The following is a 115343-nucleotide window of genomic DNA, read 5'->3' as shown; positions in this document are numbered from 1 at the left end:
AACCCGTCAGGCCAGTGCCGATCATAAGGCAGCAGAAAGCCTGAATAAGCAAGCGCTGGCAGCCCGCGACAATCTGAGTGCGGTAAACAGTGATGAAGAAGCCGCAAATCTGATGGTGTTTGCCAATGCCTATCAGGCCAACATGAAAGTGATCAGTACCGCCAATCAGATGTTCGATACGGTCTTGCAGCTATTTTAACGGCGTCGCACAGAAAAGGTGATGAAATGAGAATCAGTGATACCCAGTTCAGTCAGATGATGCTGCAAAGTTTGCAAAGCAATAATGCCGGGCTGGGCGAAGTTCTGCAGCAAATGTCAACGGGCAAGCGTCTGACGAAGCTTTCTGATGCGCCCATCGACTCGATCAAACTATTGAACCTGGAGCGTGAAGGGCAGGCGCTGGATCAGTACCGCAATAACATCAGCAATGTTAAAACGACGCTGTCGAGCCAGGAAACGTATCTGGACGCCGCCAATGAGAGCCTGAAAAGTATGCGGGATCTCGTGCTGTGGGGCGCAAATGAATCGCTCAGTGAGGATGACCGAATTGGTATTGTCACCGAACTGGAAAGCCTGCGTGATAGCCTGGTGTCGACCTTTAATGCTCAGGATGAGGAAGGCAATTATCTGTTTTCCGGTACCCAGACCGATCAGCCGTCACTGGTTGCCGCCGGTAGCGAATATGTCATCAACGGCAATAACGACAAGCGCGTAGTGACGGTGGCGAAAGGGGTGACCATGGAATCCAATGTCACGGCTGGTGAAATCCTTGAGCTTGGCGGCGACAACATCATCAACCGCATCGATAAGGTGATAGCCGAGTTCAAACAGCCAACCGCGGCGTTTCATGATGAAGTGAACAGTGCGCTGAATGCGGTTGATGCGACGCTGTCCAATGTGCTGGAAGCAATGACGACCATCGGTGGTCGTCAGAACAACCTGGATTTGCTGGAAAACAGCCACAGTGAAAACAAACTGTTTGTCGACAAGGTCTCGGGTGATCTCGAAGCGCTGGACTACGGCGAAGCGTCGGTCAGGCTGAATAATTACATCAGTGCGCTACAGGCCACGCAGGCCAGTTATATGAAAATTAATGAACTATCGTTGTTCGGACAGCTGTAAGAGGGCAGGGACGTATGGTTAATGCAACGGCTGACGTTGGCCCTCAGAGCGTCCGGTTGACCGGACAAGGTCAAACCACCATTACCCCGTCGGCCGTGACGGATCGTTCCGCTGCTGAGGTGCCGGCCATTCGTCCGGCCCGGATGGTATCTGCGCCGCAGGGACATTTTTCAGTCTCCAAAGCCGTGCTGGCAAAAGGTCAGCACCAGGCGACAACAGTGCAGGTGGCGCAGCAGGCGCTGCTGCAGGTCGGGCGAGAACTGCAATCGATGAAGCGAGTTCTGGCACAGTCTCTGAGCAGCCAGCAACCAGCGCCGCCATCGTCGAATGACAAGCTGGCCCACAGCCAGCAGGTTATTCGTCACACTCTCGACAGTGCCCGCACGCAGGAAGGGCGGGTCTTGGATGCCCAACTGAAGGTTCAGCTGAACGGTCAGGCTGGCCGCGCATTTACCATTCCCGGCCTGAACCTGACCCGGTTACGCCATCAGGCAGAGCAGCTCAGGCTCGATTTTCCGCAAGCGGGGGCCGTTACCCTGCAGTTTGATCCACGACTGGATGACAAACAGCTGGTACGCCAACTCGATCGGAATTTGATTCCGCTGGGAATGCGGGCAGCCGCCACGGATGGCGGCGAATTGGTGTTTAAAACGACAGACAGTGCGTATCTGCAGATGCAGCAGCAGGTGCTGGTTACCGGGCAGGGACATCGATACCCGGCAGGGCAACCCAATCAGATCCGTCTGCAACCTGAACCTGAAGGGGTTGAAGACCTGTCCATCAGCACGGCGCACCGTGACGGTATTCGTCAGACCCTCAGTAAAGTGAATCTGCATCTGCGCCAGGTTCAGCAGAGCCTGGATGATATTAAAGCCTACCAGGCTCAGTTGGCGCAGCAAATGGAGCAACAACTGGAAAGGCTGGGCACTCAGGGCGATGTGGCTGCCGCTGAAGGCCGACTGAGCCATTTATCCGCCCAGTTTTCCGGTGGGTTCAGCGCGACCTATCAGGCGATCACGGCGCAGGCCAATGTTCACCGACACACAGTGGTTGCCTTGCTGCGCAGCTGAGGCTCGTCTTTGGGATGTGCCAGCGAATGAAAACCAGCCTGCCGGCTGGTTTTGTCTTTCATTTACACCGAAAGGGCGAGACAATCCCCGCCTCCTGTTCTCTTCTGTTTATCTCTTTTTTAAAACTATGACGTTATCTGCTGCAGTGACGAATGAGCCTTCGCGCCATCGTCAGTATTTGCGTGTGTTCGCGCTGGGCTTTAGTGCCTTTATCTTTAATACCACTGAGTTTGTGCCGGTCGGGTTGTTGTCTGACATCGCCCGTGATTTTGACACGACGCCGGCGACTACTGGTTGGATGCTGACAATTTACGCCTGGATCGTGGCTTCCATGTCGCTACCCATGATGATGCTGACCAGCCATATTGAGCGCAAAAAGCTTCTGTTGATGGTCTTTACCCTGTTTATCGTGAGCCATGGTTTCTCGGTCATTGCCTGGAATTTTGAAATGCTGGTAGCCAGTCGGATCGGCATTGCCTTTGCACATGCGGTGTTCTGGTCGATTACCGCTTCTATCGCGATTCGGGTAGCACCGCCGGGTAAGAAAACGCTGGCACTCAGTGTGCTGGCGACCGGTACCTCGCTTGCGATGGTGCTCGGGGTGCCATTGGGTCGGATTATTGGTCAATGGCTGGGTTGGCGAACCACCTTTGGGGTGATTGCTGTCGTGGCGTTGCTGATCATGATGGCGCTGTTCAGGCTGTTGCCGCCATTGCCAAGTCTTTTCACCGGCTCGATGAAAAAACTCCCGGAATTGCTGCGTAAGCCAACGTTGATGGGGCTGTACCTGTTTATCTTTCTGATCTTTACCGCTCATTATTCGGCGTACAGCTACATTGAGCCTTTTATGAAAGGGATTGGCGAGGTAAGTGAGCACTTCACTACTTTCCTGCTGCTTCTGTTTGGTATTGCAGGCATTCTGGGCAGCGTCATTTTCGGTTACTGGGGGGAGAAGGCCAATACCCGCCTGCTCGTTGGTAACACGGTGGTTGTGATGGTGTGTATGGCACTGTTGCTGCTGGCTGTTTCACATCCCTGGACAATCAGTACCGTGCTAGTGTTCTGGGGTACGGCGCTAATGATTGTGTGTCTGGCGATGCAGGTCAAGGTACTCAATATCGATACCCATGCTTCTGATATGATCATGTCGATGTTCTCTGGCATCATCAATCTGGGCATTGGCGCCGGGGCACTGATTGGCAGCAAAGTAATCCAGTGGCGTTCGCTGGAGGAAATTGGTTACGTCGGGTCTGGGTTTGCGTGCCTGTCTTTGGTGTTGATAATGGTGTTGTTGATGAGGTTCCCTACCATACGCTGAGTCAGGTGAATTCAGCCGGTCGATACACGGACTATGTTGGTCATAAAAAATCCGAGGGTGTGCTTGCCCCTCGGATTTTTTTTGCCGGTAATCCGGTAAAAGACCGGTAGCACGAAGATAAGACCTCGTTAGGCCAGAAAAAAGAAATACAGAAAACAGATAAATGCCAGCAATGTGGCTGACAGGGTTGGGTACACAATATAAGAATCATCCCGGCGGTTGGCCCGCTGGAAACACAAGAAGGTCAGGATGACGTTATAGAACACCAGCAACAGGCTGATGAGCGTACCTTGTCGCAACGTGAGGGCGTTCAGCTTCAGGAGAAACATTGCCAGAAGGCAATAATCTATCACAATCAGCCAGAGAAAGGTTTTTTGCAGGGTATCGGGCCTGCGTGTCCGTCGTTCAATGTGCGCCATGGTTGACCTGTCTGACTTCCTTGAAAATACGGTGGCGATTATAACCGTGTAGCGGAGGGTGCAAAGTCACTGTTTATTCCACAATGGTTGAATGGTGTCAAAAATCCCTTTGTTTCCATTCAGTTCCACAAGTTTATGTTTACTGCTTGATTCATGTTTACTGTCCTCAGCGGTTCCGAACGTTAAGTATTGATTGTTATGCATCGAACGTTCGGAACATGTCCAACCGGTCGGCTCAGGAAAGCGGTGATGGTTGGCTAATTCTGGCGGTGAGTAAGTGCGCCTCTGCCTGATGAGTTGCCTGAATATGTCCTGGCCCCTGATCTGGCCCAAGCCCCTTATCTAGAACCAGGCCTGGCTCCTGATCCGGCATCGACGTGGCCGCTGGCTGACGGTATGAATCGCTGACCGGGTGGTTTTGAACCAACTGGCGTCGGAGTACTGGCTGGTTCTGCTCTGCAGCCTGGCGTGCTTTATTGACCGGGTTATCCGGGTTTTTGCTGCCAAACAGGGTGTCGAGCACCTGAGCTGCCGGTGTCGTCAGAATAAACAATTCAATCCGGCGGTTTTCGCTTGCATCCGGCTCTTCATGATTGAGCAGGGCGCGATCTGACATACCAGCCACCTGCAGTACCCGGTTCTCGGGCATACCGCCAGCGATGAGTGTCTGGCGTGCCACGTTGGCGCGTGAGGCAGACAGTTCCCAGTTAGATTTACTGCTGAAATGGCCTTTAAAGCGGGTAGCATCGGTGTGCCCGCTGATGATCAGCTGGTTACTGATCTGTTTGAAAATCGGGGCAATGGCCAGCAGCAGATCTTCGAAAAACGGTGTGAGCTGGGCTCCGCCCCGACTGAACATGTTCTGGCGGAAATCGTCCTGCAAAATGATCCGCAGTCCCTGTGGGGTAACATCTACCATCACATTGCCTTGGGCGGCAGCCTGCTTGGCCATTTCTTCTACTACTTTAGCCAGCAGCGTCAGCTGTTCCTGAGTTTCAAAACTGCCGGGGATCAGGGCATCGCTTTCCGGTCCGTCACCGTTGCCGTCAAAAAAGGAGGTGATAGTCTGCGCGGCATCGTGTGAGCTGAGATCGGCGGCTTCACCGCCGAAATCAATCGGAGAAAGGCTGTTGGCAGTATCGAAAGGGTTACCGGCACCTTCGTCAAAAATGCTGGAGCTGTTCAGGTAAGCGACGATGGCCCGCCGCTCTTTCTGATCCACCACCTGTAGTAGCCACAGCACCAGGAAAAGGGCCATAAGAGCAATCATGAAATCAGCAAACGCCACTTTCCATGCGCCTCCATGATGTTCTTCATGGTGCCGGTTACTGGCGCGTTTAAAGACGATGTGCTCTTGTTTTTGCATTACCCCTCCTGTTCAGCCAGCCATTTCTCCATGTCGTTGAAGGAAGGTTTGATGTCCAGCTGGATATGTTTTCGTCCGGCATCGATAGCGAGTAAGGTTGGTTTTTTTGCTACGTATGCCACCAAAGTTGCGCGGGTACATTCAAAAGCGGTCATATCACGTTTTACGCGCTGCGCCATGGCATTACTGGCTGGGTCAAAAATGCAGTAACAACCGAAAATACCTAAGAATGTGCCCACCAGAGCGGCTGCAACGTGGTAGCCAATCATCGCGATGGAACCATCAATCGCCTGCATGGTGATGATGATGCCCATAACGGCTGCCAGGATACCGAATCCCGGCAGGGCTTCCGCGGTACGTTGCAGTGAGCGGGAAGGTAACAGCAAATCCTGCTCGATAGCCGCAATTTCCTGCTCCAGCAGTCCCTCTAACTCAAAAGGCGACATCTGCCCCATTGCCATTAAACGCAAATTGTCGGTAATAAACGACACCAGTTGCGGATGCTCTGCGACCAGCGGGTAGCGGTGAAATAGCTCACTATTGGCCGGGTCTTCGATGTGGCGATCCAGCGACTTGAAACCGCTGGTGCGAATGTTTTCCAGCAACACTTGCAGCAGAGCCATGAGCTGCATGTAAAACTCTGATTCATCCTTGCGGGGGGATAACACCTCACGCAATTGGCTGCGCATGTCTTTGAGCACATGAGGTGGGTTGCCAATGATCAGGGAGCCGATGGCCGCACCAGCAATGATCAGCAGTTCCGCCGGTTGCCAGATAGCGGCCAGCTTGCCCCCGGCCCAGAGGTAACCGCCAAAGACGCAGAGAATGATAATCAGGGCACCTGTAAACTTTTGCATGGGATCTCCTAAGACGACAGGTATTGGTTTAACTGTTTCAGCGCCTGTTTGTGCAGCTGACAGATGCGGGGTGGGGTCAGATTCAGTACCAGGGCAATTTCATGCAGGTTCATATCATGCTGATAGAACAGCGTGAGCAGCAGTTGCTCCCGTTGCTTCAGTTTGGTTAGTGCAACTTCAAGGGTTCGCTTTATCTGCTCGTGCTGAATGGCATCCTGATGGTTGTCGTGGGCCATATCCGCCCCGTTTTCAATCAGTTGATCCAGGCTTTGCATTTCGCTCGCCAGACTGGCGTGAAGCCGCTGCTGGTAATCTTCTTTATCTGTACCCAGTGCCTCAATGATCTCGGCTTCGCTCGGCTGGCGGCCAAGCTGCTTGGTGAGATCTCGGGTGATGTCATTGAGCTCGTGGGCCTGCTGACGGGTTTGACGAGAGCGCCAGTCCAGACGACGTAATTCATCCAGAATGGCACCGCGAATCCGACACACGGCGAAAGCCGGAAAATTCGGGTCATCCACATTTTCATAGCGGCGGGCCGCTTCGAGCAGACCGAGCATGCCCAATTGCTGCATATCTTCCAGGCTGCAATGGGTACTGGTATGGCTGCGCAGCTGATTCACCACGCGTTTAACCAGAATCAGGTGTTTGCGTATCAGGCGGTCTTCGTTGAACGCCGGACGCTGAGCGCTGACAGGCTGCTCGGCGCAATAATGATCGGCAGGGTTCATATCAAGCATGGTAGCCTCACTGGATCACGTATTTGGTGAGCAGGACATCGTCGATATCTCGCGCGATGTGGGTGTCGGCAAATGCCGTCAGCAGGGTTTGTTTGACTTCTTCCTGCAGGGCATCAATGGTTGGCTGGTTTTGCAGCTCTTCATACGTTTTGTTGCTGAACAGCTTCAGCAGGGCATTGCGTACCACCGGCATGTAGTTGTCGATGTTTTTAATGCGCTCTGGCTGGTAGGTTGCAATGGCCAGTTCCAGCATCACGAAGTGCGTCTGGCGGCTGCCTTTGACACTCAGTACCAGTTTGTCCAAAGAATGAAACACCGGTTGATCGGATGGGGCTTCCTCAGTCTGAAAACTGAAGCTAGTCAACATCTCGTCCAGGTTGAACTGGCGGTGGTTTTTCATGTACCAGACCGTCCCGGAAAAGGTGAGCGCCGAAGCAATGACGCTTATCAGCAGCGAGGCGAAAAGCAATGTAGTGATTTGTTTTTTGGTCATGAATGCAAGTCCTTACTTGGCGGTCTTTGGTTGGCCGATAAAAGCGACACGCTTAGGCGGTCAGGGACAGCCAGTGATCTGAAGATGTCTGCTCACTGTGTTCTGCGGTGTCGTTCGCCTGCCGAACCCATGGCTGGAAACTGTCATCTTCCGGTTGTGAGGAAGAATGTGACGAGCTCTGATCACCCTGGCCGACATTCACATCGACGTGCACAAACTGTTGCTGCTGAAGCTCGGCACGCAGTCGTTCAGAGACCTGTACCAGCGCATCTCGAACGGCTGCATTGTTGGCATTCAGCTGAATGTTGAGTCGATCACCTTCCACGCGCACCAGCAAATCCAGTTTGCCCAAATCCGGCGGATCGAGACGGATACGGGCTTCCTGAAGGTGCTGAGTAGCCTGAAGAGAAACTTTGTCGTGCAGTACTTGCAGCATTTGTTCGCCCCATTTGGCAGGTTGGCTGCCGTCAAGGTGCATGGCTGCCCAAGTCACGGGACCGGCTGACTGAGCGGGCATTGTCGGACCGGCACCAGTTGCGCTGGCACTGCCCAGCGAGCCATGTAATGAGTTATTGGCCGTGCCGAGGGTCTCGGTGAATGTGGCGGTTCTGTCCGCTCCCGGCAGCAGGGTATCGCTCAGCCCGTTGCTTACACTGCGCTGGCTTGCCAGCATCCCATCCGTCAGAGGTGTACCCGATAATGTTGAACCCGGCGATGTGCCGGATGTCCAGCCATTAGGGCCTGTACTGGTCAGCCCATTGCTGGCGCTGACGGCATCAGCAGATAAGGAACCTGTCATCAAGAAGCCAGCGGTGAGGCCTGTCGGCATGGCTGTGCCAACCGTCGTGGCGGACATGACCCCGGGAACGGCTGCTATCTCTCCTGACATGGCTGATGTTGCTTGTCCTGCAGAATTCCCGGTATGTGGCGATGCCTTCGGATTCGCTGGCATCGAATGAGAGGCAGACATACCGGCAGCAGGCATATCGGCGGCAGATGAATCATCCTCGGCAGTACGGGAGTTTCGTTCAGCCGAAGCGTGTGCTTTATCGTTGCGGGCGGTGTTGTCCGATTGCTTGCGACGCTGAGCTATCTCGCGTGCTGACGAAAAACTGTCATGTCCGGCTTCAGGCACCGGGCTTTTTTTCGGGCTGAACGCATTTTTTAGACCCAGGCCTTCGGATACCGAGCCGGATATTGCGTTGGAGCCATTGTTAGGAAGAATGGAAGTCTGCATCCTTTACTCCATGTTCAGAGCCAGTTGATAGGCTTCAAAGCGCTCTTTCTGATCGCCGGTGGCAGCGATCTGGATCTGGACTTCCTCTCGGGCTTCCGAAAGGGCCTGCATCGCGCGTTGGTGTTCCAGTTGCAGACGTGCCAGTTCAGCCTGAATCTCGGGATTCAGGCCGGATTGCCGATACTGTTGACGGCATGCTGTCAACAGACGGCGAAGCTTCAGATCGGTCTGGCTCAGCACTTGCCAATCCTGTCGCTGTGCGGCCAGGAATAGCTGCTGGCGACACTGTTTCAGCATGGCGGCAGTGACATTAAACATGCGTACCGAACCCTTCCCAGCCTTCACGGATATTGGTCATGACCTTTTCGACGTTGTCGAGGCGGTTCAGATCGTTGTTGAGGCTGGCGCGGAACAGTTCAAACTGGGCAAACTCGTACAGATCGTGAAGGTTGGCTGCAATTTCTCCGCCTTGTTCCATATCCAGCGCACTGTCCAGACCCGTCAGAATGTTCATACACTTATTGATCCCCGTGCCTTTTTCGGCAAACCGCTTCGCGATGATGTGGCCTTTGATTCGTACCAGTTCATCCATAAAACCGTTAATCAGCATCAGTACCAACTGATGCGGGGAAGCAGAGGCAGCCTGGGCATCCAGATCAACTTGCTGGTAAGAGTTAAAACCGGAATCTTGCATTAACATAAAAAGGGTCCTTTACATTGCGAACAGACCGCTGGTCTGATTCATTTGAGTCATGATTTGATTCATCTGGGTGAACTGGGCCAGGTAACGGTCGTACGCCATGTCATATTTGCGCTGCAACGCTTCCTGTTTGGTGTCAATTCGTGACAGGTTCTGCTTAATCGCGTCTTTTCGAGATGAAAACAGGCCACTGGAAAATTTCAGGTACGGCTCCATAGCACTGTCCAGCGAGTCGAACAGGTTACCGTCGCCGTTGAACATGGCTTCCAGTGCGGCACCGTTGTTCTGTTGCGCTGCCGTAAAGCGTTTTTCATCCAGTTCCAGCTTGCCTTCCCGATTGATACTCAGGCCCACTTCCATCAGGCTTTTGCCTTCAAACTGACTGCGCAGAACGTTATTGAGCTGGCTTTCAATTGAACGGGTAGTCGGGTCTCCGGCCAGTGCGCCCCGTTTGCTGTCTTCTGAGCCGGTTGAGGTCAGGCGATCGATGGTTGAAACCAGGTTGTTGTAGGCGTCAATGAAGGTGTTGAGCTGCTCTTTAGTCGCTTCGCTATCGGCGGCAATACCCATGCTAATCGGTGTGTCACCGGCGCTCTGGGCCTTGTTAACGGTGATATCGACACCATCAATGACACCGCTGAAGGTATTGCTGCCGTTGGTCAGTTTCAGTCCGCTGCCTTGTGGACCCAGCCAGATCACAGCATCCTGTGGGGTACTGATATCCGTGGTATTGGTAAAGGCGTCGTCGAACCAGGCCTGGCCGGTGCCCGAAGCGGATACCTGAATCGTATTGGCGACGCCGGTTTCGGTACTCGACAGCATGAAATGGGTTTCGCCATCTGCGCGAACCAGCGTGGCATTCACCCCTTTGTTATTGCTGTTGGTGTTGATTGCGGTAGCAAGTTCCGCCATGGTGGCTTTCCCGTCTCCGTCGTTGTCGACGGTGGAGAGATCAACTGAGAATGTTTCGCCATCGATGGTGAAGTCCAGCGTACCTGTTGTCGGAATCTCGGTCGTTGACGTGATCCCCGCTGGCATACCGGTCGACATCTGATGCGCGGAGGCGACCTGCTCTACGAAAATCTGGTAGTTACCGGTCAGGGCGTTGGCATTGGTGCTGGCGGTAAAAAAGCCTTCTTCGCTCAATGTGGCTGCGTTCGTGATAATGCCCGACGTGGCCGTATTCATCTTGTTGACCGCGGTGCGGAACTCCCGCAGCGCGGTTTCTACCTCACCCAGCGCTTTCAGCTGGCTCTGGTATTTATCAGCCTGGAGCTGGTAACGCGTCTGGAAAGGTTTGACATCCAGGGTGGCGAACTGGGTTGCCATTGAAATTGGATCCATTGAGCTCATGTCAGCACTCCTAATTGAGATAGTGTTGTTTGGCAATAACCGTGCCAGCTTTAAACTGCATTTAAGTAATAAAAATCAGCTGTTTACGCACAATAAACACTCAGCGCGGAAGTGAAGCTTCCGCTATTCGCTTCCGCCTGTGGGTTCCGCTGATTCCGCTTTCCTGTCTTTGCTTCGTCTCCAGAGAGCGAATCAATGCGAGCGGGGGTTGATTCTCAAATACAATGGGAAAGCGTTGATTTTGCTGGTGTCACCAGGCAATGAGGCGACCAGAGCGCTGCGGGAATTAACCGTTAAGCGACCGAACGGAACTGGCATCACAGGGGGCAAAGCAGGCGGGTGTGATATCAGGCAATGTGCACAGTGAACAACTAACAGTGGGCAATGCAAAATGCACTGGCTTTGGGGAAAACTTAATTTCAGTCAATTGCTTACAGGTGTCGCGTGTCGATAGTCAAAGTGAAAAATGAAGAAGGTAAACCGGACGGGTACATGGGTCAGCGTATGTACAAAAAACAAAGCCTCCGTTAAGGAGGCCTTGCCAAAGGAGTGTCTGAGCGACTTGATTAACGCAGCAGTGACATTGCCATACCTGGCAGCTGGTTAGTCTGAGACAGAACGGTAGTACCGGCTTGCATCAGCATCTGGTTTTTGGTCATGTTTGATGACTCCACTGCAAAGTCAGTATCCATGATACGGCCTTTTGCGGCAGAAGTGTTTTCTACCATGTTGCCCAGGTTAGTGATGGTGTGCTCCAGACGGTTGATATTCGCACCCAGTGCTGAACGTGCAGCACCCAGATCAGCCAGCAGACCTGCGTCACCGTCTGCACCAGTCAGTGCTGTCAGTGCAGTTTGTGCATTCGCTTCTGAAGTTAGATCACCAAGGATAGCGCCAGTTGTTGCATCAGCAGTAAGTTGTGTATTGATTGCTTTTACTTCTTTTGAAACATTTACTGCCAGCTGATCACCAGCATTAGTGCCGATTTGGAAGTTCACTGCTGCAGCTTCAAATGCACCGCCGCCAGTTTCAAGCAGCTTGCTACCACCGAAGCTGGTAGAACCCATGATATTGACCAGTTCAGCACCTAATTGCTGGTATTCCGCATTCATTGCCGTACGGTCATTATTAGTTACGGAGCCGTTTGATGCCTGAGTTGCCAGATCATTCATGCGGTAAACGATGTTGGTCATTTCGTCCATCGCACCTTCGGCAGTCTGCATCATCGAGATGCCGTCCTGGGCGTTACGCATTGCCATAGACATACCACGTGTTTGTGCGTCCAGACGGTTTGCAATCTGCAGGCCTGCTGCGTCATCAGCGGCTGAGTTTACACGGTAACCGGTGCTCAGACGTTCCATCGCTGTGTTCAACAGGTTAGACGTATTGTTCAGGGTGTTTTGAGTAACCAGTGACGCGTAGTTAGTGTGCATTGATAGAGCCATGATAGTTCTCCTCGTTCAAATCTATCTGGATGTTTTCCTGCTCAACCACTGTATGCGGACGTCTTCTGGCGATGATTAATCAAGAATTAAAAATAAATCTATAAATAACGGCGAGAGAATAGAATTGGTGAACCTGAGCGCAAATCCATGATAGTTAGTCAAAAAAAATTTAATGTTTTCCTTTAGATAATCAGAAAGGTTTGATGGAAGGCAGAGGCAGAGGCAGAGGCAGAGGCAGAGGCAGAGGCAGAGGCAGAGGCAGAGGCAGAGGCAGAGGCAGACACGGGGACTGGCATTCAGAACGAAAAAAAGCCCCGCTGACGGGGCTGAAAAAATGATGTGGCAGGTTAGTTGTTTGACGCTACCAGTCGCAGTGGCATCTCTCTGACCGTGCTTGGAATATCCCGGATATACCCGAAATAGTAGGACGCGCCGAGTGACCGGTAGTGGTGAAGATCCTGTCTTGTGCCAACACGACCTGCGATGAAATCAATCTGCTGTTCACGGGTGAAAGCGGCGATCGGCTCTAGTCCGTCGCGACTGGCCTCACTGGTTAAGGGCTGGGAAACTTTAATCGCGTCCGGGTGGAATGCGCGGGTATAAACCAGATGTTCACTGGGCGTGTTCAACTCGAACCAAAGCCTGTCGGATTGTGCCCTCAGCCAATGCAGTTGCTGCGTGAGGGCTGGCACTGGCGGGAGTGAGTGAATCAGCTGGATGCAGGGAATGATGTGCGCCATAGCTGCACTGTGCTGGCGGTAAATTTCTCGCAGAAATTGCTGTCCCTGCGGGCTGCTCACCGTCTCAGACTGCAAGGGCACGACAACGGCATGAATGGTGGCCGGACGATAAACATCCAGCTGACAACGGATCAGCCTTACTGCCAGATACAGGCTGTAGAGATCTAAGCTGATGCGCATGGTCTCTGACAGGGCAAAGCGGTAAACACTCTGCTCGCTGTTTCCGCCAAAGCGCAGGGTCAGATGCTGAAAATGTTCGTCATCGTTTTGGGTATGCCGAATGGCCTGACAGACATGGCGGATGTCATTGTAGCGCAGTGCATCCAGCACAATGCTGTCATCCTTGTGACTTACCGCCGCTGGCATCAGCCCCAGCACAAACGCGCGAAGTGTATTGAGTTGTGTGAGGTTATCCAAGGTTGCCTACCACGTTTATCTGTTTGTTTTCCGGAATTTCGTTAAATGACAGCACCGCCAGTCCCTGGGCGAATGTGCGGGCATACCGTGACAGTAATGGTCGCAGTTGCGGCATCACCAGCAGAACCGGTGCCAGGCCCTGCTGTTTCAGCTGTTGGCGAATCAGTGGCAGATTTTGCTGGAACTGGCTCAGAATATTCGGCTCAATCGGGAAACTGTCGAGCATCACAGGTCCGCCTGCCTGAGCCTGTTGCAGCGACGTCATCAGCATCTGTTCCAGGTTATCGGAGAGGGTGTACACGCTCAGTTCCCGTTTGTCGCCATTGATCAGGTTCACCAGGGTTCGGCGCAGGCTGCATCGCACATCAGCGGCAAGCAGAATCGGGTCTTTGGTGTTCTCGCTGCTGTCGAGCATGGTGTTGGCGATGGTTCGAATATCTTTCAGGGGAACCTGATCCAGTAACAACTGGCGGAAAACTTTCAGCTGTTGTGCCGGGTTGAGTGCCGCGCTCAATGCTTCGGCCAGTTTTGGGGCCTGGTGGGCGAGACGCTGGTTCATCAGGTCGACATCGTCATGGGTGAACAGCTCGGCAAGGTGCGTTTTCATCACTTTGCTCAGATGAGTGGCAATCACGGTGGCATCATCCACAACCTGATAGCCCATGTTCAGCGCGCGCGCTTTGTCATCGTGTTGGATCCATACCGCTGGGAGCTGATAGGCCGGGTCACTGCCGAGAATACCGTCTATGTCACCATAGGTTTCCCCGACGGCAATCGCCATCAGGCGATCCGGTTCGATCATCCCCTGTTCAATGATTTCACCGTTGACCGACAAGGTGTACTGGTTAGGTTTCAGGCTCAGGTTATCGCGGATGTTGACTTCCGGCAGCAGATAACCGACCTGCTCGGACAGGTTTTTACGTACCCCGCGGATACGCTGGGTCAGTGGCGCACCCTGCTCTTTGTTGACCAGGTGCACCAGCCGAAATCCCAGAGCCAGTGACAGGCTGTGAATATGCGGAATATCGTCCCAGTTCAGTGGCTGCTCCTGATCGCGCTGCATTGCATCGGATATGGCCTGCACTTCGTCCAGCTGTGTGTCACGAACAGGGGCTTTGAGCTGACGCCAACCCGCAAAGGCCAGCACCGCAGAAAAAGAGAAGAAGGCCAGATGTGGCATGCCCGGAACCAGCCCGATCACCAGCATCACCCCGGCGACTGTGAACAGAGTCGCTGGGGTGGCCAGTAGCTGATTACGCATTGTCTCGGCCATGTCGTCATCGCTGTCGTTAACACGGGTGACGATAATGGCTGCGGCCGTTGCCAGTAACAGTGATGGGATTTGTGCGACCAGACCATCACCAATGGTCAACAGGGCATAGGTTTTAAAGGCATCTGACGCCCCCAGACCATGCTCGAACACCCCGATACTGATCCCGCCCAGAATGTTAATAAACAGGATCAGCAGACCAGCGATGGCATCGCCGCGAACGAATTTGGAAGCACCGTCCATGGAACCGTAAAAGTCGGCTTCATTCGCCACTTCCCGTCGGCGCTGCTTGGCGCGTTCCTGATCGATCAGACCCGCGTTAAGATCGGCATCAATCGCCATCTGTTTACCCGGCAGGGCATCCAGAGTGAAACGGGCAGCCACCTCTGAAATACGTTCACCACCTTTGGTAATCACGACAAAGTTAATGATCATCAGGATGACGAAAATCACCATACCGACCACATAGTTTCCGCCGATAACCACTTCACCGAATGCCTGAATGACCTTACCGGCCGCATCGCCGCCGTTATGGCCTTCCAGTAAGACAACCCGGGTTGAGGCTACGTTCAGGGTCAGACGCATCAGCGTTGCGACCAGCAGGATAGTCGGGAAAACCGAGAAATCTAACGGGCGTTTGGCTGTTGTACTGACCAGCAGAACCAGAATGGCCAGCACAATGTTGAAAGTGAACAGGGCATCGAGCAGCATCGGTGGCAGTGGCAGGATCACCATAGCCAGGATCATGAGCAAAGCAAACGGGATACCGATATATCCTTTGCTCGACTGTCGGAGTTGGGTTAGCCAATTAAACATGCGTAGTCCTTCTTACGGCGTTTCGTGCTGTAGTCAAAGTCAGCATCTTGTTATCTCTTGTCCGGTTGAATTGCGTTAATCTGGTTGCGTTACGTGGTTGGTGTTCAAACAAAGTCGGTCACTCTGTAAAGCACGACAGGAAGCGTCAATGCTGTAAATGTTTTGGAATGACAAATGTCGGCAACGGCTGAGGCTGATTGCCCTGGCCAGTTCGGAACGCCCTGAGTTGCAACACATAAGTGAGAATATGGGCGACAGCAATATACAGCTGACTCGGAATTGCTTGTTCCAGCTGGGTAGTGTGGTAAATCGAACGAGTTAGGGGCGGCGAGCTGAGAATCTCCACCCCATTTTCGCGGGCGATACGCTGAATGTGCATGGCGGTTTCATCGATTCCCTTGGCGACCACAAAGGGAGCATCTGCCAGCGCCGGGTCATACTTGATGGCAACGGCATAATGGGTCGGGTTGACGATCACCACGTCCGCCTGCGGCACGGTTTTTTCAATCTTACGGCGGGCGAACTGTTGCTGAATCTGGCGGATGCGTTGCTTCACTTCCGGACGCCCTTCGTTATTCTTAAATTCTTCTTTGAGTTCCTGCTTGGTCATTTTCAGCTGCTTGAGGTGCTCCCAGCGCTGGTAGGGAATATCAATCAAGCCAAACAGCAGCAGTGCCAGCCCCATCAGCAATACCCCGTCATACAGGATGACCATGATGGCAACTACGCCCTGCTCCAGCGGTAGTGACTGCATCCCCAGCAACTGAGCCAAGTGCTGATCCAGATAGAAATACAACAGCGCAAAAATGACCGTCACTTTCAGGGCTGATTTCAACAGCTCAACCAGCGAGCGGCTGGAAAACATCCGTTTGATACCCGCCAGTGGGTTGAGCTTACTGAGTTTAGGCAGTGCCCCGGCCGGGTAAAACAGCCATCCCCCCAGTACCAGTGAACTGGCGAAGGTGGCCACCAGGATGGCCGCAAACAACGGCAGCAACAGCTCAATGATAAGACCAAGACTCTGACCCAATTGTTCGATGGCCTGCCATGGGTTCTCCAGATCGGCATGGGTGAGTGCCATGTTAAAACGGAAGATGCCAGCCATGCTTTGCCAGATGTCGGCCAGTTGCGTCGAAAAATAGACGGCCACCACCAGAAAGATCACTGCAGTGGTGAAATCTTTGGCGCGGGGAATCTGTCCCTGCTCACGGGCTTTGCGGATTTTCTGGGGAGATGCCTTTTCGGTTTTGTCCTGGGCTGAATGGTCGCTCATACGCCTCCCGTCACAAACAGCTGGAGTTGTTCCAGTGTGGTATGAACCAGTTCGGTATAGCGTCCCGGCACCCCGCTGACAGACAGCAGGATACTGAACAGGCCGAGAATCATGGTCATCGGAAAACCCAGTGCGTACACATTGAGGCTGGGTGCGGCACGGTTCATAACACCAAAACTGATGTTAGCCAGCAGCATGGAAACGATGGCCGGTAACGCCAGCGCCAGCGCAGAAGCAAACATCCAGGTGATAAGATCAACGACATTGTGCAGGGACGGCATGGCCAGTCCCGAGCCGACCGGCCAAAGGTAGAAGCTTTGCACCAGAATATCGATCACCACCAAGTGGCCTTCCAGCGCAAGGAACAGCAGGGTGGAGAAGATCAGAAACATTCGCCCGAGAATCGCCACTGACAACCCATTGACCGGGTCATTCATCATGGCCATGCCGAGCCCCATCTGCAGAGAGACAATCTGCCCCAGCATTGTAAGTACGGTGAACAGCAAATGGATGATCAGGCCAAAGAAAATGCCCCATATCATTTGCTCGAACGCCAGTGCAATGGCTGACAGGGATAGCAGATCCACGGCTGGCATGGCAGGCATTAAGGGCGCCGTGATCACCGCCAGTGACAAGGCGAATAATGCCCGTACCCATAACGGGATGAGCGCATCCCCAAAAAACGGCATGGCCAGCAACGCTGCTCCAATTCGGAAAAACGGCCACCAGAACTGGCCCAGCCAGGCATTGAATTCCGCGAACGTGATGACCATCAGCCGATCATCCCGGGAATGTTGTGGAACAGGTAATCAAACAGCTCCATCAGGCGACGAAGCATCCAGTGGCCGGCGAAAATCACCATCAGCAGCGTGACAATCAGACGAGGCAAAAAGCTCAGGGTCTGTTCGTTAATCTGGGTTGCCGCCTGAAATACAGCAATCAGCAGCCCCACCACTAAGCCGGGCAAAACCAGCACCAGCACAATGTTGATAATGACCCATACAGCATCAGAAAACAGGGTAACGGCAAGTTCCGGCGTCATGTCATTCTCCCTCAGCCGAAACTGGCGGATAAGGTGCCCACGGTCATTGCCCAGCCGTCGACCAGGACAAAAATCACCAGTTTGAAAGGCAGGGAAATGATCAATGGCGACAGCATCATCATCCCCATTGCCATCAGCACACTGGCCACTACCAGATCGATGATGAGAAACGGGATAAACAGCATAAAACCGATCTGGAACGCCGTTTTCAGTTCGCTAATGACAAAGGCTGGTAACAGGACAGCAAATGAGACGTCCTCTGCTTTCTGATCAAGCGGCTCGTTGGCAATTCGCAGCATTTGCTCAAGGGCACTTTGCTGTGTCTGGTGCAGCATAAAGTCGCTGACCGGTTTCTCAGCTCTGTCAAAAGCCTGCATCAGGGTAATGTCTCCCTGATCGTATGGCACAAATGCATTGTGATACACGTCGGTCCAGACCGGGCGCATGATCAGTATGGTCAGCGCCAGGGCAATCCCGACCAGTACCCGGTTAGGCGGACTTTGTTGCAAGCCCAATGCCTGACGCAGAATCGCCAGAACAATAATGATTCGGGTGAAGCTGGTTGCCATCAGCAAAAAAGCCGGCAGAAAACTGAGTGCCGTCATCAGCAGCAAAATTTGCAGCTTAACGCTGTATTCCTGCTCAGTTTGTCCGTCAGTGACTGTTAGGAAGGACAAGCCGCCGTCACCGGCCAGAGTGGGAAAGCTGGCACTCAGCGCCAGCAATCCGATCAGGACACCACTGCCAATCATCAGGCGGCGTTTGGCCGCAAGGGAGACATTGAAAGGAGTCATTGTGGGTGTTGCCATCAATCAGTGTTCCAGGGAGTTGATTGGTGAATCCACCACATCAATCAGGCGCAGGCCATATTTTTCATTAACCACAACCACTTCGGCGTGTCCCATCAGCGAGCCGTTGACTTTCACATCCAGCGGTTCGCCATTCAGTTTGTCCAGTTCGATAACCGTGCCTTCTCCGGCTTTCATCAGCTCACCGAGAGAGATTTCAGTACTGGACACTTCCAGTGTCACCGTGACCGGAATTTTGCGGAAGAAGCTCAGATCCCGCTCAGGCATCGATGCCATGGCTGGCGCGGAGGCAGCCAGGTCGGTATCGAAATCTTCAAGTTGCAGATCATTGAAGTTCAAATCCTCGGCATTGAATGCGGTTTGTTCGTTCATCTCACTCATGAATGGGAATCCTTGGTTTCTTTCAGTATCAGGACCAGCTGACCGTTCTGATCAGCGACTTGTCCGTTGAATAAATGTTCCTGGCCAATACTGACCGGTGCCTGGGTTAGCAGATCGATCGGAATGATGTCGCCGGGTTGCAGGGCAAGAACCTGGCTGAGCGGCATGACCTTACGGCTTAACACGGCTTGCAGACTGACCGGGGTTTTTTCCAGGGCGTGACGGAATCGGTGGGGAATGGCCGGATCCTGGGGTTGCAGCTCCAGTTCATTGATCAGGGTTTGAATCAGATGTCCGTCAAGCAGCACGGACAATGTGCCGCTCTGGGACTCGCAAGTCAGAGTAAACCTGACTAGCAAACCCACATCGTTGCTTGGGATTGCCTCCATGCTCTGCCACATATCATCAGGCGCAATGGCATCGGCGATCAGGCGGCCAAGACGTTGTTGTAAACGCAGGTCACTGTTGGACAGAGCGATACCTGCAAGCGCACTTGTGTCTGACGCGTTTGCCCGGTGAATGGCCGCTCCGTAGAAGTGATCTGACAGGCCCAGCAGCGAGGCTTTTTCCAACTGAATGCTCAGCAGGCCGCCTTGTTGGTGACAAAATGTTGACGCTGTCTGCATCGCCTCGGCATGTTCAGGGAAATGTAAGGTTATCTCATTGAAATGAAATGATACGGAATAGTTCAGCAGCCATTTCTGAATCTGGTTTTGAATGCCTGAGACTGAACCTTCAAGAATCTTTCTGAGTTCCTCCCGTATCGTATGGATTGGCCTGCCCAACAAATCCGTATTCAGCGTCGGATATTGGTGGTCGCCCTCTAATTCAATAGATTTCATTTTTACATCCGGTTAATGATATGAAACTCATTTAGTTATTTTTATTATTAATATATATGTAACTAGAAAAGTTAATGCGGTCAGTCTACCCCGTCATTTTTATATTCAATGATATTACAAATTCAAATTTGTGACTTTAGTCCACATAATATAAAGCGTTAAGAATTATTGGTTTTCATCTTTTCCATTTAGTGCAATTTTTAGGTGCCTCACCAAATTAACCTTATAATTATTATGCAAATTGTTTAACTTATTGTTAATAAATGGTTTGTTTGTTTGGCTCCAATTGCCGTTAGGCTTATGAAATAAAATGAGAAGTGTCAAATTCTCGTCTCTGAGTGTCAATAATTCACGATTGGCAGGAAAAGGTGAGGGTTTTCTTATTGATTTATAAATCTGATGAAAATATTCAATCTCATTCATTGGTAAAACACTGAATGAATTTTGTACAGAATACTAATAAAGATGAAAAAGAATATGGGCAAGAGAGGGAATGCTCATGATTAATAAGTGCTGTAAGAATTCATGGATATTTCTTTTGGCATTTCAAGTTGGCCAGGTAAACGCTCAAAATATTGCAGTTCCTATTGATTTAGTTAAATGGGAATATAAAGGCGACCATTTTCAGTGTTTATTAAATCAAAAGATAAATAATTTTGGGCAGGTGTCATTTATCGCTGAACCAAGTCAGAAATTGGCTTTTAAAGTGGAAAGTTTTCAGCTGCCTCAATCCATTCAGATTGCCAAACTGTACCAGTGGGAATCGCCGTGGAGCCGCAACGAGCAGTTGCTGCCGGTCGGTGAGGCTCGCCAGGTATCCAATCATGAGCTGATTTTTAATGGCGCAATGGATGATGTGCTTCGAGCGATGTCTGAAGGCGCATGGCTTCAGCTGTCTGTTTCTTCGCAAACATTGGAATCTCCGGTACTGGTGCAGTTGCCGGGCGTTCACCTGCGTGACGCATTGACCGAATTCACGCGTTGCCGAGCCGCGTTGCCTGCAATGTCGTACCAGCAGGCAAGGGATTTAACCTTACCGTTTGAGTCCGGTCAGCGTGTTGCTTCATCGCAACAGCAGCAAATCCTGCGTGACATTGCAGAGTACGTCCGACTGGATAAATCGGTGAAGCGGATTCTGATTGACGGGCATACCGACAATGTCGGCTCTTCACTGGCGAATCTGCAAATTGCCAGAGTTCGGGCTGATGATGTGGCCAGTGTACTGGAAGAAGCCGGTGTGCCGGCATCGCTAATCCAGGTTCGTGCACACGGGGCGCGTTATCCCGTTGCCGGTAACGACTCGGAGCTGGGCCAGGCGAATAATCGCCGGGTGACCGTTCGTGTTATTCGTCGTCAGGACGATAAAGGGAGCCAGTCAGACTAATGCGCCACCAATCTATTCAACTCATAGAACCTGATTTTCATCTTGCCCGCCCGGTGATTGAAGTACTGGAACTGGCCGGTTATACCGTCAGTCATTTCACTTCAGGCCGGGCTGTTTTGCATAACCGGCTGGGGGGGATCACTCTGGTCAGCTCTAACTTGCACGACATTAGTCTGACCGAGTGGATTCGTCACAGCCAGCTGAATCCGGATGCCAAAGGTAACACGCCGGTGGCGATTGCTATTGTCGATCAGGATCAGGGACTGCTGGCGGCCGACGCGATGAAAGCGGGAGCCACTGATTACCTGCTAAGGCCGTTTGAAGCCTCGCAACTGCTGAGTTTATTGCAGCGGGTCGAAGCGCTGGAAAAACCCATGGACGATATCGTGGCGGAATCCTGGCGCAGTAAGCAGATACTGCAACTGGCGCACCGGGCTGCCTGTACCAGTGCCACCGTGCTGATCACGGGCGAATCAGGAACCGGAAAGGAAGTGTTGGCCCAGTATGTGCACCAGCATTCGCTGAGGGCAGATAAACCGTTTGTGGCGGTTAACTGTGCGGCAATCCCGGAGTCCATGCTGGAAGCGGTGCTGTTTGGTCACACCAAAGGGGCTTTCACCGGAGCTATCCAATCCCAGAGCGGCAAGTTCGAAGAAGCAAATGGCGGTACGATTTTGCTCGATGAAATCGCAGAAATGGCACCGGCGCTGCAGGCGAAGTTGCTGCGAGTACTGCAGGAGCGGGAAGTGGAGCGAATCGGCAGCCATAAATCCATTCAACTGGATATCCGGGTGATTGCTGCCACCAATAAAGATTTACGCAAAGCCGTTCAGGAAGGGACATTCCGGGAAGATCTCTATTATCGTCTGGATGTTCTGCCGCTGCATTGGCCACCACTTCGTGAGCGTCCGGAAGACATTCTGCCTCTCGGTCAATTCTTCATTTCCAAATACCTCGAGCAGGGCAACTGCCAGTTGTCGGAAGATGCACGCAATGCACTGGTGCAGTACCACTGGCCGGGCAATATTCGCGAACTGGAAAACGTTATTCAGCGTGCGCTGGTGATGCGTCATGGTGACTTCATTACGGCTCAGGATCTGATGTTGCCGGTGGAGGTGACGAAGGTTGAAGTCTTGAATGGACAGGCGCTGAGTCGACCGGCGGAAGCTGACAAAGGCCATAAAGAAGCGAAAAAAATGGCGGAGTTCCAGTACATTCTCGACATTTTAAAGCAGTTCGGCGGGAACCGTACCCAGACGGCTGAGGCGCTGGGGGTGTCGACCCGGGCGTTGCGATACAAATTGGCAGCCATGCGTGAGCAGGGAATAGACCTGGACGCTGAGCTTGGATCAGCCGCCTGAAAGGAGATGAAAAATGGCAAATAACACTTTAGTTCAGCTGGCTTCGTCTGAGCAGATGATGCTGAGCAAAATGCAGAATATGCAACAACGGATTGCGCCTGACTTTGTGGTGTCAGCAAATCCCCTCGATACCCGTATCGTGACGGAGAATCGGATCGCCGATGGAGCGCTCAACCCGCCGCTTTCCTTCTCCGGAGCCATGCGTCAGGTACTGGACAGTGTCAATGCCCATCAGGCGGATGCCAGTGCCAAAATGACCGCGGTGGAAACCGGGCAAAGTGACGATCTGGTCGGGGCGATGATCGCCAGCCAGAAAGCCAGTTTGTCTTTCTCGGCCCTGATGCAGGTACGCAACAAGGTCGTCGCCTCGTTCGATGAAGTCATGAAAATGCCGGTGTAAGTTATGTCAGAAGTTATTGCTCAACCTACTTCCGCCTCAGCACCGTCTGCTGAGGCTATGGTGGCCAGGGCCAAATCCCTGTGGCACAGCAACCAGCGAAATCTGGTTCTTTCTGCGGTGATGGCGGCGATTGTGGCGGCCATCATCGTTGTTGCATTGTGGAGTTCCAGCCAGAATTATCGCCCGCTCTACGGTCAGCAAGAGCGTTTTGATACCGGGGAGATCATCTCGGTACTGGAAGGGGAAGGTATCCCATACCGCTTACAGGAAGAAAATGGTCAGGTTCTGGTCGAGGAAGGCGAAGTGGCCCGTATCCGGATGCTGCTGGCGGCCAAAGGTATCAAGGCTAAGCTACCGACCGGGCTGGACTCCCTGAAAGACGACTCTTCACTGGGCACCAGCCAGTTTATGGAAACGGCCCGCTACCGCCATGGACTGGAAGGCGAGCTGGTTCGCACCATTATCGCGCTGGATGCCGTTAACAATGCCAGGGTGCACCTGGCGATTCCCCGTCAGACACTGTTTGTCCGACAGCAGGCGGAAGCCCCGTCAGCATCGGTCATGGTTGAGCTGAAAGCCGGGGAAGACCTGAAAAATGAACAGGTTGAAGCCATTATCAATTTGATTGTCGGCAGCGTTACCGGCATGAAAATGGAAAACGTGTCGGTGGTCGATCAGTACGGTCGCCTACTGAGTGCCGATATCGGCAGTGCTGAAGTCGGCAAGGTGAACGCCAAGTTCCTCGATTACCAGAAGAACCTCGAAAAGCAGGTGATTCAGCGCGCGGCAGATATGCTGACACCGATTGTCGGGCCAAGTAATTTCCGGGTTCAGGTCGCGGCGGATATGGATTTCAGTCGTGTGGAAGAAACCCGGGAATCCATTGATCCGTCACCGGTGGTTCGCACGGAACACAGCATCCAGAATAACTCGATTGATAAGATCGCACTGGGTGTGCCGGGTTCGCTGAGTAATAAGCCGCCTGTGACCGGCAAGGAAGATCCCAAAGACAGTAAAAACACTAACGAGCGCTCTGAAGTGAATCGCCAATACGCGCTGGGCAGCAGTGTGCGACATACCCAGCATCAGCAGGGTAAGGTCAATAAGCTGACCGTTTCCGTTCTGCTGAATGCAGCGGCGGCGCCAAACGGTACGGCCTGGACGGAAGAGGAAAAGCAGCAGATCAGTACCATGGTAAAAGATGCTGTTGGTATCTCTGCAGCGCGTGGCGACAGCCTCAGTCTGCTCAGTTTCAACTTTACCCCGATTGAAATCGATGCGCCGCCCGCCATTCCGTGGTGGCAGGATCCGACCGTGCAGCAGCCGCTTCGCTACGTGATTGGCGGGATTCTGGGGCTGGCCATGATCTTCTTTGTCCTGCGTCCCCTGATTGCTCACCTTACCGGGATTGATCGCCGCCGGACAGAGCTGGAATTTGCACCGCCGCAGGAAGAGCAGGACGATTATAACGCCGATGTGCAGACGCTGGCCGAGCGTGAGCATGAAAAACGCCTGAACCAGCGTCTGGCAGAGAAAGGGCTGGAAAGCACCAGCTCCGCACTGGATTCTCACCATGAACTGCTGTTGCCTCCACCGGGATCACCGCTGGAAATTCAGCTGAAACACTTGCAGCTGATCGCAAATGAAGAGCCGGTCCGGGTGGCCGAAGTCCTGAAACAATGGGTAAATGCAAATGAACAAAACACAAGCAAAAATGGCTGAGGCGAAGGCGTTCAGCAGCGTTGAAAAAACCGCTCTGGTTTTGCTTGGCATGGGAGAGGACGCTGCCGCGCAGGTGCTGCAGCACTTCTCTCGTGACGAAGTTCAGCGGGTGACGCGTGCCATGGCTAACCTCTCCGGCATCAAAAGTGAAAAAGCCAAAGGTGTGATTCAACGATTCTTTGATGACTTTCGTGCCCACAGCGGGATTCGCGGAGCGTCCAAAGAATACCTGTCCAACACACTGCGAAAAGCCCTGGGTAACGATCTTGCCAAGGGCTTGCTGAATAATATTTACGGCGATGAACTGCGTAACAATATCCAGCGTCTGCAATGGGTTGACCCGGAGGTACTGGCCAAGTTTATCGCGCAGGAACACCCGCAGATGCAGGCAATTTTCCTGGCTTATCTGCCACCGGAAAGCTCATCGCGGGTACTGTCGAAAATGCCGCCGGATTACCATGATGAACTGGTCTACCGGATTGCCCGCTTGCAGGAGATCGATCACGAAGTCGCGCGGGACTTGCAGGAACTGATTGAACGCTGTATCGACCATGTTTCTGTCAGTCACAGCGCACCGATCGATGGGGCGAAGCAGGCCGCTGACATCATTAACCGTTTCGACGGCGATCGGGGGCAGCTGATGGAAATGCTTAAATTGCATGATGAAAGCGTGGTGTCCGACATTGAAGAAAACATGTTTGATTTCATGGTGCTGGGACGTCAGCGTGACAACACCATGGATGTGCTGGTTCAGGCGGTTGCGGTTGAATTGTGGGCGATGGCGCTGAAAGGTTCGGAAATTCAGTTGCAACAGGCCATCAAACGCGCGATGCCGCAGCGGATGGTGAAGAACCTGGAAGATGAAATGGCCTTGAAAGGAGCAGTTCCACTGAGCCGGGTAGAAAAAGCCCGCCAGGACATCATGCAGATTGCGCGTGAAATGGCAGAAAACGGTGATATCGAGCTGCTGCTTTATCAGGAACAGACGGTGGAGTAACGGATGAAGACAACCAAAGTCATGCGTCTCCAGCCAGGACAATATCGCCTGCATCGCTTTCCACCGGTGGCTGAACAGATCAGCCGGGAGCCGGGTCTGCTGGATCTGGATATGGAAGATAACTGGCAGCAGACGCAGTTTGATGTGCAGCAAAAGCTGGAAGAAGGTTTTCAACAGGGTCTTCAGCAAGGTCATTCAGAAGGCTTCAAGCAAGGCCTGGATCAGGGTGTTCAGCAAGGTCTGCTGGAAGGACAGAAAGAAGGGTTCGAAAAAGGCTATGCCAGCGGTGAGCAAACCGGCCGGGCAGCTTTCCTGGCGGCGGCAAAACCGGTAAACGAACTGTTTACTAGCTTGTCCCGGTGGCAGCAGGAAAAAGAACGCGAGCAGCGCCAGTTGATCTGTGAGCTGGTACAGAAGGTTGCTCAGCAGGTCATTCGTGCTGAGCTGACCCTGATGCCGCAACAGATTCTGGCGCTGGTTGAAGAGACGCTGGATGCCCTGCCGGGCAAGACCGAAAAAGTGGTGGTGCACCTCAACCCACAGGATTTGGAGCGCATTACCAATATTCATCCTGACTTGCCGGCTCATTGGAAACTGGTGCCGGACAGCGCGTTGCCGATTGGTGGTTGTCAGCTGGTTACGGATCATGCCGAAGCGGACGCTAGTTGTGATGCACGTCTGGAAGCGTGCATGGAAAATGTCCGTGAGCACTTACTGGATGGCGACGCCCAGACCGTTCAGGACGCGGTGGTTGAGGACCTGGTGGCTGAGGACATGCTGGTTGAGTAACGTCATGCCGAATCAGATGAGCCGCAGTGGATTGGCTGACAAACTCAGTGATGCGCTGGCGTCTTTGGAGTCAATTCCGGTGGCTCGAGTCACGGGGCGACTGGTCAAAGTCAGCGGTTTGATGCTGCAGGCCGTCGGGTGCCGCTTTAAGCTGGAGCAACGTTGTCTGGTGGAAGCCGATGACGGTGAAATGATTGAAGCGCAGGTGGTCGGTTTTGATCATACGGTCGCATATCTGATGCCTATTCGCCAGTTAGGCGGTCTTTATGCCGGTGCCAAAGTGATCCCTCTGGATGGCGACAGCACCGTGCAGATGGGAGAGCACTGGCTAGGCCGGGTGGTTAACGGGCTGGGTGAGCCGCTGGATGATGGGGAGCCACTGAAAGGGGGAGATCGGGTCGCACTGGATCCCCGCCCGATTAACCCGTTGAAACGCCGTCCGGTTGATACCCCGCTGGATGTGGGGATCCGAGCGATCAACGGCTTGCTAACTCTGGGAAAAGGGCAACGGATCGGTCTGATGGCCGGGAGCGGTGTCGGCAAAAGTGTGCTGATGGGCATGATCACCAAAAATACCACCGCAGATGTGATTGTGGTGGGGTTGATTGGTGAACGGGGGCGTGAAGTCCGGGAGTTTATCGAACGTAATTTGGGTGAAGAAGGCCGTCGTCGGGCTGTCATTGTGGCTGCTCCTGCCGACGAATCACCGCTGATGCGCTTGCGGGCCACGAAACTGTGTCACCGGGTCGCTGAATATTTCCGTGATCAGGGCAAAGATGTTCTGTTGATGATGGATTCGCTCACCCGTTATGCCATGGCACAGCGCGAAATTGCGTTATCGTTGGGTGAACCGCCGGCGTCACGTGGTTATCCGCCGTCAGTGTTCAGCCTGTTACCGCAGTTGCTGGAGCGAGCCGGTAACGGTGAACACCCCGATGGCAGCCTAACTGCCATTTATACCGTATTGGCGGAAGGAGACGACCAGCAGGATCCGGTGGTGGATTCTGCCCGTGCCATCCTTGATGGCCATGTTGTGCTGTCTCGCCAGCTGGCGGAGCAAGGCCATTATCCGGCGATTGATATCAATGCTTCAATCAGCCGTTGTATGAGTAGTTGTACTGAGATTTCCCATGTGACCGTAGCCAACCAGTTTCGTCAGCTCAATGCCAGCTATCAGCAGGTGAAGGAGTTGCTGCCACTGGGGGGCTATCAACCCGGCCAGGATCCGGAATTGGATCAGGCGGTCGCGATGCAACCGATGCTGAAAGCGTATCTGCAACAGTCGGTGCAGGAAGTCTCTGACTACCCTGCAAGCCTGTCTCAACTGGCACAAATGTTCAGTTCGGCTCAACCAGCAAACTCGTCCAACGGTTACTGATAAGGCTACTAAATGAAAGCGAAAGTCAGGGCGGTAGGTAAACTGCAACAAATGGCCGAGCAGCAAAGAGATCGTCAGGGGCAGCTGTTTGTTCAGCAGCGGCAACAGGCTGATTACTTTCAGCAACAGCTGGAAGCGCTGGGTATGTTGAAATCCGGCTGCCAGTGGCAGTCTCATGTTACCCAGCAAGGGGTTAACAGTACCATGTTGATGAACAGTACCCGAGTACAAGGTCTGCTGAATCGTATGTTGCATCACCATCAGCACGAGCAGGCGCTGATGGAAGCGGAATGTCAGCGTAGCCGCCAGCAGTTGGAAGCCAGTCAGGCAAAAGTGAAAAGTCTGGAAACGGTGCTGGAACGCTGGAAAGCGAAGCAGCAGTATGAGCAGGCGCGTCGTGAGCAGAAACAGGTTGAAGATCTGATCAATGCCCGGTATCGCCGAAAACCTTTATGACCCTCCACCTCGGAATGACCATTCACCTCGGAGGGTTTAGGCTTGTGAGTCACCGCAGCATGACAGCTGACAGCATTAAAGCGCGGCCTGTGCCTGAAGAGGCCGCTCTTGAAGCGAGCAACTTATGAAACGATCTCTTCCTGATGCCAATCGTTCCTAAAGCAAGCTGCTCCTGAAGCGAGCAGCTTGCAGAACTGGCCGCGCTAACTGTGTGCCAGCCGCGCTGAGATGATGCCCGGCAGAGCAACCCTTCTTTCAGAAAATGTTTAATCCAAAAGCCTGTTTTACCTGAGTCAGAGTCTGGCTCGATTCCTCTCGGGCTTTTTCTGTCCCGGCTTTCAACACGTCAATCAGGTATTGCTTATCGGCAATCAGCGCCTGCCTTTTCTCACGCATCGGCGCAATCATGGCCTGCAGGCACTCGGTCAGAATAGCTTTGGTTTTGCCATCCCCCAGGCCACCGCGGCGGTAATGCGCTTTCAGGCTTTCCACAAAAGCAGGATCCGGATAAAAGGCGTCCAGGTATGTGAACACGACATTGCCTTCAACCTGTCCCGGTGCATCAACGGTCAGGTGGTTCGGATCGGTATACATGGCTTTGACGGCTTTTGCGATGTCGGCATCAGAGGCATCAAGGGTGATGGCATTACCAAGTGATTTCGACATTTTAGCTTTGCCGTCCACACTCGGTAGTCTTGGCATATTACTCAGCATGGGTTGGCACTCCGTGAGGATAGGTTTCCCGGCAAGGCTATTGATCTTCCTGACAATTTCGTTGGTTTGTTCCAGCATCGGCAATTGGTCATCGCCAACCGGGATCAGAGTGGCCTGAAAAGCCGTGATATCGGCTGCCTGACTGATAGGGTAGGTCAGAAAACCGGCCGGAATAGAACGGCCAAACCCTTTGCCCTGAATTTCATTTTTTACCGTCGGATTGCGCTCCAGTCGGGCGATGGTAACCAGATTTGAGTAAAACATGGTGAGTTCGGCCAGGGCAGGTAAACCGGATTGCAGGCAGATAGTCGTTTGTGACGGATCGATACCTGCGGCAAGGTAATCGGCGACCACGTTGAGAATGTTGCCGGCCACTTTCGCCGGAGTGTTCCCGTTATCGGTTAGCCCCTGCATGTCGGCGACCAGTATGGTCTGATCATTATGAGCCTGTAGGGCCACCCGTTGTTGCAGCGAACCGACATAATGGCCAAGGTGTAATTGGCCGGTTGCCCGATCGCCGGTCAGGATCTTATGGCCGACAGACAAAGGCGGTTGCGGGCTCAATGGCTCGTATGCCTGATGAAACGGTTTGGTTGTCGGTGGCAATGAGTTGGATTGGGTCATGAGAAACTCCGGTTAGTTTTGGTGCGCCGGAGACAAGGGGAAACTACGTTTATTCATTAGCCTGCCTGCCGGCGGCTTTGAACAAAAGTATTCAGCACCGCTCTTAAAAAAGAGAGTGCCACCAAGATGTAGTGTTGAATGCGGTGGTATCCGCGAAGTGATAAACATTTTGCATATGCGACAAGCTAGCATTAAAGCCCATCGAATGAAAGCAAAATGAGCGCCTTAAATTGGCAGAAAATCCGGTTTTGTTTGCGAGGAGGTCTCTGGCCTGCTTGGTGCTTGGTGCTTGGTGCTTGGTGCTTGGTGCGGTTGTGGTGGCGAAGCTGATGGGCCGTTGGTAATGGAAGCTGGGGAAGGATGCAGGTTTACATTGTAAATCTGAAATCTCCGGAAGCGTGTGTGGCCGGTAACATGATCTGATGCTCAAAAAGAAAACCTGGCTATAAATAAATCACTCTCTTAGAGATATCTCACGTTTTGTTGCGCAATTAACCAGATAATAGGGCCGCAAAGCATTATTTAGCCAATACAAAACAAGGATAATAACGATGAAACAAGGAATTTTTGCGTTGACGGCTTTGTCTGTGGCCGTCGCCCTGTCTGGATGCAACAGTGATGACGACGCCGCTGTCGATTTTGGTCAGAAAGCCACAGGCTATTTGCTGGAAGTCGCTCACGAAGCGGAAGGAATCGGCGCGCGTGAAGCGGGTACAGCCAAAGAAACGGAAACCGGAGACTGGATTTACGACAAATTAACTGGCTTTGGCTATAACGTTGAAGTACAAAGTTTTTCGTATGAGAAAGGCGGCAAGACACTCAACTCACGCAATTTCATTGTAGAAAAAGCAGGCAAGGTAGATAAAACCATCGTGCTGGCTGCACACTATGACTCAACCGGCGCCGATCACGGCTCGCTGGGTGCGACCGATAACGGGGCCGGTCTGGCGGCCGCTATTGCCATTGCGGAAAAAATTCAGCAGACAGACCTGCCTTTTAATGTCCGCATTTTACTGCCAGGGGCGGAGGAAAATGGCCTGAATGGGTCACTGCATTATGTTCAGGATGCACTGAAAAACGGCAAACTGGATAATGTGATCGGCATGATTAACTATGACACTGTAGGTGGTGGTGACATCGTTTATGTGCACGCCGCGCACTCCGATTACGCCGAGTACCAGTCTAAGTGTGAAAAACTGGGACTGACAGGTGCCAATTACAGTTATCAGCCGTCTTTGCGTGATGCCATGCTTCAGTCATCAATTGATGTGAAAGGAGAAGACGGGAAATACGTTGTGCACCCGGCGTTTCCTGGCTATCCGGAAGGTGAAACTGGCTCATGGTCAGATCATGCGGGTTTTGCCTGTGCCGGTATTCCGATCGCTTATGTCGAAGCGACAAATTTTAATATCAACGGCGAATGGGGATTTGATGGTTACTCACAAACCACTAACCCGGCAGCTTGGGACTGTTATGACGCGGAACAAAAAACTGCCTGCGATCGTGAGACAGAAACGAAGTGGGGAAAAATCTGGCATACCGAATTTGATCGCCTCGATAAGCTGGAAACGTTATTCCCTGGGCGCGTTAATCAGCAAGTGAGTGATAATGTCAATATTGTTCTTAACTTATTGACCAGTGATAAATATATTAATGTGAATTAAATAAAGTTTATTTTTATCTGGCTGCATTTGTTTCAAAATATTAATTAATATCGTGATAAGTGCAGCTATTTTCTGCGACCACCACACCACTGTGGTGGTTATTTTTTGTAAGCGGTTGAATGCGGGGAAAAACAGAAGGGAACCCTGTGATGCCTAACATTAGCGGAACATCAAGTTTCAGATTTCGTCAACCACAGAGTGACCTCGGCGGAAACGAAAAACTCACTGTCTGCTAGGCATCAGAAAAGTCAGTTGAACCGGCTGTCAGCGTTGGAAATCACCATTACGCTCAGGCTGATCAACAATCTCTTCAATTCGCACTTTTAAAATACCGCCGCCCGGTTTTGGCCATTCGATTTCATCCCCTTGCGACATCCCCAGCAGGGCGCTGCCGACGGGAGCCAGAATTGAGATGTTTTTGGCGTCTTTCTTCACATCACTTGGGTAAACCAATGTATAACAAAAGGTTTCCTTGGATGAGGCAACAGAAAAACGCACGGTTGAGTTCATGGTCACCACTGTTGGGGGAACTTCTTCCGGGGCGACAATCGTCGCACGATCCAGCTCATCTTCCAGATCCGCCAGTCCTGGCAGATCACTGTTAGCCATTGACTCCAGCAGGTTATCCAGGCGTTCGGCATCCAGAGAGGAAATAATAATATTTGGTTTTAAACTCATTGGTTACTCCTATCAAACAAGGCGCATTTTAACCCCTGAATTAAAGGGATTCAGACTGAACAAATAAAAAGCGCGCAATAAAAAAAGCCAGGTATAGGATTTACCTGACTCAAAAAACTCAAAACCAAAATTGATATAACAATATTGATACTACTCCAAGTCATCCGGGTTGGCAATCCGGAAAAAAATCTCTTCTGAAACGCGGAAAAAACAACCGTTTTTATGAACAAAATAAACATTATTGATAAATAAAATGATGGGTAATGATTAAAAATAATGACGAATGAGTCTCAGGCGAGAGAATGTTTTATAGACAATGAATCTTTCATCCTTTTATGGTGATGAGGTAAACCGCTTGCGCCAGTAAAGCACTGAATTATTGCTTAAGAATCAGCCGCACAAGAACACAAGAACACAAGAAAAGGGAGAGTAAGGTGAACAGGGAATGGGATACGCAGCTTTTAAAAGATTTACCGCATCAACAGCAGTTGGTTGCTTCCTCGGTCGAGGTTTTTGCCTGTCATGAGGATGTGCTGGCTGGCGTGCTGGTGGGATCGCTGGCGGGTGGGACGGGAGACCGGGTGTCCGATGCCGATATTCTGTTTTTTACTCGGAACGGATTTCATCGCCAGACGGCGTCATATTTTGCTGCGTTTGAAGCCGGAAAAGCCATTTTTTATCGACTGATCGGGGAGCATAACGATAAAGCCTGCTTCAGAAAATACCTGTTCGAAGACCTTACCAGCGCCGAGATTCACTGTGCCGATGTGGCGGAAGCAATTTCTCTGAGCCAGCCTTGCGTGGTGCTGTTTGATAAAGCGGGGGTGGTGAACAGCAAGTTGACGGATGATCCCGCTCCGCAACATGCAACGTTTCCGGTCTATCCGTACGGTGACGAAGGGCTGATGTGGGAACTGCTAACCTGCATGAAATGGCTCAGTCGCGGAGAAGCCAACGCTGCCAAGCAATACCTGAAAAAGCTGGCAGCCGCTCTGCCGGAGCCCGAAGGGCAGGAGGAGAGTCATGACGACAGCTAAACCGGAACGCAAGCCGTTTGATATTATCGGCGCACCGTTTAACCAGTTGGGTTTTGTACCGACTGATAACAATACAGTGCAGCCATTGCGGGAGCCAGATGAGCGCTGCTGGCTGGGGCTGACTGAGTGGATAGCGGTCAGAAATCAGCGGTGGGGCGGTGATATCCGAGATATGGGTGACGTGCTGCCTGATGCGCGGGTTCGACAACATCTGCATGATGGCAAGAAGGAGCAGGCTCTGGCGGCCTATTGTCAGTTGCTACACCCGCAGGTTTTGGCAACCTATCAGCAGGGAAGAGTGCCAATTATTCTTGGCGGCGATCACAGTATTACTGTCGGTACGCTGCAGGCGACGCTGGACTATTTCCAACCGCGAAACGAGAGTGTCGCGGTGGTCTGGATTGATGCCCATGCTGATTGCAATGATAGCCCGGCCAGTAATCTTCACGGAAAACCGTTGGCAATGCTGATGGGGGAGTACTGCTACAACGGTTGGCAGGTGGCGTCGGACAGCCTACTGAAGCCTGAATCGGTCTATTACGTTGGAGTCAGGGATCTGATGCCAAATGAAGCCGCATTGCTTGAGCGTCACGGAATAACTAACTACAACATGGAATACATCGACCGTCATGGTTTCCGACAGATGCTGAGCACATTAGTTGAGCAATTAGAAATTCACTATGACCGCTTTTTTGTCTCCTTTGATTACGACAGCCTGGACGGTGCAATTTATCGGGCCTGTGCCACCCCGAATGTCGGCGGTTTAACGGCCCGCGAAGCACTGACGCTGGTGCATACGCTGGCAGCCCATCCTAAATTTGTCGGCATGGATTTGGTGGAATATCTGCCGGAAAAAGATGATAACGGCGTGTCTAAAGAGCTGATGATTAAGCTGATTGATGCCGTCTGGGGGTTCAGAATGTAGGGGAGAAGCCGCACCTACATTCTGTTATATCGGGAGTGGCGGAGCGGATTACGCGGCGATGGTGTCTTTACGCATTTGTGCTTGTGCCCGAGTCAGCTTTGGATCGGTTTCCTGCTCATGGTTCTGGCATGAAGCCAGGCTGAGGCGGTACTGAATTAGATCAGATATGAGCCCCAGCTTTAGGCCGTGCTTTTGTGCATAAATTTCGAGGTCCGGGCGTCTGGCCATGGTTCCGTCTTCATTCATGATTTCGACGATGACGCTGGCTGGTTCGTATCCAGCCAGACGTGCCAGATCGCAGCCTGCTTCGGTATGACCGTCACGCTCTAAGACTCCGCCGGGCTTCGCCCGCAGAGGAAAAATGTGCCCGGGCCGGGTTAAATCGGAAGGTATTGCATCCTGGCGAACAGCGGTCTGAATGGTATGTGCCCTGTCAGCGGCTGAAATGCCGGTTGTGACGCCCGATGCGGCTTCAATGGTAATGGTAAAGCCGGTGCCTTGTGGATCAGTGCTGTTGGTCACCATCAGAGGCAAACCTAACTGATCGCAGCGCTCTGGCGTCAATGTCAGGCAAATCAAGCCACAGGCATTACGTGCCATAAAGTTGATGTGGGCGGGGGTGACACACTCGGCGGCCATGACGAGATCACCTTCATTCTCGCGCCCTTCATCGTCCATCAAAATGACCATTTTTCCTTGGCGAATATCTTCAATGATTGCTTCGATACTGCTGATTGCCATGTTGTCTTCCTTCTTACGTTTTGGTGCCTGGCCTAGTGTTTAGTACCCAGGGTTTAGTACTTAGTGTTTAGTGCCTGGTGTTTAGGCATTGGCCGTGTTTAATCTCGGGTGGTGTTCAGTTGAAACACGAGTTCGCGGTGCCAAAAGGGTGTACCAAACCCACATCGAAATTACCCATATACAGGCCAAACTGGCCGTGGCTTTCTTCATGGATATACCGACTCAGAATCTGGCCGATGGCCGGATAGGTCAGGTGGTGCCAGGGCACCTCATCTTTTGCCATGAAGGCCAACTCGGCGGTTTCATCACCAAACGGTTGTACAAAGCCGTCAAAACGCGCACGGAAAATGATGTAGACCTGATTCATCTGAGGAACGCTGAAAATAGAGTAAGGGCTGAGGAGATCCACTTTCGCCCCGGTTTCTTCCAGTACTTCACGGGCAGCGGCCTGTTCAACGGTCTCGCCATTCTCCATAAACCCTGCTGGAATGCTCCATTTGCCAGCCATTGGTTCAATGGCTCGTCGTCCCAGCAGAAATTTCCCCTGGTGCTCAATAATACAACCGGCAATGACTGTCGGGTTTTGGTAGATAACATGGCCGCACTGCTGGCAGACCGGCCGTAAATGTGTGTCACCAGGAGGCTGCTGTTGCCTGATCGCGTCAGCGCCACACTGTGAGCAATACCGGATTGTTTTATGCAACATACATCCTCCTGATGATGGTAAGTCCGCCGGGTACTAAGCGCTTACCGCAGGTTCATAGTTATCGATCACTTCTTTGGCCGTACGGAATGCATCCATGGCAGCCGGCACACCACAATAAATGGCCGTTTGCAGCAGAACTTCACGAATTTCTTCTTCTGAGCAACCGTTATTCAGGGCTCCACAAACATGCAGCTTGAGCTCGTGCGGACGATTCAGGGCGGTAATCATCGCCAGGTTGATTAAGCTGCGGGTTTTCAGCGGTAATGTATCTCGGCCCCAGACTTCACCCCAGCAGTAAGTTGTTACCAACTCCTGCATCGGGCGGGTGAAATCAGTGGCATTGTTGATGGCGTTGTCGACATAGTCGGCGCCAAGTACCTGACGGCGAATGGCCAGTCCTTGTTCGAATTTATCTGTCATGCGGTCATCCTTTTCTTATTGCGTTACTTCTTATCGCATCACTTTTAATGGATCTCTGGGGGGCCGCTTACAGGCCACCCATCAGCACGTATTTGGTTTCAAGGTAATCTTCAATGCCTTGACGGGCCCCTTCGCGGCCTAACCCAGACTCTTTCACTCCGCCGAACGGTGCGACTTCCGTGGAGATCAGCCCTTCGTTAATCCCAACCATGCCGGATTCCAGTGCTTCACTGACATACCAGGCCCGTTTGAGTGAACGGGTATAAGCGTAAGCGGCCAGCCCGGAATCTGTGTTGTTCGCACGGGCGATGACTTCATCATCTGAGCTAAAGCGGAAAATGGCAGCCAACGGACCAAAGGTTTCCTCATGTGCGACGCGCATATCGTCAGTGACATTGGTCAGGATGTGTGGCGGAAAGAATCCTGATCCCGCAAGAGGGGTCTGTCCAAAGCGCTTGGTTGCTCCTTTGGCCAATGCATCATCAATATGGCTTTGTACTTTTGCTACCGCGGAGGCATTGATCAATGGCCCGATGGTTGCACCGGGTTCGAAGCCGTCGGCGACTTTCAGGGCTGCCACGCGCTCAATCAGCTTGTCGACAAAAGCGTCGTAGACGGCATCGTGGACATACAGGCGGTTGGCGCACACGCAGGTTTGTCCGGCATTGCGGAATTTGGCTACCATGACACCGTCAATCGCAGCGTCAAGATCGGCATCATCGAACACAATAAACGGCGCGTTTCCGCCCAGCTCTAGTGAAAGTTTTTTCACGGAGTGAGCTGATTGCTCCATTAGCAGTTTGCCAATAGCGGTTGAACCGGTGAATGAAATCTTCTTCACCGTTTTACTACGGGTAAGGGCTCCACCAATGGCGACAGCATCTCCGGTTAATACACTAAACAGCCCGGCCGGAATGCCAGCCCGTTCTGCCAGAAGTGCCAGCGCCAAAGCCGTCAATGGGGTTTCCGGGGCTGGTTTCAGCACCACAGCACATCCTGCGGCAAAGGCCGGACCGCATTTGCGGGTGATCATTGCTGCAGGAAAGTTCCAAGGCGTAATTGCCCCAACGACGCCAATCGGTTCACGGCTAACCACGATGCGTGCGTCCGGTTTGTGGCTGGGAATGACTTCGCCATAAGTGCGTTTGGCCTCTTCGGCAAACCATTCAATAAAGCTGGCGGCATAAGCAATTTCGCCTTTGGCCTCGGCCAGTGGTTTACCTTGCTCTGTTGTCAGGATCGTGGCCAGATCATCGGTGTTATCGAGGATTAACTGATACCAGTTTCTCAACACTGCCGAGCGAGCTTTCGCCGTCAGCGTTTTCCAGGCTTTCTGCGCTTGTTCGGCGGCTTCGATTGCAGCCAGGGTTTCAGATTCGCCAAGGGAAGGGACGTGCGCAATCACCTCGCCGTTGGCCGGATTCGTGACCGGCAGAGCGGCGCCATCGGCGGCATTTACCCATTGTCCGGCAACGTAGCAATGTGTCTGGAACAAGCTTGAATCATGTAGTTTCACGGTGGTCATCCTTTTCAACGTGCTTGAGTAATTAGCCCATTTCAGGCAGCGATCCCATTTTGCTGCGACAGTACAACAGCGGTGACACGGTGTTGGTATCCGCCAGCTCGGCGTGGAGAATCTGCCCGACTAGAATGGCGTGATCGCCGCCGGGATAGTCATTCCACAGTTCGCATTCCATGACCGCGAGTGCCCCCTGAATGACTGGCAGGCCATTGGCACTCTTCTCGATGTCGAGCCCTTGCGACTTATCGATGCCTTTTTTGGCAAATTGGTAGGCAATGGCTTGTTGATCATCGGCCAGAATGTGGATGGCAAACTTTTGGGTGTCTTTGATCACCGGGTATGAATCTGAGTTGTAACTAGGGCAAACCAGCACTAGGGCCGGGTCCATCGACAATGCGCTGAACGCACTGGCGGTAAAGCCCACGACATCACCCAGATCGTTATACGCGGTGATGACAGTGACGCCGGTAGGGAATTGCCCCATGATATTTTTGTACAGATCCGGAGAAACGGCGGTGGTCGCTTGTTCAATAGACATGTTGAGTCCCTTCTTAACGCATAATAAACGGGTCAGCCATCGGTTCGGATGAGGTGTTAATCCACACCGTTTTGAGCTGGGTAAAGTCATTAATGGCATCGCTGCCACACTCCCGGCCATAGCCGCTCTGGCCATAACCGCCAATCGGGGCGGCCGCCGAAACGGCACGATAGGTATTGACCCACACAATGCCTGAACGAATCCCCTTGATCATGCGATGTGCTTTGGCCAGATTCTGCGTCCAGATTCCAGCGGCCAAACCGTATTGGGTATCGTTCGCCAGCGCCAGTGCTTCGGCTTCATCGGCAAACGGAATGACGGTGGCGACGGGGCCGAAAATTTCTTCCTGCACGACAGTGTCGCTATGGCGGGTGCATTCCAGAATGGTTGGGGTGTAGTACCAGCCTGCGGCGAGATCGGCACGTTTACCGCCGGTTCTCAATCGAGCCCCTTCTGTTAACGCGATATCGACGTATTTCTCAACGGTTTCCAGCTGTGCTTTCGTGGCCATCGGCCCCATTTCCGTCTCAGGCTGAGCCGGGTCACCGATGACGATACGTTCCGCCCGGGCAGTCAGCTTGCTGACGAACTCGTCGTAGATATCCTGCTGTACCAGCAGGCGTGAGCCTGACACACAGCTTTGCCCTGCGGCCGCGAAAATTCCGGCAACGGCTCCGTTGACCGCACTGTCGATATCCGCATCACTGAAAATGATATTGGGGGATTTCCCGCCCAGCTCCAGCGAGAGTTTGGCGTAGTTTTCAGCAGAGTTACGAATCACATGCCGGGCACTTTCACCGCCGCCGGTGAAAGCCACTTTGCGTACTAATGGGTGACGGGTCAGTGCGTCGCCGCACGGCAGGCCGTACCCGGTGATCACATTGACAGCGCCTGCCGGGAAACCGGCTTCCATTACCAGACGTCCCAGTTCCAGCAAGGTGGCAGATGCGTGTTCTGATGGCTTGAGTACCACAGTGTTCCCGGCTGCCAGTGCCGGGGCGATCTTGATAGCGGTCAGATACAACGGTGAGTTCCAGGGAATGATACCGGCGATTACCCCGAGCGGTTCACGAACGGTGTAGGCGAACATGTCGGGTTTATCCAGTGCCAGCGTTTCCCCTTCGGTTTTGTCAGCCAGTCCGGCGAAGTAATAGAAAAACTCCGGTAAGTAACGGACCTGGGCAAGGGTCTCTCGGATCAGCTTGCCGTTATCACGGCTTTCCAGTTCGGCCAGTTGCGAGGTGTTGTCTGCAATAAGATCACCCAGGCGGCGCAGCAGTTTTCCGCGCTGTGCCGCAGTGGTCAATGCCCACGCCGCAGACAGAAAAGTGTTATGCGCCGATTGAACCGCACGATCCACATCCTGCTCATCAGCAAACGGGAAGGTAGCCCACGGCTGTTCAGTGGCCGGGTTGTAGCTGTCAAAGGTCTTGCCGCTCTGAGCGGGTACCCATTGCCCGTCGATCAGCATCTGAAATTTCTCAAGCGCCATGAACGACCTCCTGTAGTGTCACTTGCTCACGCTGGCGGGTTAAGAACGACATCAACATGTCGTTGATCATCTGTGGAGATTCCACAGGCATCATGTGTCGCTGACCATCTAAAATCACAACGTCTGCGTTTGGCAGATAACTGGCCAGCATTTTTGCCATACGGGGTGTCGAACCGACATCTTGTTCCCCGGTGGCAACCAACACTGGAATATGCAGTGATTTAAGACGCTCACGTCCATAATTATCATGTTGTCCGAATAACTGATAGGTCTGTAAGTAACCCGTCGGGCTGTTAGTGATAATGCGCTTTTTAAAGGCGGCAACCTGTGCCGGGCTAGCGCCGCGGTACTCTTTGCTGAACCAGCGCTCAATCGCAGCCTCAACGTTGGCACCCGGCCCTTTTGCTTTCACTTCGTCACAGCGGGACAACACGTTATTCCGTTGTTGCTCGGTACGGTCAAAGACGCTGTTTAAAATCACCATTCTGTCGATACGGTGGGGGTATTTCAGGGCAAAAGCTCTGGCGACCAGCCCGCCCATCGAAAAGCCCACCACAGTGACAGGCTTGTTCAATGCCAGAGTACTGATCAGGCGTTCCAGTTGATCGGCATAATCCTCAATACAGGCAGCGTCGGGTGGCTCCGGGCTGTCACCGTGTCCGAGCATGTCGTACCCAATCAGATGAAAGTGCTGTTTCAGCCCGGCGATCTGACCGCCCCACATGGATTTATCCAGTCCTACACCATGTATGAAGATAACGGTGTCGCCATCTCCACATGAAAAGTAGCTGGTTCCATCAACTAATTTCATGCTTTCCATAGGCATCCTTATTGCTGTTCACGAGCGGCTTTTTCTTGTGCCAGCTCTTCAAGGTCAATGTATCGGTTGCCAATTCGGGGATGCACGCGGCCGCCGTCAGATGCACCCAGCACCACCACAATTTCATTTGCTGCCGGTGCATCTTCGATCTTCATTTCCAGGGTGATGTAGTGAGAGCGCATGCCTTCGTCATCTTTGTGCATCATCGGAATCTGGATGGACGTTCCCGCCGAGCCGCGTTTGTTGGTAAAGCTCAGGTAGCTTTTGGCATTCACAGCTTCTCGATAGTGGTTGCCAAAACGCAGGGTGTGGATGACCGCTGATGCGTGTTCAATCTCACCCTCAACGCCGACAACTGCCGCTTTGCCATAGGCCTCAATGTTTTCACTGCCGCCCATGACGGCGCATAACTTATCGACAATCAAGGCCCCCAGTTCTGAACAGCCATCAATGATTTCCGGACGCAGGTTTTCAACAAATCCTTTTCCGTGCCAAGGGTTTTCAATAACGACGGCAACGCCAGCCATTCTGATCGGTTTTTCCCCAGCTTTACCGCCTTCGATATGGGTTTCTTCGATATAGGTGCACACCTTTCTGATGTTAAAAGCCATTGCCGTTTTCCTCTTTGGTTAGGTCATTGCGAGAACCTGCTCCCGCTTGTTGTATTATGGTATACCAAACCTAGAGGTCAAAAAGAAAGCGTTATTAAACCATAAACTGCGGCTCTGGTTGATGTTGATTTACATTTTATGATTAAAAATCAATTATTTATATCGTTATGTTCTGTATCTTAAGATATTTACTAAATTATCAAAAAGTGATCAATGATCACAGAATGTTAAAAAAGATAATCTGTTGAAGTGTTCGTTTTTATTATTGTTATTTAAATTAATCTTAATAAAAACAATAATTTGATAGGTTCGTGTGTGTTAAGTGTTTGTTAATTGTATGCCTTGAAGCATGGTTTTTTGGTGTTATGGTATACCAAGAGATACATTAAAATATTCACCGCAGATGCTGGTGAGATAACAAGGGGTGTCCAAAGTTGAAGTGGCCACAGGGTTACTGCAGTTCGGCTAAGGCACAATTAACAGCGTGATATGGAGCAATCCGGCATGATTTCCAATAACAACATGGTTAACAGGAAAGGGATATTTCGAGGGGTTAACCAGACCATGACCATAGCCTCTCTGGCTATGGTGTCAGCATTTGTGCTTTTTTCCGTTCTGCAGATCGATCTGGCAAACACGGTCTACAACGGGGTTAAGCAGTGGATTACCGCTAACTTTGGCTGGTATTACATTGCCGCCGTTGCCGTTATTTTTGTTTTTTCGGTCTGGGTAACTTTCAGTAAATTCGGGGATGTCCGGTTAGGAAAAGATACCGATCGCCCGGAATTCAATAACTTCACCTGGTTTGCCATGCTGTTCAGTGCGGCCGTGGGGACGGGGCTGATGTTCTGGAGCATCGCTGAGCCACTGACTTATCTTCAGGGGAATCCCTTTGCTGAAATGGCGCAGGTTGCACCTGGAACGCAGGAAGCTGCGCAAATCGCCATGCGAATCACCATTTTTCACTGGGGATTCAACGCCTGGAGCGTCTATGTACTGGTCGGGTTGATTCTCGCTTATTTTGCGTACCGTAAAGGGTTGCCGCTGACCATCCGTTCTGCGTTATACCCCATTCTTGGCAAACGTATTTACGGGCCAATTGGGCATGCTGTTGATCTACTGGCTATTTTCAGCACTTTGTTTGGTACGGCGACAACCCTGGGGCTGGGGGTTTCTCAAATGAACGCCGGGCTTAACTACCTGTTCGGTATCGAGATTAACTCCGTAAATCAGCTGATTCTGATTGTCGTGGTGGGTTCGGTCGCTACGTTCTCTGCGGTCTCCGGTCTGCAAAAAGGCATTAAGCTGCTCAGCCAGTGGAATGTGCGCATCAGCTCAATCCTGTTTCTGTTCTTTGTGATTGCCGGTCCAACGGCGTACTTATTTGGCGCATTCTTTACCAACTTGGGGGATTACCTGGCGAACTTCGTATCCATGTCGCTGTGGGTTGATCCTCAACCTGAACGTCAGTGGCAGGGCTGGTGGACGATTTTCTACTGGGCATGGTGGCTGAGCTGGGGCCCATATGTGGGGATTTTCATTGCCCGTATTTCAAAAGGGCGCACCATCCGCGAACTGATGCTGGGCGGCATCGTGAGCAGCACCCTGGGTGCCTTCACCTGGATCACTATTATGGGCGGGACAGCCAGCTTTATCGAACTGCATGGCGTGGGTGGTCTGACTGATGTCGTGAATGAAAACCTGACCATGGTTCTGTACAGCACCATCGAAGCCATTAATGTGCACTGGCTGACTTGGCCAATGGCTGCGCTGGCAACCTTGATGATTATCTCCTGGTTCGTTACTTCCGCTGATTCGGCCACGCTGGTGATTTGCACCATTCTGTCGATGGGTGATGACCATCCGCCAATTCGCATGCGCGTGGTATGGGGAGCAGGTTTAGGTGTGGTAGCCGGTATTCTGTTGATGGCTGGCGGTTTACAAGGGCTTCAGGCTGCTTCAATCGCCGCGGCACTCCCTTTTTCCCTGGTATTGATCGTCATGGGGTATTGCCTGATGAAAGATTTGTATACCAGCACTGAATACCAGGCATCACCAAGCCAAGACCCGGCACCCAAAGTGAACAAATTTAAGCCCGCCCCGGCACTTTCTAAGTGATCAGGGCAATCCAATGGCGGGCTATCAATCACAAGACAAGCCCAAGCAAACAAAACGACAAGAAAGGAAACTTGACATGAAATTCTCCTTATTCCTTCACATGGAACGCTACGATGAGAGCAAAACTCACCAGCAGTCACTGGCTGAACTGACGGAGCTTGTGCAAATTGCTGAGCAAGGTGGTTTTGAAATGGCCTGGATTGGTGAACACCATGCTATGGAGTTTACCATTGCCCCGAACCCGCTTAATTTCATTGCTTATCTGGCGGATAAAACGAGCACTATCCGCTTAGGCGCAGGAACGTTTATCGCTCCGTTCTGGCATCCGGTGAAGCTGGCTGGTGAAGCGGCGCTGGCCGATATCATGTGTAACGGACGCCTGGAATTCGGGATTGCCCGTGGCGCGTATCAGGCAGAATTTGATCGGGTCATGAATGGTATGCCATCTGCAGATGGCGGCAAATACCTGCGTGAAATGGTGCCTGCGCTGCAGAAGTTATGGGCGGGTGATTATGCCCATGACGGTGAGCTGTTCCAGTTCCCAACCACGACCAGCGTGCCTAAGCCGCTTCAGCAGCCGCATCCGCCAATGTGGATTGCTGCCCGGGATCCGGATTCGCACAATTTTGCCGTCAGCGCCGGCTGCAATGTCATGGTGACTCCGCTGCAAAAAGATGATGAAGAAGTTCAGGATCTTATGCACAAATTCAATGACGCGATTGCGAACAATCCGCAGGTGAGTCGTCCCGATATCATGCTGCTTCGCCATACGTTCGTCGGCGAAAATGAGCAGGAGTTGCAAGCGGGTACAGACGCTCTGCACCACTGGTATGCCATGTTCATGGCCTGGGCGAAAAACACACAGACCCCAGACAATGGGTTTGTAAACCGCTTGAGCACCGAAGATCTCGGCGAGAGCTTCAGCCCGTCGGCATTGCGTAACAATCTGGCTGTGGGCACCCCGGACGAGGTCATCGCGCGTTTGAAATACTACGAGTCGCTGGGGGTAAGCCAGTACAGCTACTGGGCTGATAACAGTTTAAGTTTTGAGGAGAAGAAAAAGTCCCTGCAGTTGTTCATCGAAAAGGTAATGCCTGCCTTTCAGTAAACGGTTTGACTGACAGTTTCTTTCTGCCTTGCCCCACTGCCTGGTGGGGCTTTTTTGACGACTTTATTTTGACCCGCTTGTTTACCGAATCATTCATTCAGGCATTAACCCAAGTGGTTCACTCAGCAAGCGCCTCAACACTTAACTTAACAAATCACTCGACAGCAACCCAAAGCGGTTAGGAGGAATCATGAAAGGGTATTGGATCGCTCATGTCACCGTTCATCATCCTGAAAAATATCGTTCTTATACCGACCTGGCACCGGCGGCATTTCAGCAATTTAATGGCCAGTTACTGGCCCGCGGCGGACGTTTTACGCAGTTGGAAGGAAACGAACATCAACGGAATGTCATCATTGAATTCCCGTCGTTTGAACAGGCGCTGAACTGCTACCATTCCGACAGCTATCAGAAGGCCAAAGTACACCGGGCTGGCATCGCCACGGCACAAGTTGTCATTGTCGAAGGTGTATAATCAAAGTGTTATGTGTGGAAAAGGCCATGCCTAGCACAAAAATTACCTTAAATCGTTATTTGCTATCACTTATAATGAGCCCCGCCCACACTAAATATATGGATGCATGGTGCTGTAGTTTACTTCGGTCTATGCCATCCCACGACCAGTAGGATATCAAGATGATCAGGCAACCCACGCAACTAATGAAGATAGAAAACAGTCGGATTCCGTTGCGCGAGAAAGTGCTGGCAACCTTACGCAGTGCCATTATGAATTTTCAGCTTCTTCCCGGAGATCGCCTGGTTGAACGGGATCTCTGTGACATGCTGGGAGTCAGCCGGACGTCGGTACGTGAAGCACTGCGCCACCTCGAATCCGAAGGGCTGGTTGATTACCTGGAAAACAAAGGGCCGATTGTTACCAAGTTAACGCTGGAAACCGCGAAAGAGATTTACGAGCTGCGAGCCAGCTTAGAAAGCCTGATTGTTCAGCTGTACACCATCAATGCGTCTGACAAGCACCTGCAGATGCTGGAAACCACACTTCATCTGCTGACGCGTCGCCTGACACAGGGGAATGTTTCCAACATCCTCGACAGCGTCAATGATTTTTACGAGCTGCTGTATGAAGGGTGCGGTAACCAGACGGCGGCGAAACTGCTGCGCCAGCAACAGGCGCGTATCAACCTGCTACGTGCCACATCGATTTCCCAGGAAAATCGATACATGGAGAGTATTGAAGAGATGAGCGCGATCGTTGATGCCATTGTGCAGCGTGATGTTGCCGCGGCACACCGAGCCTGCGTAAAACATATTCAGCGCGCCTCGGAAGTGGCGTTGACGGCGATGGCGGCAAAGGAAGGCGTGTCTGTTGTCCCGACAATTTTTGTCAGTGAGCAGTCGCTGATTAGTGCATAACGGCTGTTTTGTTCCGGGTAGCTCAGATTCACTTAAGGCTCAAAAATCGAGCCTGCAAGTCGCAATGTCGCTGAAAAGCAAGCAAATTCCAGTCGCGCGGCAACGCACGGCGTGATGTGTTGGTCGTTCACGTTTTTGGGTTTTACTCGCTCGTCCCGCTTTGCAACGTTTGGCGGGTGTTATATCCTTTCCGCAGGCGCTACCTGCGCCACCGGCTCGCGGAAAGGATGAAATCCAAGGTAACTTTAACTGAGAGCGGCAGATTGTGCCGCTGCCTACAACTTGTTTTGCCTTCTCTTCTGCCGGGCGAGCACAGAAGCATGAGACAGGTGAAATCATGACAACTCACAACGCTTTTTCCTTGCGTCTCGACGTGTTGAAACGCCGAGCCAAGCAACGTCTGAAAGCCCTTAAGCACAGCGATTCGCAAGAATGGCAGCAGGTGCGGGCGCATCACCCCAAAGCAATGTCGCTGAATACGGACAATATTCGGCTGGCTGATATTCAGCTGGTTATTGCTCGTGAGCTGGGTTTGCCCAGTTGGGCCCAGTTGAAAGTGCACACTGACCAGTTGGATTATCACCGGCAGCAGATTGCGCACAAGGTCGCCCCGCTTGACAATGACCAACGCACTTTGCATGTGCGGTGTGGTCACGACATTCAGCATCGACTGACGGAAGCCGGATTCACCGGCGATTTCCTGCCCTATATCGACCCGTTTTGTCTGGGACCTCTCGACCGCGATCCCCGGCGCTGCGAGGCTGTGCGAGCGCGCTTTGTTCGTCAGCATTTACTGACGGCGATGGGCGATACGATCACGACGGAAGCCATGTTACTTGCCGACGGGCAGCAAAAGCGCGCTCAGTTGCTCGACTCGACCTATGAACGGCTGGTGCTATGGGTTGAACACGACAATTATGATCAGCTGATGATGGTGCGGGTGTTGGCCGAGTGGTGTGCACATATGGTGTCGCCCGGGGCGGATCAAAAACCGCAGCCTGTGCTTGAGCTAATTGAGGTGAACCGGTTCCCGGGACAGGACAGGTTTATCGGGCTGGGACAATTACCGGCGGAGGGTTTGCGGGCATTGTGGCAGTCGCGACGATCTGTCAGTGAAGCAATGATGACCACGGCGAGTCGGGTTTGGGATGCGCTGTGTGATGAGTCACCCATGTCGTTAGTGCGGTTACTCTCCTCGTCAGGGCAATGGGCTCAGTTGCCCAATCTGGCTGCGGTATTGCGTCGTCATCTTCAGGAACTACCGCATCAGAACTCCGGGCTGGGACTGACCCAGTGGCTGGCACTGGAGGCGCTGGCAACTGAAGGGGATGCTCTGACCGGGCAGACAGGCGACAGCAAGTTAATACAGGACAAAGAGCACCACACAGGAGTGCCTTTTACGACCCTGTTCCAACGCTATCAGGCTTTGGAGCCGCTGCCTTTTCTGGGGGATGTCATGCTCTGGGCGGTAATTAAGCCGCTGCTGGTGGGAGACAATGCTTTAGTGCAGCGTGTCAGCATCGCAGAGAGCAACCCGGACAGTGCGAACAATGTTGATAATACTGGGCAACAACCCCTGACGGAGTCTGACTGGATGCGCCACAAGCTGGCACTGACAGCGCTGGGCTGGCAAGTCGTCAGGCATCGCCAAACTGCCAGTTGGGGTGAGTACGCCGTGGGCGGTATACCGGTTCGCCCTGACCGTGCGTGGATTTGGGATCACCAGAATCTGTCGACCCTGACGCTGAAGTCGGGCTGACCCCGCCTTTTTGTCTGTGTGGCCTCTTTGTGCGGCTTAACTTTCTGTCACTTACTTTGGTGTCACTTATTTTTTGGTCACTTAATTTGGTGCCTGCTAGCTTGTGACGGCTATCTTGTGCTTAATATCGGCACCGTTCAGAGGCAAAATTGCCCTGAAAAGACATAAAAAAAGCGCGCAGATATTGCGCGCTTTGTGTCTGACGTTCAGCGGTTAACCCGCAGGATGGGGCTCATTCCGGGTTTTGGCGATGACATTTACCGGTGCAATCTGAGCTGAGCGGGCCGGTAATTTCACCCGAAACTGGTTGCCTCGAGGGCCGGAGGCCGGTAACAGTTCGATGCTGCCGCCATGCAGCGACGCAATATCTTTGATGATCGACATGCCCAGTCCGGCTCCGTCACCGCGTTCGGTATGGGCACGAAAGAACTTTTCGAAAATCTTATCCCTCAGGCTATCCGGAATGGCTTCTCCGCTGTCACTGACCGTGACTTCTACCCAGTCTTTGGTGGTGGACAGGGTAACGGTAATGTCAGCCTCTTTACCGGCGTAGCGAATCGCATTGTCCATCAGGTTACTGAACAACACCGACAGGAGGATCGGGTAGCCCATGATGCGGACGGATTCCGGTCCGTCGAGGGCCAGATGCTGGTCATTTTTCAGCGCCAGCGGCACCAGATTGGCAATAACGTTACGCAGGTTTTCAGCCAGATCCAGCGATTCGATGTGCTGATTATGGTGCGCTTCAACACGGGACAGCATAAGCAGTTGCTGAATAACCCGGTCGGTACGCTCAATACCGCGCAAAATCTGTTGCAGGTCAGAGCGCAGCTCATGGTGTTGCTGGCGGCTCAGGGCATCTAGGGCATTTTCCGCATTCAGGCGTAATACTGCCAGCGGGGTTTTCAGCTCATGGGCCGCAGTCTGGGTCAGCCGTTTTTCCCGGCTCCAGGCTTTTTCTACCTCGCCCAGCATGTAGTTGAGCTGCCGGACCAATGGTTCCAGCTCGATGGTCGGGTGTTTGACGCTGATGGCGTCTAGCCGGTTGATATGTCGTTCGGAGATCGCCTGACGCAGTTCATTGATCGGACGGAAAAATTTGTTGGTGATCAGAATCAGCGTGACAGCCAGTACGGCTATCAGTATCAGCTGCGGGGCGGCGGTGGATACCGCGATTTCGTTGATCAGCTCACGGCGAATCGCCTGTTTCTCGGCCACCACCAGATAGGCCGGTTTCAGCAGGCCGTGCTGAGGGGGTAACTCAATCTGAAAGCGCCGCCACGGCTCACCGTTAATCTCGACTTTACCATAACCCAGCGTACCGGGCTCTCCGATCAGAGTATCCGGTGCGCCGGGTGATTTGATCAGAATCTCGCCCTGACTGTAGAACTGAAACATCAGGTTCTGTTCGTAAGGGTGCCCGTAAGGGGTGAGGGTATCGTCATCGCCGCCGCCGTAGCGCTGAATGTTCTGATACCAGCCCGAATACGCCTGGGCTCGGATATCAGCAGGCTCGCGCAGCAGATGCGGCATGCTCAGGGCCAGAATTTTGGCCGACTGACCAAGCCTGGCATCGTACACTTCATCAATCTCGTGGTGGGCTTCAAAGAAAATCGACACCCAAGAGATGAGTACCAAAAACGCAGCGACCCCCACCGAGGTGAGGATCAGTCTGCGTTTGATGGAAAAAGGCTTGGCGTCAGCTGTTTTCAATGATGTACCCCACACCGCGGATATTTTTAATCAGCTTACTGCCGACTTTTTTGCGCAGGTTATGAATGTGCACTTCGATGGCGTTATCGCTGGCCAGTTCATCCCAGCCGTGCAATGCCTGCTGCAGCGCTTCTTTACTGAGTACCCGACCGGATTGGGTCGCCAGCGTCGCCAGCAGCTTAAATTCATTTTTGGTCAGTTTGATCGGGTTGCCCTGTACATACACGTCATTGTTTTTCAGCGACAGGGTGAGATCGCCGATTTCCAGCACCGGATCGGTACTGCCTGCCACCCGACGGATTAATACCCGCAGGCGAGCCAGCAGTTCTTCCAGCGCGAACGGCTTGACCAGATAGTCATCGGCACCGCCATCAAGCCCTTTGACTCGGTCATCAATGTCATCGCGGGCGGTAAGGATCAGAATCGGCAGGGTGTGGCCACTGCGACGCACGCGGCGCAGCACATCCAGCCCGTCGGTATCGGGCAGGGTTAAATCCAGAATAATGGCCATGAAAGACTCGGTTTTGAGCGCCAGCTCGACACCATTGCCGAGCTGTAACCAGTCCACGGTATAGCCATGGCGGCTAAGGGAAGCCACCATGGATTGACCGAGCATGGCATCGTCTTCTACTAACAGAATGCGCATGGTTATTGCAGTTCCTTCAACTTGTTGGCAATTTCCATCTGCCGTCCTTTGTCAGCCAGCTGGCGACCGGTACGAGGGCTCGCCTTCTGGGCTTTCTTCAGGTATGCAATGGCTTCGGATTTGCGTCCGTCCTGGGCCAGAAAATCACCGTAGAAAAAGTTCGGGTCGATGCCGTTGGGGTTAATCGCCAGGGCTCGTTTTAGCATGGATTCGGCTTTGTCATCATCGCCAAAGCCAATCGGCCAGCCAGGTACCTGGTAGTATAGTGTACCCAAACTGGTATAAGCGGAACCTTCCAGCACGTTTGGATTCGACTGGATCACGCTTTCCAGCAAAGACTTAGACTCTTTCACCAGCGACAGGGCACTCAGTCCGCCATCTACCCCGGCCAGCGTACTTTTGTTGATCGCCAGCCAGACTTTCAGATCGTCTCGTTTAGGCTGACGACTTACCGCTTTCTGGTTGATATCAATCAGCTTTTCCAGACATTCTACCTGATTGTCTTTGTTGAAGGTGTCATATTTACATTTTGCCCACTGATGCTGAATATCGCTCAGCGTGTTGTCGTCTGCCGCTTGCGTCAGGGCTGACATTGCCAACAGGCTCAGGGCTACGGCGACGGGTGCCAAAGCAGAAATCCGTGAATGACGTTTCATCATCTTATCTCCTGTGCATTCGCCGCTGTTACGGCAGTTTTCTTGCAAAATCAGTGATGGTTGCGTGTTGCTTACGAATCGATGCTGTCACAACCTTCGGGATCAACTGGTTCAGTCTGACAAACAGTTTTTCCGGCCAGCCCAGCCAGCGGGCAGGGGTTTCCTGCTCGAGGCTATGCACGATAGCCGTCGCGACCGCCTCCGGACTGTCTGTTTTATTGCCCAGTTGCTGGTTTAATTCGGTGACCCGCTGATCATTGAGGTCCGTATCGGTGGCGCGTGGGCCAAGGTACTGCACTGTGATACCGCTGTCGGACAGCTCCCGGTTCAGGGCTTCGCTGAACCGATACAATCCGGCCTTACCGGCACAGTAAGTGGTATAGCCGGGATAGCCGATCGCCCCGAATGTCGAGCCGATATTCATGATCTGGCCGGGGTGGTTCAGCCATGACATCGCCTTCTGACACAGCAGGATCGGGGCCAGCAGGTTGAGCTGAAGTTCCCGGGTGATCGCTTCGCTGCTGCGCTGCGCCAGATAAGCAAACTCGTTGCTGCCGGCGTTGTTAATCAGCATGTCGATGGTGATTCCCTGATCGCGCCATGTCAGGCACTGGCGATGCAGCGCTTCTATGTCGTCCGGCTGCGAAAGGTCGGCGCACAGGCTCAGGTGTTGCGCTGGAGTGACCGATTCCCCCCGGCTGATCTGGTGCAGCAGGGCGCCCAGCTTACTCTGGTTGCGGCCAACAAGAATCAGGTTAGCCCCCTTGGCAGCCAGCTGGCGGGCAAGGGCGGACCCGATGCCGCCGGTCGCGCCTGTCAGCAGTATCCGTTTATTGGTCAGTTTCATGCACATGCTCCCTGCGTATCTTGGGTGGCCTGCTCAGCGCTATTGTCACTAATTGGCAAGTTGTGCAGCATCTGCCCGTACAGGCGGTAAACCATGTCGGCACCGTCAAGAATGGCTTGCTGGTCAGCCGGATCCGTAATGCGGTTCATCAGCCCTTCAAACAGCTGAATGTGCTCCTGATCGAGCGAGCTGTGAGAAATCAGGTAGCTCATAGCGCTGTTAGGCAGGTTCAGGGTTTTCTGGATCATCGCTGCCATTTCACCGCCGGAGGCCACACTGGTGCCTTCCAGTACCCACACCATGCCGAAGAAAGCCAGCGGGTTGCAGCGGTCAATCTGGTGATACAGGTATGCGACCATTAGTTCAATATCGCTGCCGACCCGGCCTTTGCCCTGATTGGCACGAACGGCATCGGCGTCAGCACCGCAGGCCGTCAGGTCGTTGAGGATCCACTCATGGTGGCCTTTTTCCTCTTCAATATATTCACCGATGGCCTGACGTAGCCATTCATAGCGTTCCGGCAATCGGGAGCCGCAGGCCATCAGCAGTGGGACTGTGTGTTTTACGTGATGGTATGCCTGAGTTAGAAACGCGGTATACGTGTTAAGGGTGACATTTCCCTGCGCGCAGGCAGCAAAGACCGGCGCACGGTACATGGTGTCGCGGGCAGGCTGGGTGTGTTGCACCAGCTGGTCAAAGAAAGCGGTTTCGTTGGTCATAGTCGTATCCTTGTTGAGCTGCCATTTCACAATGGGCTGAAAATCGTGTGTCAGGTTGACCTGCTCGGTGGCTAATTCGGCCAGAACATGCTGAAAACGGTCATGGAAAGCCTGGCGTTTCGGACGGCCATTGGCGGTAAATAAGTCTGGGGACTGGCGGAAATCGTCGGTCAGAATCACAGCCCCCAGACGGGCATAATCAGGTAGCTGGCTGTTAAGTGCTTCGATGGCGGTGATAACGGCTTGTGCCTGAATCTGACGCGCATCTTCATCCTGCGATGTCGTGTTGTGCTGCAGATCGGTTGTATGAAGCCTCTGAACGGCGGGTAAGCCGACGATGGCGATCAGGCGCTCCATGCCATCACCGGCAACCAACATTTGTTGCAACGCCGGATAAGGCTGAGCTTCTGATTCGACCCATTCCGGAGAAATGTTGCGGCCGAAGCTGGTGATCAGCACATTTTTCCGGCGGCCGGTGATATGCAGAAAGCCGTCATCGTCTAAATAACCCAGATCACCGGTATGAATGGTGTCGGGATGATGTGAAGACGGATCGGTACCTGCATAGCCAAGCATCCCGGCGTGGTGTACTACTACTTCGCCGTCGTCGCTGATGCTGACCCGGCAATGAGGCAACGGCATACCGCTGCACCCTGGTCGGTTATACCTAGGCGTATTCAGGCTGACCACGGAACCGCATTCTGACAGACCGTATCCCTCGAAAGCCGGAATACCCAAATGGTGTGCCTGCATCAGCAATTTCTCTGAAACCCGTGCGCCTCCGACGGCGACGAACTTCAGCGGTTTGGCAACCGAGGGTGAGGCCGCGGCCAGATGGCACAGGGCACCCAATAAGGCTGGTGTGATCACCAGACTCTGCGGCTGCAACTCGAACAGGGCGGCTGCAAACTGACGGATATCAAACTGGCTTGAGCCGTTCAGGCCAAGCTGGCTGCCGTGCAGAATCGTGGTCGGAATCCCCATCATCAGCGGGACATACAAACCGGTGATATTTTCCAGCAGAGTGGTCAGCGGCAGCAGCACCATGTGGTGTTGCGGCAGGGCTGCGGTATCCCCGTTTGCGGCCAGTACCAGTTGTGAAGCCAGCGTATGGCTGGTTTTATCCAGATGCGCCTGACTTAGGCAAACCCCTTTGGGGTGCCCGGTCGAGCCGGAGGTAAACGTGATTTTTGCTGTACCCTCAGGCAGTGCCACATTGTCCTGGCTTTTGTCAGGGCTTGAGTTGCCAGTATTGGGCTGAGCAACGTAGCGGCGCACCGTTAATCCCGCGATGGCTGGGTATTCCGCCGTTTTGGCTGCCTCGGCGTTCACTTCTCTGTCTATGTCATTGCTGGATTTTGCACTGGTTACTTTTTCAGTGGTTACTTTTTCATTGCGTACGTGTTTGCCTGCGGCTCCGCTAAGGGTATTCAGCAGGTCAGACGGCCAGTGTCCCCACAGGGTGTCAATGTCGGCTTCCTGTAGCAGGTGATCAACCTGGCTCGGACTGAAAAACAGCGGTACCGGCACAAGAACCAGTCCGGCAGCCATTGCCGCCAGATCCGCGATAGCCCACTCCAGGCCGTTTTCGGCACGAAGCGCGAGCCGCCTGCCACCAAAGGCAAGCAAGGCATCGCGAGCGGTATTGACCGCCTGGGACAGTTGTTGGTAGGTCAGGCTGACCCTTTCACCGGGTGGCTGAGCGTTCACATTGCCTACGATCGCCGGTGAATGAGGAGCCAGTCTGACCTGATTCTCAATGGCAGCCAGAACGGTGGCTGGTAGTGTTGCTGGCTGAATATTGTGCATCCGATTCCCCTTTAGTACAGATAGCCGGAGGGTGGCTTCCCTGCCTGTGGTGATGAATTTGTTGTTAATTGCCGTGCATTTATTGCGTTGTAGCTGTCGGCATCTGTATCAGGTTCACATTTGCGCCTGTTGGGGTGGCTCGGCATGGCCGGAAGACATGTCACCTGAACTCGCCTGTGCCAACGACTGAAGTCGCATGAAACGCTTGGCGAGTTGCTGGTAACCGGCCAGCAGTTGGCCGCCGCACACCCGAGGCTGATGCTGGTAGTAGCTTCCCCAGATTTTTTCAGCGTTCGGCACGTGGTCGGCACTGGCGAGGCTGAGCTGAATCGGGGTGAGTCCCAGTCGGTGCATCATGGCATGTAGCGGGTCGGTCGCCGTGAAAATGCACCACTGATACCCCTGTTCCAGCAGGTACTGGCTTAACAAAAAGAAATGCTGTGGGGCAGAGCCCTGAGAAAAAGAAGCCAGCTGGCCGATCTCAATCAGAGAATGGCGGCCAACAGGCAGTTGGAAAACATCAGACATGAGTTCGTCTGCAGGCTTCGTCAGGTATTGTTCCAGAAACAATGGTTCTTCACTGGCAACCCGAAAGCCACAGGCTGACAGCAGCTCATCGTGTTCGCCATATACTGCAAGCAACACCGGCATAAATTCTGACAGCTGGGCATGAAACGCTTTCTCGTAACGTTGCGCAATGTGTTCTTCTACTTTTGAGCGCTCCGGATGTTGACGGTCAATCACGCGAAGCTGAAGTGTCTTGCTCATGGCTTTTCCCCTGAAAGCGGTGTTACTGCTAACTTAGAGAGAAAAACTTAAGAAAGCCTTAAGAAAGAAAATCTGCCAAAGAAAAAAGTAAAATTCTCATAAACCGGATTATTTATTGATTACGGACACTTGGCTCATCACCGACAACGCTGGCAGTGTTGGGCTGTAAAATAAAAAGAGAAATCAGTGATTAAGAAACATGATTTATTTTCTTATTTATCAGTGTTTTGTTTGTTTATGTTGCGACTGGATACGACAGAAAGATGTCCCGAAAACTTGCCGTATCGGGTTTTAAACTCGTTGTCAGCTTGTGTTCAGCGAATGATTGCCAGTACTGACAAATTGGTGCGATTAATGTCGGAAATCTTTGTCTTTTCTATGCACATGACAGGATATGAAGTGTTCTTATAAAGAGTATTTGTCTAAAATTTTGTTTTAAATATTTAAAAATCTCTAAAGTGTAATGCGTATTCAACCAAATATTCTTCACGTTGTGGGGCTTTTACCGTGTAATTTTTACTCTGGTCGTAGGGGCTGAAGAAATCTTAAGAAAAGAATTTTATTAAGTGATGGGAGTTGTGATTGATGGAGTTCTTGATAGAACTCTGGTTTAGCTGCGGGCTTTTTTAAGATGAGGAGAGGGGAACGTAAGAAGACATAAATGAAGTTTATAATTGATAATGTTTAACTCATTTATGCCCCATTCCTTGCCAGTAACCTTCTACCTCACAAATAACAGTGAGGTGGTTTGACCTACTTCTTCTAATCAGCATAGTGTCTATGAAAGTGGGGTCTTACCAACTTAGCCAACTAGTTCGAATAGGCCGTCTTATTTCTATTTTTTAACCTACCGAAGAAACGTGTTCTCTGTTAGAGTCACCGTCAACTACGCTATTGAATAAAGACACCCACAGATCGCATGTCATTGATGGATTTTTATTCACCCTTAGAACTCATTTTAGGAATCCCTAGTGACTAACAACGAAATTTTACGTCGTATCCAACACGCGTTAAACCTTAAAAACGCGCAGATAATGAAAGCTTTCTGGCAGGCCGAAGTCACTGTGGCTCACGATAAAGTGGCAAACTGGTTAAAAGATGAAAGCGACAAATCTTGCGTTAAGATGAAGGATCAAGAGTTAGCGGTATTCTTAAATGGCTTTATTAACCTCAAGAGAGGAAAAAAAGACGGCGAGCAACCTAAGCCAGAAGTCACGTTGACCAACAACATGATTCTCATGAAGCTGCGCATTGCGCTAGACATGAAAGCAGAAGATGTGTTGGACGTATTAGAAGTGGTTGGTATTAGTTTAAGTAAATACGAAATTGGTGCGTATTTCCGCAAGCCAAACAACAAAAACTACAAACAGTGTGAAGACCAACTGCTGTGCGACTTCTTAAATGGTGTGCAGTTTACCAATCGTCCCGATTCTGAAGAGTTTACTGGGTAATTTTTATCTCGAATCGAACGTGGTAATTGATTAAAAAAGCGAGAACCATTTTATTTGGCTACTCGCTTTTATCATGCTAAAGACCGATATTAGAGCTTCACAATCACGTCTACTCTTTGTCTTTCTTCAGTAGATACCTATCAAACCACGCTGAAATCTGGTCGGCTTTTAGAATCAAGACACACACCGCCCCCTATGACCCTACCAAGATAAACCCAAGCTAAAACCTTAAGCCAGTTAGGGGCCACTATTCTGGTCAAGATGTTCCAAACATCTTGTAGTGATTAACTAAAACTGGCCACGTATATAGAGTTTTTCCATACTTTTGGTCATGCGTGCAGAGTCACGACTGACGCCATTGGTAACACGAATTTGCCCCAAAGCTATTTAGAACTAAAGATCAGTTGCAATATGTAAACCAATCTTTGCCATACCTTTCTTAACCTGAACTTGGGGCTGTCGAGTTTCTAGATGAAGATTCACAAAAGATAAAAAAGAAACTGCGGCCAACGCCACCTAATAAAGCACAGCTCGCCTACCCCAATGTAAAGCTAATAACTTTTTTCAACAGCGCCGCGTATTAAGGCCATAGCGATAGGCGCGCTACGTACCAATTTGACCCCTTAAAACAGGCAAATTGAGGGGTTTTAATATATTGATTTTATAGGATTTTATTTTAATGTCTTCGCATAAGCATAATGGTAGTCTTGCTTTCAGTTCAGCAAGGAGCCCTCATGGAAACCTACAATCATACATATCGGTACCACAACTTTTCACATAAAGACTTAAGTGCTCTCACGTTCACTGCTTGCACTTTCATTCGCTGCGACTTTCGACGTGCTAACTTGCGCGATACGACATTCGTTAACTGCAAGTTCATTGAACAGGGTGATATCGAAGGCTGCCACTTTGATGTCGCAGATCTTCGCGATGCAAGTTTCCAACAATGCCAACTTGCGATGGCAAACTTCAGTAACGCCAATTGCTACGGTATTGAGTTACGTGAGTGTGATTTAAAAGGTGCCAACTTTTCCCGAGCAAACTTTGCCAATCAAGTGAGTAATCGTATGTACTTTTGCTCAGCCTTTATTACTGGATCTAACCTTTCCTATGCCAATATGGAGAGGGTTTGTTTAGAAAAATGTGAGTTGTTTGAAAATCGCTGGATAGGAACTCACCTAACGGGTGCATCACTGAAAGAGTCAGACTTAAGTCGAGGTGTTTTTTCCGAAGATGTCTGGGGGCAATTTAGCCTACAGGGTGCCAATTTATGCCACGCCGAACTCGACGGTTTAGATCCCCGCAAAGTCGATACATCAGGTATCAAAATTGCGGCTTGGCAGCAAGAACAGCTTCTCGAAGCGCTGGGTATTGTTGTTTTTCCTGACTAGATGCTTATGAATACCTGCTGAAGGCAGCATACTAGATAGACTATATACGGCATCAATACATTTTCTAATCTAAATCACCCGAGCTAGAGCAATGCCTCTAGCTCACTTTTGTCCAGAGACGTGCCAGCCGAGTCATCGCTAGCACGTTTATACCCCATTATGTATTTCGAACAGGTGCAATATACATATAAGAGTTCGACTGTACTCAAATTTTAGTAATGATACGAAGTGTCTACTGATTAAATGGCTATTCAATTGGAAATCGCCAAACATCGTTCGTAACAGCAAAGCCCGTCAGTAGAGCAACCAGTTAGTGGCATAAATCACTAGAATCACTAGGGTGACTAGAAAGACTAGTATCATTGCCATCTTTTTCATGTAGCTTGACCTATCAAATACAACGCCTTGTTCTTCCCTCACCCTTGCCTCTTCATCAAAATGCCACTTAATAGCTAAGTAGCCTCCAATACCTAATACAATAAGCTTTAAAGCTCCAGCAAAATACGGAAAGACGTCAGCCCAACTGCCGCTCATTATCTATCTCCACCAAATTAAATAGCGAATTTACGGTAGCATAGCCAAAGGTTCATGTTTATTCTTTTTTATCGTTAAACATGGACATTTTCATTGTTTGTGTAGATCGCCTGAAGGGCTTTCCGGTTGGCATTCAAAAATGCGTAATCCAGCTCTGCATCGTCCATAGGGAGAAAAGCGCAGTCAAATATGTACCTGAAGGTATCTCCTTCTAGCTGAACTTCTACTGATGGTTTAGTTATTGGTGGTTTGCTAAATTAGCAAAAACACTGGCACATTTCTGTCCAGTAATGAACTTATGGCTTTTACACAAACCCAACAGGCGTGCCTTTCACGCGCCTGTTGGGTTGTTTGATGAGACAGAGTCGACCAATCAGCTTAAGGCGATTTTGGCTACACGGCGTTTTCCAACCTGATAAATGGCGCTGCCCGTGGCCGGGATAAACTGCGGATCGTCGAGGCGTTCGCCATCAATTTTTACTGCACCCTGACGGATCAGGCGAAGTGCTTCTGACGTTGAGCTGACCAATCCGGCGTCTTTCAGCACGTTAGGAATGGCGGCACCTTGCGGCAGGGGTAGAACGTCGAGATCGTCCGGCAGTACCTGATGTTTAAAGCGCTGTTCAAAAGCCTGTTCGGCGGCTTCGGCGTCAGCATCGCTGTGGAAACGGGCAACAATTTCTTTTGCCAGCAGCACTTTAACGGTTTTCGGGTTGCGGCCTTCGGCAATTTCGGCTTTCAGCTGTTCAATGTCTTCCATTGGGCGGAATGAGAGCAATTCGAAGTAATTCCACATCAAATCGTCAGAAATCGACATGATTTTGCCGAACATTTCATCCGGTGATTCTGTCACCCCGATGTAGTTATGGGCTGATTTCGACATCTTTTTATCGCCGTCCAGACCGACCAACAGCGGCATGGTAATGACTACCTGTGGTGCCATACCTTGCTGTTTCTGAAGTTCACGTCCCATCAGCAGGTTGAACGTCTGGTCGGTGCCGCCCAGTTCAATGTCAGCTTTCAGTTCTACTGAATCGTGCGCTTGCAGCAGCGGGTAAATAAATTCATGAATGCCGATGGAGCGGTTTGCGGCAAAGCGCTGTTTGAAATCTTCACGTTCCATCATTCGGGCGACAGTCTGGCTGGCAGCCAGCTTCAGCATGCCTTCCGCGCCCAGCTTCGATAGCCATTGTGAGTTGAACACAATCTGGGTTTTGGCCGGGTCGAGAATTTTGAAGACCTGTTGCTGGTAGGTTTCGGCATTCGCCATCACCTGTTCGGTCGTCAGGGGCGGGCGGGTTGTGTTTTTACCTGATGGGTCGCCGATCCGGCCGGTGAAATCGCCAATCAGGAAAATCACCTGATGGCCGAGATCCTGAAACTGGCGGAGCTTATTCAGGATCACGGTGTGGCCCAGGTGAATATCCGGCGCCGTCGGATCTGCCCCGAGCTTCACAATTAACGGGCGGTTCAGCTGGAGTTTTTCTTTTAGTGCCACTTCTGGGGTAATGCTATCGACGCCCCGCTTAAGCAGGGCAAAGGCTTCGTCGACTGACAGGTGTGTAGATAGCTGGTGATTAGCAGGCATGATCTTTCCTCATCAATGTTTCAGGCCGGATGGCACAAGTCTGTTATGCGTTGGTATGGGATTTGGGTTTTGTCATTCAGTCTGCGGGAAGCTGTTTTTTGAAAAAGCCTGTTTCAGACTGCTAGTTTTAGCTGCTTGTTGTACTGACTGTTTGTATTAGGCTGCGCGTTACGGCGTAAGCTAGTAAGCCGTAACAGGCTGATAGTGACCCTTGCGGATCAGATAGGCGCGGGAGTGGTCGTAGCAATAGTTAAAAATCAGGGCGTATAAGGTAATAAACAGAGTGACCCCAATATCCAGAATGAAAGCCTGCCACAGGCTGACCTGAAGGATCCAGGCCATCACCGGAACGGTGAACAGCAGCAGGCCACCTTCGAACGCCGCGACATGGCCAATGCGCAGCAGCCAGCCGCGGTTTTCCCGTTTTCCGGGCACAAGTCGGTCGAAAGCAGCATTAAATGCCATGTTCCACACCATGGCGATAAAGGCGACTGCTATCATTGATCCTGATAGTGATGAAACCGAGTGCTCGGTCAGCAGCATCAAACCTATCACTGAAAATATAATCGCCAGCAGTTCAAACAAAGCCGCATGGAATAACCGTTCTCGCAGTGTCATTGTGTTCTCAAAAATGAATGTTAATTGTCTGACATCATAACAATCCCAATTCACAGGAAAAGTTAGCAGTCATCACGATGTGTGATACCTTAAATGTGCGAATTGATGCGTGAACTGATGTTCGAATTGAAGCGTGAATCGAGGTGTAAATTGATGTGCGACATGCGCCGTGGCCGCAGGAGGATAGGTGTACAGTTTTGAACAGCTGAAAATGTTTTCGGCAGTGTGCGAGTGCGGATCGTTCTCGGCAGCAGCCCGTAAGTTAAAGCGGGCGCAGTCTGGGGTCAGTCAGGCCGTGGCTAATCTGGAAATTGCTCTGAATCAGACGTTGTTTGATCGCAGCGGCAATGTGCCGGTGCTGACCGAGGCCGGAAAAGCCCTGCTGCCCATTGCCCGTTCAGTACTGTTACAGCAGCAGCGGCTGGATCAGAAAGTGCTGGCGCTGGAGGCAGCAGAGGAGCACGCGCTGACCATTGCGGTGGAAGAAAGTCTGATGGCTCCCTCTTTATTTCACTATCTGGATGTTATTAATGCGCAGTACCCGATGACCACGATTGAGATTACGACGGCATCAACATTTGATATCTATGATCTAGTGAAGGGGGGCGATGCCCATATCGGGGTGGTCTATGCAGACGGCAGCATGCAGGAGAACGTGGATTTTGTCACGTTAGGCTATGAGCGGTTTATCACCTTAGCTGCGCCTTCACATCCGTTGGCGGGCATGGCCCAGATTAATGATGCCGATCTGCGCAATTATCGCCAGTTGGCCCAGCGGTCTTCAGCCGGTAAGGAACTGTGGTTCAGCTACGCAATCAGCCCTCAGGTCTGGTATGCCAATACCCATCAGCTGCTGTTAGATATGGCGACGCAGGGGCTGGGCTGGGCGATTGTGCCGGAATCTCTGTCGCAGCCGTTTCTGACCAAGGGCGATCTTACCCTGTTGCAGGTGGAGTATGAACCGAACGGCTGGATGACGACGGTTGACCTGCTGCAGACCCGCAGCCATACCGGTGGTCCGGTTCGGCAGGCTGTGGTTGAGCAGATCACAAAATGGTTCAGCCGCCGGATGACGCAGTAAATCTTTTCACCCAGCAAGAGTGTTTAAGAAATCGAGCGTGATTATGAAATAAATGGCTGTCTCGAATTGGGTCTTTGTATCAGGGCGGATATGACGGGGAAATGCTGAAAGAGCTATTATAAATGAGTGATCCGAAGGGGTTGCTGTAAAGGGGCTTCCGAGCAGGGGTTACCGCATACGAGCTACCGTGAAGGAGCGTTCATGAAGGCCATGAAATGGATACCTAACATTGTCAGCCACAGTCTGATGCTGGCTATCGGCTTTATGCTGGGTATTTACTTGTTACCGGTGATGACGGCACCGCCACCGCCGCCGCAGAAGGCCGTGCAGCAGGTGGTGCTCAATGCGCGTTATCTGACCCTGTTCGTGCGGGACAGGGAGGACAGTGATTTTCTGCACTGGGGCGAAGGTGCCGTGGCGGTTGCTCCGGATGCAATCAGTTTTATCGGCGATATGGCACCGGGGCCGGACTATCGGGTATATCTGTCTCCTCAATTTGTTGAGACAGAAGCGGCGTTTAACACGCTCAAACCTCAGATGGTAGATATCGGATCGGTGAAAAACTTTAAAAGTTTTGTGGTTTATGTGCCGCCGTCGGTAGATATTGAACAGTACAATACGGTGATTATCTGGTGCGAGGCATTCAGTCAGTTTATTACCTCTGCCAAATACCGCTCTCATTAAGTGGCCTCAGCAGGCAGTGATTTGCTTCGCGGGTTGGGCTTGCCTGTTGCTTGGTACCTTTCCCTCTTTATTTGTCTATTTTCTATTTTCTATTTTCTATTTTCTATTTTCTATTTGTTTTCTTTTAATCTCTCTTTTTTGCTGCCTGGTTATTTTCTCTCTGGCTCTTTGTCCCTCAGCGATCAGCATAGTGGTGTATCTGGTGTGGATGCTGTTTAGATGGTGTTTACACGGCTTGGATTAGCGCCAGAAAATGCAGACAAAAAAACGCCAGGATGCCGAAAGGTTACATCCTGGCGAATCGGGGGGTGAATCGTTTTACTTATTTGGCTGGAATATCTTTAGCGACCGCTGCCAGCGTGTCGATAATCTGATCAACGTGTGATTTCTCAATGATCAGTGGTGGTGACAAGGCGATGGTGTTACCCATGCTGCGTACCAGCAGGCCCTTGTCGTAGCAGCGTTTCAGAATATCAAAACCGATTGGCTTGCCATCTGCCGGAGCGGCAAACTGCACCGCACCGATCAGGCCGTAGTTACGGATATCCACGATAGATTGAATGCCTTTCAGAGAATGCAGGCCGTCTGCAAAGTACTGACCGATTTCACCGCGGCCACGCTCCAGCAGACCTTCACGCTGGTAGATGTCCATGGTTGCCAGACCGGCAGCACAGGCAACAGGGTGGCCTGAGTAGGTGTAACCGTGGTAGAACTCGACGCTGCCTTCTGCGGCGCTGTTCACCACTGTCTCGTAAATCTCATCTTTGGCAAATACCGCTCCCAGAGGCACCACGCCACTGGTGATACCTTTTGCAGAGGTGATCAGATCAGGGGTAACCTCGAATTCCTGAGCAGCAAACGGTGAACCCAGACGGCCCCAGCCGGTGATCACTTCATCGAAAATCAGCACCACGTCATGACGGTCACAGATTTCACGCAGGCGTTTCAGGTAGCCTTTCGGTGGCAGAATGACACCGCCGGCACCGGAAATAGGCTCAACGATCACGGCAGCAACGCTCTCGGCACCGTGGAACTGAATCAGTTGTTCCAGTTGCTCTGCTTTTTCTACGCCGTGCTCTGGCAGCCCTTTGCTGAAGGCATTGCGTTCAACATCCAGGGTGTGGCTCAGGTGATCGGCTGGCAGCAGCGGACCAAAACCGGTACGGTTTGGTGTCAGACCACCCACAGACAGGCCACCGAAGTTCACACCGTGGTAAGCCAGTTCGCGGCCAATCAGTTTGAATTTCGTGGTGTTGCCCTTGGCTCTCTGATAAGCCAGCGCAATTTTCAGCGCACTTTCTACCGCTTCAGAACCTGAGTTGGTGAAGAATACTTTGTTCAGGCCGGTTGGCGTGAACTCAACCAGACGCTCAGCAAATTCAAAGCCGATGTCGTGACCGAAGTTAAACGGTGAACTGTAGTCCAGCTCGGCGACCTGGCGAGCCATGGCTTCACCGATTTCCTGACGGGCGTGACCAGCGTTCACACACCACAGACCCGCCGTGGCATCCAGCAGCTGAGTCCCGTTATCTGAATAGCAATACATGCCTTCGGCACGATTAATAATGCGCGGGTTGGCTTTGAAATCGCGGTTTGCCGTAAATGGCATCCAGAAGGCGTCATAGCTCACTTTCTTTTTCATGTCCTGGCTCTGTGTTGTTGGTTGTTGCGTAAAGGTTATCGAGGTGTGTGAAAAAGGAAAATGACGGCGATTAAATATAAAGTTTTAATTCCTTCAAACAAACCAATGTGCCACAGGCCAGCCGGGTTTACCGTTTTGCGCTCAATCGAGCCTCTGCTCGATTGACGCGAAGTTTGCCACCCAGGTATCACTATGATTGCAATGGGGTTTTTAACGATTTTTGCAACGAGAATTGCCACGAGGTGTGCAACGAGGATTACGACGGGATTGGCAATTCGGCCTGCAACTCGGCTTGCAAAAACTTCACTAACGCCTGCGCCGCGCTCGACAGGTAGTGGCTGGATTTCCACCCCAGTCCGAGATGCAGCGGGATCGGCGGGTCAAACGGTACCGTCACCAGATCCGGTTCATCACGCACGATAATGGGCAGGCAGGTACTGATCCCGATGTTTTTGCGCACCAGTGACTTGAGCAGTTCAATCAGGTTGGTTTCAAACCGTAGATCCGGCGTGATTTTGTGTTGCTGGCAGTAGCGGCTGACGGATTCCCGCAGAAAATACCCGTTACGAAACAGTACCAGCGGCTGGCGGCAGAACGCTTCCAGTGTGACTTTACCTTCGCTGGCAAACGGGTGCTCCCGGCGTACACAGGCAACAATCTGCTCTTTGGCCAGCGTGACATGGCGGATCTGATCATGGCTGCGGTCTGAACGGATCAGCGCCAGATCGAGCTGGCCGTCGAGCAGCATCTTCTCCAGCGTCGCAGTACCGGCTTCGTGGATGTTGATCTGAATCCCTGGATAGGTCTGCTTAAACAGCGCCAGCGCATCGGGCAGGTAGTAAGACCCCAGCATGGCCGGCACACCAAACGTAATCACGCCGCTTTCCAGCCCTTTTCGTTCCTGGAGCTCCTTTTCGGCTTGTTCGACGTTTTCAAGGATCTGGCGGGTATGACGCAGTAACACCTGGCCGTCGCTGGTCAGGCTCATTTGCCGATCGCTGCGGTTAATCAGCTTCAGGCCGAGCTGCTGTTCCAGTTTCTGAATGCTGATGCTGAGTGCCGATTGTGCAATGCCAAGCTGATCCGCTGCGCGGGTGAAGTTGGCGGTCTCGGCCAGCACGTTGAAGTAGTGCAGTCGCTTGAGATCAATCATCACGAAATCCTTTTTTCGGGTGAAATGTTGGGAGGTCAGGCTTCCGCTTGCCAGATTTTTTCCTTTACTGACAATGTATTAAGCAAGGTATCTGGCTTGCTATCTAAAATATATATGGAAACTATCTCTACCATATATTGTTAATATCGTCACGACCTTGTTAATGTTTTGTTGCCTGCCAGGAGGCGGCGACACACTGTGAATGGAACCGGCAAACAGCCACGTATTACAAGGATTACAGCTATGACCATTGCTTCTGCAAACTATCTTAAGACTCAGGAATTTTCGGGATTCACTGTGGCCCCGCATTCGGTAAATGCCCGCCTTCAGGTCGTCACTCTTGCCAAACACACGCTGGATCGTTTTGTTGATCTGACCGCGAACTGGAGCGTACAGTCGATCGAATACAAGCCATTCCTGCGTTTTGCGGTTGCGGATGCGCTGGATAAAAGCTGTGACTACCAGCTGGGCAAAATGCTGAACCAGATCATGCTGGATCGCACCACGGGGGCATTCCTGCTGGAAGGTGACGAGCAGGCTCAGGCACAATTTGAAGATACCGACGAGCAGCGTGATTTCTTCGTAAAACTGTCAACAGCCATCTCTCACCTGATCGGTCTGCCGAACTTTGATGCCATGTACGGCAAGTTCTACGCTCGTTTCACCGTGCGTAACGAAGACAACAGCGACAGCTACCTGCGTCAGGCGCACCGCCGTATGGAACTGCACAACGACGGTACGTACGTCAATGAGCGCACCGACTTTGTCCTGATGATGAAGATGGACGAGAAAAATATGGAAATGGGTGACTCGCTGCTGCTGCATGTGGATGAATGGCAGGATCTGGAGCGTTTCTACCACCACCCGATGGCGAAACAAAACATTGTTTGGAGCGCGCCGCCAAGTAAGAACATTGGCTACTCCATCGAACACCCGGTTTTCTTTGAAGAAGACAGCGAAGGTAAGCCGCACATGCTGTTTATCGATCAGTTTGCTCAGCCACAAAACATGCAACAGGGCCTGTACCTTTACGAAATGGGCGAGTCACTGGAAAACGACACCAACTGCTTCAATGTACGTGTTCAGGTGGGTGCGATGCTGGTGGTTCATAACCACCGCTGGCTACATGGCCGTGACAAATTTGTTTCTAACCCTGGCCTTACTCGTGAACTGCTGCGTCAGCGCGGTCATTTTACCCGCTAACAGCCCGTTATCCGCGAACAGTCCGCTAACCGCGAGTTATGCTGTTAACGGTCCCTGTTGAGCACTCGCCGCAGGTTTGCGGCGAGTTTTTTCGTCTGTCTGGAGTATGAGTTTTGAGTAAGGTTTACGATTATGTGATTGTCGGCGGCGGTATTGTCGGCGTGTCTACGGCGTGGCAGCTGAAGCAGCGGTTTCCGGAGAAATCGGTGCTGGTCATTGAAAAAGAAGGGGGGCTGTCGACCCACCAGACCGGCCACAACAGCGGCGTGATTCATGCCGGGGTGTATTACGCGCCCGGCAGCCTGAAGGCCAAGTTCTGTAAGGCCGGATTGGAAGCCACTGTCGCGTTTTGTAAAAAGCACGATATCGCAATGGAAAACTGCGGCAAACTGCTGGTCGCGACCAACGCCGTTGAGCTTGAGCGCATGGAAGCCCTGTATCAGCGTTGCCATGAGAACGGAATCGAGGTGGAGCGCCTTGATCAGTATGAACTGAAAGCCAAAGAGCCTAACATCGTTGGGCTGGGTGCTTTGCTGGTACATACCACCAGTATCGTCAACTACCGCCGGGTCACCGAAAAAATGGCGGAAGAGTTCACCGCATTGGGCGGCGAGGTGCTGATGAATACCTGTGTGACGGCACTGAATGAAAGCGCTGACGCAGTGAGCGTGACCTGTCGTGCTGACAGCAGCGAATTCACGTTATCGGCCAAGTTCCTGATCACCTGTTCCGGCCTGATGGCTGACCGCACAACGAAGATGCTGGGGATTAAAACCGATTTCCAGATCATCCCGTACCGTGGTGAATATTACCGTCTGCCGGAAAAATACAACGATATCGTCAACCACTTGATTTACCCGATTCCGGATCCGGATTTACCGTTCCTTGGCGTGCACTTGACCCGGATGATCGACGGTTCGGTGACCGTCGGACCGAATGCGGTGCAGGGCTGGAAGCGGGAAGGCTACGGCAAGATCAATTTTAGTATTAAAGACACTGCGGAAATGCTGCGTTTCGGCGGATTCTGGAAAGTGACGCGCCAGCACCTGAAGAGCGGCTTGCGTGAAACGCTGAACTCATGGTGGAAACCGGGCTACCTCAAGCTGGTCAACAAATATTGTCCGCAAATCAAACTGGAAGACTTGCAGCCTTATCCGGCCGGGATCCGCGCTCAGGCGGTACTTAAAGATGGTACGTTGGTGCATGATTTCCTGTTCGCTGACAGCCCGCGCAGCCTGCACGTGTGTAACGCACCGTCACCGGCTGCTACCTCGGCCATGCCAATAGGGGATTACATCTGCCAAAAAGTGGTTGAAAAGCAGGGACTGGATACCCCATCTGCTGACACCTCTCAGGCGGCGTAAACGGCAGAAGGTGCCTGTGACGTGAAGTTGTCAGCGACATGAAGTCGATAAAACAGATAAAGAAAATCTGCGCCGACAACACACCGCTGTTTCCAAACAAAAAAACAAAACCACCACTGCCATTGATAATGGCAGTGGTGGTTTTGTTGTATTTTTTGAGCTGTGTTTTTTTGAGCTGTATTGGTCGAGTTGCTTTTTAGTTGGGGCGGCGGTGCCCATAAGCATGACGACAGAAACTCCGGTACCGGCGACATAACACCGACAGCACTACTGCCGGTAATGATCCTGCATGGTTTTGATAAACAATGAGCGCACCTTGTTAACGCTGCACGTTTTCTTGGTGATCGCCATGATCTCCAGCGTGTAGAATCGGCGATCAAGAGCGACGGGTTTCAGCTCACCGTCTTCCACGTAAGGGCGGGCATAATGCTCGGGCAGATAACCGATATAGCGCGATGACAGAATCAGCGCCAGTCGTGACTCATAGTTATAGGCAGTGGCCTTAAGGTTCATGTTCGCCAGATGGCCGCTGATGTTCTCCTGGGTTTTCATTCCAGCATAAGCGACCGGAAACCCGTCAATAATCTCATCACTCAGTTCTTCTTCATCCAGGCTATAAAGCGGGTTGTCCTTGCTGCAGTACAGATAGCAGGTATCTGAGTAGATATGCTGATAGTCCAGCCCGTCCAGACTGCGGTGATAAGGAATAAAGCCGATATCGGCCTCTTCACTCAGCACCTGCCGCTCGATTTCTGTCATGCGTGCCACTTCAGACGTCAGATATACCTCGCTGGCCAGCTTGGCGAATTTGCGGAATACCTGCGGCATGCCGGCGCGGGGATCCAGACTGATGGTATCGCTGAACAGCACGGTCAGTGAGCCGGTCAACTGACTGCCGAGGTGGTGGATGGTGCTGCGGAAATTCTCCAGCTCGCCCAGCAGCTTAACCGTGGCGTCATACACCACGGCACCTTCTTCCGTGAGCGAAAAGCCCGCCCGCCCGCGTCGGCACAGGATCAGGTTAAGGCGCGATTCCAGGTTGGAAATGTGAATGCTGATGGTCGAGCGACTGATATTCAGTTCGGTTTCTGCCGCCGAAAAACCGCCGCAGTCGGCAACTGTCTTGAAAATCTTCAGTTGCTTGATCTCGTAATCACCGATTTGACCTACCGGCATAGAGGGTCTTGTCATAGTTTTATGCCCGTAAAACTTCAGGTTTAACAGTGAAAATTTATTCAGCTGTCCCGATTGATAATATTCTGTTCACGCATTATGAACGGAATCGCAACATCATTCTATGAGCCGGGTATGAGTTCTCGGTTAAGGGCAGGTATATGGAAGATTTAAAGTTAGTTCAGTCTCAGGCTTTTATTGACGGTCAATGGGTTAACGCAGACAACGGCGCAACGCATCCGGTGTTTAATCCGGCCAATGGCGAGTTGATTGCGACCGTGCCGGATATGGGCGCGGCAGAAGCGGAACGCGCTGTGCTGACGGCAGACAAGGCGTTCGGACAGTGGAAAAAAACGACGGCCAAACATCGCGCCGGTCTGCTGAAAGCCTGGTTTGATCTGATTGTTGAGCATGCTGATGAGCTGGCCACCCTGCTGACAACTGAACAAGGCAAACCATACTCTGAAGCCTATGGCGAAGTGCTGTACGGGGCATCTTTCATCGAGTGGTTTGCCGAAGAAGCGAAACGCACTTACGGCGATCATATTCCGTCGGCCCGTCCGGAAAACCGTTATCTGACCATCAAACAGCCGGTTGGCGTGGTGGCGGCGATCACCCCGTGGAATTTCCCGATTGCGATGATCACCCGCAAAGTGGGACCGGCGTTGGCGGCTGGTTGTACCGTTGTGATCAAGCCGGGCGAAGACACGCCATTGTGCGCGTTGGCGCTGGTTAAGCTGGCCGAGTTGGCGGGCATTCCGGCCGGGGTGGTTAATATCGTGACGACTTCGGCACCGGCGACGGTGGGTGAGGTGCTGTGTACCCATCCTAAAGTGCGCAAGGTGTCCTTCACTGGCTCGACACCAGTGGGTAAGCACATTCTGGCGCAGGCCGCCGATACGGTGAAAAAGGTGTCGATGGAGCTGGGCGGTAATGCTCCGTTCATCGTGTTTGATGACGCAGACATTGGCAAAGCCGTGCAGGGCGCCATTATTGCCAAGTACCGTAATGCCGGGCAGACCTGTGTCTGTACCAACCGTCTGTATGTTCACGACGCGATTTATGACGAGTTCATGGCCCGTTACCTGGAAGCTGTTGCTGCGATGAAGATTGGTGCCGGACTGGAAAAAGGCACGGATATCGGGCCGCTGATTAATGCCCGAGCCGTCAGTAAAGTGGAAGGTCTGGTCAGCCGCGCGCTGGAGCAGGGCGCGGTACTGGCTGCCGGTGGCGCTGTGTCTGATGTTGGTCCGCAATTCTTCCAGCCGACGGTACTGGTGGATGTGAATGAAACAATGGATATCGCCCATCAGGAGCTGTTTGGCCCGGTGACCACCGTGTTCCGCTTTAGTAACGAGCAGGACGTGATTGAACGTGCCAACGCCACGCCATACGGCTTAGCCGCGTATTTCTACACCGAAAGCAACAGCCGCATCTGGCGGGTGAGCGAAGCGTTGGAGTACGGCATTGTCGGCATCAACGAAGGCATAATCTCGACCGAAGTTGCGCCGTTTGGCGGGGTGAAAGAGTCCGGCTGTGGCCGTGAAGGCTCTCGCTATGGCATTGAAGATTATTTGGAAATCAAATACCTGTGTTTGGGTGTGGGGGCGTAACACCTTGTGGCCTGTTGTCGCGAAGAGACAGAAAAATGCTTTCTGTAAGTGCAACCAGTAAGCACAGGTTGTGCATGCAAGTGTAAGTGTAAATGTAAGTGTAAGTGTAAATGTAAGTGTGTAGATGTGTGTTCCTGAATTTCGGGCTGCCGCACCATGACGGCGTGCGCTGCTCGGAGGAAGGAATTTTGTAAAATTTCGTCCTTTGAGAAATGTCATTGGGGCGCCAGGGCCCCATCCGGCATGTTGGCAACACCTTCGGGAGTTGCCTTTTTTTTATCTGTTTTTTTCAGTCAGTTGTGCACAGAACCACCAGAAGGTTTGACCGCGGTAAAACTTTAGATAGAGAAAAACATATTTATTCATAGTAAATGACTTGTAATTATTTTAACAAAGCGGAAACAAAAGAAGTGGCAGTGAAACAAGCCACGTACGCTGTACCACACAGCAAATGGACATCTAAGACAAGGAGCCTAACCGATGTATCAATCCCCAAAACGACGTCATTTCCTCAAGCGCACACTGGCAGGGTGCGTACTTGCGTTTGCAGCAGGTTTATCTGTTGTTCCGCAGGCTGCGGCGGCTGAGCATAACTGGCGTTTTGTGAACCTTTATTCACGTGGGACTGCCTACGGTGAAGTCTACAAACATTTTGCAGAAAACATTGAAGCTATGTCAGGCGGTCGTATCGCGGTTCAGATGATGTATGCCGGAGAAGGCGTGGGTCAGACCGGGGTGCTGGGTTCAGTGAAATCCGGTCTGGTAACCATGGGTGCCCCTTTCCAGCCAATGCACGCGGGTGAGTTCCCTCCGGGCGTGGTGGAAGTGGGACTGCCTGGCATGACTGACGATGTTGGTGAGCTGAGTGCGCTGTTCCATGAGCGTGGCTGGGGCGAAGTACTGACCGAAGCCTACGACAAGCAGAATCTGGTCTGGCTGGAACCTTACATTCAGCTACCGGTTTACGTGCTGACCAAAGAGCCAATCAAATCAATTGAAGATTTCAAAGGGCTGAAGATTCGTGCGCCGGGCGCGTACGGTAAGTTCCTGCGCAAGCTGGGGGCCTCACCGGCTTCTATGGCCTGGAGCGAAATCTACACCAGCCTGGCGACCGGCGTTATCGACGGCTCTATCGGCAGTAACCTGATTGACCACCGTGACGGTAACCACGTCGAAGTGGCGAAATACATGTACCCGCTGCCGATTGCCGGTGCCCAGGTGCTGCCGATTGTGGTGAACAAAATGGCCTGGAACAAACTGCCTGACGATCTGAAAGCCATCGTCCGCACTGCCAGTGCCCAGCATGCCCGTGAGCAGATGACCAAGTCTCGCTTGTGGGAGCAGCAGGCCATTGCCGATATGGCAGCCAAAGGCATGCAGTGGAGCCCAGAGCCAAGCGAAGCTGACAAACGTCAGTGGAGCGAAGCCGCTAACTCCTTGTGGAGCGAATACGCCAAATCCGATAAATACAGCAGCCGAATGGTCGACATTCTGCAAAAGCAACAATAAGGCGTTTTTACAAGGAAATCGCGAGGGGCTGATCGGCCCCTCGTCACTGTTTTATTTGCGTGAAATTTTCAGGCGTACTTTTAGACGCGGACTTGATGAGATGAAGCCCGGGAACGCGCTAAAGGGGAGGAAGTAATGTTAAGGATGACATTGGCGGCTTATTGCCGCGGTGTGAATGGTCTGGTCTACGGCGTTGGCTGGACGGCATCGTTGCTGATGCCGCTGCTGGCGGCAACGGTGGTGTTTGAGGTGTTCTCCCGCTATGTGCTGGGGAGCCCGACAATCTGGGCCTACGATGTGTCCCTGTTCCTGTTTGGTTATGTGGCAGCGCTCGGCGGCGCACTGGCCCAGCAGAAAAAAGCCCATATCAATGTGGACGTGCTGTACCTGACGGTATCGGCGCGCATGAAGTCGTTGTTCAACCTGTTTTCCTATTCGCTGGCCATCTTTTTTCTGGCCGTCATTTTACAAATGAGCTTCGGCAAATTTGAGGAAGCGATTGAGTTCAATTATCGCCGTCAGTCTGAGTGGGCGCCGACCATGGCTCACTTCTGGGTGATGATGATGGGAGCCAGCGCAATCTTCATTATGCAGCTCACCAGCGACTGGATTCAGGATGTCTGCTATCTGCTCACCGGCAAACCCCTGATCGTCGACAAAGCAACCCATAATGACGCTGAGCAAGCGCCGGTTATTCATCCGCAGGCCCTTGAGAATAAGGAAAATCATCAGGCAAGTCAGCGCGAAGCGGCAGGCCCGAGCGACAACTCACATACGGAAACGGCTGCTACATATCAATCAGCCAAGATGGAGGATGCATGAGCATTGAAGTTCTGACGCTGATTTTGATTGGCTGTATTCTGGCCAGCTTTGCGCTGGGGGCTCCGGTTGGTCTGGCACTAGGCGGGATCGCCATGGGCATTGGTTACCTGACCTGGGGAGAGGGAATTTTCAACCTGATCCCGACCACCATTGAAAGCAGTTATTTCAGCTTTATCCTGCTGGCGATTCCGCTGTATATCTACATGGGACAACTGTTGACCCGTTCGGGGATTGGGGATGCCATGTTCAACGCCAGCCAGATGCTGATCGGCCGTGTACGTGGTTCGCTGGCGATCAGTGTTATCGGCGTGTGCTCCATGATTGGAGCCATGGTGGGGATTATCGGTGCCGGTATCATGACATCCGGCAGTATCGCACTCAAACCGATGTTGGAACGTGGCTACGACAAGCGTCTGGCGCTGGGCGTGATCATGGCGGGCGGCGGCCTGGGGATTCTGATCCCGCCGAGTATTCCAATGATCATGTACTCCGCCACTACCCAGAACTCGGTCGGGCGGATGTTTATCGCGGCCATTGTGCCGGCGCTGATCTCTATCGTCCTGATGGTGGCTTACGTGATTATCAGCTGTAAGCTCAATCCGGCCAAAGCTCCGCTGGATACAGGCAGCGAAGCGAAGATGACCCGTAAACAGAAGGTTCGTACGGCGCGCGACGGTTTTTTCTCGCTGTTGCTGATTGTCGCGGTGCTGGGAAGCATCATTACCGGGATTGCCACACCGACGGAATCCGGTGCCATTGGTGTCTTCGGGGCGATTCTGCTGGCCATTGCCTTTAAGCGATTCCGGCTGGAAATGTTCAAAACCTCCGGGTTTGAAACCGCCATGCTGGTGAGCGTGTCGATGTGGATTATTCTCGGGGCATCATTGTTCAGTAACTTCCATATGCTCAGTGGGGTGCAGAACATGGTGGCCGACTTTACCCACGATCTCGGGCTGCCGCCAATCGCTGTCATCATCTTGCTTCAGGTGGTCATGCTGCTGCTGGGCTTTATCATCGACGAGATGATCATCGTCCTGATGTGTGCGCCGCTGTTTACGCCAATCGCTGTGTCGCTGGGTTATGACCCGATCTGGTTCGGTATTCTGATGATTTTGAACATTGAAATCGCCGTGCAGACACCGCCATACGGCTTTGCCTTGTTCTACCTCAAAGGCATTGCGCCGCCGGGAGTCACCATGATGGATATCTACCGTTCGATTACCCCATTTATTCTGCTGAAACTGTGTGTGCTAATTCTGTGCATGCTGTTCCCTGAAGTGGTGTTGTGGCTGCCGAATACATTAATGGGAGAAAACTGATGAGACTGAAATACATCCTGATCCCGGTTGATTTGGCCTTTTCCGCCGTGGTGGAGCGGGAGCTGGCCATGGCGCTGCGGTTGCTTGATGACGACGGCAAAATCGACATGCTGTATGTGGAAGATGCTCGTGCCCATCACAGCATGGTGCCGACCGTGTCCAGCGACACGTTTGGCGGGTATGCCAAAACTCACCGCGAGGCGTTGCAACTGATGCTGACCAACCTGGTGCCTGAGCCCCATCGTGGGCGATGCGTGATCCGCAACGGAGTGGTAGCTGATGAAATCGTCGCGCAGGCACGGGAAAGCAAGGTGGATGCGATTGTGATGGCATCGGCCAAGCCGAAGTTCCGCTCTTACCTGCTTGGCTCCAATGCTGCCCGGGTTGTGCGACATGCTCCTTGCTCGGTGCTGGTGGCACGGTGATTAAGCGCTAAGTGTGCGCTGATTGTACACTCATGCTGAATGGTTCCTGCGGTAACGGTGCCTGCTGTAACGGTTCCTGAAGTGGCGAAAAATTTCGTCACTTCAGGGATGTAGCACGCAATGTGATCGGGTCGGCAGGTATCTTTGATGACCTCTGGCAATATACATTTATCGTCAGGTCATCAAGAAGCGAGGTCAGGATGCGTCAGATTGGGGAAAACCTTTGGGTACACGAAGATTCGATGTCGATGATGGGCACCCGCTTGGGATTGCGAATGACCATTATCCGGCTGGCCGACAGGGCGGTGTGGGTACATTCACCAACAGCCATGTCCGATCGTCTGAAGCATCAGGTCGATGGCATTGGTCAGGTCAAATACATTGTCGCGGCTAATAACGCTCACAGCAAGTGGTTGCAAGAGTGGTGCGAAGCCTACCCTGACGCCGATGCCTATGTCAGTGCAGGCATACCGCGTAAGGTGCCGCTGTCAAACTACCATATCCTCCAGAAGGGGATGGAAAACGTCTGGAAAGAGGACTTACTCTGGGAAACCATGCCACATGTCCCGCTTTTCAACGAAACCGTCTTTTTTCATCAGCCCTCCCGCTCGCTCATCGTTACCGACATGATCCAGAACTACCCTGAACAGGAACCCGAAGGCATGGCGGGATTGTTAACCAAGTATGTGTTTGAGCCCATAGGTTTTAAAGGCTGTTGTGTTGCACCGCCGCTGAAAATGGGGCTCACCATTAAAGACAAACAAGCGTTCGCCCGTTTTATCGATCACATCCGGCAATGGGATTTTGAACGTATTGTCGTGACCCACGGCGATATTATCGAGGACGATGCAAAAACGATCTTTTCTGACCTTACAGCCAGGTTTCTTCAGTAAAGGCGTATTTTTAGTGAAAATATGCCGATTTTGATGCTTTAGTGAGCGGTCGGTCAATTTCCTGATTTTAAAGCTTTACAGCCATCAGGGAACCCCGTATTATTCGCCGCACTTACGGAGAGATGGCTGAGTGGTTGAAAGCACCGGTCTTGAAAACCGGCATACGTTAATAGCGTATCTAGGGTTCAAATCCCTATCTCTCCGCCACATTCTGGAAATTGGGTGAAAGCCGAGTTTCATAAAGAATTGGAGCGGTAGTTCAGTTGGTTAGAATACCGGCCTGTCACGCCGGGGGTCGCGGGTTCGAGTCCCGTCCGCTCCGCCACTACAACGAAGCCCTTGTCGAAAGACAAGGGCTTTTTTGTTTGTGTTGAGTTTAGGTTTGCCCTGCGGGCAAATGAGTCCCGCTGGAGCGCCAGCCCGGCCGCTCCGCCACGACAACGAAGCCTCGTCAGAAATGATGGGGCTTTTTTGTTTGTGTTGAGTTTAGGTTTGCCCTGCGGGCAAATGAGTCCCGCTGGAGCGCCAGCCCGGCCGTTCCACCACGACAACGAAGCCCTTGTCGAAAGACAAGGGCTTTTTTGTTTGTGCTGAGTTTAGGTTTGCCCTGCGGGCAAATGAGTCCCGCTGGAGCGCCAGCCCGGCCGTTCCGCCACGACAACGAAGCCTCGTCAGAAATGACGGGGCTTTTTTGTTTGTGCTGAGTTTAGGTTTGCCCTGCGGGCAAATGAGTCCCGCTGGAGCGCCAGCCCGGCCGTTCCGCCACGACAACGAAGCCTCGTCAGAAATGACGGGGCTTTTTTGTTTGTGTTGGGTTTTAGGTTTGCCCTGCGGACAAGTGAGTCCCGCTGGAGCACCAGCCCGGCCGTTCCGCCACGACAACGAAGCCCTTGTTGAAAGACAAGGGCTTTTTTGTTGGACTTATGCTTTCGTGGTTGTTGTTCAGACTCAGCTAGTCTTTCCTTTTGCTGAAAGTGATAGCTATTGACCCGAAAATGTCCCAAGGCAAGGTAGAATCATTGCTCGTAACAGAATCTACAGTTTCGTTTTGACTTGGATTATCGTGTCTAGCGAATAAGTTGCGATTCAGTATGTGGATGCAAAAAGATCGTCATTTGTTTTGCCAATCTAGTGGTAATTGAATCAATAGATTGGCGAATAAAAGACGATGAGTTCCGACTTACTCGACGATTTGATGAGACCGAAACCTATTAAAGGAAGGTAAAGGAAGGGTAATCGCTATGCTTTATGTTCTGAATTTCTAGTCGAACCGATCCAATCTTTAATTTCTAAAGCATAAGTAGTGTGGGCTTTCGCATACATTTGTTTCGAAAGCATTAAAATTGACTGTTCAGCCAAGACTTGTTGCATCTGGTTCTGAGCTTTTCTCATTAGTGCGTGAATACCGCACATCCCTTCGCATGCCCATTTGGGTACGTCATCAGTGAAGATATTCATCCGTTGCCGGATTTCTTTACAGTCAAAAATAGATTTTTCACCATCTATCGCTATAACGATATCAAGAACGCTGATATCCGCAGGCGATTTGGCAAGCTTGTAGCCGCCTTTACGGCCTTCCGAACTTTCGACTAACCCGGCTTTTGAGAACTTAGTAAATATTTTACCCAAATAATCATAAGGTACGCCCTGTAAGTTCGCCGCCTCTCGAACTGACATCTCTCTAGGAGCACCAACTTCATCAACCATATTCACCAAGCAGTGAATCCCGTACTCAACGCCCGAGCTGTAAAAAGCCATGAGTTACCCTCTGTTTCTAATTACTTGGGAGTTTAAATCACTCTCTTGCCACAAGCATAAAGAAATCGCTTACAAAAATAAACTACGACCAAAGTTGTCGCAGTTTATTTTTTCTTGTATGCTGCGCAAAAATGATGAGTCAGCAGTTAACGAGGAATCTCTTATGAGCAAAGAAATAGTGATTGTCGGTGCCGGTTTTGCGGGGATGTGGACGGCGTTGAGTGCCGCACGTTTGGCAAAGCTAAAAAAAGCGGATGACATCAGTGTTGCTGTCATCGCTCCGGTTGCAGAACTACGTGTTCGCCCACGCTTTTATGAGTCGAAAGTACAGACACTGGTGTCTCCGTTGATGCCTGTTTTTGAGGCTATGGGGGTGAAATTTATTACAGGGAATGTCACCCACATCGAGTCGGACAAACAGCTCGTTGTTTATGTTGATGAAAACCAAAACTTAGTAACCAAGCACTACGACAGGCTGGTATTAGCGGCAGGTTCAAACCTGCGCCGAGATATGGTGAAAGGTATTGCAGAGCACGCTTTTGATCTTGACCAAATAGATACCGCCGCGGTGCTTGAGCAGCATCTCAATGGCCTGGCAAGCAAGCCGTCATCTCAGGCTCGCAATACCGTTGTAGTTTGTGGTGGCGGATTCACAGGCATTGAAATTGCGACGGAACTGCCTGCCAGACTCAAAGCTCTGTTGGGTGAGAGCGAGCCTGTTCGAGTCATTATCATTGAACGTAATGGCCAAATTGGTACGAATTACAGCCAAGAACTTCAGGATGTCATCAAGCAAGCGACGGACGATCTTGAGATTGAATGGATACTCAATGCGCAGATTGAAGAAATCACCGCACACGGTTTACGGCTCTGTTCTGGCGAAGAAATTCAATCCGATACCGTCATCTGGACGGCTGGCGTCAAAGCGAATGATCTGACGAACGTGTTCGCAAAACAGCAAGGTCCGCAGGGCAGGCTGCATGTTGAGTCTTCATTGAAGGTGATCGATCAGTCGAACATATTCGCAACAGGTGATGTGGCTTATGCAGCAACGGATGATAAAGGCAATCATGCACTGATGAGCTGCCAGCATGCGATATTAATGGGTAAGTTCGCTGGGCATAATGTCGCCGCGAGCCTATTAGATTGTGACTACTTGCCATACAAACAAGAAAACTATGTGACTTGTTTAGATCTTGGTTCATGGGGCGCGGTGTTTACCGAGGGCTGGGATCAGAAAGTCAAATCAGTCAAAGAAGACGCTAAGAAGATCAAAATAGTCATCACCAACGAACTTATCTACCCACCGAAAGCGGAACTGGACTTAATCATGGAACAAGCCGATCCGCTTGCTCCGTGGGTATAAGTCACGTCATTGTACTTTAAACTGCACAGACAAAACGCCATTTACTCGCGTTGTCTGTGTATGTTTAACGCGTTATAAATTGAGGTTTAAAGCAGTGCTTTTAGTCTTAATATCAACGCTGTGCATTCTTCTTCTGTTTTTATATTGGTGAAACTGAGAATCAAACCTGGATGAGTTTTCTTTGAAGACCACTGAGACAGAGCTTGAGAATAGAGCCCTTCATGTAAGAGCTTGTTCGCAATCTCAACGTCATTACAGTTGGGATCGTTGAATTTTAATATCATGTGCATCCCGCCAGGTTGAGGCTCAATGGAGAGGTTATCTCCCAAATATTGCGCAAACAATTTAGCCGCGAATTCTCTGCGTTTGCGATATAGCTTGCGCATCCGCTGAATATGACGGGTGAAATGTCCCTCTTGCATGAAGTTGAAAATACAGAGTTGGGTTAATCCGGCGACATTGCCTGCATACAAATCGGAGAGTTGTTCAAAACGACTCACCAAGTTTTGCGGAACCACAATGTAAGCCGTTCTGAGGTTAGGGAAAAGAACTTTGCTAAAAGTACCAGAATATATGACGCGGTCTTGAGTATCTAAGCTCTTTAGAGCAGGTAGCGGTAAGCCCGTGTGTCGGTACTCGCCGTCATAGTCATCTTCAATAATCCAACTGTCATTGCCAGCGGCCCAATCCAATAACATCTGCCGTCTTTGCAGTGATAGAGAAACGCAAGTTGGGCTTTGATGTGCAGGGGTAACAACGAGAGCCTTAATCTCGCGTTCTTTAGGAATTGTTACGCCACTGCCGTCGACAGGCACAAAAGCAGGAGTCAGGCGTTCATTCTCCAAGATCAACTTGGTGAGAGGATAACCTGGGTCTTCGACACCCACTTTGTCATCAGGAGAGAGCAATGCCTTGGTGATCCACTTTATGGAGTTTACATAGCCGGAAGTAATGAATACCTGCGTCGGTTGGCACTGCACCCCGCGATACAAGTTTAAATATTGGGCAATCGCCAATCTCAGTTCTGGCAAGCCATAAACAGAAGGATACGTCAGGTTATCTATGGCGGTATTGCGCGCGTTTCTGGCCGCCATCCTTGCCCAAGTTTTAAAGGGGAAAGCATCCAGCGCAGGGATCCCAAGTTGGAAAGGGAGGATATCTGTTGTTTGAAGATCGGTGGTAAAGCCGGGCTGACGAACGGTCACGTCGTTCAAAGAAGGTTTCGGTTGCTCAATAAGGTTTTGGCTGACTCTCGTACCAGCTTGTCCTTTTGCTTCAATAAAACCTTCGGATTTCAGAAGAGCGTAGCCTTCTTCCACGCTGCCACGTGATAGCCCCATTTCTTTGGCGAGGGCACGTGCGGATGGAATACGTTCACCGGGTTTGAGCACGCCTTCTAAAATCGCGGTGTGAATACGCTTGTAAACCAGTTTATAGGCAAACAGTTTGTTCTGGCCTTTTTGCATGTCCAATCATGGTCCATAAAAATCTTAAACTTATGGCTCTTATTGTAAGCCATATTAGTTTGTAACATCACTACCAATACGGTGTGATTATCGAAGATTTGGAGATAATATGAAAATACTATTGATTAACAGTAGTTCGAGGCAACAAGCGTCCTCGACATATTTCCTTGCGCAAGCCCTGCTTAAACGTGTGTCGATGCTCACGCCTGTGAGCGTGACGGAAGAAAACGTGACGCGACTGCCGCAGGTGGATAATGAATATTCAATCTCCGTGGCGAGCACTGAACAATATTATGATGAGTCGAAGGGCAGTCTCGCGTTGTCGAATCGACTTATCGACGATTTAGTCGAAGCCGACATGGTGATCGTGATGTCTCCGATGCATAACTTTTCGTTGCCTTCCGGATTAAAAAGTTGGGTGGATCATGTGGTTCGCGCCCAAAAGACGTTCGCAATAACGCCAACCGGGAATTATTAGACGATAAACCTGTGTATGTGCTTATTTCTTCCGGTGGGAAGTTTTCAGGAAATGATGCGTATCAACCCGACTTCTTTACACCTTATATGAAAGAAGTACTCAGCACGATTGGTATAAACAGTGTCAGTTTTTTCGCTATTGAAAGTACCGTTTCTTCTCATGATGTCATCGAAAATAATATTAAATTCATTCGTCAAAAACTATTGGCACATCTAGAAGAAAACTTCATCAAAACCAAATTATTATAAATTTCCTTACTTAAACCTTTATAGTCACTTCAAATAGGATGCTCAATATGAAGCCTATGTACAAAAAATATTTAAAGTTCTTATTTACGACAGTATTATTCCTCACTCCCTTATATCAGCAAGCTCATGCGGAAGAAATGGACTACTCAGCCGACGGTGAACGTCGCGCTAAATCGGCGGGCGAGCTTTTGGTTGGGAAACCAGCGCCGGATATGAAAATCACCACCATTGACGGCACCGTCATAGACTTGAGCGAAGTGTATGGAAATAAACCTGTCTATATCAAATTCTGGGCGACATGGTGTATACCTTGTCGTGAGCAAATGCCTGGGTTCGAAGCAATATACCAGCAATACCATGATCAAATAGAAGTGATATCCGTGAACACTGGTATTAATGACAGCGTAAAGTCTGTGAAGCCGTTTATGGCAAAAATGGGACTGACGATGCCGACAGTGATTGATGATGGAACACTCGCTCGTGCGTTTCAATTAAGGGTTACCCCACAACATGTGTTGATTGATAAACAAGGCTTGTTTTCATACTTTGGCCATGTCGATGACGAAGATTTTCATCATCAACTTGAGCGTGCCATTAAACAACCCTCCGTTGACAAGGTGACCTACGCTAGCTCGTCTGAGCCGACTACACGTGCGTATCAAGTCGGCGATACGTTGCAAGGTTTAGATTTCACCACGATCAATGACAAAAGCCTTGAAGTAAAATTTGGTCATACAAATAGCGACAAAGTCGGACTGGTATTTTTTGGCCCTTGGTGCGAATGGTATTTGGAAGAGACGGCACCGGAGTCTTCAAAGGCGTGTACTAAAGTGCGCGAACTTCTCGAAGTGAAATCTCAATCAGGAGATATGAAATGGGTCTCTATCTCCACCAATGTTTGGTCCTCAGTTGCTGAACTTCACGAATATAAAAAGAGTTATGGAACAAGTCTACCGATTGTATTTGATGGTAATGGAAAGCTATTTGAAAAGTTTGATGTCAATCAAATCCCAACAATTATTTTAATTGATAAGAATGGACGCATTGAATCGAAAGTATCTGTACAGGATAGTGAATTTGAGAATGTTTTAGCATCACTGTGAAACTCTAGGATATAAAAGTCCAACAATGGCTGTTATTTTAATTTCAAATGAATAATAACAGCCATTGTTCTAACTGTTAGAGATGAAAGCCATGAAGTGCGTCGCTATTTTCGTCCGCATAATGACTCTTATCGCTTGTATGATTGTTTCATTTCAAGCGCTGAGTAATCAATATGATTACCCGAACAATTTACTGTCTGTTTCGATTTTTCCAGAGTCTGAACACCCGTCTGTTGGTCAAACACATACGCTAGCGTTAAAAATGACGCCTCAAGCAGGCTGGCATGGGTATTGGAAAAACCCAGGTGATGCTGGGTTTGCCAATAATTTCAAATGGTCTTTACCTGAAGGTGTGACTGTTGGCGAATTTGCCTACCCGGCGCCAAGCCAACTGCTCACCAGTGGTTTAATGAATTACATCTACCATGGTGAATATGTGCTGTTAGCCCCTTTGATGATCAGCAAAGATTATCAAGAAGGTGAATCTGTCGACTTAAATCTCGAGCTCAATTACTTGGTGTGCAACCCAGAAAGTTGTTTACCGGAAAGTCAGTCATTGAGCACGACGTTGACGGTTGGTGACGGTGCAAAAGATAGCGCTCTGCAAAATCGGTTTAACCAGTGGCAGGCATTAATCCCTAAACCCATCAACGAAACCGGGCAGTTTTACACCAGCGACGAGACGTTTACGCTACGTTTGCCATTGCCCAGCTCTGTCGATATTAAGAACGCGCACGTTTATCCCGTCATCAACGATTTAATGTCTAACAGCGCCGCTCAACAATTTACTTTAAAAGATGATCGCCTCACGATGACTACGACGAAAGGCGACTTGGACGGCGACTTATTTGAAGGCGTCCTCGAGCTCAATAATGGTACTTCGTTGCGATTTCAGGCAGAGCGTATCGATGCTTCAAGTTCGTTGTCCGGTCAGCCGGATTCATGGAAGGATAACGACATCGTGCTCTCTATCATCGCGTTTCTGGGAGCAATTGCGGGTGGCCTATTGCTCAACATCATGCCGTGTGTGTTTCCAATCTTGAGCCTGAAAATTTTAAGCATTGCGCATCAAGGCTCCGAAAAAGAAGCCAGAGCAGGTGCTCTCGCCTACACGTTCGGTGCAGTCTTAGTGTGTGTGGTGCTGGGCGGTATCATTCTGGCGTTAAGAGCGCTGGGTCATCAGGTGGGGTGGGCGTTTCAACTGCAAAGCCCAGTTGTTATCGCGACGTTGATTCTGTTGATGAATGCGATCGGTTTTAACCTGGCGGGATTGTATGAGTTTGGGACTTTAACGTCTGGTTCGAGCTTACAAGAATCTAAAGGGCCAAAAGGGGATTTTTGGACCGGTGTACTTGCCGCGTTTATCGCGACTCCATGTACCGGTCCGTTTATGGCGACCGCATTAGGCGCAGCATTAGTGTTACCGGTTGTTAGCGCATTTATGATCTTTGCCGGGTTAGGATTTGGCATGGCGTTGCCATTTTTGTTGGTGAGCTTTATCCCGTGGTTGCGGACGGTGCTGCCAAAACCGGGAGCGTGGATGGCCACCGCAAGACGCATCCTGGCGCTGCCAATGTTTATCACTGTGCTGGGGCTGTTATGGATATTGATGCGTCAGGCCAGCAGCGATTTCACACTGTTGGTCATTTCGGCGACCATGCTATCAACATTTGGCATGTGGTTAACCGGTTTATGGCAAGTCTCACAACGCAAGATGCGTTGGTGGCCAGCCATTGTGTTGAGCCTGTTACCGCTGTTAGTGATGGTCTCGTGGGATTCAGATGTGTTGGCACAGCCATCTCAAATAGAGCCCAATGCTTTGCAGTTCGATCAAGCAAAATTGGATGAGTTGAAAACTGAGCACGATGTGTTTTTGTACTTCACGGCGGATTGGTGTTTGACTTGCAAAGTGAATGAAAGAACCTCGATAGAACGAGACAGCGTGAAAGAGGTGTTTAATCAACAGGGTGTGGTATCCATGGTCGGCGATTGGACCAATGGTGACAGTGCCATCACTCAATTCCTGACAAAGCATAAACGCTCAGGTGTACCACTTTATTTATGGTATCGAAAAGGGTCAGACGTTCCAGAGATTCTGCCTCAGATATTAACCCCCAACATTCTTCTTAATCAGTTGTCCGAACAGTAATGAAATCCAAGCCATATAACTATGTTTATATGGCTTGGTATAGAGCTAATCGAAAATCATTTAACTCAGCATACCTTTCATTTAAATCAAATCAATTCTCTACCGGCAGTGATGCATACACTGAAACGATCGGTAACCTGTAAACCCAGTTAACTCCCTAACTCATAAATGGTCCAATACCAATTTCCCCTTCTTCTATCTAGCCCCTAACTCTCCCCAAAACCAACCCTCACCAACTACCCTAAACTATACGGTATTGATATGGCGTAGCCTGCCTTCAGAGGGCGTAATCATGCATGTGAAATCTGTTTTTGAATCGGTTTGCAGTCTGCTGTTGTTGTTTGTATCAATTTGGCTGCTAATGACGTTATCTGTTCCTTTTGCAACGGCGGCGACTCAGCCTCGGCCACAGGATGACTTCTACACATATGTAAATGCCGACTGGCTGGAAAAGACGCCTATTCCGGAGGATTTACCGGGCATCGACAACTTTACGCAAGTGACTCTGAATGTGAACAAGCAGGTATGGGATACGCTGGAAACGTTGCGTAAGGCAACGTCTCCGTTAGCGCCGTACGAGAAGCAGTTGCTGGACTTATACCTTTCTTACAACGATATCGAACAGCGCGATAAGCTGGGGATCCGTCCGCTCACTACGGAGCTCGAGATGATCGATAACTGTAAGGATCACTCATGCATAGCCAGAGCCTTCGCCGAACTGGAAAAATTGGGAGTGGGTGGCCCGTTGATTATTGGCGTGACCAATGATGCTAAAAATTCCTCTCGTTACATTGCCACCGTGGTGCAGTACGGTCTGGGCCAGACGCAGGCCGTGCTGGTAGGCGACGATGATCGCTCACAGAAGATTCGGGCGTTGTATCAGGAGCACATCTCAAACATGTTAACTCTGGCGGGTTTTAATGACGGCAAGGAAAGGGCATTACGGGTAATCAATCTGGAACAGAAGCTGGCGCAGATTCAATGGACCCCTGCTCAGAACCGGGATCCTCAGAAAACCTATAACCTGTTTGATACTGCCAAACTTCAACAAACTCTGCCCCATTTCCCAGTGAAAGATATGCTGTCGGTTCTGGGTTTTGAGCCTGAACTGGACATGGTCGTCAAGCAACCGTCATACCTTGTCGCGCTCAATGCGCTGTTTGCCAACACCAGAATCGAAACCTGGCAGGACTACCTTCGAATGCGGTTGATTGCTGAGCATGCCGCGTTGCTGTCGAGCGATTTTCAGGATGAAGTTAATGCTTATCGCCGGAAAATGGGTATCGCAGGGAAAGACATGCCGCAATGGCTTCGCTCGGTTTTTTTCCTGGAAGAAAAAGCCGACATGCTGGTTGGTCGGGTATATGTCGCACATCATTTCAGTGATGACGAACTGGCCCAGATTCAGAAGATCATTCAGGCCATTAAAGAGGAATACCGGAGTGCGATAACCGATTCAACCTTCTTCAGTGAGCCGACCAAGGTACAGGCACTCGCCAAGCTTGAGGCAATGCGGTTTTATATTGGTTATCCCAAAACCTGGAAGGACTACAGCGCACTGACAATTACCCCGGATGATCTGATTGGCAACACACGACGGATTGCGTTGTTTGACCATGAGGAAATGGTGGCCAAGCTGAACAAACCTGTCGACCCGGATGAATGGCTTCAGGCCCCAACCATGGTAAATGCTTACTACCAGCCTTCAGCGAACAAATTCATGCTAATGGCGGCGATTTTGCAGCCACCGTTCTTTGATGCGTCCTGGAGCGATGCGGCTCAGATGGGAGGCATAGGTTTTATTATCGGTCACGAAATCGGCCACGGTTTTGATGACCAAGGCAGCCAGTATGACGCCGAGGGAAATTTGAGAAACTGGTGGACACCAGAGGACAGAAAAAAATTTAACGCGGTAGCGAAAAGGGCGGTGACACAGGCCAATGCGTATGAGATTTTGCCGGGACATTACCTCAACGGCGAGCTGGAACTGGGGGAAATTCTGGGGGATCTGAACGGCTTGCATATTGCTCATCGTGCCAACCTTCGCATGGTGAAAGCGGCGGGAAGTACCAATGAACATGAGCTCAAACTGCAGATAGAAAAAGCCAACCGTGATTTCTTTGAGCAGGCCGCGAAAGTATGGCGTAGCCATCTTCGCGAGGCCACGTTGCTGAAGTTTCTGGAAATCGATGGGCATCCGCCGGGGAAATACCGGGTAAACGGCATATTCCCCCATCTGGATGCGTTCCATGATACCTACCAGATCAGCCCCGGCGACGGCATGTACTTACCGCCGTCAGACAGGCTGAAAATCTGGTAGTTCGCCAGGAAAGACTGTGATCAGACCTTGGTGGTCTTACGTTCAATCAGTTTGACCGGGACCATCATCTTGACCAGGCTGCTGTTCTGATTGCAGATTTGATCCACGATGATTTTGACCGACTCGCGCGCCAGACGTTTAAAGTCCTGGCGGAACGTTGTGAGCTGGTAGCTCAGCCATTCGGTTTGCGGAATATTGTCGAACCCGATCACCTGCAAATCGTCAGGAATGTCTAATCCACATTCCAAGCGGGCAACATCCATTACAGCCATCGCAAGGTTATCGGTGGCACAGAACACGGCCTCTGGTCGCTGTGATGTTTGTAACAGCTCGCGGATGGTATCCAGCGAGCTGGTGTAATCGTAGGACGCCTCAACCACTCTTGGTGTCTGCCCGGCTAGCTCTTCAAATTCAGCAATAAAGCCATTTTTTCGTTCAACGTTAGTAAATGTTGGCACTTCACCGGTCAGGTACACGGCCGACGTAACGCCGGTTTTGTGCAAGAGCTGGGCGGCTTGTTGCCCTGCCTCATAGTTGTCGCTGATGACATAGCTGCTTCTGGTTCCTTCCACCACCCGCGCGTATTGCACTACCGGAATATTGAACTCTTCACATTCTTCATACAGGGTCTTATTAAAGGTGGCCGAAGCGGCAATCACACCATCAACCCGGTACTGGAAGATGTTCGGAATTGAGTGATTGTCTTTTTCATCAACCTGCCAGGGGATTAAGACCGTCGAGTAGCCCTGTTTCTGTAATTCACTGGAAATCAGCTGCAGGGTTTTCATATGAATAGGGTAGTCGGCATCCGGAAAAACCAGACCAATGAGTCTGGATTCGTTGGTGGTCAGGCTGCGCGCAAAGGCGTTGGGCCGATAGTTGAGAGCTTTTGCGGCCTCAAACACTTTCTGCTTGGTTTTTTCGGATACAGAGCTGCCCGGTATAAATACCCGGGAAACCGTGGACTGAGAAACGCCTGCTAACTTAGCGACATCTTTGGATGTAACCGTGTTTTTTGGTGAATTCATGTGTGTTGCTTACCAGCCTGATGAAGAGTCGGTAGAGTAACATAAATAGGTACGTATTCATAAATAGAGGCAGGTTAACACTCGAAATTTAAAGGGGTCAAGCAGAGTTTACTCATGGGTTTGGGTTAATCCAATTCTGAACAGGCCTATCGAGCGGGTGGATCGCATTATAACAGCGGCTAATCGCGACGATCGGCAACGGTGTTGACCAAAAGTGCTGGTGAAAAAAGCCGCTCAAGCATTTGCGGTACTTGAGCGGCTTGTATCAGCCAATGTTAACTAGGATTCGCTTATTGATAACGTGCGTTTATCAATAACGTACGTTTATCAATAATCACTACGACTAATTGGTTTGCTCGACATCCTGATTGCGAGCCGGGCGTCGGAAAGAATAAGCGATATAGCCAAGCAAACTCAGTACGATAAGCACGGAGCAGCCTCGGACAAAATTGATTAATAGCGGCGCATTATCGATAAACTCATTGATGCCCCAGAGCAAGACGATAGAGAAGGCAAACATCATCAGCAGGCCGTAACAGGGTGCATCGATTTTACCCGGCACCACATACCAGCCGTCTTGCTTGATGGGCTTGTTCAGGCGGGCAAATTCAGCTTGCTGGCCTTTGACCGTATACAGGTGCATGGTTTTCTGCTTGCCGGACAACGCCAGGCTGGTAACATAGGCAACCACGCTGTTCACCACCACACCAATCACACAGTACCATGGCCATGAAATGTCGGTGGCCACTGCCACATACCAAATCGCAATGAAGCTTGCTGCGACCCCGATCAGCAGTCCTTTTTCTGTAATGTGTTTAGAGTAGAAACCCAGCACAAACATACAGAAACTCGCCCCAACAAAGTAGGAACCGGCTTTACTCAACACTTCCAGCACTGATCCGGTACTGGTCGCAAACATCAGCGCTGGCACGATAACCAAAATGGCCCAGGCAACGGTAAAGACGCGTGACATTTTGAGGTAATGCTCATCCGACTCTTCCGGCTTGTAAAAACGGCGGTAGAAGTCTGCCACCGAAACGGTCGCCATGGAGTTGAACGCCGAATCCAGGCTCGACATGCTGGCGGCCAGAATGGCGGCTGCGATGATCCCCATCAGGCCCGGCATGCCGTATTCACTGGCGTAATGCAGAATGATAGTGTTGCCGTTTTCAAACTCTTTGCCGTCGTAATAGGCGTAGAACAACACACCCAGCAGAATGAACACGAAGTAGATGAAGAACGCTACATAACCCATCATCAGCATTGCTTTTTTTGCATCGCCCATGCTTTTGGCTGCCATGCAACGCTGTACCATCATTTGGTTACCGCCGTAGACCGTAGTGTGGAACATGGTCATTGCGATCACACCAGCCCAAACGGTCGTCACCTGGCTCAAATCCATGCTGGTTAACAGGGCATCGGTCATGCCGTCCGCTTTGAGCTTGACCATAATATCCGTCATGGGGGCAGGCATGCCGTTCCATACCGCTTCGATGATGATAAAGGCACCGGCGAACAGAATGAAGGCCTGAATCACGTCTGTCCAGATCACTGCCGCAATGCCGCCCATGACGGTGTAGATCAGCGCGATAGCGGTCACGATGACGATGCAGTACACCACGTCGATACCCGTAATGAACTCTAGAATCATCGCGGTCGCATAAAGTACAGCGGCAGAGCTCAGGGCTTGCTTGATCAGGAAGATCATTGACAGCGTCAGGCGGGATGCCTTACCAAAACGGCGTTCCTGGTATTCATAAATCGAGGTCAATCCGTTGCCGTAGAAAAATGGCATGAATACCGACACGATGAAAAATATCACCAATGGGTAGTTAAGGTGAATGGCAATGACTGACAGCCCTTCCTTGTAGGACCAAGCCGGTCCGCCAAGGAATGACATGGCGCTCACATAGGTACACACGACTGAGATACCTATGGCCCACCATGGGATGTTTTTGTCACCCAGCGCAAACTGGTTCGCTGAGGTGACTTTCTTACCGATCACCGCGCCCAATATAAGGGTGAGCACAATGTAGCTGCCAAGAATTAACCAGTTGAGTGTGCCGAATTCATGCATACGTTGGCCCCTCCAGTTGCTCTTTCATTTGCGCGAACACGTCGTAACCCAGTTGCAGCAGCATGTGGATAATGTCGATCGCGACCCAATTTTCTTTCAGTAAATCGCCTTCCCGACGCCAGAAGTCCATGACACGAAGATCGATTCTTTTACTGGTTGGTGCCATGCCCAGCCAGCCACTGTGCCCGGTATGGGTACCGAACATGTGAGGCCAACCGCCAGTGGATACGTAGTCATTTTGAGCCAAAATATTAATGTCTACAGTCACCCCGCGATCAGGGAACGCAAATACAAATGGTGCCTGGTGGTGGTTGCGGAAACCTTTAATGCCCCGTGTGGTGCCAATACCCGCCGGGCCGTACCACATGAAGTCGTCATGCCAGTAGTTTTCGAGATCCATCGAATACAGGTCTTTGCCATCAAAGCGACCCAGGCAGGCCAGCATATCCAGTACTAACTGAAGACTTTTCTGGCTGCGATCAGGGCAAACCGCACCGTGGTTAAAACCGTCACAGGTTGCCGGTGCCGGAACCAGTCCGTCGTGTCCCAGGCTCTTGCGCAGCGGGTTCACACCGGCCTGATTCATGGCATCGATGAAATCCGGAATCATATAAGATTCGGTGATCTGATTGTCTTCGATACACACAAGCTCGGTGTAACGTAAATACAGTGTCTTGCCTGTCGCCGGGATACCGAACAGGGCATTGTCGAACGTACCGACAAAGTAACCTGTCGAGTTGTACCAGGTACGGCCTTCGTACTCGCCGTCCATGACGATTTGCGGGCGGCGCTCAATATCCGGCAAGGCGGATTGCAACTGGATGAGGAACTGCTCATGCGCAGACTGAGGGTTGTTCAGATCATTAACAGGGTGAGCCACACACCATTTCACATCCGGGTTCAAGTACTGTTGGGCGATAGATGCTTTTTCATCGGCAGAAGCGCGAAAGTAGTCGTGGTAAAACTGCTCTATTTTATTCAAAAACATGGTGTTTCCTTACATTATGTGAGTATGAACGGCTTAACCGAGGGGGCCGGTTTATCCCTGTTGGAGCAAAATTTGTTTCCATACGGCGGTTTCATCAAACAGGGTGAATTCACGACGTAGTCCCCAGGGACCAAATTCGGCGTGGCTGATACCCATGATGTAAACGTCCTTGCCTGACGGCTTCCCAAAGATGCCGTGGCCTTCATGTTTGCCCTCTAGTGACCAGCGAATGGCTGCACGTGGTGACATCATGTCGTCGTTACGGCCAATGCGATGGTGAACCTTGAAGGTGGCATTAGGGAAAGCTGAACGGAGTGACATCCAGAACTGATCAATACCCGCGTGAGAAAGTGCCGTTTGGCCGCCGGTGTATTCGCCGATACAGGCCCGGTCATATGCTTGAGGAATAACAGAAAACTCAGCGCGCATCAGACGTTGAAGAATATCTTCGTATCGCTGGCCGAATTCGTTGTCATTGCCGATGCCGGTGTAAGGGCCGGCGACATCCTGCTCAGGGGTAAACGGGAAAGGGCTGGATTCAACGCCGCCTTCCTGTTCAATCTGCTGGCGTGCGAACGCTTCTGAAGTTATCCCTAACTGGTGGGCAATGGCAGCCACATCGCGGATCATCCACTCGTCGTTAATCTGGTTATTAATGGCGTGGCAGTCGGCGATGATGCGAAACTGGAGTTTCTTGTTGGTAGCTTGACCAAATGCGCCATGGTTGGCATGGGTGGCGGTTGAAATAATGCGGTGGGAAGAAAGCATGCCTTGCTCGGGATTACCAGACCAAATGACATCTTCGCCATACAGGGTGCGATCGGGAAATTCCGCGAGTGTACCCATGGTCGCACTGATGACATTGTCGTTACCTTTTACAATGGAAAGCGGCGTCCGTACGATAATGTCTGGCGCGTAATAGTGCTGTAAAGTGTGCAGCCCTCTGTCTTCCCAGATCTCTTTCGTGATTCCCAGAATGTAATCGGGAAAATCACGCCACTTTGGGTCAAAGCCTGCCATAGCCATAAACTCTCTCCTTGTTGAATGCATGCTGTAATTGGTTTTTGATTACGTATCCAAAATCGTAGAATGTTGCGTTTATGTCAATGGAATGTTTTTCTTGTGTGTGTGGTTTGTGCTCGCGATCGGGTTTTTAATAAAATAATAAATAGCGTTTTGACAGGAAATAATCGTCGTCTATGGCATGAATCTATTCGTTTGTTGGCACTGATTATGAATATTCAACCATTACCGTATGGGGAGGAGAACTGTGGGGGAGTGACGTTTACGGCGAGTGATGATTACCTCATCCTGACGAATTAAATTGGATACGAATCCAATGTGGCTTTTTCAGTTGGGGGATGGACCCAGCACGTTATGCGTAAGCAGAAAGCAGAAAGCAGAAAGCAGAAAGCAGTAAGGTGAACGTGACGGGATGGCAATAAAAAAGCCCTGCCAAGAAGGCAGGGCTTTTTAGTGTTTGTGAAAACGGCATCTTTGCCGTTCGAGCAGATTGAAGTGCCTAAACGCTGCCGCGCTCGATCAGAGTACCTTCTTCGAACAGATAAGCGCCTTCTGCATCCTGATTAGCGTTAATCCGGTTCATCAGATCTTCGACGGTGCGCTTCACTATTTTATCTATTGGCTGGGCGATGGTGGTCAGGTTGTAGCTCGGCCATGCTGCCATAGGAATGTTATCAACCCCCATGACGGCATAATCTTGAGGAATCACCGCGCCTTTTTGCCGCAAACCGTCCATTACGCCCATGGCCAGAATATCGTTGGCACAGAAGATGGCATCGGGCTTCATCCCATGCCCCAAAATTTCACTGGCTGCCGCCAGTCCCGCTTCAAAGCTATATTTGGCCTGGATAAAAATGGGGGATGGTAACCCCAGTGCCTGCAATGTAGACGAAAAACCTCGCCAGCGTTCTTCACTGGTCATCGAGCCTGCATCACCACTGACGTAGGCTAACTGCCTGTGTCCCTTGCGACTGAGGTACTCTGCTGCTTGTTTACCTGCCAGCTGATTATCAATACCGGTGATATTGGCATTAATCCCTTCCGCATAACGGTTAATCAGGCTTAGGTGTACCCCAAATTTCTCACATTGGGCAAAAGCGCGAGAAGTCAGTCGACTGGTAGCAATGATTAGCCCATCCACCTGATATTCAATGGCGCGCGAGATGGCCAGGTCGAGATCATCCTTGTCGATTGGGCACAGAACAACCTGACCGCCACGCCGTTGGATTTCGAGTGCTAATGCCCGGGACTGGAGATCGTACATCGGGTTCGATTCGCTATCTAAGGCAATAGCGACCAGTCCGGAGCGGTTGGAGATCAGGCCGCGGGCGATTGCGTTAGGCGTGTAACCCAGTTTGGCCGCAGCATCCATCACCATTTTGCGCTTTTTCTCGCTGATGCTTGCTGTCGGACTGAATGCCCGGGATACCGTCGATTGTGAGACGCCGAGCATTTTGGCGACGTCCATCGAAGTCACTTTCGCTTTAATGGTGATACTCCTCTAACTTAGCGTAAGCCAAGAGTGTATGAGCTGAATGATTTGCGTGTCTAGTCGAGACCGGTAATCCTCAATAAGTAGAAGAAAAAACTTATGAATTCATCACATTTATTTCTCTTTTGAAGCCGTCGATGATCATCTTATGCTCTGATCCGACACAGAAAAACTGCACACCGAGCTCTGCCCACTGTTTTGCTGCTTCGGCTGTCGCGACAAACATGCCCACCGGTTTATGGCTCGCTTTTGCAGCTTCAATAATCCGGATACTGGCCTGAGTCACACGATCGTCATTCACACTGCTTGCCCCATAGGCGACGGTTAAATCCACCTGTCCGATGAAAAGCGCATCAATCCCTTCAACCTGCGCAATACGCTCAATATTTTCAACGCCTTCCGGGTCTTCAATCTGAGCAATCACCACCGTTTTTGCTTTGCTGTCTGACAGGTGCTGTGCCATTGGTTTGGTGGTGTAGCATGCTGCCCGGCTTGAGCCAGCATAGCCCCTTCCACGCTCTCCGTAATGACACATTCTTGCGATGTCTTCGGCTTGTTGCGCTGTACAGACATGGGGGATCTGCACGCCAGTCGCACCGCAGTCCAAAGCATTGAGCACGGTCGATGGGTTGCTGTCCGGTACCCGGACAAGACAAGGCAACTGATGTGCTCTTGCAGCCAGAATACAGACATCAAGACTTGCCCTGTCGAAAGGGGCGTGCTCGGCATCCAGGACAATAAAAGGCAGTTCCGCTATTGCCAGCACTTCGATGATGTGCGGGTGAGGGGTTTTGACAAACGTGCCTATTAGAACCTGCTCACTGATTGATTGTTTGAAATTGAACATTGTTAACTCCGGTTGCAAAGGTATGCAAAATCTAACATTTAAAATTGTAAATAAAGAGTGAAATTTGTGTGATCCATTTATCATTAATGAGGTTGAAATCGAATTAAGACACCTAAAATTCTTCACAATTTAAACGGAAGTTAATAAAAATCAGTGCCTTGGTGGATTTTTTGATGGTGGAGACAGTGTCTTGCTTAATGTTAATTTTATGTTTATCGTTGTTTTGCATTCGTATCCAAATATCGAAATTAACTTATCGTTTGCCTCAGCTCATCAAGGAGAAAGTCGCATGGCTCGCATTTTGAAAAACGGAATCACGGAAGAAGTCTCAGCATCAAACGACGCGAAAGTGCGTCAGACGGTGGAGAACATTCTGGCGGATATTGAGAATCGTGGAGACAGTGCCGTACGCGCACTATCAGAGCAGTTTGATAATTGGTCACCAGAGCAGTTTCGTCTGACACCTGAGCAGATTCAGGCGTGTGTCGATGCTCTGGATGAGTCTACTCGTCATGATATTGAATTCGCTCAGGAGCAGGTCCGTAACTTTGCGCAGATCCAGCGTGACTCGATGAAAGATGTCGAAGTGGAAACCCTGCCGGGTGTCGTGCTGGGCCACAAACATATTCCGGTCAACAGTGTGGGTTGCTACATCCCTGGGGGGAAATACCCGCTGGTGGCTTCAGCACACATGAGTGTCCTGACGGCTAAAGTGGCTGGCGTGAAACGTGTTATTGCATGTGCCCCTCCGTTTAATGGCCAGCCTAATGTCGCGATTGTTGCGGCGATGGCGATGGCGGGAGCGGATGAAATTTATTGCTTTGGTGGCGTGCAGGCCGTGGGTGCTATGGCTCTGGGAACCGAAACGATTGCCCCGGTCGATATGATTGTCGGCCCGGGAAATGCGTTTGTGGCAGAAGCAAAGCGCCAGCTGTTTGGCCGTGTGGGTATCGATCTGTTTGCGGGGCCGACTGAGACCCTGGTGATTGCCGATGAAGAAGGCTGTGATCCTGAACTGGCTGCTGCTGATCTGCTGGGCCAGGCTGAGCACGGTTATAACTCACCGGCAGTGCTGTTGACCAACAGTGTGCAATTTGCCGAAGAAACCATCAAAGAGGTTGAGCGTCAGCTGACGATTCTTCCGACGGCGGAAGTGGCAGGCAAAGCATGGGCCGATTATGGTCAGGTTATCGTGTGTAACAGCTATGAAGAGATGGTGGCTGTGGCGGATGAGATCGCTTCTGAGCATGTGCAGGTGATGACTCGGGACCCTCAATATTTCCTCACTAACATGACAAATTACGGAGCGCTGTTTCTTGGGCGTGAAACCAATGTGTCTTATGGCGACAAGTGTATCGGGACTAACCATACCCTGCCGACCAAAAAAGCGGCGCGCTACACCGGTGGATTGTGGGTCGGCAAGTTTATTAAAACCTGTACTTACCAGCGTGTCAGTGAAGCTGCCTCGCTGAAAGTGGGTGAGTACTGCTCACGGCTGTGTGCGCTTGAAGGGTTTGCCGGCCACAAAGAGCAGGCTGATATCCGGGTTCGCCGTTACAAAGGCAAAGTCGAAGAGGCGTGATATGTCAAAAATTGCCTTAGTAACAGGCGGCAGTGGCGGTTTAGGTGCCGCCATTTGTCGCAAACTGGCGCAGTCCGGTTACCGTGTTGTCCTGACTTACAACAGTAATAAACAGGCGGCGGAGGAACTGCTCTCTGTGTTGCCGGGGGGCGGCCATCTTGCTTATTCGCTCAATGTTGAAGATTCATCCGCCATCGTGGATCTGGCCGCTCAGGTCTCTGAAATCGGCGGTAAGCTGGACTTGTTAGTGAACTGTGCAGGTATGACCAAATTTGTTGCTCACTCCGATCTGAATGGGTTGAGTGATGCGTTGTTTGATCAGATCTTCCGAGTCAATGTCAGGGCCCCCTTTGCGATGGTCAGGGCGTTTACTCACTTACTCAGAAACGCTGGTGGCTGCGTGGTTAACATCACGTCTATTGCGGCGCAGACGGCCATGGGCAGCAACATTGCTTATTGTGCCAGTAAGTCGGCGACGGAAAACATGACTCGCTCATTGGCCCGCGCACTGGCGCCGGATATTCGTGTTTTGGCCGTTGCTCCTGGCCTCGTCGATACCGAATTCGTCAAAGGCTTAGATGACAGTTGGCGAAATCAACAAGAAATGTCGACGCCGCTGAAACGCCTGGCCAGTGATGATGAAGTGGCGAATGCCGTTTATGCGGCGGCGGAAGTGCTGACGTTTTCGACGGGTAACACAATTTCCGTTGATGGTGGCCGTCCGCTGGGAAACTGAGCCTTTAGCTTTAACAAAAGTGCATCTTACAAAGGACGTTTTATAAAAAGCGTCTGACTAAAAGCGCTGTAATGGATGAAAGGATTCTTATTATGTCTCTGCAACAAGCAATTGATCATAACCTGGTGCGTTACCTGGAGCTGATTCCCGGTACGAGTGCCTTCATTGATGCCCGTACGCCGGGCAGCGATATGAAAGACAACTTTTGTATTATTGGTGCCGGCGTGGCGGAAAGCAGTCGTCAGCATGTCCATATCCGTGAGACGGCAGGGTTTAACATAGGGGCGGCCGGTCAGCCGCCGGGTATTAAAAACTCTCTGCATTCACACCGCACTGCGGAGTTGTTTATTGTGTTTAAAGGCCTGTTCCGTTTTTACTGGGGCAACAATGGTGAACACGAAGCGGTATTGTCTCACGGTGATGTTATCTCTATCCCGACCAACTTGTTCCGTGGTTTCGAGGTAGTGGGGCGTGACTATGGTTTCATGTTCTCGGTACTGGGTGGCGATGACTCTGGTGGCGGCGTAACTTGGCACCCAAACGTAATCAAAGACAGTCAGGGCTATGGGTTGTATCTCAAAGCAGATGGTTCACTGGTGGATACCGTTGACGGTGATCCTATCCCGAACACGGAGGAGCTGATGCCGCTACTGACCCAAGACGAGCTGAACACGTTTGATAACTACACTACTGAGGAGATGATGCCATTTGTTGCGTTGCGGCGTGACTATCGCACGATCAGCAGCGATTTTTCTTCTTCTGGCGTAAAGCAATATGCGTTAACCGGTCATCCGGCCGCGGAATACGATTTTCAGGTAAAGAGTGCCGATGACGTAAGCATTATGGCGTATGAGCTGTCGGAAGGAGCCTCGATTCCAGCGCACAATCGTGGCGTCAAAGAAGTGCTTATTAACTTTGACGGTGATACCGAAGTCTGTGTCGAACAGGATGGCGAAGAGGCCCGTCTGGTAATGACTCGGGGGGATGTATTCAGTGTGCCGGAAGGGGCATCTTATGCACTGAAAAATCTTCGTGGCAATAGTTTTACCTACTCTGTGATGGGATCGGATCTGCCGGGTAAACCGGGATGTTCAAAAGGAGTGTAACATGGCACAGCCTCTGTCTTTGCTCTGGCTTCCCGGACTACTGTGTGATGAGACGTTGTTTGCTGAGGTGAATCAGACATTACCGAAATGGGTGACGCCAGAGACGGCTCAGCTGGGGTATTTGGACTCGATGACGCACCTGGCGAGTAAGGTGCTTCAGGAAGCCCCGGAGCACTTTGTGCTTGGCGGATTGTCGATGGGGGGCATCCTCGCATTTGAAGTATATCGTCAGGCCCCCGAGCGGGTGAAAGGGCTGATCTTATTGGACACTAATGCGGCTGATGAAAAACCAGAGGTGAGCGAGCGACGCAATGCGCTGGTGGAGCGCGCGCTGAATGGTGAGTTTGAGGCCATTACACCGGATGTTCTGATGCCGCTGCTGATCCATCCGAGTCGGTTGGGTGACACGCGGCTGACTGACTGCATTTCGACTATGGCCATTAATGTGGGTATCGACGCTTTTCAGGCGCATGCAAATGCTCTGGCTTCACGTCCGGATGCCCGACCGCTGCTACGTGATATAAGTGTGCCGACACTGGTGGTGACTGGCCGGGACGATTTGCTTTGTCCTATCGGTAACCATCTTTTAATGGCAGAGCAGATACCTGATGTCACTTTACACATCATTGCGGATTGTGGCCACCTGTCAACGTTAGAGCAGCCTGTGAATGTGGGTCAACGGATCAATGCCTGGTTAAGTCATCACTTTAGTTAACTTGATCGCTTTGGCTCCTCCACTATTTATGTTCCTCCACGACTTTGGTTCATTTGCCACTTTTCTTAACGCACCACTTTGGCTGAGCGATGGCTGTCTCTGAGTGACAACCTGATCTCGGCCTGAGTCATTGTAAATCAGACATTAGACCCGGTCGGAATAGAGTTTTAGCATCACAGGTGATTCAAACTCTTATCGTCGACGTGGAAGGTCACGCCAATATAAAAATTCCCCATCGAAGCATTCTCCCCGTGAGCAGTAGCCACATCTGATCGCCATTTATCTGGAGCCAGATGCTCTGCTCAGTCTCTTAATTTTTGCTAAAGAAAGCTTTTGAAGAAAACTTGTTGAAGAATGTTTGCTGAAGAGAACCACTGTGGGTTCTCGTCCGTGTTTGTTGAATCAATGAGAGACTGTCAGTCGAGACGGAGGCAACAGATCGAGGTAAAGAGTGCCTCATCCATGATGAGGCACAAGTTGGGTACTGACACCCGAACAGAGGAGCGTTCGGACGCTGGGACTGATTGTAAGATTGGCTTGAGGACTGGCTTAAAGTGAAGGATTCATGATCTTCTGTGTGCGCTCGAACACATCCAGACCTTGCTGTTTCAGCCAGTATGGCAGGTCAATCAGTACCCAGTTTTCAGAAAGTTTGTCACCGTCACGGTAGTAAACATCGACCACCTGCATATCGGCACGGATTTCACCGCCAGTCATTCCCAGGAAGCCGCCGATCGGAGTATTAGATAGGTTCGGCCAGCCGAAGAAACAAGCAAAGTTGCCTTCAGCAAAGCGGCAAACGTGGCCATTAAACTTCTTATCCTTCAGGTTATTACGGAAGGGAAGCTGGTGCTGCTGCTGGTAGCGTGGAATGGTATAGGAAGCGCCGATACCACACGGGCCGTACCAAATCATGTCTTTCGACCAGCTTTTTTCAAGCACTTCCGGCGGGCAACCCATCGCGCCGCTGTCGTTAAGAGCTGACAGGTCATCAACCATCTTGTTAACCAGAGCCAGTGTGGCAATGCCTTCTTCGGATGCCGCATCCTCAAACAGCAGGCCATCATGGTTACGTGGGCCCGGATACACGTAGTGTTTGCCGGTTGATGGTGGTAGTGGGTAACAACCTGCCTGATCCATGACACCTAGCAGATCCAAGAACAAACCTGTTTTCGTGATTTTACCGTTTTCAACACAGTTAAATTCTGCGTATCGGATGTTCATGATTTTTCCGGTTGGGCGCATTCCCAGATATTCCGTATCAAACAGCCCCATGAAGTGGCCCATGCTCATTACCCAGATTTCATCAGGATTGATTTCGTTATTACCGCCGATAAAGATGTCCTGACGTCGCTGCATGCGAGTCATTGATTTCATCAACGGTGACCAGAAAACGTCAGCGGCGGCTTGGGCTCCTTGCTGTTCGCGGAACGGGTACACGCCGCGCCATAAATAGTCGTCAGACGTATGAGCCTTCAGCACTTCGGCCACGTTTTCATGGGTTGCGTTTTCCATCGCCGAAAAATAGTTGCGAACAACACTTTTAGCTTCTTGATATTTCGCCATTGTAATCTCTCTTGTTTGCTGTCGAGCCCGCTTGGGCGCAGGGCTTGAAGATGTTTGGGGTTCCGGCTGGTTGTACCAACCGGATATGTCATTTCAGTCAGGCTTTTGCCGTTTGTGCTTTCTTGTTCTTGTCGAACAGACCGCCTTTGAGTGTTTCTGGTAGGGACAGCCACAACAGACCCGCCGCAATCCATACAACAGGGGAACCCCACATCGCCGTTTGCAGATCCGTACGCTCTTGAATGAAGATCAGTACCATTGGCGCCCACATGCCGATGATTCGGCCTCCGTGGAACAAGGCTGCGCCAAAGTTGCGCAGATGAGCCGGAAACAGTTCAGAGAAGTAACCGCCCCACACCGCAGAAGCCGAGAGGCCAAAGTTGTAAATCAGGCCGAGAATAGCCAGCATGTTGAGGCTGCCAATCATCAGATCTCCCGGTGCTACAAAGAAGACCGACGCCATGATGCCCGCCAATATGAAGCCAAAGGCATTCACTTTTCGGCCAAATTTATCGGCGATAGCCCCCCAAACCCAGGCACCAAACAGAGAACCAAACGCTGAGATGGAGAAAATGACGCCGATGGTGGAGCCGTCGAACTCACGCACTTCTTTCAGGTACGTTGTTACGAAGCCGCTGAAAAATTGGTAGCCGTAGAAGTTCAGACCCGCAAGAAGAAGACAGGTGATGGTGAGTATGCGATAGGGTTTGCTCAGCATCTCGCCCCAGGAGCCTTGTTTAGCTTTCGATTGGGTAGGATCTGCCTGTGATCCCATGTCTTGATCTTCTTCCCCGTAAGCGATCACTTTTTTATCGCTCGGTAGCACAAATACCATGGCCACGGCGGCGACCAGAGGCGGAACACCCCCGACCCACATCAAACTTTCCCAAGGGGCGTCAACGCTTGAAATAAAGGCGGCATACGCACCCATTACCATCAGGGCAACGGAGAACATTGATGAAGCAAATGCGGTCAGCTTCCCGCGTACTGTCGGGGTAAACAGGCCAATCATCAGGCTGACAGCAACGGTAAAATAGCCTCCCAGAGAAAGACCAATAATGAAACGCATCGCTGCCCAGGTTGAGTAGTCGGTAAACATCATATTAATGATGGTCGCGCCACCGTTTAACGCAGTGATGGCGATCAGCGTGGATTTCTTACCAAATTTTGTGGCGAACCAGGCACAGCTCAATGCGCCAATCAAGGCACCGACGGATTGCCAGGTATAGAACTGTGCAGTATCTGACAGGCTGATCCCGTCGTAAGCTTCAACAATATATGGGCGTACGTAATCAATAATTACAAAGTTATAACAATAGAAAAAGTAACCGACCAGAATCGCTAGATAGGCCGTTACCCTTTGAATCATAGGAACTTCGCTCATGTGTCGTTTGGCATTCATGACCGATAAACCTCTATTTCAATTAGGATTTGTGGACTTTTAAGTTCACGGATAATGATCGCTCAAGGATCCTTCCCGTTTTCATTGCGTTGAGGATAGTAATTTTTTTCCGGTTAAATGATCTGTGATCATTATCAAGTTTAAAATGAGTGCGTACCCATTTTGTGGGTTTTGGTGATCTGGATCTCACTCAGGAACTGGTTATACAGTTACTGAATAGTCTCTCAGTAATCTTGGTGATTCTAGTCACAGTTATGGTTGGTGTTTAATCCATGGTGGGTTTTTTTAAGTAATATGGCTCGAAAATCAATCACTGACAGGGATTAGGAAAACCTTAAAATGGTTACGTACTCAAGTTTTGTGGTGATCGCGTTATACGTATCAATTACCATTTTAATCAGCTATTTAGTGAATCGGCGCGACAAAGTAAGTGGCGACTTTTCTACCGGTGGCAAACAATTTGGTTGGTTTACCGCTGGTGTGTCGATCCTGGCGACTTACATCAGTGCGATGACATTTGTCGGTATGCCCGGTTGGGTATACAGCGCAGGTATGGAAGCGATGAGCGTTCATCTTAACTATCCCATTGTTATCTTTTTCGCCGTAGTCTTCTTTGTGCCGGTGTTTTACAAGCTGGGTTTGACGTCAATCTATGAGTATCTCGAACATCGGTTTGGGGTGTATGCCAGAACAATAAACTCTGTCGTGTTTATTGTTGTGCAGTGCATTTCAGCCGGTATCATCTTGTATGCGGTGTCGTTGATTCTGGTGCAGGTGCTTCCGATCAGTATCTCCGAGGCCATTATTTACATCAGTATCTTTACTGCAGGTTATACCTATGCCGGCGGTATCTCGACGGTGATATGGACGGATATGCTGCAATCGGCGGTGTTAGTGGCGGGCAGTATCGCCATTTTTGCGGTGTTGCTGATGGAAGTGAATACCGCGAGTGTGCTGTCTCGAGATCACCTCAATATTGTCAACCTGACGTTTGACCTAGGGGTCGACACTAGCTTGTGGGCGGGCGTGGTGGCAGTCAGCTTTTTGCACCTCAGCGTGTATGGCACCAACCAGTTAATTATCCAGCGTACCTTAGCCACCAAGTGCGAAAAAACAGCTCAGAAGTCGATGCTGCTTTGCGGCTATGGCGCTTTTTTCATTTATCTGTTTTTTTCGATACTGGGGGTATTGTTAAGCCTGTTCTATCAGGACACAACGTTTGCAAACAGTAACGAAGTGATCCTCGATTTTGTGTTTTACCATACCAACCCCGTCATCATCGGGCTGGTGATTGCTGCGTTGGCGGCAGCGGCTATGTCGACATTGGATTCTACATATAATTCGATGGCGACCGTTGTCACTTTCGACATTTATAAGCGCTTTGTACGCCCCGAAGCCCCGGGTAGTCACTATGACGGCATTGCCCGTAGAATGAGCCTGCTAGCTGCCACTTTAGTGGTTGTTCCGGCATTGCTGGCGGTTTCTAATGAATCTGTACTCAAAACCATTGCGAGTTTAACTTCGATTTTTGTCGGTATTCGACTGGGCTCATTTTTGTTGGGGTTATTTTGTGCCCGCGCGAATGAGGTGGGCATTATCGTGGGCAGTGTTGCCAGCGTGGCTGCGGTATTTGGCTGCATGATGCTGAACATCGCCTGGCCTTGGTTTGCTCCTGTCGGTACCGTTGTGTTCCTGTTATGTGGCATCGTCACCAGTTATTGGTGGGGGAGCAATACGGCGGAACAGCAAACCTTCTTCAAAAATCAAAAGTCCCTTTTTGCCAAGCCAACTGCCAGCCACTACGGTTTGCTGATGTTTGCGGCCGCAACCATTGCATTTTGTATGGTTATTCCTGATTGGCTTTATTCTGCACTGACATAATGAGTGAGTTTATGCTGTCTATTTTTGATATCTACAAAATTGGGGTCGGGCCTTCGAGCTCACACACCAATGGGCCAATGATTGCGGGATTCCAGTTCACCCGTTTGCTTAATTCAAAACTGGAATCGGTAGTTCGGGTTCAGGTGGATCTGTACGGGTCACTGTCACTGACTGGGATCGGGCACCATACCGACCGGGCGACGATACTGGGGCTGTTGGGCAATAAGCCGGATACCATCAAAATCTCAAGTGCCAATCAGGCGATGCGTCAAGCTATGGATAAGGGGCTGTTGTTGCTCGATGGCCGTCATGAAATAGCCTTCAATTATCAGACGGATATGCGGTTTCATCAGGAAAATCTGCCTCTGCATGAAAATGGGATGACCATTACCGCTTTGGACAGCCAGGGGCAAATCGTGGCGTTTGAGACCTATTACTCCATTGGCGGCGGTTTTATTGCTACTGGCGATGAGTTGCAAAATGGCAGTACAGAGAAACCGGTCGCTGTCGAGTTTCCTTTTTCTTCTGCCGATGAAATGCTGCTCAGGGCTGAAAAGAATGGGATGAGCTTGGGTGGCATGATTCTGCGAAATGAACTGGCATTTCAGGATATGGCAGCCATTAACACCAAAGCCGAACAAATCTGGCGTGTGATGACTCATTGTATGGAACGCGGCTTTGAAACAGAGGGCATTCTGGAAGGTGGGCTGAATGTCACCCGGCGTGCACCTAATTTGCTGAAAAAGCTGGAAGCCAATGCCGCCATTGAAAATGATCCGATGGAGATCATGGACTGGATCAATCTGTTCGCGTTTGCGGTCAGCGAAGAAAACGCGGCTGGCGGACAGGTTGTGACCTCGCCGACGAACGGTGCCGCAGGCGTCATTCCGGCAGTATTGATGTATTACCATCGTTTTATAAAGGCGCTGGATACCAAGCAGCTGAAAGATTTCCTCGCAGTATCAGGCGCAATCGGTATTTTGTATAAAACCAATGCTTCGATCTCTGGTGCGGAAGTAGGGTGTCAGGGTGAAGTGGGGGTCTCATCGTCAATGGCTGCCGCGGGGCTGACGGCATTGCGTGGCGGCAGTAACGAACAAATCTGCATGGCGGCGGAAATTGCTATGGAGCATTCACTCGGAATGACCTGCGACCCGATCGGTGGCCTGGTGCAGGTGCCTTGTATTGAACGAAATGCCATGGGGGCCATGAAAGCGATCAATGCGTCAAGAATGGCGTTAAAGCGTACCAGCAAATGTCTTATCTCTCTGGATAAAGTTATTGAGACTATGTATCAGACCGGCAAAGACATGAATAAGAAATATCGTGAAACGTCGCTAGGTGGACTGGCACTGATTCACATCGCGCCACCTTGCGAATAACCAGCCAATCACATCTGTACCGCCTCGGTGTGAGATTCGCTGGGGCTGTATGCTATTCGCCCTGCTCTTTAATTTTGTCCCGGCTCTGGGGCGCGTTTGCATTCTTTATCGAAAATCTGACGGTGTCTGGTTGGTAAAGCGTTTGAATTTGGTGCTGAAATAATTGCTGTCTTTGTAACCAACCTGAAAGGCGATGTCAGTGATTGACTGCTCTGAATAGTGCAGCAGGTTCATCGCGTTGTTGATGCGTACACGGTGAACGTAGTTATTGAATGAAAGATTAGTGATTTGCTTTATGCGGCGGCTCAATGTTCGTGATGATACGTTAAACTGGTCTGCCACCGTGTTAATGCTAATTTCTTCCGCATAGTTGTTTTGAATCCAGTCGATGACCTTAAGAATACTGTTATCCGCTTCGTTTTTAGAGGCTGATGATAATCGGCCACGAGAGAGTTCCACTACCAACTGTTGAAACAAGGCTTCAGTCATTAGCCGTGAATCCACGGTGTGATGCTGGGATTCATACTCAATTTGGTTGAGTAACAGGTTTACCTTTTTCATGCTCTCGGCAGTAATGAACCAACTGTTTTGTTCGTCTTCATCCTTGGGCAGCATGCTTTTCAGCAGCGGGGAGTAGGCCAGTTTGTTTTTCTTGAACAAGATATTGGTCAAATGCAGGTTATCGACTTGTTCGTACAGATGACGGTCTTTTGGGGAAAGGTAGCAAATATAGTTCTGTGACAAATTAGTCGGCACGTCGTTAATAATATGCTGACCAGCTCCTTTGGTCACAATAATAAGTTCATGAAAATCGTGAGCATGCTCAGGGTAGGCTTCCTGAGGCGAGCGTATTTCGGTACAAATTGTACTGTCAGACGTTTTGAAAAAGTCTTCACAATTTAATTGAAACATATTTTCATTCCTGGGGTCTTGAGCTTTTAAAGTAGATAAAACACTCAATAGGCTCAAGTGATGCAGATCATAGATATGATGTAGAAAAAATGGAAATATCCTGAGTGTGATCTTGCTTAAAAAAGCCTGGCAGTGATGAATTTCGCTGACAGGCTTTTTGATACTGAGATTGGCATCGTCAGATTGTCTACTGCTTGATTAGAGGCCCTTGTTATCTCAAAGATTAAAGGTGTCCTTCAATGCCTGCATATTTTCGACACTGACTCCTTCCGGTATAAACCCGCTTGCCAGACATTTCAGGAATAGCTTGGCCCCTTTATTGGCGACATCAATGTAGTCGAAAGCGGTTAATGCGTCGCTGCCGGTGGCTACAGCGCCGTGTTTTTCCCATACCGCAACATCGTGTTGAAGCAATTTGTCACGGGTGCCGTCAGCCATTGTTTTACTCCCTGGCATGCAGTAGGGCACGATACCAATTCCACGGGGAACAAAGGCTCTGACTTCCGGTAACATTTGCCAGCAAGCGTGGGTATAAGCTTTATCGCTATGGGCATAGTCAGGGTGGTGTGACAGGACAATCAATTCCAGTGGGTGGGTATGTACGACGCAGCGATCGTCGGAGCCGCTATGACGTTTGGCCATGATAATCTCGACATGTGAGATAAACTCGCTTGTCGGAGCAAAGTCACAGCGGTTACCCCCTCCCCACAGAAGGTGATAACCTTTGGCTTCATCATCAATGCGCAGAATACAGCCGGCTAAATCGGGACGGCGAAGTTCGCGGATGCGCTCACCAGTACCTTTAACGAAAAATATGTGTCCGGCACTATGACGCGGGAAAGTATCATCTCCAATCATTGCCAGCGTTTGGTATGGATAGCTATTAAGATCATCGGGTAGTTCGCCAAAAATATCTGTCAGTAAAACGGAAATGTTTCCCCCGTTGCGTTCTGCCCATTCCCGTTGCCAAAGATAGTCTGCCACTTCAGAGACTTTCGCGATTTCTGCCAGAACGGCATCATTCAGAATCAGTTGTTTCATGTGGTTGCCTGCTTGTCGTCACTCAAAATAAAACATGTCGGTTAGTGAGGTGTGTTTCGGAGATAAGTCGTCATTGACGAGCATGATGTCCGACATATAACACCACCATCGCTGACACACCTCGCTGTCGGCGATAGCCTGCCATCGAGCGGCATCGTCCACTTCCAGGTAGGCGAACAGCTGTAATGTCTCCGGATGGAGAAAAATCGAATACTGATGGGCACCATGGGTTTTCAGCAAAGTGGCCATTTCTGGCCAGAGTGCGTTATGGCGTTCTTTGTATGTTTGTTCTGTGCCGGGTTTGAGCTGCATCACCGATGCCAGCCGCAATTTTGGTCGCTGACTTTGTTGCTGAGTCATCTTTTTCTGCCTTTTGCTGAATCGGGTTAGCCTTCGCGGTGACGCAATATGGTTTCTTCATACGCTTTAACATGCTGCAACCAGTCGATACCTACGGGTACGCCCTGCTGATGGCAGTAATAGTCCCAAACGGCAGACCAGGGGGCGGTGCGTGATTCCTCCATCCAGGCGAGGCGAGCGGTGTAGTCGCCATCAATCTCAGCATGTTGAAGCTGGTGCTGAGGTTCCAGCATGGCTTTGAGCAGGGCTTTTCGCATGTTGCGGGTGCCGATGACCCAGGCCGCAATCCGGTTGATTGAGGCATCGAAGAAATCCAGCCCAATATTTACCCGGTTGAGTAGTTGATGACGGACAACCTCATTGGCAATCGCCTGGGTTTCATCGTCAAGCAGTACGACGTGGTCGCTGTCCCAACGGATTGGTCGGCTTACATGAAGCAGAAACTCTTTGACATACAAAGAGCAGGCGCTGATCTTGTCACTTATGACCTCGGTCGGATGAAAGTGACCAGCATCGAGGCACAGCAGGATGTCACGCGAACTGGCGTAACCGAGATAAAACTCATTGCTGCCAACGGTGTAGGCTTCGGCACCAATGCCAAAGAGCTTACTCTCGACCGCATCTTTGTGGTATTTCACATCAATAGGCTCGGCGATGATTTCATCCAGGGAAGCCATCAACCGCTGTCGTGGTCCCAGTCTGTCGTAGGGTAAATCCTTCATGCCATCTGGAACCCAGATGTTCATCACCGACGGGGTACCCAGTTCTTTGCCAAAGTACTCAGAGATGCGGCGACTGGCTTTACAGTGGTCAATCCAGAATCGGCGAATGACAGGGTCAGGATGAGACAGGGTCATACCATCTTCACTCAGCGGGTGTGAAAAACAGGATGGGTTAAAGTCGAGTCCGGTACCGGTTTTTTTTGGCCCATTCGACCCAGTTTGCAAAGTGTTCCGGGCGAATGTGATCGCGCGATACCGGTTCATCGGCTTCCAGATAAAGCGCATGCAGGTTCAGGCGTTTGCAACCGGGAATCAGGTTGAATGCCTGATTGAGATCCTGACGTAATTCCTCTGGGGTACGGGCTCGTCCGGGATAATTACCGGTGGCCTGAATGCCGCCGCTCAAGGTCTGATCCGGGTTTTCAAATCCTCGTACATCATCGCCTTGCCAACAGTGAATAGAAATAGGGATGTTATCAACAGCCTGAATTACGCTGTCGGTATCAATACCGAGCTTCGCAAAGTGGTTTTGGGCTAACTGGTAGGCCGTTTCAATGGCATGAGTTGGTGACAGAGTGCTGGTCGCGGTGACTGGCATGGTGACTTCCTTTACTGAGTTTGAGTTAATTGTTCGAAACAGGTGATGGCAGGTTTAAGCCCCGCAATGGCGTTCGGAGAATACTGTGTTAATTCAAATGACTGGCGGACGATGCAGCGACCTTCCGATATGTTGGCAATTCGGCCAATGGCAACCAGCTGGCCAAGCGCATTCCCGATGGCAGAGGCTTCGGTAGGATTGGCGCACACGGGCACCTCACAAATATCAGCACATAACTGATTGAGAAAATGGTTTTGAGCTCCGCCACCGACGATGTGGATGTGTGACAGTGGTGAGTCTGACAGGTGCTGTAATTCCAAAAATACCTGACGGTAACGTAGAGCCAGGCTGTCATAGATGCAACGGACGATCTGTCCCAAAGAACCAGGTGCGCCCTGGCCGGTATCCAGACAGTAGTCAATGATCGACTGTTCCATGTTGTTTGGATGCAGGAAACGCTTGTCGTCAGGGTTGATCAGGTAAGCAAATGCTGGTGCCTGTTTTGCTAATGCAGCCAGATCGGAAAAACTGTAAGCCGGGTACTGTTGTTGCAAGCGCTGGATCAGCCACATGCCCATGATATTTTTCAGCACTCGGTACCGGCCTTCACTGCCACCTTCGTTGGTGATATTCGCGTTGAGTGAAAGTGCATTGATGATTGGTGCCGCACGCTCAAGACCCATGAGCGACCAGGTGCCAGAGCACAGATACACGGCGCCGGTCTCTGATAGTGGTGTACCAACGACCGCTGAGGCGGTATCGTGGCTGGCAATAGACGCTACGGGTATCTGATGAGACTGACGTTCTTTATCCTGGGTTTGATAGTGCCCAATAATCTGATTTGGCTGTTGTGGCGGCAGAAACCAGTGGGACGGTGCCCCGATTTTGTCCAACAAGGCCGAACTCCACTGGCGGGAGTTGCTGCCTAGCAATTGGCTGGTGGAAGCGTTGGTATATTCACAGTGTTTGACCCCGGTTAGACGAAAGTTGAGGTAATCCGGAATAAACAGCAGAGTCGCCACTTCGCCCAGCCACTCAGGTGCAGTACGGGTCCCGCGATAAGACGCTGATTCAAGGGGAAGTAAGTCAGGGTTGAGCAAGGCAGCAAGCTGATACAGGGTATTGAATGGCAAGAACTGTATGCCGGTCTCGGTATACACTTCTGCTTTATTCTGGTGCTCTGCAAGAAATGCATCCATGACACCGTCTGTGCGGCTATCGCGGTAAGACACAGCTTGACCCAGGCGATGCCCTTCTTTATCCAGTAAAACAAAATCGACTCCCCACGTATCTATGCCGATACACGCTGGCGTAATGCCCGCGTCGAGGACGTGCTGAATACCGAGATAAATTTCAGCGAGTAGCGCATCCGTATCCCAGCATACCTGATTATTTCGGTGACACAGTCGGTTAGGAAAACGGTGTACTTCCTGCAATGAGAGTCGTTTGCCGTCCAATGTGGCGACCATAATCCGACCGCTGGAGGCGCCGATGTCGATAGCAATCACTTGAGTGGTCATAAGGATTTCCTGAGTATCGTTCATGGGCTCATTATCAGAAAAGCGGCGAAGGTCAGACTTAAAAAAACGACCGGTTTAGACGGTGAAATGTCAGTTTTATCGATATCCGCGTGCGTTACATCACACTTGCCTGTTTTAAGCGATTTGGTGCTTGTTGCGGTGGGTTAACAAAGGAATTCAGAAGGGTTATTGATTATGATTGTTATTAAATCGAAGTCGTGATGCGCAGATGAGCTGCCGAAAAAAGCCCCACCAGAGGTGGGGCAAACGGCGTGTATCCAGAGGTATCAAAGATAGGTTCGCAGGTATTCCGACAGGCATAAAATTGCCATTGCCTGCCCGTATGGCATAGATGTGAGTGGAATTTGACGATAATAGTCGAGATCATCCCCCATCGCGGTACCAAACGAGACATTGAGTAGTTCGCCCGAATCACTGATGAAGTCGCTGACCAGAGCATCGACGGCTTTATGGGCTATGTCAGCGTATTTCGGATCGATATAGCGTTTTCGTACTGCTTTAAGAATGCCGTAAGCAAATCCTGCGGTCGCAGAGGCTTCAACGTACGAGCCTTCATCATCCAGCAGGGTGCACCAAAGGCCTCCTGCTTGCTGGTAGCGGGCCAGTGCCTCCACCTGTCGATTAAGAATATGGATAAGGTGGCGACGGTAAGCGTCGTGTTCAGGTAAATCCAGCAGTTCCAGAAAATCCGGGATCACAATGGTGACCCAGCTGTTGCCACGAGCCCAGCGTGCATTGGCAAAATTATGGTTACCATCGAAAGTCCAGCCGTGGAACCAGGTGCCGGTGTCACGATCCATCAGATACTGAATATGGGTCAGGAACTGGTATTTCGCTTCTTCAACATATTCCGGACGGTTGAGCAACAGGCCGATTTTTGTCAGCGGCATGACACTCATCATCAGGGTGTCATCCCACATTTGCTGCGGGTTTTCACTGTTGTAGACAATGTGCTGGATACCTCCGCTTGCTGTGCGTGGCATCTGGTACATCACGTAATCCGCCCAGGTTTCCAGGTAAGGTATGAGGGACTGGTCTTTGGTGTCTTCGAAGCGGTATGCCAGTGTCAGAAATGGGCAGACTGTATTCACGTTCTTTGTGGCTTGCTCTTCGGCAAACCGGTCTTCAAACCATTCATCAATGATGTTCAGCACGCTCTGGTCGTTTGTCTGCTGATAGTATTTATACATGCCGTAAAGGCCAATACCATGGGTCCATTCCCAGCCTGCCCAACCTTTGGTATCAATGGTTCGGCCATCATCAAGATGCAGCAGAAATTCACCGGTTTCATCTTGAATATTGATTAGGTTGTTAATCAGGCTGGTGATTTTATCAACAATCACTTTGCGTGGATGGGGGCGTTCAACCCGACGAAGAAGATCACTGTGTTTTACGGGAAATACGTTCATAACGTCCTCAGAAATAAATTACATTACGCCAAGCAGTTTTGGCAGAAACAGGGTGAGATCCGGGATATAGGTGATGAGCAACAACATCACGATGATCGCGGCATAAAATGGCAGTAAGGGTTTAATCAGATGTTCGACTTTTACCTGTCCGACACTGGCGCCCACGTACAAACCGCTACCGACCGGTGGCGTGATGGTGCCAATGGCAAGGTTAAAGACCATCAGGATGCCGAAATGGACGGGGTCAACCCCGATCTTCTGCACAATGGGCAGTAAAATCGGCGTAAAAATGAGGATTGCAGGGCCAATATCCATAAAGGCGCCGACGACTAACATGAACAGTGTGACAACCAGCAGGATGATGGCCGGGTTGTCGGAAATTCCGAGAATCATCTGGCTTAATGCGCCGGGAATACCTGTCATCGACATGGCAAATGACATTGCCGAAGAAGTAGCCAGCAAGAACATGATTACGCCGCTCATGATGAAAGTCTGAATCAATATTTTGGGAAGGTCTTTCAACGTCAGCGTTTTATAAAGAATGAGCGTCAGATACGCGGTATACACCACGGCAATGGCCGACGCTTCGATGGCAGTGAAAATTCCTTGTACGATCCCGCCGACAATAATCACGACTAGCAGCAGGCTGGGCAACGCATCGCGGGTGACTTTCAGTGCCATCCCTTTTTGCAGCGAAAAGAAATTACGGTAGTTATTGCGCTTCGCCACAACATAGGTCACAGCCATGCATCCGATTCCCCATAAGCTGCCTGCAACGAGACCTCCGGCAAACAAGGCCGCGATGGACGTCCCGCCACTGGCCAAGGCATAGAGAATAAAGGCTGTTGTCGGCGGGATTAGCATACCGGTTGGAGCTGAGGCGATATTGACTGCTGAGGCAAAGTTACGGTTATAGCCTTCTTTAGCACTCATCGGAATCATTACACCACCGATAGACGTGGAGGCTGCGATGGCTGACCCTGATACTGCGCCGAACATCATATTTCCGGCAATGTTGGTATAGGACAGAGAGCCTGGAATGCGACCGGTGAAAAGCTTAGCGAAGCTGACCAGACGGGTCGCAATGCCGCCATTATTCATGATGACGCCGGACAGAATAAAAAACGGCACAGCCAGTAGGGCAAAACTGTCAAGGCTGGAGAACATTTTTTGGGCGGTGGTGAACATCGCGATATCGAAGGGCAATACCAGCATCAGGGTGCTTCCGGAAGCGATGACGATACACAACCCTATCGGGGTACCCAAGACGAGTAACAGCACAAACACCCCGACCAACATGGCAGAGGCGATGACGGGATCAATCATAGCGACCTCCTGCCAGTTCATTGGATACAGGCGTGTCTGATGCTGCTGCTCGTAATGAAGCAATCAGATCGGAAATATTGAGCAGGCAGTAAAGAATTGTCAGTACGCCGGAGAGTGGCAGGGCGTAATAGACCTTGCCCATAGACAATTGCAGAACTGGAGAGATTTGCAGCATGGCATTGGATGAGACTTTCCAGCCGCCAATGACTAGGATGTAGGCGGAGAACAGTATGAATACCACTTGAATGGCAATCTGCCAGTAAGTGGTTAGTGATTGAGGGCACTTGTCGAGAAACAGTGTCAGGCTGATATGCTCACTTTTTCCGGCAACATAGGCCAGCCCGATGACAGAGAGCCAGACTAGCGAGAAGCGCAGGAACTCTTCGGAGAATGTACTGGGCGTGTTAAATACATAGCGACTGATTACCTGCCAGCAAGCAATCAGAACCATGACACAGATAAGGCTACAGCTGAACATCTCTATTGTTCGGTCCAGCCAGCGTCTAAGTTTTTTCATAATAACCTCTGACCATATTGGTGCAGAGAAGGCCTCAGGCTGACAGGCAGCCTGGCCTTCTGCAGCATGGTACGCTTAGTTGACCTGACTGATTTGTTGGAACAACTGATAAAGTTCAGGTTTATTTTGGAGCTGGTCGTAAATAGGCTGAACGGCGGCTTTGAACGGGCTAGTGTCAATGTCATAGAACTCAACGCCAAACTGGGATTGAGCCAGTTCACGTGTTTTCTTCATTTCTTTCTGCCAGGCGCTTTTTTCTACCTCAATGGATTCCTGAATGGCTTCGTTTAGCGCAGACATCTGTTCAGGCGTGAGTTTGCTGGTGGTCAGATTGCTCATTACGATGATGTCAGGAATGCGGGTGTGCATGTCGTAGCTGTAATGTTTTGCAACTTCACCATGGCGGGCAATAGTGAGGGCAAATTCATTATTTTCAGCACCATCGATGATGCCTTGTTGCAGCGAGGTATAGACTTCGGCCTGACTCATCGCGATCGGGGACGCGCCAAGAAGTTTCATCGAGTTAATGGAGGTTTCACTTTGCATTACCCGAATTTTTTTCCCTTTCAAGTCATCAACGGTCTTGATGGGACCTTTACTCATGTAGAAGCTACGTGCACCTGAATCGTACCAACCCACACCGGTAAAACCCTGTCCGGCGGTAGATTGGTAAACCGGGGTCATAATGTCCGGGTTGTCCATCACCTTGTAGAAGGCCTCTTGGTTTTCAAACAGGTAAGGTAATGAAAAGACACCGTAATAGGGTGAAAAGCTTTCCAGCAAACCGGATGACACTTTGGTGAGATCGATGGCACCAACTTGTGCCATTTCCACCAATTCTCGCTCGCCCCCCAGTTGGCTGTCGGGAAAATACTGAATGGTGACTTCGCCCTTGGTTTTCTCGGATACAGCCTTGCCGATATATTGCAGCGCCTCTTTAACAGGCTGGCTATTCTCGGCATAAGCCAGTTTTAATACCGTTGCTGCCTGCGCGACGTTGCTCAGTGGTAGCAATAAAGATGTCGCTAGTATGAGTTTCAGTGGGGTACGGGTAGCGGACATGGATCCTCCAAACACTTTTGTCTTTATTCCGCTGCCTGTTGTTGGTGGTCAGTAACTTTGGCAGCAGTTGATGATTTGTATTAAGCCTTGTCATCATCGCAGCCTGGAAAGTCCTCCACCTTTGTAATTCTGCCAACCTGATAAAATGTGACGGTGATTTTGTCCCTTTTTCGATGTTTTAATCACAGTTTGGTGCGAGCCTTCATTGGGAGGAGACGGGAGGGGCTAAATGGACGTTCCCTCTGGCATCGAACAAATGTTGGCAGTGCAGGAAGAAAACCACGGAAGTATAAACCAGTGCTTTTGCCATGATGGCAAACACTTAAGAGGCCTGTCACGGAGGGAGACGTTGTGGTAGGCAACATAGAAAGGAAAGGAAAAGAAAATATAGATAGGAAAGGGAGCAGTAAGCGGATACCAATAAGTTGATACCCGTAAGTCATAAACTGTGCGAGCGGGTTTTAAAGCAAACAATGCGGACGATAACGGATGCTGAGGTAAATAAAATGACAGTCAAAAATCAGTGGGATGTCTTTAATTTATCCCGCTATGTGAAAGCCGGATCGCCCGTAACATTGACCAGGCGTTAGTTCGTTCTACGCTGCAATCCTGCCATTTCGCACCAGTGCCCGGCGGACGTTTTTACACAGTTTGCCAAAGCTGTATAGCTCGTCGAAAGTGGGCGGGAGGCCACGGTTGAGTTGGTGTTGCCAGTAAGACAGTTCAGAATCGACAAGCTCCATTAACTTTTTCGGGCAGCCGACACAGGTGTTATCCGGTCCGCAGACAAAAGTATCTTCCTGATACAGTGGAAATTCCTCTTTAACCGCATCAATGATCTGCTGCATGGCGGTGATTCTGTCAGGTTTTTTACTCATGGTAACGACAGTTGGCAGATGAAAGCGACATATTTTACCCTGCATACCGGATTAAACCATACCTTTAAAGTGGGTAATTTTTTTTGGAGGGGCCGTAACAAGGCGTTTTTCCTGAGCTTTTGTGGTGCGCAAGGCAATCACTGCTTGGTGAGCATTGCAGGTAGCCGACAATGAATCCGGGGTGATTTACGCTCGGCATTTTGTTGTTGCCACTGCCGTGGGGCGATGCCAAACCATGACACAAAAGCGCGTGAGAAAGCGCAAGCGTCACTGTAGCCCAATAATTCAGCTAGCTGAGCCATGCTCATGTTGGATTCTGTCAGATGACGTGTCGCCAGCCGCTGCCGGGTCTCTGTCAGGATAGCCTGAAATGACGTGCCTTCAGCTTGCAAGTAGCGTTGCAGGGTTCGGGGACTGAGCATCATGTATTTTGCTACCTGGCCCACTGTGCTTTTTCCGGAAGGCAATAAGTGATGGAGCACATAGCGGACATAGTCCGGCAACTCCTCAACGGTAAGATTGGTCAGCGCGTGGACATGGTTTTCTATCAGAGCGTGCAGCGACGGGTCGGCATGGTTCAGGGTTGTTTTCAGGGCACTTTTCTCAAACGCGATGCCGGTCAGAAAAGCGTTGAAATGAGGAGTAACAGGGAGCAACTTCTGATACTCCGTGACGGATGCCAGAGGATAGTGACGAATGTAAATCGCCTTGGGTTTCCAGGCATGACCAAAGAAGAGCTGGAGCAATTTTAGCCCCACACCAATCGCTATTTCGGTACATTGCGCATGATCGTGCTGCTCGAGGAAAATGCTGGGCTCATAGCAAAGCAACATCTGATTTTCTTTTTCTGTTAACTGCAGGGTAGCCCCCTGAGAATGCCAGTGGAAATAGCTGATCAGCTCGCTTAGCGCCTGTTCTACGGTTTGGGCGTTGTTTATGAGGTGAAATAACGGGCCAATGGCGGCAATGCTCTGAAACTGTCCGAATTCCAGCCCGAGCAGTGGGCAGGAGAAGTGGCGTTGGGAAAGCTCGATGAGGCGCAAAAACTGATGATAAGAAATCAGTGCTTCAGGGTGGGAAAACACATCGTCCGATAACCCGACCGCATTGAGTAAGGCATGATGGTTGACCTGGTGCTGAGTGGCAAACTGATCAAACCGAGCGATGTTTGCTCCGCGGATGTATAAGTTTTTCATCGTTTCCCTGAATCCTTTCTCTCTTGGTTTCAAACCCTGTTTTCAGTCAGTGTTCCAGCTTTAGCTTCTGCACATGTTTCAGTGTTAACCACGCTATTGAGCCTTCTGTCTGTCGATGAATGGAAAATGCCATTGCGGTATGAATAATTGCCACAGGCAGTATTTGTATAAAACTTGGCGTGAATTATCAATGCTAAGTTTGCTACTTTGTTTCAATCTTGTTGTGAAAATGATGGTTTGGACAACAAGAATAGAAAGGAACGCAATATGGGATTTCCATTTTTAGTGAATGAGCACCATGAGCTACTGACCCTGAACAATAACGACCTGCCGATTTACCGTGACCTCTTACCGGGGGTGCATGTTCAGCCGCAATTTCTTGATGTGGTCAACGGTGTTTGG

General features: G+C 50.9%; 104 protein-coding genes, 2 tRNA genes and 3 pseudogenes (2 of these 109 only partly in view). 46 read left to right on the top strand and 63 right to left on the bottom strand.

The window, feature by feature from the left end; all coding sequences use genetic code 11:
• The 4 genes from flgK to FH974_RS24405 all read left to right on the top strand — a co-directional run.
• A protein-coding gene (gene flgK, locus FH974_RS24420; protein WP_047885079.1) for a flagellar hook-associated protein FlgK crosses the window boundary here: on the top strand, positions 1–199 show its 3' portion. Its footprint begins 1169 nt before the window's first position; only the last 199 of its 1368 coding nucleotides appear in the window; the start codon falls outside the window, past its left edge; the stop codon is at positions 197–199.
• 26 nt (positions 200–225) lie between these two features.
• The gene (gene flgL, locus FH974_RS24415; RefSeq protein WP_207103898.1) at positions 226–1122 is read left to right on the top strand and encodes a flagellar hook-associated protein FlgL; all 897 of its coding nucleotides are present in this window, start codon (positions 226–228) and stop codon (positions 1120–1122) included.
• 14 nt (positions 1123–1136) lie between these two features.
• A complete protein-coding gene (locus FH974_RS24410; protein WP_207103897.1) occupies positions 1137–2192 on the top strand; it encodes a flagellin in 1056 nt (351 codons plus the stop codon).
• 127 nt (positions 2193–2319) lie between these two features.
• A complete protein-coding gene (locus FH974_RS24405; protein WP_047885082.1) occupies positions 2320–3510 on the top strand; it encodes a sugar transporter in 1191 nt (396 codons plus the stop codon).
• Positions 3511–3638: 128 nt separating this feature from the next.
• Here the strand turns inward: FH974_RS24405 and FH974_RS24400 are convergent, their stop codons facing one another.
• From FH974_RS24400 to FH974_RS24315, 18 genes are all read right to left on the bottom strand, one after another.
• Complete coding sequence (locus FH974_RS24400; RefSeq protein ID WP_047885083.1) at positions 3639–3929, bottom strand: hypothetical protein; 291 nt, start codon at positions 3927–3929, stop codon at positions 3639–3641.
• Positions 3930–4164: 235 nt separating this feature from the next.
• A complete protein-coding gene (locus FH974_RS24395) occupies positions 4165–5295 on the bottom strand; it encodes a flagellar motor protein MotB (RefSeq protein WP_207103896.1) in 1131 nt (376 codons plus the stop codon).
• On the bottom strand, positions 5295–6152 hold the full coding sequence (gene motA, locus FH974_RS24390) for a flagellar motor stator protein MotA (RefSeq protein ID WP_207103895.1): 858 nt from the start codon (positions 6150–6152) through the stop codon (positions 5295–5297). The genes FH974_RS24395 and motA overlap by 1 nt, the downstream gene beginning before the upstream one ends.
• A gap of 8 nt (positions 6153–6160) precedes the next feature.
• Complete coding sequence (locus FH974_RS24385; RefSeq protein ID WP_047885085.1) at positions 6161–6889, bottom strand: FliA/WhiG family RNA polymerase sigma factor; 729 nt, start codon at positions 6887–6889, stop codon at positions 6161–6163.
• Positions 6890–6896: 7 nt separating this feature from the next.
• Positions 6897–7382, bottom strand: coding sequence for a flagellar basal body-associated FliL family protein (locus tag FH974_RS24380; protein ID WP_207103894.1), 486 nt, complete (start codon positions 7380–7382; stop codon positions 6897–6899).
• 52 nt (positions 7383–7434) lie between these two features.
• Positions 7435–8619 carry a flagellar hook-length control protein FliK gene (locus tag FH974_RS24375; protein ID WP_242551927.1) on the bottom strand — a complete coding sequence of 395 codons (1185 nt, stop codon included), beginning with the start codon at positions 8617–8619 and terminating at the stop codon, positions 7435–7437.
• A 3-nt stretch (positions 8620–8622) separates the two neighbouring features.
• Positions 8623–8937: a hypothetical protein gene (locus tag FH974_RS24370; RefSeq protein WP_047885087.1), complete on the bottom strand. Its 315-nt coding sequence runs from the start codon at positions 8935–8937 to the stop codon at positions 8623–8625.
• Positions 8930–9319, bottom strand: a complete 390-nt coding sequence (fliS, locus tag FH974_RS24365; RefSeq protein ID WP_207103893.1) for a flagellar export chaperone FliS — start codon at positions 9317–9319, stop codon at positions 8930–8932. The genes FH974_RS24370 and fliS overlap by 8 nt, the downstream gene beginning before the upstream one ends.
• A 12-nt stretch (positions 9320–9331) precedes the next feature.
• On the bottom strand, positions 9332–10672 hold the full coding sequence (gene fliD / locus FH974_RS24360; protein WP_207103892.1) for a flagellar filament capping protein FliD: 1341 nt from the start codon (positions 10670–10672) through the stop codon (positions 9332–9334).
• A 566-nt stretch (positions 10673–11238) separates the two neighbouring features.
• Entirely contained in the window at positions 11239–12117 is an 879-nt protein-coding gene (gene lafA, locus FH974_RS24355) for a lateral flagellin LafA (RefSeq protein WP_207103891.1), read from the bottom strand.
• 347 nt (positions 12118–12464) lie between these two features.
• Positions 12465–13274 carry a hypothetical protein gene (locus FH974_RS24350; RefSeq protein WP_207103889.1) on the bottom strand — a complete coding sequence of 270 codons (810 nt, stop codon included), beginning with the start codon at positions 13272–13274 and terminating at the stop codon, positions 12465–12467.
• Positions 13267–15360 carry a flagellar biosynthesis protein FlhA gene (gene flhA, locus FH974_RS24345; protein ID WP_207103888.1) on the bottom strand — a complete coding sequence of 698 codons (2094 nt, stop codon included), beginning with the start codon at positions 15358–15360 and terminating at the stop codon, positions 13267–13269. Before flhA ends, FH974_RS24350 begins: the two co-directional genes overlap by 8 nt.
• A 145-nt stretch (positions 15361–15505) precedes the next feature.
• Positions 15506–16633, bottom strand: coding sequence for a flagellar biosynthesis protein FlhB (gene flhB, locus FH974_RS24340; RefSeq protein WP_047885093.1), 1128 nt, complete (start codon positions 16631–16633; stop codon positions 15506–15508).
• The gene (fliR, locus tag FH974_RS24335) at positions 16630–17406 is read right to left on the bottom strand and encodes a flagellar biosynthetic protein FliR (RefSeq protein ID WP_047885094.1); all 777 of its coding nucleotides are present in this window, start codon (positions 17404–17406) and stop codon (positions 16630–16632) included. The genes flhB and fliR overlap by 4 nt, the downstream gene beginning before the upstream one ends.
• The gene (gene fliQ, locus FH974_RS24330) at positions 17406–17675 is read right to left on the bottom strand and encodes a flagellar biosynthesis protein FliQ (protein WP_047885095.1); all 270 of its coding nucleotides are present in this window, start codon (positions 17673–17675) and stop codon (positions 17406–17408) included. Before fliQ ends, fliR begins: the two co-directional genes overlap by 1 nt.
• A gap of 11 nt (positions 17676–17686) precedes the next feature.
• Positions 17687–18427, bottom strand: a complete 741-nt coding sequence (fliP, locus tag FH974_RS24325; RefSeq protein ID WP_047885171.1) for a flagellar type III secretion system pore protein FliP — start codon at positions 18425–18427, stop codon at positions 17687–17689.
• Positions 18428–18487: 60 nt separating this feature from the next.
• Positions 18488–18865, bottom strand: a complete 378-nt coding sequence (gene fliN / locus FH974_RS24320) for a flagellar motor switch protein FliN (RefSeq protein WP_047885096.1) — start codon at positions 18863–18865, stop codon at positions 18488–18490.
• Positions 18862–19707, bottom strand: coding sequence for a FliM/FliN family flagellar motor switch protein (locus tag FH974_RS24315; RefSeq protein ID WP_053061813.1), 846 nt, complete (start codon positions 19705–19707; stop codon positions 18862–18864). Before FH974_RS24315 ends, fliN begins: the two co-directional genes overlap by 4 nt.
• 493 nt (positions 19708–20200) lie before the next feature.
• Between FH974_RS24315 and FH974_RS24310 the strand changes: the two genes are divergently transcribed.
• Genes FH974_RS24310 through fliJ form a run of 8 tightly spaced genes read left to right on the top strand, consistent with a single transcriptional unit; the run spans position 20201 to position 28194 of the window.
• Positions 20201–21091, top strand: coding sequence for a MotY family protein (locus FH974_RS24310; RefSeq protein ID WP_084712541.1), 891 nt, complete (start codon positions 20201–20203; stop codon positions 21089–21091).
• Complete coding sequence (locus FH974_RS24305) at positions 21091–22452, top strand: sigma-54-dependent transcriptional regulator (RefSeq protein WP_047885097.1); 1362 nt, start codon at positions 21091–21093, stop codon at positions 22450–22452. The genes FH974_RS24310 and FH974_RS24305 overlap by 1 nt, the downstream gene beginning before the upstream one ends.
• Before the next feature lie 13 nt (positions 22453–22465).
• Positions 22466–22852, top strand: a complete 387-nt coding sequence (gene fliE / locus FH974_RS24300) for a flagellar hook-basal body complex protein FliE (RefSeq protein ID WP_047885098.1) — start codon at positions 22466–22468, stop codon at positions 22850–22852.
• A gap of 3 nt (positions 22853–22855) precedes the next feature.
• Positions 22856–24574: a flagellar basal-body MS-ring/collar protein FliF gene (fliF, locus tag FH974_RS24295; protein ID WP_047885099.1), complete on the top strand. Its 1719-nt coding sequence runs from the start codon at positions 22856–22858 to the stop codon at positions 24572–24574.
• Positions 24546–25571 (top strand): flagellar motor switch protein FliG, encoded by a 1026-nt coding sequence (locus FH974_RS24290; RefSeq protein ID WP_047885174.1) that lies wholly within the window; start codon positions 24546–24548, stop codon positions 25569–25571. Before fliF ends, FH974_RS24290 begins: the two co-directional genes overlap by 29 nt.
• Positions 25572–25574: 3 nt before the next feature.
• On the top strand, positions 25575–26360 hold the full coding sequence (fliH, locus tag FH974_RS24285) for a flagellar assembly protein FliH (RefSeq protein WP_047885100.1): 786 nt from the start codon (positions 25575–25577) through the stop codon (positions 26358–26360).
• 4 nt (positions 26361–26364) lie between these two features.
• Complete coding sequence (gene fliI, locus FH974_RS24280) at positions 26365–27738, top strand: flagellar protein export ATPase FliI (RefSeq protein ID WP_047885101.1); 1374 nt, start codon at positions 26365–26367, stop codon at positions 27736–27738.
• 12 nt (positions 27739–27750) lie between these two features.
• Positions 27751–28194 carry a flagellar export protein FliJ gene (gene fliJ / locus FH974_RS24275; protein WP_047885102.1) on the top strand — a complete coding sequence of 148 codons (444 nt, stop codon included), beginning with the start codon at positions 27751–27753 and terminating at the stop codon, positions 28192–28194.
• A gap of 255 nt (positions 28195–28449) precedes the next feature.
• On the opposite strand, the gene trpS is transcribed toward fliJ, so the two are convergent.
• Positions 28450–29532, bottom strand: coding sequence for a tryptophan--tRNA ligase (gene trpS, locus FH974_RS24270; RefSeq protein ID WP_084712542.1), 1083 nt, complete (start codon positions 29530–29532; stop codon positions 28450–28452).
• A 551-nt stretch (positions 29533–30083) separates the two neighbouring features.
• Here trpS and FH974_RS24265 point away from each other — a divergent pair.
• Positions 30084–31196, top strand: a complete 1113-nt coding sequence (locus FH974_RS24265) for a M28 family metallopeptidase (protein ID WP_047885103.1) — start codon at positions 30084–30086, stop codon at positions 31194–31196.
• A gap of 264 nt (positions 31197–31460) precedes the next feature.
• Here FH974_RS24265 and rnk read toward each other — a convergent pair whose 3' ends face one another.
• Positions 31461–31874 carry a nucleoside diphosphate kinase regulator gene (gene rnk, locus FH974_RS24260; protein WP_047885104.1) on the bottom strand — a complete coding sequence of 138 codons (414 nt, stop codon included), beginning with the start codon at positions 31872–31874 and terminating at the stop codon, positions 31461–31463.
• A 434-nt stretch (positions 31875–32308) separates the two neighbouring features.
• Here rnk and FH974_RS24255 point away from each other — a divergent pair, with 434 nt between their 5' ends.
• Both FH974_RS24255 and FH974_RS24250 read left to right on the top strand, forming a co-directional pair.
• A complete protein-coding gene (locus tag FH974_RS24255) occupies positions 32309–32911 on the top strand; it encodes a hypothetical protein (RefSeq protein ID WP_047885105.1) in 603 nt (200 codons plus the stop codon).
• On the top strand, positions 32898–33836 hold the full coding sequence (locus tag FH974_RS24250) for an arginase family protein (RefSeq protein WP_047885106.1): 939 nt from the start codon (positions 32898–32900) through the stop codon (positions 33834–33836). The genes FH974_RS24255 and FH974_RS24250 overlap by 14 nt, the downstream gene beginning before the upstream one ends.
• Before the next feature lie 144 nt (positions 33837–33980).
• Here the strand turns inward: FH974_RS24250 and ribB are convergent.
• From ribB to FH974_RS24210, 8 genes and pseudogenes are all read right to left on the bottom strand, one after another.
• A pseudogene (ribB, locus tag FH974_RS24245) lies at positions 33981–34577 on the bottom strand (3,4-dihydroxy-2-butanone-4-phosphate synthase); the annotation flags it as partial.
• 115 nt (positions 34578–34692) lie between these two features.
• Positions 34693–35283, bottom strand: a complete 591-nt coding sequence (locus FH974_RS24240; RefSeq protein ID WP_047885107.1) for an NUDIX hydrolase — start codon at positions 35281–35283, stop codon at positions 34693–34695.
• 33 nt (positions 35284–35316) lie between these two features.
• Positions 35317–35703, bottom strand: a complete 387-nt coding sequence (locus FH974_RS24235) for a carboxymuconolactone decarboxylase family protein (RefSeq protein WP_047885108.1) — start codon at positions 35701–35703, stop codon at positions 35317–35319.
• A gap of 67 nt (positions 35704–35770) precedes the next feature.
• Positions 35771–37228, bottom strand: coding sequence for an NAD-dependent succinate-semialdehyde dehydrogenase (locus tag FH974_RS24230; protein ID WP_047885109.1), 1458 nt, complete (start codon positions 37226–37228; stop codon positions 35771–35773).
• Positions 37229–37250: 22 nt separating this feature from the next.
• Positions 37251–37763, bottom strand: a complete 513-nt coding sequence (locus tag FH974_RS24225) for a flavin reductase family protein (protein ID WP_047885110.1) — start codon at positions 37761–37763, stop codon at positions 37251–37253.
• Between the two features lie 13 nt (positions 37764–37776).
• Positions 37777–39255: an aldehyde dehydrogenase gene (locus FH974_RS24220; protein WP_047885111.1), complete on the bottom strand. Its 1479-nt coding sequence runs from the start codon at positions 39253–39255 to the stop codon at positions 37777–37779.
• Positions 39245–40066 (bottom strand): alpha/beta fold hydrolase, encoded by an 822-nt coding sequence (locus FH974_RS24215; RefSeq protein ID WP_084712550.1) that lies wholly within the window; start codon positions 40064–40066, stop codon positions 39245–39247. Before FH974_RS24215 ends, FH974_RS24220 begins: the two co-directional genes overlap by 11 nt.
• 17 nt (positions 40067–40083) lie before the next feature.
• Complete coding sequence (locus FH974_RS24210; RefSeq protein WP_047885113.1) at positions 40084–40686, bottom strand: amino acid synthesis family protein; 603 nt, start codon at positions 40684–40686, stop codon at positions 40084–40086.
• Between the two features lie 564 nt (positions 40687–41250).
• On the opposite strand from FH974_RS24210, the gene FH974_RS24205 reads away from it, so the two are divergent.
• The 5 genes from FH974_RS24205 to FH974_RS24185 all read left to right on the top strand — a co-directional run bounded on the left by FH974_RS24205 (position 41251) and on the right by FH974_RS24185 (position 47045).
• Positions 41251–42804: a BCCT family transporter gene (locus FH974_RS24205; RefSeq protein ID WP_242551926.1), complete on the top strand. Its 1554-nt coding sequence runs from the start codon at positions 41251–41253 to the stop codon at positions 42802–42804.
• A 76-nt stretch (positions 42805–42880) separates the two neighbouring features.
• The gene (locus tag FH974_RS24200) at positions 42881–43912 is read left to right on the top strand and encodes an LLM class flavin-dependent oxidoreductase (protein ID WP_047885115.1); all 1032 of its coding nucleotides are present in this window, start codon (positions 42881–42883) and stop codon (positions 43910–43912) included.
• A gap of 190 nt (positions 43913–44102) precedes the next feature.
• On the top strand, positions 44103–44387 hold the full coding sequence (locus tag FH974_RS24195) for a DUF1330 domain-containing protein (RefSeq protein ID WP_047885116.1): 285 nt from the start codon (positions 44103–44105) through the stop codon (positions 44385–44387).
• A gap of 161 nt (positions 44388–44548) precedes the next feature.
• Positions 44549–45286, top strand: a complete 738-nt coding sequence (locus FH974_RS24190; RefSeq protein ID WP_047885117.1) for a GntR family transcriptional regulator — start codon at positions 44549–44551, stop codon at positions 45284–45286.
• 337 nt (positions 45287–45623) lie between these two features.
• A complete protein-coding gene (locus FH974_RS24185) occupies positions 45624–47045 on the top strand; it encodes a DUF1835 domain-containing protein (protein ID WP_047885118.1) in 1422 nt (473 codons plus the stop codon).
• 213 nt (positions 47046–47258) lie between these two features.
• On the opposite strand, the gene FH974_RS24180 is transcribed toward FH974_RS24185, so the two are convergent.
• The 7 genes and pseudogenes from FH974_RS24180 to FH974_RS24155 form a co-directional block, all read right to left on the bottom strand.
• A complete protein-coding gene (locus FH974_RS24180; protein ID WP_047885119.1) occupies positions 47259–48758 on the bottom strand; it encodes a sensor histidine kinase in 1500 nt (499 codons plus the stop codon).
• Positions 48745–49404 (bottom strand): response regulator, encoded by a 660-nt coding sequence (locus tag FH974_RS24175; RefSeq protein WP_047885120.1) that lies wholly within the window; start codon positions 49402–49404, stop codon positions 48745–48747. The genes FH974_RS24180 and FH974_RS24175 overlap by 14 nt, the downstream gene beginning before the upstream one ends.
• Before the next feature lie 2 nt (positions 49405–49406).
• A complete protein-coding gene (locus tag FH974_RS24170) occupies positions 49407–50063 on the bottom strand; it encodes a tetratricopeptide repeat protein (protein WP_422894367.1) in 657 nt (218 codons plus the stop codon).
• A gap of 25 nt (positions 50064–50088) precedes the next feature.
• Positions 50089–50907 carry an SDR family oxidoreductase gene (locus FH974_RS24165; RefSeq protein ID WP_047885121.1) on the bottom strand — a complete coding sequence of 273 codons (819 nt, stop codon included), beginning with the start codon at positions 50905–50907 and terminating at the stop codon, positions 50089–50091.
• On the bottom strand, positions 50904–51626 hold the full coding sequence (locus FH974_RS26295; protein WP_242551987.1) for an iron-containing redox enzyme family protein: 723 nt from the start codon (positions 51624–51626) through the stop codon (positions 50904–50906). Before FH974_RS26295 ends, FH974_RS24165 begins: the two co-directional genes overlap by 4 nt.
• An 87-nt stretch (positions 51627–51713) precedes the next feature.
• Positions 51714–53435, bottom strand: a pseudogene (locus FH974_RS26290) (AMP-binding protein); the annotation flags it as partial.
• A 114-nt stretch (positions 53436–53549) separates the two neighbouring features.
• A complete protein-coding gene (locus FH974_RS24155; protein WP_047885122.1) occupies positions 53550–54203 on the bottom strand; it encodes a thermostable hemolysin in 654 nt (217 codons plus the stop codon).
• Positions 54204–55174: 971 nt separating this feature from the next.
• On the opposite strand from FH974_RS24155, the gene FH974_RS24150 reads away from it, so the two are divergent.
• Both FH974_RS24150 and FH974_RS24145 read left to right on the top strand, forming a co-directional pair.
• The gene (locus tag FH974_RS24150) at positions 55175–55654 is read left to right on the top strand and encodes a YehS family protein (protein WP_047885123.1); all 480 of its coding nucleotides are present in this window, start codon (positions 55175–55177) and stop codon (positions 55652–55654) included.
• A 734-nt stretch (positions 55655–56388) separates the two neighbouring features.
• Positions 56389–57045: a QnrS family quinolone resistance pentapeptide repeat protein gene (locus FH974_RS24145; RefSeq protein WP_207103887.1), complete on the top strand. Its 657-nt coding sequence runs from the start codon at positions 56389–56391 to the stop codon at positions 57043–57045.
• A 294-nt stretch (positions 57046–57339) separates the two neighbouring features.
• Here FH974_RS24145 and FH974_RS24140 read toward each other — a convergent pair whose 3' ends face one another.
• The 3 genes from FH974_RS24140 to FH974_RS24130 form a co-directional block, all read right to left on the bottom strand.
• A complete protein-coding gene (locus FH974_RS24140) occupies positions 57340–57579 on the bottom strand; it encodes a hypothetical protein (RefSeq protein ID WP_047885125.1) in 240 nt (79 codons plus the stop codon).
• Between the two features lie 373 nt (positions 57580–57952).
• Positions 57953–59167 (bottom strand): tyrosine--tRNA ligase, encoded by a 1215-nt coding sequence (gene tyrS / locus FH974_RS24135; RefSeq protein ID WP_047885126.1) that lies wholly within the window; start codon positions 59165–59167, stop codon positions 57953–57955.
• Positions 59168–59347: 180 nt separating this feature from the next.
• A complete protein-coding gene (locus FH974_RS24130; protein ID WP_047885127.1) occupies positions 59348–59785 on the bottom strand; it encodes a PACE efflux transporter in 438 nt (145 codons plus the stop codon).
• 187 nt (positions 59786–59972) lie between these two features.
• Between FH974_RS24130 and FH974_RS24125 the strand changes: the two genes are divergently transcribed.
• Both FH974_RS24125 and FH974_RS24120 read left to right on the top strand, forming a co-directional pair.
• The gene (locus FH974_RS24125; protein WP_047885128.1) at positions 59973–60866 is read left to right on the top strand and encodes a LysR family transcriptional regulator; all 894 of its coding nucleotides are present in this window, start codon (positions 59973–59975) and stop codon (positions 60864–60866) included.
• 201 nt (positions 60867–61067) lie between these two features.
• A complete protein-coding gene (locus tag FH974_RS24120) occupies positions 61068–61550 on the top strand; it encodes a DM13 domain-containing protein (RefSeq protein WP_047885129.1) in 483 nt (160 codons plus the stop codon).
• Positions 61551–61872: 322 nt separating this feature from the next.
• Here FH974_RS24120 and aptA read toward each other — a convergent pair whose 3' ends face one another.
• Together aptA and FH974_RS24110 are read right to left on the bottom strand one after the other, a co-directional pair.
• Positions 61873–63192 (bottom strand): omega-aminotransferase AptA, encoded by a 1320-nt coding sequence (gene aptA, locus FH974_RS24115; RefSeq protein WP_047885130.1) that lies wholly within the window; start codon positions 63190–63192, stop codon positions 61873–61875.
• Positions 63193–63448: 256 nt separating this feature from the next.
• Positions 63449–64342: a LysR family transcriptional regulator gene (locus FH974_RS24110; RefSeq protein ID WP_047885179.1), complete on the bottom strand. Its 894-nt coding sequence runs from the start codon at positions 64340–64342 to the stop codon at positions 63449–63451.
• A 246-nt stretch (positions 64343–64588) separates the two neighbouring features.
• Here FH974_RS24110 and glaH point away from each other — a divergent pair, with 246 nt between their 5' ends.
• Positions 64589–65548 carry a glutarate dioxygenase GlaH gene (gene glaH, locus FH974_RS24105; protein ID WP_047885131.1) on the top strand — a complete coding sequence of 320 codons (960 nt, stop codon included), beginning with the start codon at positions 64589–64591 and terminating at the stop codon, positions 65546–65548.
• A 113-nt stretch (positions 65549–65661) separates the two neighbouring features.
• Complete coding sequence (lhgO, locus tag FH974_RS24100; protein WP_207103886.1) at positions 65662–66912, top strand: L-2-hydroxyglutarate oxidase; 1251 nt, start codon at positions 65662–65664, stop codon at positions 66910–66912.
• Between the two features lie 267 nt (positions 66913–67179).
• Here the strand turns inward: lhgO and FH974_RS24095 are convergent, their stop codons facing one another.
• Positions 67180–68103: a LysR family transcriptional regulator gene (locus tag FH974_RS24095; protein ID WP_047885133.1), complete on the bottom strand. Its 924-nt coding sequence runs from the start codon at positions 68101–68103 to the stop codon at positions 67180–67182.
• A gap of 143 nt (positions 68104–68246) precedes the next feature.
• Between FH974_RS24095 and FH974_RS24090 the strand changes: the two genes are divergently transcribed.
• The 8 genes from FH974_RS24090 (at position 68247) to FH974_RS24055 (ending at position 74991) form a co-directional block, all read left to right on the top strand.
• Positions 68247–69698 carry an NAD-dependent succinate-semialdehyde dehydrogenase gene (locus FH974_RS24090; RefSeq protein ID WP_207103885.1) on the top strand — a complete coding sequence of 484 codons (1452 nt, stop codon included), beginning with the start codon at positions 68247–68249 and terminating at the stop codon, positions 69696–69698.
• 480 nt (positions 69699–70178) lie between these two features.
• On the top strand, positions 70179–71207 hold the full coding sequence (locus FH974_RS24085; RefSeq protein ID WP_047885135.1) for a TRAP transporter substrate-binding protein: 1029 nt from the start codon (positions 70179–70181) through the stop codon (positions 71205–71207).
• 135 nt (positions 71208–71342) lie between these two features.
• The gene (locus FH974_RS24080) at positions 71343–72029 is read left to right on the top strand and encodes a TRAP transporter small permease subunit (RefSeq protein WP_207103884.1); all 687 of its coding nucleotides are present in this window, start codon (positions 71343–71345) and stop codon (positions 72027–72029) included.
• Positions 72026–73348 (top strand): TRAP transporter large permease, encoded by a 1323-nt coding sequence (locus FH974_RS24075; protein WP_047885136.1) that lies wholly within the window; start codon positions 72026–72028, stop codon positions 73346–73348. The genes FH974_RS24080 and FH974_RS24075 overlap by 4 nt, the downstream gene beginning before the upstream one ends.
• A complete protein-coding gene (locus FH974_RS24070; RefSeq protein WP_207103883.1) occupies positions 73348–73773 on the top strand; it encodes a universal stress protein in 426 nt (141 codons plus the stop codon). The genes FH974_RS24075 and FH974_RS24070 overlap by 1 nt, the downstream gene beginning before the upstream one ends.
• A 200-nt stretch (positions 73774–73973) precedes the next feature.
• Positions 73974–74666: a DUF4336 domain-containing protein gene (locus FH974_RS24065; RefSeq protein WP_207103882.1), complete on the top strand. Its 693-nt coding sequence runs from the start codon at positions 73974–73976 to the stop codon at positions 74664–74666.
• Between the two features lie 116 nt (positions 74667–74782).
• Positions 74783–74873 (top strand) — tRNA-Ser (locus FH974_RS24060).
• 41 nt (positions 74874–74914) lie between these two features.
• A tRNA-Asp gene (locus FH974_RS24055) sits at positions 74915–74991 on the top strand.
• A 914-nt stretch (positions 74992–75905) separates the two neighbouring features.
• On the opposite strand, the gene FH974_RS24050 is transcribed toward FH974_RS24055, so the two are convergent.
• On the bottom strand, positions 75906–76424 hold the full coding sequence (locus FH974_RS24050) for an RrF2 family transcriptional regulator (protein ID WP_207103881.1): 519 nt from the start codon (positions 76422–76424) through the stop codon (positions 75906–75908).
• On the opposite strand from FH974_RS24050, the gene FH974_RS24045 reads away from it, so the two are divergent.
• Complete coding sequence (locus tag FH974_RS24045) at positions 76423–77790, top strand: NAD(P)/FAD-dependent oxidoreductase (RefSeq protein WP_242551925.1); 1368 nt, start codon at positions 76423–76425, stop codon at positions 77788–77790. The genes FH974_RS24050 and FH974_RS24045 overlap by 2 nt on opposite strands.
• An 86-nt stretch (positions 77791–77876) precedes the next feature.
• Here FH974_RS24045 and pdxR read toward each other — a convergent pair whose 3' ends face one another.
• Positions 77877–79256 carry a MocR-like pyridoxine biosynthesis transcription factor PdxR gene (gene pdxR, locus FH974_RS24040; RefSeq protein WP_207103880.1) on the bottom strand — a complete coding sequence of 460 codons (1380 nt, stop codon included), beginning with the start codon at positions 79254–79256 and terminating at the stop codon, positions 77877–77879.
• A 109-nt stretch (positions 79257–79365) separates the two neighbouring features.
• Between pdxR and FH974_RS24035 the strand changes: the two are divergent.
• The 4 genes and pseudogenes from FH974_RS24035 (at position 79366) to FH974_RS24020 (ending at position 85554) form a co-directional block, all read left to right on the top strand.
• Positions 79366–79982: pseudogene (locus FH974_RS24035) on the top strand (FMN-dependent NADH-azoreductase).
• Positions 79983–80029: 47 nt separating this feature from the next.
• Positions 80030–81085: a redoxin domain-containing protein gene (locus FH974_RS24030; protein ID WP_207103879.1), complete on the top strand. Its 1056-nt coding sequence runs from the start codon at positions 80030–80032 to the stop codon at positions 81083–81085.
• 82 nt (positions 81086–81167) lie between these two features.
• Positions 81168–83234, top strand: coding sequence for a protein-disulfide reductase DsbD family protein (locus FH974_RS24025; RefSeq protein WP_242551924.1), 2067 nt, complete (start codon positions 81168–81170; stop codon positions 83232–83234).
• Between the two features lie 292 nt (positions 83235–83526).
• Positions 83527–85554, top strand: a complete 2028-nt coding sequence (locus tag FH974_RS24020) for a M13 family metallopeptidase (protein ID WP_207103878.1) — start codon at positions 83527–83529, stop codon at positions 85552–85554.
• A 20-nt stretch (positions 85555–85574) separates the two neighbouring features.
• On the opposite strand, the gene FH974_RS24015 is transcribed toward FH974_RS24020, so the two are convergent.
• From FH974_RS24015 to FH974_RS23990, 6 genes are all read right to left on the bottom strand, one after another.
• On the bottom strand, positions 85575–86582 hold the full coding sequence (locus tag FH974_RS24015; protein WP_047886299.1) for a LacI family DNA-binding transcriptional regulator: 1008 nt from the start codon (positions 86580–86582) through the stop codon (positions 85575–85577).
• A gap of 343 nt (positions 86583–86925) precedes the next feature.
• Positions 86926–88659, bottom strand: a complete 1734-nt coding sequence (locus FH974_RS24010) for a sodium:solute symporter family transporter (RefSeq protein ID WP_207103877.1) — start codon at positions 88657–88659, stop codon at positions 86926–86928.
• The gene (locus FH974_RS24005) at positions 88652–89647 is read right to left on the bottom strand and encodes a nuclear transport factor 2 family protein (protein ID WP_047886297.1); all 996 of its coding nucleotides are present in this window, start codon (positions 89645–89647) and stop codon (positions 88652–88654) included. The genes FH974_RS24010 and FH974_RS24005 overlap by 8 nt, the downstream gene beginning before the upstream one ends.
• A gap of 51 nt (positions 89648–89698) precedes the next feature.
• On the bottom strand, positions 89699–90673 hold the full coding sequence (locus tag FH974_RS24000; RefSeq protein ID WP_207103876.1) for a nuclear transport factor 2 family protein: 975 nt from the start codon (positions 90671–90673) through the stop codon (positions 89699–89701).
• 496 nt (positions 90674–91169) lie between these two features.
• Positions 91170–92123: a LacI family DNA-binding transcriptional regulator gene (locus tag FH974_RS23995; protein ID WP_047886412.1), complete on the bottom strand. Its 954-nt coding sequence runs from the start codon at positions 92121–92123 to the stop codon at positions 91170–91172.
• Positions 92124–92259: 136 nt separating this feature from the next.
• A complete protein-coding gene (locus tag FH974_RS23990; protein ID WP_207103875.1) occupies positions 92260–93009 on the bottom strand; it encodes an HpcH/HpaI aldolase family protein in 750 nt (249 codons plus the stop codon).
• A gap of 289 nt (positions 93010–93298) precedes the next feature.
• Between FH974_RS23990 and hisD the strand changes: the two genes are divergently transcribed.
• The 4 genes from hisD to FH974_RS23970 all read left to right on the top strand — a co-directional run bounded on the left by hisD (position 93299) and on the right by FH974_RS23970 (position 97148).
• Complete coding sequence (gene hisD / locus FH974_RS23985; RefSeq protein WP_207103874.1) at positions 93299–94591, top strand: histidinol dehydrogenase; 1293 nt, start codon at positions 93299–93301, stop codon at positions 94589–94591.
• A 1-nt stretch (position 94592) separates the two neighbouring features.
• Positions 94593–95327, top strand: a complete 735-nt coding sequence (locus FH974_RS23980) for an SDR family NAD(P)-dependent oxidoreductase (RefSeq protein WP_207103873.1) — start codon at positions 94593–94595, stop codon at positions 95325–95327.
• A 92-nt stretch (positions 95328–95419) separates the two neighbouring features.
• Positions 95420–96433, top strand: coding sequence for a cupin domain-containing protein (locus FH974_RS23975; protein WP_207103872.1), 1014 nt, complete (start codon positions 95420–95422; stop codon positions 96431–96433).
• 1 nt (position 96434) lies between these two features.
• The gene (locus FH974_RS23970) at positions 96435–97148 is read left to right on the top strand and encodes an alpha/beta fold hydrolase (RefSeq protein WP_207103871.1); all 714 of its coding nucleotides are present in this window, start codon (positions 96435–96437) and stop codon (positions 97146–97148) included.
• Between the two features lie 549 nt (positions 97149–97697).
• Here FH974_RS23970 and FH974_RS23965 read toward each other — a convergent pair.
• The gene (locus FH974_RS23965) at positions 97698–98714 is read right to left on the bottom strand and encodes a nuclear transport factor 2 family protein (RefSeq protein WP_207103870.1); all 1017 of its coding nucleotides are present in this window, start codon (positions 98712–98714) and stop codon (positions 97698–97700) included.
• Positions 98715–98811: 97 nt separating this feature from the next.
• A complete protein-coding gene (locus FH974_RS23960; protein ID WP_207103869.1) occupies positions 98812–100116 on the bottom strand; it encodes an MFS transporter in 1305 nt (434 codons plus the stop codon).
• Positions 100117–100455: 339 nt separating this feature from the next.
• Between FH974_RS23960 and FH974_RS23955 the strand changes: the two genes are divergently transcribed.
• Positions 100456–101997 (top strand): sodium:solute symporter family transporter, encoded by a 1542-nt coding sequence (locus FH974_RS23955; RefSeq protein WP_207103868.1) that lies wholly within the window; start codon positions 100456–100458, stop codon positions 101995–101997.
• 11 nt (positions 101998–102008) lie between these two features.
• Positions 102009–103379: an L-serine ammonia-lyase gene (locus tag FH974_RS23950; RefSeq protein WP_047886288.1), complete on the top strand. Its 1371-nt coding sequence runs from the start codon at positions 102009–102011 to the stop codon at positions 103377–103379.
• 105 nt (positions 103380–103484) lie between these two features.
• Here FH974_RS23950 and FH974_RS23945 read toward each other — a convergent pair whose 3' ends face one another.
• From FH974_RS23945 to FH974_RS23895, 12 genes are all read right to left on the bottom strand, one after another.
• Complete coding sequence (locus FH974_RS23945) at positions 103485–104291, bottom strand: helix-turn-helix domain-containing protein (protein ID WP_047886287.1); 807 nt, start codon at positions 104289–104291, stop codon at positions 103485–103487.
• A 216-nt stretch (positions 104292–104507) separates the two neighbouring features.
• Positions 104508–105332: a rhamnulose-1-phosphate aldolase gene (gene rhaD / locus FH974_RS23940; RefSeq protein ID WP_207103867.1), complete on the bottom strand. Its 825-nt coding sequence runs from the start codon at positions 105330–105332 to the stop codon at positions 104508–104510.
• An 18-nt stretch (positions 105333–105350) separates the two neighbouring features.
• Complete coding sequence (gene rhaM, locus FH974_RS23935; RefSeq protein WP_207103866.1) at positions 105351–105692, bottom strand: L-rhamnose mutarotase; 342 nt, start codon at positions 105690–105692, stop codon at positions 105351–105353.
• Positions 105693–105718: 26 nt separating this feature from the next.
• Positions 105719–106678 (bottom strand): L-rhamnose isomerase, encoded by a 960-nt coding sequence (locus FH974_RS23930; RefSeq protein ID WP_422894366.1) that lies wholly within the window; start codon positions 106676–106678, stop codon positions 105719–105721.
• The gene (locus FH974_RS26495) at positions 106587–107012 is read right to left on the bottom strand and encodes an L-rhamnose isomerase (protein WP_422894365.1); all 426 of its coding nucleotides are present in this window, start codon (positions 107010–107012) and stop codon (positions 106587–106589) included. The genes FH974_RS23930 and FH974_RS26495 overlap by 92 nt, the downstream gene beginning before the upstream one ends.
• Positions 107013–107023: 11 nt before the next feature.
• On the bottom strand, positions 107024–108532 hold the full coding sequence (gene rhaB / locus FH974_RS23925) for a rhamnulokinase (protein ID WP_207103865.1): 1509 nt from the start codon (positions 108530–108532) through the stop codon (positions 107024–107026).
• A 287-nt stretch (positions 108533–108819) separates the two neighbouring features.
• Positions 108820–109962: a beta-galactosidase BglB gene (gene bglB / locus FH974_RS23920; protein WP_207103864.1), complete on the bottom strand. Its 1143-nt coding sequence runs from the start codon at positions 109960–109962 to the stop codon at positions 108820–108822.
• An 18-nt stretch (positions 109963–109980) separates the two neighbouring features.
• Entirely contained in the window at positions 109981–111288 is a 1308-nt protein-coding gene (locus FH974_RS23915; RefSeq protein ID WP_207103863.1) for a TRAP transporter large permease, read from the bottom strand.
• Positions 111281–111805, bottom strand: a complete 525-nt coding sequence (locus FH974_RS23910) for a TRAP transporter small permease (RefSeq protein ID WP_207103862.1) — start codon at positions 111803–111805, stop codon at positions 111281–111283. The genes FH974_RS23915 and FH974_RS23910 overlap by 8 nt, the downstream gene beginning before the upstream one ends.
• Positions 111806–111880: 75 nt before the next feature.
• Positions 111881–112867, bottom strand: coding sequence for a TRAP transporter substrate-binding protein (locus FH974_RS23905; protein ID WP_047886279.1), 987 nt, complete (start codon positions 112865–112867; stop codon positions 111881–111883).
• Between the two features lie 596 nt (positions 112868–113463).
• Positions 113464–113745: a hypothetical protein gene (locus FH974_RS23900; protein ID WP_047886411.1), complete on the bottom strand. Its 282-nt coding sequence runs from the start codon at positions 113743–113745 to the stop codon at positions 113464–113466.
• Positions 113746–113882: 137 nt separating this feature from the next.
• Positions 113883–114941: an AraC family transcriptional regulator gene (locus tag FH974_RS23895; RefSeq protein WP_047886278.1), complete on the bottom strand. Its 1059-nt coding sequence runs from the start codon at positions 114939–114941 to the stop codon at positions 113883–113885.
• A 267-nt stretch (positions 114942–115208) separates the two neighbouring features.
• Here FH974_RS23895 and FH974_RS23890 point away from each other — a divergent pair, with 267 nt between their 5' ends.
• On the top strand, positions 115209–115343 hold the 5' portion of the coding sequence (locus FH974_RS23890) for a 2,4'-dihydroxyacetophenone dioxygenase family protein (protein ID WP_047886277.1). 372 nt of this gene lie beyond the right edge of the window; the window shows 135 of its 507 coding nt (coding positions 1–135); its start codon is at positions 115209–115211; its stop codon lies off the right edge, out of view.

This window comes from Photobacterium ganghwense (assembly GCF_017329545.1).
Classification (GTDB): domain Bacteria; phylum Pseudomonadota; class Gammaproteobacteria; order Enterobacterales; family Vibrionaceae; genus Photobacterium; species Photobacterium ganghwense.
Note: the sequence above shows the minus strand (reverse complement) of the source record. Positions and strands in the feature narration are given on the sequence as shown.

Bases quoted from the DNA above. Each gene is read 5' to 3' on its own strand.
- FH974_RS24065 (WP_207103882.1), top strand. From the start codon at position 73,974: ATGCGTCAGATTGGGGAAAACCTTTGGGTACACGAAGATTCGATGTCG.
- flhA (WP_207103888.1), bottom strand. From the start codon at position 15,360: ATGTTTAATTGGCTAACCCAACTCCGACAGTCGAGCAAAGGATATATC.
- FH974_RS24070 (WP_207103883.1), top strand. From the start codon at position 73,348: ATGAGACTGAAATACATCCTGATCCCGGTTGATTTGGCCTTTTCCGCC.
- FH974_RS24375 (WP_242551927.1), bottom strand. From the start codon at position 8,619: ATGCAGACTTCCATTCTTCCTAACAATGGCTCCAACGCAATATCCGGC.
- FH974_RS23910 (WP_207103862.1), bottom strand. From the start codon at position 111,805: ATGAAAAAACTTAGACGCTGGCTGGACCGAACAATAGAGATGTTCAGC.
- FH974_RS24005 (WP_047886297.1), bottom strand. From the start codon at position 89,647: ATGTTTTTGAATAAAATAGAGCAGTTTTACCACGACTACTTTCGCGCT.
- FH974_RS23905 (WP_047886279.1), bottom strand. From the start codon at position 112,867: ATGTCCGCTACCCGTACCCCACTGAAACTCATACTAGCGACATCTTTA.
- FH974_RS24220 (WP_047885111.1), bottom strand. From the start codon at position 39,255: ATGGCGCTTGAGAAATTTCAGATGCTGATCGACGGGCAATGGGTACCC.
- fliP (WP_047885171.1), bottom strand. From the start codon at position 18,427: ATGATTGGCAGTGGTGTCCTGATCGGATTGCTGGCGCTGAGTGCCAGC.
- FH974_RS23945 (WP_047886287.1), bottom strand. From the start codon at position 104,291: ATGTTTCAATTAAATTGTGAAGACTTTTTCAAAACGTCTGACAGTACA.
- rnk (WP_047885104.1), bottom strand. From the start codon at position 31,874: ATGAGTTTAAAACCAAATATTATTATTTCCTCTCTGGATGCCGAACGC.
- FH974_RS23950 (WP_047886288.1), top strand. From the start codon at position 102,009: ATGCTGTCTATTTTTGATATCTACAAAATTGGGGTCGGGCCTTCGAGC.
- FH974_RS23960 (WP_207103869.1), bottom strand. From the start codon at position 100,116: ATGAATGCCAAACGACACATGAGCGAAGTTCCTATGATTCAAAGGGTA.
- fliN (WP_047885096.1), bottom strand. From the start codon at position 18,865: ATGAGTGAGATGAACGAACAAACCGCATTCAATGCCGAGGATTTGAAC.
- aptA (WP_047885130.1), bottom strand. From the start codon at position 63,192: ATGAAAAAGAAAGTGAGCTATGACGCCTTCTGGATGCCATTTACGGCA.
- FH974_RS24015 (WP_047886299.1), bottom strand. From the start codon at position 86,582: ATGAATTCACCAAAAAACACGGTTACATCCAAAGATGTCGCTAAGTTA.
- trpS (WP_084712542.1), bottom strand. From the start codon at position 29,532: ATGACCCAATCCAACTCATTGCCACCGACAACCAAACCGTTTCATCAG.
- FH974_RS23975 (WP_207103872.1), top strand. From the start codon at position 95,420: ATGTCTCTGCAACAAGCAATTGATCATAACCTGGTGCGTTACCTGGAG.
- fliF (WP_047885099.1), top strand. From the start codon at position 22,856: ATGTCAGAAGTTATTGCTCAACCTACTTCCGCCTCAGCACCGTCTGCT.
- FH974_RS24030 (WP_207103879.1), top strand. From the start codon at position 80,030: ATGAAGCCTATGTACAAAAAATATTTAAAGTTCTTATTTACGACAGTA.
- FH974_RS23970 (WP_207103871.1), top strand. From the start codon at position 96,435: ATGGCACAGCCTCTGTCTTTGCTCTGGCTTCCCGGACTACTGTGTGAT.
- FH974_RS24250 (WP_047885106.1), top strand. From the start codon at position 32,898: ATGACGACAGCTAAACCGGAACGCAAGCCGTTTGATATTATCGGCGCA.
- FH974_RS24145 (WP_207103887.1), top strand. From the start codon at position 56,389: ATGGAAACCTACAATCATACATATCGGTACCACAACTTTTCACATAAA.
- rhaM (WP_207103866.1), bottom strand. From the start codon at position 105,692: ATGACTCAGCAACAAAGTCAGCGACCAAAATTGCGGCTGGCATCGGTG.
- FH974_RS23990 (WP_207103875.1), bottom strand. From the start codon at position 93,009: ATGTTCAATTTCAAACAATCAATCAGTGAGCAGGTTCTAATAGGCACG.
- FH974_RS23965 (WP_207103870.1), bottom strand. From the start codon at position 98,714: ATGGCGAAATATCAAGAAGCTAAAAGTGTTGTTCGCAACTATTTTTCG.
- FH974_RS24200 (WP_047885115.1), top strand. From the start codon at position 42,881: ATGAAATTCTCCTTATTCCTTCACATGGAACGCTACGATGAGAGCAAA.
- bglB (WP_207103864.1), bottom strand. From the start codon at position 109,962: ATGAACGTATTTCCCGTAAAACACAGTGATCTTCTTCGTCGGGTTGAA.
- glaH (WP_047885131.1), top strand. From the start codon at position 64,589: ATGACCATTGCTTCTGCAAACTATCTTAAGACTCAGGAATTTTCGGGA.
- FH974_RS24410 (WP_207103897.1), top strand. From the start codon at position 1,137: ATGGTTAATGCAACGGCTGACGTTGGCCCTCAGAGCGTCCGGTTGACC.
- FH974_RS26295 (WP_242551987.1), bottom strand. From the start codon at position 51,626: ATGACCAACGAAACCGCTTTCTTTGACCAGCTGGTGCAACACACCCAG.
- FH974_RS24230 (WP_047885109.1), bottom strand. From the start codon at position 37,228: ATGACCACCGTGAAACTACATGATTCAAGCTTGTTCCAGACACATTGC.
- FH974_RS24090 (WP_207103885.1), top strand. From the start codon at position 68,247: ATGGAAGATTTAAAGTTAGTTCAGTCTCAGGCTTTTATTGACGGTCAA.
- FH974_RS23995 (WP_047886412.1), bottom strand. From the start codon at position 92,123: ATGCTCGGCGTCTCACAATCGACGGTATCCCGGGCATTCAGTCCGACA.
- FH974_RS23955 (WP_207103868.1), top strand. From the start codon at position 100,456: ATGGTTACGTACTCAAGTTTTGTGGTGATCGCGTTATACGTATCAATT.
- FH974_RS24130 (WP_047885127.1), bottom strand. From the start codon at position 59,785: ATGACACTGCGAGAACGGTTATTCCATGCGGCTTTGTTTGAACTGCTG.
- FH974_RS24185 (WP_047885118.1), top strand. From the start codon at position 45,624: ATGACAACTCACAACGCTTTTTCCTTGCGTCTCGACGTGTTGAAACGC.
- lafA (WP_207103891.1), bottom strand. From the start codon at position 12,117: ATGGCTCTATCAATGCACACTAACTACGCGTCACTGGTTACTCAAAAC.
- FH974_RS23900 (WP_047886411.1), bottom strand. From the start codon at position 113,745: ATGAGTAAAAAACCTGACAGAATCACCGCCATGCAGCAGATCATTGAT.
- FH974_RS24085 (WP_047885135.1), top strand. From the start codon at position 70,179: ATGTATCAATCCCCAAAACGACGTCATTTCCTCAAGCGCACACTGGCA.
- FH974_RS24210 (WP_047885113.1), bottom strand. From the start codon at position 40,686: ATGGCTTTTAACATCAGAAAGGTGTGCACCTATATCGAAGAAACCCAT.
- FH974_RS23980 (WP_207103873.1), top strand. From the start codon at position 94,593: ATGTCAAAAATTGCCTTAGTAACAGGCGGCAGTGGCGGTTTAGGTGCC.
- motA (WP_207103895.1), bottom strand. From the start codon at position 6,152: ATGCAAAAGTTTACAGGTGCCCTGATTATCATTCTCTGCGTCTTTGGC.
- fliQ (WP_047885095.1), bottom strand. From the start codon at position 17,675: ATGACGCCGGAACTTGCCGTTACCCTGTTTTCTGATGCTGTATGGGTC.
- FH974_RS24190 (WP_047885117.1), top strand. From the start codon at position 44,549: ATGATCAGGCAACCCACGCAACTAATGAAGATAGAAAACAGTCGGATT.
- fliR (WP_047885094.1), bottom strand. From the start codon at position 17,406: ATGGTCATCACGTTCGCGGAATTCAATGCCTGGCTGGGCCAGTTCTGG.
- FH974_RS24370 (WP_047885087.1), bottom strand. From the start codon at position 8,937: ATGTTTAATGTCACTGCCGCCATGCTGAAACAGTGTCGCCAGCAGCTA.
- tyrS (WP_047885126.1), bottom strand. From the start codon at position 59,167: ATGCCTGCTAATCACCAGCTATCTACACACCTGTCAGTCGACGAAGCC.
- fliD (WP_207103892.1), bottom strand. From the start codon at position 10,672: ATGAGCTCAATGGATCCAATTTCAATGGCAACCCAGTTCGCCACCCTG.
- flgL (WP_207103898.1), top strand. From the start codon at position 226: ATGAGAATCAGTGATACCCAGTTCAGTCAGATGATGCTGCAAAGTTTG.
- FH974_RS24140 (WP_047885125.1), bottom strand. From the start codon at position 57,579: ATGAGCGGCAGTTGGGCTGACGTCTTTCCGTATTTTGCTGGAGCTTTA.
- rhaB (WP_207103865.1), bottom strand. From the start codon at position 108,532: ATGACCACTCAAGTGATTGCTATCGACATCGGCGCCTCCAGCGGTCGG.
- FH974_RS24240 (WP_047885107.1), bottom strand. From the start codon at position 35,283: ATGTTGCATAAAACAATCCGGTATTGCTCACAGTGTGGCGCTGACGCG.
- FH974_RS24290 (WP_047885174.1), top strand. From the start codon at position 24,546: ATGAACAAAACACAAGCAAAAATGGCTGAGGCGAAGGCGTTCAGCAGC.
- FH974_RS23915 (WP_207103863.1), bottom strand. From the start codon at position 111,288: ATGATTGATCCCGTCATCGCCTCTGCCATGTTGGTCGGGGTGTTTGTG.
- FH974_RS24165 (WP_047885121.1), bottom strand. From the start codon at position 50,907: ATGAAACTGACCAATAAACGGATACTGCTGACAGGCGCGACCGGCGGC.
- FH974_RS24010 (WP_207103877.1), bottom strand. From the start codon at position 88,659: ATGCATGAATTCGGCACACTCAACTGGTTAATTCTTGGCAGCTACATT.
- FH974_RS24265 (WP_047885103.1), top strand. From the start codon at position 30,084: ATGAAACAAGGAATTTTTGCGTTGACGGCTTTGTCTGTGGCCGTCGCC.
- FH974_RS24080 (WP_207103884.1), top strand. From the start codon at position 71,343: ATGTTAAGGATGACATTGGCGGCTTATTGCCGCGGTGTGAATGGTCTG.
- pdxR (WP_207103880.1), bottom strand. From the start codon at position 79,256: ATGCAAAAAGGCCAGAACAAACTGTTTGCCTATAAACTGGTTTACAAG.
- FH974_RS24400 (WP_047885083.1), bottom strand. From the start codon at position 3,929: ATGGCGCACATTGAACGACGGACACGCAGGCCCGATACCCTGCAAAAA.
- FH974_RS24025 (WP_242551924.1), top strand. From the start codon at position 81,168: ATGAAAGCCATGAAGTGCGTCGCTATTTTCGTCCGCATAATGACTCTT.
- fliJ (WP_047885102.1), top strand. From the start codon at position 27,751: ATGAAAGCGAAAGTCAGGGCGGTAGGTAAACTGCAACAAATGGCCGAG.
- FH974_RS24385 (WP_047885085.1), bottom strand. From the start codon at position 6,889: ATGCTTGATATGAACCCTGCCGATCATTATTGCGCCGAGCAGCCTGTC.
- FH974_RS24235 (WP_047885108.1), bottom strand. From the start codon at position 35,703: ATGACAGATAAATTCGAACAAGGACTGGCCATTCGCCGTCAGGTACTT.
- hisD (WP_207103874.1), top strand. From the start codon at position 93,299: ATGGCTCGCATTTTGAAAAACGGAATCACGGAAGAAGTCTCAGCATCA.
- FH974_RS26495 (WP_422894365.1), bottom strand. From the start codon at position 107,012: ATGCCAGTCACCGCGACCAGCACTCTGTCACCAACTCATGCCATTGAA.
- fliH (WP_047885100.1), top strand. From the start codon at position 25,575: ATGAAGACAACCAAAGTCATGCGTCTCCAGCCAGGACAATATCGCCTG.
- FH974_RS24075 (WP_047885136.1), top strand. From the start codon at position 72,026: ATGAGCATTGAAGTTCTGACGCTGATTTTGATTGGCTGTATTCTGGCC.
- FH974_RS23930 (WP_422894366.1), bottom strand. From the start codon at position 106,678: ATGAACCGGTATCGCGCGATCACATTCGCCCGGAACACTTTGCAAACT.
- FH974_RS24305 (WP_047885097.1), top strand. From the start codon at position 21,091: ATGCGCCACCAATCTATTCAACTCATAGAACCTGATTTTCATCTTGCC.
- fliI (WP_047885101.1), top strand. From the start codon at position 26,365: ATGCCGAATCAGATGAGCCGCAGTGGATTGGCTGACAAACTCAGTGAT.
- fliE (WP_047885098.1), top strand. From the start codon at position 22,466: ATGGCAAATAACACTTTAGTTCAGCTGGCTTCGTCTGAGCAGATGATG.
- FH974_RS24175 (WP_047885120.1), bottom strand. From the start codon at position 49,404: ATGCGCATTCTGTTAGTAGAAGACGATGCCATGCTCGGTCAATCCATG.
- FH974_RS24000 (WP_207103876.1), bottom strand. From the start codon at position 90,673: ATGGCTATGGCAGGCTTTGACCCAAAGTGGCGTGATTTTCCCGATTAC.
- FH974_RS24120 (WP_047885129.1), top strand. From the start codon at position 61,068: ATGAAGGCCATGAAATGGATACCTAACATTGTCAGCCACAGTCTGATG.
- FH974_RS24405 (WP_047885082.1), top strand. From the start codon at position 2,320: ATGACGTTATCTGCTGCAGTGACGAATGAGCCTTCGCGCCATCGTCAG.
- FH974_RS24395 (WP_207103896.1), bottom strand. From the start codon at position 5,295: ATGCAAAAACAAGAGCACATCGTCTTTAAACGCGCCAGTAACCGGCAC.
- FH974_RS24380 (WP_207103894.1), bottom strand. From the start codon at position 7,382: ATGACCAAAAAACAAATCACTACATTGCTTTTCGCCTCGCTGCTGATA.
- FH974_RS24050 (WP_207103881.1), bottom strand. From the start codon at position 76,424: ATGGCTTTTTACAGCTCGGGCGTTGAGTACGGGATTCACTGCTTGGTG.
- fliS (WP_207103893.1), bottom strand. From the start codon at position 9,319: ATGTTAATGCAAGATTCCGGTTTTAACTCTTACCAGCAAGTTGATCTG.
- FH974_RS24095 (WP_047885133.1), bottom strand. From the start codon at position 68,103: ATGACAAGACCCTCTATGCCGGTAGGTCAAATCGGTGATTACGAGATC.
- flhB (WP_047885093.1), bottom strand. From the start codon at position 16,633: ATGAGCGACCATTCAGCCCAGGACAAAACCGAAAAGGCATCTCCCCAG.
- FH974_RS24315 (WP_053061813.1), bottom strand. From the start codon at position 19,707: ATGAAATCTATTGAATTAGAGGGCGACCACCAATATCCGACGCTGAAT.
- FH974_RS24170 (WP_422894367.1), bottom strand. From the start codon at position 50,063: ATGATGAAACGTCATTCACGGATTTCTGCTTTGGCACCCGTCGCCGTA.
- FH974_RS24205 (WP_242551926.1), top strand. From the start codon at position 41,251: ATGACCATAGCCTCTCTGGCTATGGTGTCAGCATTTGTGCTTTTTTCC.
- FH974_RS24310 (WP_084712541.1), top strand. From the start codon at position 20,201: ATGCTCATGATTAATAAGTGCTGTAAGAATTCATGGATATTTCTTTTG.
- FH974_RS24045 (WP_242551925.1), top strand. From the start codon at position 76,423: ATGAGTTACCCTCTGTTTCTAATTACTTGGGAGTTTAAATCACTCTCT.
- FH974_RS24020 (WP_207103878.1), top strand. From the start codon at position 83,527: ATGCATGTGAAATCTGTTTTTGAATCGGTTTGCAGTCTGCTGTTGTTG.
- FH974_RS24195 (WP_047885116.1), top strand. From the start codon at position 44,103: ATGAAAGGGTATTGGATCGCTCATGTCACCGTTCATCATCCTGAAAAA.
- FH974_RS23895 (WP_047886278.1), bottom strand. From the start codon at position 114,941: ATGAAAAACTTATACATCCGCGGAGCAAACATCGCTCGGTTTGATCAG.
- FH974_RS24215 (WP_084712550.1), bottom strand. From the start codon at position 40,066: ATGAAATTAGTTGATGGAACCAGCTACTTTTCATGTGGAGATGGCGAC.
- rhaD (WP_207103867.1), bottom strand. From the start codon at position 105,332: ATGAAACAACTGATTCTGAATGATGCCGTTCTGGCAGAAATCGCGAAA.
- FH974_RS24225 (WP_047885110.1), bottom strand. From the start codon at position 37,763: ATGTCTATTGAACAAGCGACCACCGCCGTTTCTCCGGATCTGTACAAA.
- FH974_RS24155 (WP_047885122.1), bottom strand. From the start codon at position 54,203: ATGAGCAAGACACTTCAGCTTCGCGTGATTGACCGTCAACATCCGGAG.